At 69.5% G+C, this 88,632-nt stretch carries 64 protein-coding genes and 6 pseudogenes (1 of these 70 only partly in view); 47 read left to right on the forward strand and 23 right to left on the reverse strand.

The window, feature by feature from the left end; translation table 11 throughout:
* From ACFY2L_RS13300 to ACFY2L_RS13315, 4 genes are all read left to right on the forward strand, one after another.
* A protein-coding gene (locus tag ACFY2L_RS13300) for a hypothetical protein (RefSeq protein WP_390657066.1) crosses the window boundary here: on the forward strand, window positions 1-563 show its 3' portion. 100 nt of this gene lie to the left of the window's left edge; only the last 563 of its 663 coding nucleotides appear in the window; the start codon falls outside the window, past its left edge; it ends in the stop codon at window positions 561-563.
* Window positions 564-704: 141 nt separating this feature from the next.
* On the forward strand, window positions 705-968 hold the full coding sequence (locus tag ACFY2L_RS13305; protein ID WP_390657067.1) for a hypothetical protein: 264 nt from the start codon (window positions 705-707) through the stop codon (window positions 966-968).
* 684 nt (window positions 969-1,652) lie between these two features.
* Window positions 1,653-4,250 (forward strand): SpoIIE family protein phosphatase, encoded by a 2,598-nt coding sequence (locus ACFY2L_RS13310; protein WP_390657141.1) that lies wholly within the window; start codon window positions 1,653-1,655, stop codon window positions 4,248-4,250.
* 232 nt (window positions 4,251-4,482) lie between these two features.
* On the forward strand, window positions 4,483-7,284 hold the full coding sequence (locus tag ACFY2L_RS13315) for a BTAD domain-containing putative transcriptional regulator (protein WP_390822328.1): 2,802 nt from the start codon (window positions 4,483-4,485) through the stop codon (window positions 7,282-7,284).
* A 124-nt stretch (window positions 7,285-7,408) separates the two neighbouring features.
* Here ACFY2L_RS13315 and ACFY2L_RS13320 read toward each other — a convergent pair whose 3' ends face one another.
* The 4 genes from ACFY2L_RS13320 to ACFY2L_RS13335 form a co-directional block, all read right to left on the reverse strand.
* Window positions 7,409-7,747 (reverse strand): hypothetical protein, encoded by a 339-nt coding sequence (locus ACFY2L_RS13320; RefSeq protein ID WP_390657070.1) that lies wholly within the window; start codon window positions 7,745-7,747, stop codon window positions 7,409-7,411.
* 212 nt (window positions 7,748-7,959) lie between these two features.
* On the reverse strand, window positions 7,960-8,835 hold the full coding sequence (locus ACFY2L_RS13325; RefSeq protein ID WP_390822330.1) for an NAD-dependent protein deacetylase of SIR2 family: 876 nt from the start codon (window positions 8,833-8,835) through the stop codon (window positions 7,960-7,962).
* Window positions 8,832-9,767, reverse strand: a complete 936-nt coding sequence (locus ACFY2L_RS13330; RefSeq protein ID WP_390822332.1) for a protein-ADP-ribose hydrolase — start codon at window positions 9,765-9,767, stop codon at window positions 8,832-8,834. Before ACFY2L_RS13330 ends, ACFY2L_RS13325 begins: the two co-directional genes overlap by 4 nt.
* A gap of 194 nt (window positions 9,768-9,961) precedes the next feature.
* Window positions 9,962-10,723 carry a nuclear transport factor 2 family protein gene (locus tag ACFY2L_RS13335; protein WP_390822333.1) on the reverse strand — a complete coding sequence of 254 codons (762 nt, stop codon included), beginning with the start codon at window positions 10,721-10,723 and terminating at the stop codon, window positions 9,962-9,964.
* Between the two features lie 286 nt (window positions 10,724-11,009).
* On the opposite strand from ACFY2L_RS13335, the pseudogene ACFY2L_RS13340 reads away from it, so the two are divergent.
* Window positions 11,010-11,282: pseudogene (locus ACFY2L_RS13340) on the forward strand (AraC family transcriptional regulator); the annotation flags it as partial.
* Window positions 11,283-11,876: 594 nt separating this feature from the next.
* On the opposite strand, the gene ACFY2L_RS13345 reads toward ACFY2L_RS13340, so the two are convergent.
* A complete protein-coding gene (locus ACFY2L_RS13345) occupies window positions 11,877-14,258 on the reverse strand; it encodes a tetratricopeptide repeat protein (RefSeq protein WP_390822334.1) in 2,382 nt (793 codons plus the stop codon).
* A gap of 303 nt (window positions 14,259-14,561) precedes the next feature.
* Here ACFY2L_RS13345 and ACFY2L_RS13350 point away from each other — a divergent pair, with 303 nt between their 5' ends.
* On the forward strand, window positions 14,562-14,732 hold the full coding sequence (locus tag ACFY2L_RS13350) for a hypothetical protein (RefSeq protein ID WP_390822335.1): 171 nt from the start codon (window positions 14,562-14,564) through the stop codon (window positions 14,730-14,732).
* A gap of 80 nt (window positions 14,733-14,812) precedes the next feature.
* Complete coding sequence (locus tag ACFY2L_RS13355; protein ID WP_390822336.1) at window positions 14,813-15,181, forward strand: hypothetical protein; 369 nt, start codon at window positions 14,813-14,815, stop codon at window positions 15,179-15,181.
* A gap of 201 nt (window positions 15,182-15,382) precedes the next feature.
* On the opposite strand, the gene ACFY2L_RS13360 is transcribed toward ACFY2L_RS13355, so the two are convergent.
* Together ACFY2L_RS13360 and ACFY2L_RS13365 are read right to left on the reverse strand one after the other, a co-directional pair.
* Window positions 15,383-15,688 carry a zinc-ribbon domain-containing protein gene (locus tag ACFY2L_RS13360; RefSeq protein ID WP_390822337.1) on the reverse strand — a complete coding sequence of 102 codons (306 nt, stop codon included), beginning with the start codon at window positions 15,686-15,688 and terminating at the stop codon, window positions 15,383-15,385.
* Window positions 15,689-16,042: 354 nt separating this feature from the next.
* Window positions 16,043-16,162, reverse strand: a pseudogene (locus ACFY2L_RS13365) (diadenosine tetraphosphate hydrolase); the annotation flags it as partial.
* 252 nt (window positions 16,163-16,414) lie between these two features.
* On the opposite strand from ACFY2L_RS13365, the gene ACFY2L_RS13370 reads away from it, so the two are divergent.
* From ACFY2L_RS13370 to ACFY2L_RS13390, 5 genes are all read left to right on the forward strand, one after another.
* Entirely contained in the window at window positions 16,415-17,035 is a 621-nt protein-coding gene (locus ACFY2L_RS13370) for a DUF1349 domain-containing protein (protein WP_390822338.1), read from the forward strand.
* Window positions 17,022-19,799 (forward strand): LuxR C-terminal-related transcriptional regulator, encoded by a 2,778-nt coding sequence (locus ACFY2L_RS13375; protein ID WP_390822339.1) that lies wholly within the window; start codon window positions 17,022-17,024, stop codon window positions 19,797-19,799. The genes ACFY2L_RS13370 and ACFY2L_RS13375 overlap by 14 nt, the downstream gene beginning before the upstream one ends.
* Window positions 19,800-20,021: 222 nt before the next feature.
* A complete protein-coding gene (locus ACFY2L_RS13380; RefSeq protein ID WP_390822341.1) occupies window positions 20,022-20,213 on the forward strand; it encodes a hypothetical protein in 192 nt (63 codons plus the stop codon).
* Window positions 20,214-20,313: 100 nt separating this feature from the next.
* On the forward strand, window positions 20,314-21,147 hold the full coding sequence (locus ACFY2L_RS13385; RefSeq protein WP_390822342.1) for an SDR family oxidoreductase: 834 nt from the start codon (window positions 20,314-20,316) through the stop codon (window positions 21,145-21,147).
* A gap of 50 nt (window positions 21,148-21,197) precedes the next feature.
* Window positions 21,198-21,842, forward strand: coding sequence for an FMN-binding negative transcriptional regulator (locus ACFY2L_RS13390; RefSeq protein WP_390822343.1), 645 nt, complete (start codon window positions 21,198-21,200; stop codon window positions 21,840-21,842).
* A 66-nt stretch (window positions 21,843-21,908) separates the two neighbouring features.
* On the opposite strand, the gene ACFY2L_RS13395 is transcribed toward ACFY2L_RS13390, so the two are convergent.
* Entirely contained in the window at window positions 21,909-24,560 is a 2,652-nt protein-coding gene (locus tag ACFY2L_RS13395; protein WP_390822344.1) for a LuxR C-terminal-related transcriptional regulator, read from the reverse strand.
* Window positions 24,561-25,054: 494 nt separating this feature from the next.
* Between ACFY2L_RS13395 and ACFY2L_RS13400 the strand changes: the two genes are divergently transcribed.
* From ACFY2L_RS13400 to ACFY2L_RS13415, 4 genes are all read left to right on the forward strand, one after another.
* Window positions 25,055-25,657, forward strand: a complete 603-nt coding sequence (locus ACFY2L_RS13400) for a DUF998 domain-containing protein (RefSeq protein WP_390822345.1) — start codon at window positions 25,055-25,057, stop codon at window positions 25,655-25,657.
* Window positions 25,654-26,910 carry a PLP-dependent aminotransferase family protein gene (locus ACFY2L_RS13405; RefSeq protein ID WP_390822346.1) on the forward strand — a complete coding sequence of 419 codons (1,257 nt, stop codon included), beginning with the start codon at window positions 25,654-25,656 and terminating at the stop codon, window positions 26,908-26,910. The genes ACFY2L_RS13400 and ACFY2L_RS13405 overlap by 4 nt, the downstream gene beginning before the upstream one ends.
* A gap of 99 nt (window positions 26,911-27,009) precedes the next feature.
* On the forward strand, window positions 27,010-28,794 hold the full coding sequence (locus ACFY2L_RS13410) for a serine/threonine-protein kinase (protein WP_390822347.1): 1,785 nt from the start codon (window positions 27,010-27,012) through the stop codon (window positions 28,792-28,794).
* Between the two features lie 23 nt (window positions 28,795-28,817).
* Window positions 28,818-29,528, forward strand: coding sequence for a hypothetical protein (locus ACFY2L_RS13415; protein WP_390822348.1), 711 nt, complete (start codon window positions 28,818-28,820; stop codon window positions 29,526-29,528).
* A gap of 40 nt (window positions 29,529-29,568) precedes the next feature.
* Here ACFY2L_RS13415 and ACFY2L_RS13420 read toward each other — a convergent pair whose 3' ends face one another.
* Complete coding sequence (locus ACFY2L_RS13420) at window positions 29,569-32,313, reverse strand: LuxR C-terminal-related transcriptional regulator (protein WP_390822349.1); 2,745 nt, start codon at window positions 32,311-32,313, stop codon at window positions 29,569-29,571.
* A gap of 257 nt (window positions 32,314-32,570) precedes the next feature.
* Here ACFY2L_RS13420 and ACFY2L_RS13425 point away from each other — a divergent pair, with 257 nt between their 5' ends.
* From ACFY2L_RS13425 to ACFY2L_RS13445, 5 genes are all read left to right on the forward strand, one after another.
* On the forward strand, window positions 32,571-33,020 hold the full coding sequence (locus tag ACFY2L_RS13425; protein ID WP_390822350.1) for an ATP-binding protein: 450 nt from the start codon (window positions 32,571-32,573) through the stop codon (window positions 33,018-33,020).
* 305 nt (window positions 33,021-33,325) lie between these two features.
* Window positions 33,326-33,787 (forward strand): C40 family peptidase, encoded by a 462-nt coding sequence (locus ACFY2L_RS13430; protein WP_390822351.1) that lies wholly within the window; start codon window positions 33,326-33,328, stop codon window positions 33,785-33,787.
* 76 nt (window positions 33,788-33,863) lie between these two features.
* Window positions 33,864-35,081 (forward strand): MFS transporter, encoded by a 1,218-nt coding sequence (locus ACFY2L_RS13435; RefSeq protein ID WP_390822352.1) that lies wholly within the window; start codon window positions 33,864-33,866, stop codon window positions 35,079-35,081.
* Window positions 35,078-36,100, forward strand: coding sequence for a tetratricopeptide repeat protein (locus ACFY2L_RS13440; RefSeq protein WP_390822353.1), 1,023 nt, complete (start codon window positions 35,078-35,080; stop codon window positions 36,098-36,100). The genes ACFY2L_RS13435 and ACFY2L_RS13440 overlap by 4 nt, the downstream gene beginning before the upstream one ends.
* A gap of 196 nt (window positions 36,101-36,296) precedes the next feature.
* Window positions 36,297-36,773, forward strand: a complete 477-nt coding sequence (locus tag ACFY2L_RS13445; RefSeq protein ID WP_390822354.1) for a GNAT family N-acetyltransferase — start codon at window positions 36,297-36,299, stop codon at window positions 36,771-36,773.
* A 150-nt stretch (window positions 36,774-36,923) separates the two neighbouring features.
* Here ACFY2L_RS13445 and ACFY2L_RS13450 read toward each other — a convergent pair whose 3' ends face one another.
* Window positions 36,924-37,523 (reverse strand): hypothetical protein, encoded by a 600-nt coding sequence (locus tag ACFY2L_RS13450; protein WP_390822355.1) that lies wholly within the window; start codon window positions 37,521-37,523, stop codon window positions 36,924-36,926.
* A gap of 529 nt (window positions 37,524-38,052) precedes the next feature.
* Here ACFY2L_RS13450 and ACFY2L_RS13455 point away from each other — a divergent pair.
* Window positions 38,053-44,373 carry an FG-GAP-like repeat-containing protein gene (locus tag ACFY2L_RS13455; RefSeq protein ID WP_390822356.1) on the forward strand — a complete coding sequence of 2,107 codons (6,321 nt, stop codon included), beginning with the start codon at window positions 38,053-38,055 and terminating at the stop codon, window positions 44,371-44,373.
* Here the strand turns inward: ACFY2L_RS13455 and ACFY2L_RS13460 are convergent.
* Complete coding sequence (locus tag ACFY2L_RS13460) at window positions 44,370-45,323, reverse strand: IS481 family transposase (RefSeq protein ID WP_390822357.1); 954 nt, start codon at window positions 45,321-45,323, stop codon at window positions 44,370-44,372. The genes ACFY2L_RS13455 and ACFY2L_RS13460 overlap by 4 nt on opposite strands.
* Window positions 45,324-45,695: 372 nt before the next feature.
* On the opposite strand from ACFY2L_RS13460, the gene ACFY2L_RS13465 reads away from it, so the two are divergent.
* Entirely contained in the window at window positions 45,696-46,661 is a 966-nt protein-coding gene (locus ACFY2L_RS13465) for an SMP-30/gluconolactonase/LRE family protein (protein WP_390822358.1), read from the forward strand.
* 23 nt (window positions 46,662-46,684) lie between these two features.
* Here ACFY2L_RS13465 and ACFY2L_RS13470 read toward each other — a convergent pair whose 3' ends face one another.
* A complete protein-coding gene (locus ACFY2L_RS13470) occupies window positions 46,685-46,825 on the reverse strand; it encodes a hypothetical protein (protein WP_390822359.1) in 141 nt (46 codons plus the stop codon).
* An 882-nt stretch (window positions 46,826-47,707) separates the two neighbouring features.
* Here ACFY2L_RS13470 and ACFY2L_RS13475 point away from each other — a divergent pair.
* The 7 genes from ACFY2L_RS13475 to ACFY2L_RS13505 all read left to right on the forward strand — a co-directional run bounded on the left by ACFY2L_RS13475 (window position 47,708) and on the right by ACFY2L_RS13505 (window position 54,325).
* Window positions 47,708-48,379 (forward strand): HEAT repeat domain-containing protein, encoded by a 672-nt coding sequence (locus ACFY2L_RS13475; protein ID WP_390822360.1) that lies wholly within the window; start codon window positions 47,708-47,710, stop codon window positions 48,377-48,379.
* A 3-nt stretch (window positions 48,380-48,382) separates the two neighbouring features.
* Window positions 48,383-49,387 carry a MerR family transcriptional regulator gene (locus ACFY2L_RS13480; protein ID WP_390822361.1) on the forward strand — a complete coding sequence of 335 codons (1,005 nt, stop codon included), beginning with the start codon at window positions 48,383-48,385 and terminating at the stop codon, window positions 49,385-49,387.
* A gap of 464 nt (window positions 49,388-49,851) precedes the next feature.
* Complete coding sequence (locus ACFY2L_RS13485; protein ID WP_390822363.1) at window positions 49,852-50,232, forward strand: hypothetical protein; 381 nt, start codon at window positions 49,852-49,854, stop codon at window positions 50,230-50,232.
* Between the two features lie 12 nt (window positions 50,233-50,244).
* Window positions 50,245-51,678 (forward strand): MFS transporter, encoded by a 1,434-nt coding sequence (locus ACFY2L_RS13490; RefSeq protein WP_390822365.1) that lies wholly within the window; start codon window positions 50,245-50,247, stop codon window positions 51,676-51,678.
* A gap of 36 nt (window positions 51,679-51,714) precedes the next feature.
* Window positions 51,715-52,542, forward strand: coding sequence for a hypothetical protein (locus ACFY2L_RS13495; RefSeq protein WP_390822366.1), 828 nt, complete (start codon window positions 51,715-51,717; stop codon window positions 52,540-52,542).
* A gap of 261 nt (window positions 52,543-52,803) precedes the next feature.
* A complete protein-coding gene (locus tag ACFY2L_RS13500) occupies window positions 52,804-53,397 on the forward strand; it encodes an RNA polymerase sigma factor (RefSeq protein WP_390822367.1) in 594 nt (197 codons plus the stop codon).
* On the forward strand, window positions 53,390-54,325 hold the full coding sequence (locus ACFY2L_RS13505; protein WP_390822368.1) for a CU044_5270 family protein: 936 nt from the start codon (window positions 53,390-53,392) through the stop codon (window positions 54,323-54,325). The genes ACFY2L_RS13500 and ACFY2L_RS13505 overlap by 8 nt, the downstream gene beginning before the upstream one ends.
* Before the next feature lie 289 nt (window positions 54,326-54,614).
* On the opposite strand, the gene ACFY2L_RS13510 is transcribed toward ACFY2L_RS13505, so the two are convergent.
* Entirely contained in the window at window positions 54,615-55,274 is a 660-nt protein-coding gene (locus ACFY2L_RS13510) for a hypothetical protein (protein WP_390822369.1), read from the reverse strand.
* Between the two features lie 203 nt (window positions 55,275-55,477).
* Here ACFY2L_RS13510 and ACFY2L_RS13515 point away from each other — a divergent pair, with 203 nt between their 5' ends.
* The 5 genes from ACFY2L_RS13515 (at window position 55,478) to ACFY2L_RS13535 (ending at window position 65,389) form a co-directional block, all read left to right on the forward strand.
* Window positions 55,478-55,795: a hypothetical protein gene (locus ACFY2L_RS13515; RefSeq protein ID WP_390822370.1), complete on the forward strand. Its 318-nt coding sequence runs from the start codon at window positions 55,478-55,480 to the stop codon at window positions 55,793-55,795.
* Window positions 55,796-56,265: 470 nt separating this feature from the next.
* Window positions 56,266-59,484 (forward strand): hypothetical protein, encoded by a 3,219-nt coding sequence (locus tag ACFY2L_RS13520; RefSeq protein WP_390822371.1) that lies wholly within the window; start codon window positions 56,266-56,268, stop codon window positions 59,482-59,484.
* A 1-nt stretch (window position 59,485) separates the two neighbouring features.
* On the forward strand, window positions 59,486-63,466 hold the full coding sequence (locus ACFY2L_RS13525; protein ID WP_390822372.1) for a hypothetical protein: 3,981 nt from the start codon (window positions 59,486-59,488) through the stop codon (window positions 63,464-63,466).
* An 86-nt stretch (window positions 63,467-63,552) separates the two neighbouring features.
* Window positions 63,553-63,828: a Sec-independent protein translocase subunit TatA gene (gene tatA / locus ACFY2L_RS13530; RefSeq protein ID WP_390822374.1), complete on the forward strand. Its 276-nt coding sequence runs from the start codon at window positions 63,553-63,555 to the stop codon at window positions 63,826-63,828.
* The gene (locus ACFY2L_RS13535; protein ID WP_390822375.1) at window positions 63,815-65,389 is read left to right on the forward strand and encodes a right-handed parallel beta-helix repeat-containing protein; all 1,575 of its coding nucleotides are present in this window, start codon (window positions 63,815-63,817) and stop codon (window positions 65,387-65,389) included. The genes tatA and ACFY2L_RS13535 overlap by 14 nt, the downstream gene beginning before the upstream one ends.
* Before the next feature lie 199 nt (window positions 65,390-65,588).
* On the opposite strand, the gene ACFY2L_RS13540 is transcribed toward ACFY2L_RS13535, so the two are convergent.
* Complete coding sequence (locus tag ACFY2L_RS13540; protein ID WP_390822376.1) at window positions 65,589-66,830, reverse strand: NADH:flavin oxidoreductase/NADH oxidase family protein; 1,242 nt, start codon at window positions 66,828-66,830, stop codon at window positions 65,589-65,591.
* A 1,858-nt stretch (window positions 66,831-68,688) separates the two neighbouring features.
* Window positions 68,689-69,117, reverse strand: a complete 429-nt coding sequence (locus tag ACFY2L_RS13545) for a hypothetical protein (RefSeq protein WP_390822377.1) — start codon at window positions 69,115-69,117, stop codon at window positions 68,689-68,691.
* A 190-nt stretch (window positions 69,118-69,307) separates the two neighbouring features.
* Between ACFY2L_RS13545 and ACFY2L_RS13550 the strand changes: the two are divergent.
* A pseudogene (locus ACFY2L_RS13550) lies at window positions 69,308-69,802 on the forward strand (hypothetical protein); the annotation flags it as partial.
* A 156-nt stretch (window positions 69,803-69,958) separates the two neighbouring features.
* On the opposite strand, the pseudogene ACFY2L_RS13555 reads toward ACFY2L_RS13550, so the two are convergent.
* From ACFY2L_RS13555 to ACFY2L_RS13565, 3 genes and pseudogenes are all read right to left on the reverse strand, one after another.
* Window positions 69,959-70,354, reverse strand: a pseudogene (locus ACFY2L_RS13555) (transposase); the annotation flags it as partial.
* Entirely contained in the window at window positions 70,336-70,644 is a 309-nt protein-coding gene (locus ACFY2L_RS13560; protein ID WP_390822378.1) for a transposase, read from the reverse strand. The gene ACFY2L_RS13560 and the pseudogene ACFY2L_RS13555, both read right to left, overlap by 19 nt.
* Before the next feature lie 944 nt (window positions 70,645-71,588).
* Complete coding sequence (locus ACFY2L_RS13565) at window positions 71,589-72,569, reverse strand: GlxA family transcriptional regulator (protein ID WP_390822422.1); 981 nt, start codon at window positions 72,567-72,569, stop codon at window positions 71,589-71,591.
* A 134-nt stretch (window positions 72,570-72,703) separates the two neighbouring features.
* On the opposite strand from ACFY2L_RS13565, the gene ACFY2L_RS13570 reads away from it, so the two are divergent.
* From ACFY2L_RS13570 to ACFY2L_RS13595, 6 genes are all read left to right on the forward strand, one after another.
* Window positions 72,704-73,342, forward strand: coding sequence for an HD domain-containing protein (locus ACFY2L_RS13570; protein WP_390822379.1), 639 nt, complete (start codon window positions 72,704-72,706; stop codon window positions 73,340-73,342).
* Window positions 73,343-73,427: 85 nt separating this feature from the next.
* Window positions 73,428-74,639, forward strand: a complete 1,212-nt coding sequence (locus tag ACFY2L_RS13575) for an MFS transporter (protein ID WP_390822380.1) — start codon at window positions 73,428-73,430, stop codon at window positions 74,637-74,639.
* A gap of 187 nt (window positions 74,640-74,826) precedes the next feature.
* Window positions 74,827-75,717 carry an RNA polymerase sigma factor SigJ gene (sigJ, locus tag ACFY2L_RS13580; protein ID WP_390822381.1) on the forward strand — a complete coding sequence of 297 codons (891 nt, stop codon included), beginning with the start codon at window positions 74,827-74,829 and terminating at the stop codon, window positions 75,715-75,717.
* Between the two features lie 182 nt (window positions 75,718-75,899).
* Window positions 75,900-76,820, forward strand: coding sequence for an NADP-dependent oxidoreductase (locus ACFY2L_RS13585; RefSeq protein ID WP_390822382.1), 921 nt, complete (start codon window positions 75,900-75,902; stop codon window positions 76,818-76,820).
* 24 nt (window positions 76,821-76,844) lie between these two features.
* Window positions 76,845-77,300 carry a cupin domain-containing protein gene (locus ACFY2L_RS13590; RefSeq protein ID WP_390822383.1) on the forward strand — a complete coding sequence of 152 codons (456 nt, stop codon included), beginning with the start codon at window positions 76,845-76,847 and terminating at the stop codon, window positions 77,298-77,300.
* Window positions 77,301-77,427: 127 nt separating this feature from the next.
* A complete protein-coding gene (locus tag ACFY2L_RS13595) occupies window positions 77,428-77,886 on the forward strand; it encodes a carboxymuconolactone decarboxylase family protein (RefSeq protein WP_390822384.1) in 459 nt (152 codons plus the stop codon).
* Between the two features lie 1,112 nt (window positions 77,887-78,998).
* Here the strand turns inward: ACFY2L_RS13595 and ACFY2L_RS13600 are convergent.
* Window positions 78,999-79,763, reverse strand: a complete 765-nt coding sequence (locus ACFY2L_RS13600; protein WP_390822385.1) for an SDR family NAD(P)-dependent oxidoreductase — start codon at window positions 79,761-79,763, stop codon at window positions 78,999-79,001.
* A 688-nt stretch (window positions 79,764-80,451) separates the two neighbouring features.
* On the reverse strand, window positions 80,452-80,880 hold the full coding sequence (locus ACFY2L_RS13605) for a hypothetical protein (protein WP_390822386.1): 429 nt from the start codon (window positions 80,878-80,880) through the stop codon (window positions 80,452-80,454).
* A 56-nt stretch (window positions 80,881-80,936) separates the two neighbouring features.
* Between ACFY2L_RS13605 and ACFY2L_RS13610 the strand changes: the two are divergent.
* A pseudogene (locus tag ACFY2L_RS13610) lies at window positions 80,937-81,563 on the forward strand (helix-turn-helix transcriptional regulator); the annotation flags it as partial.
* Between the two features lie 233 nt (window positions 81,564-81,796).
* Entirely contained in the window at window positions 81,797-82,786 is a 990-nt protein-coding gene (locus ACFY2L_RS13615) for an aldo/keto reductase (RefSeq protein ID WP_390657075.1), read from the forward strand.
* Between the two features lie 146 nt (window positions 82,787-82,932).
* On the opposite strand, the gene ACFY2L_RS13620 is transcribed toward ACFY2L_RS13615, so the two are convergent.
* Window positions 82,933-83,853: a hypothetical protein gene (locus ACFY2L_RS13620; protein WP_390657076.1), complete on the reverse strand. Its 921-nt coding sequence runs from the start codon at window positions 83,851-83,853 to the stop codon at window positions 82,933-82,935.
* Window positions 83,854-84,017: 164 nt separating this feature from the next.
* Here ACFY2L_RS13620 and ACFY2L_RS13625 point away from each other — a divergent pair.
* A pseudogene (locus ACFY2L_RS13625) lies at window positions 84,018-84,173 on the forward strand (DUF6766 family protein); the annotation flags it as partial.
* Window positions 84,174-84,180: 7 nt separating this feature from the next.
* On the opposite strand, the gene ACFY2L_RS13630 reads toward ACFY2L_RS13625, so the two are convergent.
* Window positions 84,181-84,384, reverse strand: a complete 204-nt coding sequence (locus ACFY2L_RS13630; RefSeq protein ID WP_390822423.1) for a suppressor of fused domain protein — start codon at window positions 84,382-84,384, stop codon at window positions 84,181-84,183.
* Window positions 84,385-85,557: 1,173 nt separating this feature from the next.
* Here ACFY2L_RS13630 and ACFY2L_RS13635 point away from each other — a divergent pair.
* A complete protein-coding gene (locus ACFY2L_RS13635; protein ID WP_390657078.1) occupies window positions 85,558-86,136 on the forward strand; it encodes a helix-turn-helix transcriptional regulator in 579 nt (192 codons plus the stop codon).
* A 120-nt stretch (window positions 86,137-86,256) separates the two neighbouring features.
* On the opposite strand, the gene ACFY2L_RS13640 is transcribed toward ACFY2L_RS13635, so the two are convergent.
* The gene (locus ACFY2L_RS13640; RefSeq protein WP_390657079.1) at window positions 86,257-86,544 is read right to left on the reverse strand and encodes a hypothetical protein; all 288 of its coding nucleotides are present in this window, start codon (window positions 86,542-86,544) and stop codon (window positions 86,257-86,259) included.
* Between the two features lie 394 nt (window positions 86,545-86,938).
* Between ACFY2L_RS13640 and ACFY2L_RS13645 the strand changes: the two genes are divergently transcribed.
* On the forward strand, window positions 86,939-88,632 hold a 1,694-nt coding region (locus ACFY2L_RS13645; protein ID WP_390822387.1), incomplete at its 3' end, for a type I polyketide synthase.

Genomic DNA, 88,632 nt, shown 5'->3' on the forward strand with positions numbered 1-88,632 from the left:
TTGACGGGGTCGTCATGGCCGGGGCCGTGTTCATGACGGGATGGGTACTGCTGCGGGGGGCCAGTGACGGCTGGCGGCTGGGGACGGGGATGGTCGGTGTCCTGTGGACCGCGGAGGTCGTGTTCCTCAGTTTTCTGTTCGCCCTGCGCCGTCTCGTACGAAGCGACCAGAGAGTCACCTTGTGGGTGGGGATCGTCGGGCTGTCCCTCATCCTGATCGGCGACACCCTGCGACTGTGGACGGTCGGCCCGCACAGTCCCGAGGTGATGACCTGGCAGCTGGTCGACGCCTGCACCACGGCGGGCCTGCTGGTGGTCGCTGTCGGCCCCTGGGTGCCCGGCGGGGCGAGCGTCCTGGGCACTGCCCAGCCGACGTTGCGATGGGGGATGGAGGGTGCGGCGGCGTTCATTCCCCTGACGGTCTGCACGGTCACCGCGCTGGGATATGTGCTGGCCCCTCCTGCCCGTGACCCGGTGCCGCTGTTGGCCGGTGGGATGGCGCTGCTGAGTCTGTGGGCACGCCAGACGTTCCTGCCGAGCGAGCACCCCAGAAGCGACGACTGAGTCCGCGAGCGGCTGCGTGGGAGTGCCTGCCTCGACAAGGGGTGCTCGGCTCGTGGATGACCTACCGGCGGCGGTCAGGAACCGTTGACACCCGGGGTGTGGTGCGCCTCCGCGCCCGGTCCTCGGCCTCGGTCGTGGTCGGTGCTGGTCCCGCTGATACCGGTGGTCACCTCGGCGATCTTCATGATCTTCCCGCTGAGCCGGTGGGACCGGCCGGTGCTGGAGGACGGGGGCTTGGGACCGCCGGCGCAATGGGACGAGTTCCTCAGCTACCTGGCCGTGTACGTCGGTGCCATCACGGTTCTGCCGTGGCTGCTCGGCTACGCCATCACCCGCCTGCTGCGCTTCGTACGGGCACGCCGACGCGGCCGCATTCCGGCTGTGCCGGGATCGCCGCCGCCTTGATCTGTTACTGCAGGCCGGCGAGCCGGCGGCAGGAAGGGGCAGTCCCAAACGAGATGACCTCCAGCCGTCGTGCCCCTTCCTCCAGGGGTAGCCGTAGTGGTCCAAGCGCTTCCGTTCGCCGATGACGAGAAGGCCCAGCGGTCGACCGCCCAGAACGCCCGCTTGACCGCGCCCATCACCACGCTCCCCAGGTCGCCGATCTTCTTGCTGCGGCTGGGGCGATCGCAGAGGTCCGCGATCAGTGCAGTCACGGGATGGGTGGTGAGTGAGCGAAGCCCTTCACAGTCGCCGGTGTCAGAGCGGCCCCAGCTTGGCCAGGTCGAAGTGCTGGGGGGGCCGCAGCACACCACGACCGGCCCCGTGAGGCGGAACCGACTCGCGGCCCGGATGGCCGACCGGCGAGAGGATCGCGGCTTGGCGTCCAGGAGGTCGACGGGGTTGCCTCCGGTGATTTTCCTGTCCGCCTGCACCGCGTCCACCGGCTGCGTTCCGCGATTTCAGTGACTGATGTGGTGGCAGAGGTGACGGAGTGTCGGCGGGCCCGGGTGGCTGGAAGGTAGGCCCGTGACTAAGCGGGGTGACCAATGCTAGAAAGGCCGGATGGAAGACCGTTTTGCCCGGGTTCGACATCCGTCGCGGCTATGGTCACTGATGCGGAAGAACACGCGAAGCGTTGCGGGGCAGATGTTCCTCATGCAGGTGACACTGGTGGTGCTGCTCGTGGCATTCGCCGTCTTCGCTCTTGTCCTGCAGTCACAGCGGCACACCAGCGCCGAGGCCAAACGGAGATCCATAGCCGTCGCGCAGACATTCGCGCATTCCCCAGGCGTGCTGACCGCACTGCAAGCCCCCGATCCCTCGAAAGTCCTGCAGCCGCTGACCGAAGCGGGACGCAAGTCCGCGGGCGTCGACTTCGTCGTGGTCATGGACACGAAAGGGATCCGCTTCACCCATCCCCTGCCGGACCGGATCGGGAAGCGGTTCGTAGGCAAGATCGAGCCGTCGCTGGCGGGGAGGGTCTATACCGAGAGCGTGCACGGTCCCCTCGGTCACGAAGTCCAGGCGACCGTGCCCATCCGGAACACCCGGGGCCAGGTCGTGGCCCTCGTCTCCGCCGGGCTGAAAGTCAAGAACGTGACCGGTCTGGTGGAGCGGCAAATACCGATCATCTTGACCGCCGGGGCGGGCGCACTCGTGGCGGCCACCGCCGCCACGGTGCTGGTGAGCAGGCGGCTGCGACGGCAGACCCACAGCCTGGCCCCGAACGAGATGACCCGCATGTACGAGCACCACGACGCAGTGCTGCACTCCGTGCGCGAAGGGGTGCTCATCGTCAATGACGAGGGGCGTCTGCTGCTGGCGAACGACGAGGCCAGGCGGCTCCTGGAACTGCCCCCGGACGCGGAGGGGCAGCATGTGTCCCAGATGCCGACCCTCGAACCGGAGATGATGTCGTTGCTCAGCTCCGGCCGCGAGGCCACAGACGAGGTACATCTGGCCGGACCGCGGCTGCTGGTGGTCAACCAGAGGCTCACGGATTGCGGCGGCGGCCCCAAGGGCACCGTTGCCACACTGCGCGATTCCACGGAGCTGCGGGCGGTGTCCGGCAGGGCCGAGATCACGGGTGAGCGGCTGAAGCTCCTCTACGACGCCGGACTGAGCATCGGCACCACCCTGGACGTGATCCAGACGGCCGACGAACTCGCCCGGATCGCCGTGCCTCGCTTCGCCGACTTCGTCACCGTGGACCTGGCCGACGCCGTACTGCACGGCGAGGAACCGGCGACCACGGCGAAGGGAATGAGACGCGTCGCCGTATGCGGCATCCGCGACGACCAGCCGCTCTACGAGAAGGGCCGGCTGATCGACTTCCTGCCCTCCACGCCCCAGGCGCGCGGCTACGGCAGCGGCCGCTCGGAACTGGTGACCGACCTGTCGACCGCGACGGGCTGGCATCTGCAGGACCCGGAGCGTACCGAACAGATAGTGGACTACGGCATCCATTCGCTGATAACGGCTCCGATCCAGGCCCGCGGTGTCGTGCTGGGCATGGTCAACTTCTGGCGTTCCGAGGAGCACGACCCCTTCGACCAGGAGGAGCTCTCGCTGGCGGAGGAACTGGTGGCTCGTGCCGCGGTCAGCATCGACAACGCCCGCCGGTACACACGCGAGCACGCGCTGGCGGTCACCCTCCAGCGCAGCCTGCTGCCGCGAGGCCTGCCCGAGCAGAGCGCCCTCGACGTCGGCTACCGGTACCTCCCGGCCCAGTCGGGGGTCAGCGGGGACTGGTTCGACGTGATCCCCCTGCCGGGCAGCCGCGTGGCGCTGGTCGTCGGTGACGTCGTCGGCCACGGCCTGCACGCCGCCGCCACCATGGGACGGCTGCGGACCGCGGTGCACAACTTCTCCACGCTCGATCTGCCGCCCGATGAACTGCTGAGTCATCTGGACGACCTGGTCGGGCGCATCGACCAGGACGAGGCGGGCACGGACAACCCTGCCGCCGTCGTGGGCGCCACCTGCCTGTACGCGATCTACGACCCCACGACGCGCCGCTGCGCCATGGCACGGGCGGGACACCTGGCTCCCGCGCTGGTCCAGCCCGACGGAAGCGTCACCTTTCCGGACCTGCCGCCCGGTCCGCCCCTGGGTCTCGGCGGCATGCCCTTCCAGGCCGCCGAGCTGGAGATCGCCGAAGGCTCCCAGCTCGTCCTGTACACCGACGGTCTCATCGAGGACCGGACCCGCGACCTCGACGAAGGAATGGAACTCCTGCGCAAGGCCCTGGCGGGTCACCCTGAGCGCGCGCCGGACGAGAGCTGCCAGGCCGTCCTGGGATCGCTGCTGGCCGAGCGCCCCACGGACGACGTGGCTCTGCTCATCGCCCGTACCCATGCGCTCCCGCCGGATCGGATCGCCGAGTGGGACGTGCCCCCCGATCCCGCTGCCGTCGCCGGGGTGCGCGCCGCGGCGACCGACAAGCTCGACGAGTGGGGGCTGTCCGAACTGGGCTTCAGCATGGAACTCGCGCTGAGCGAGCTCGTCACCAACGCCGTCCGCTACGGCAGCGAGCCGATCCACATGCGGCTGATCTACGACCGCATGCTGATCTGCGAGGTGGCTGACGGCAGCAGTACCTCGCCCCATCTGCGGTACGCAGCGACGACCGACGAAGGCGGCCGGGGCCTGTTCCTGGTGTCGCAGGTGACCGAGCGCTGGGGAACCCGGTACACGCCCCAGGGCAAGGTGATCTGGGCCGAGCAGGCGCTACCGAAAGCCTGAGCCGTAAGGGTGCCCCGGTGTGATCCGTACCCGCTGCCCGGCGCCCGCGAGCGCACCCCGGCCTTCGGTGCGGACCCGCCGCTGGACCCCGCCGCCCGCGTTCCCCGATCAGATACGCCCGGCCACCGGCGGCTTTTCGGTCAACCACCCCCAAATGCCGGGCGGTTGACGAACCGCCGCGTCACAGTGGTCTGAAACGATCACCGGGAAGCGGCTTTCGGAGCGGGATGCGGTGAGGACACAGTTCGCGGTACTCGGCGAGATCGAAGCGTGCGTGGACGGCAGGCCGGTCGACCTCGGGCATCTGCGGCAGCGGTCCGTGCTGTCCGCACTGCTCGTCGACGCCAACCACACCGTCTCGATCGACCGGCTCGGCGACCGGATCTGGGGCGAGCGGCCGCCCCAACGCTGGCGCCCCACGCTCTACAGCTACATCTCCCGCCTGCGCCAGGCCCTGGGGCCGGCCGGCAGTGACGACGTCCGTATCCGCCGTGAACCCAGTGGCTACCAACTCGCCTGTGACACCTCGGCCGTGGACCTGCACCGGTTCCGCGACCTCGTCGCGCAGGCCCGCCACACCCAGGACGACGACCGCGCAGCCGCCCTGCTCGACGAAGCCCTCCACCTGTGGCGGGGTCCCGCCTTCAGCGCCCTGGACACGCCCTGGTTCACCGCACTGCGCGAGACCCTCCACCACGAACGCTTCACCGCCGAACTCGACCGCAACGACATCGCCCTGCGCCACGGTCACCACGCGCACATCCTCGCCGACCTCACCACACGCGCCGCGGCACACCCCCTCGACGAACGTCTGGCCGGCCAGCTCATGCTCGCCCTGCACCAATCGGGCCGCCCAGCAGACGCGTTACGGCACTACCAACACACACGCCGGACCCTCGCCGAGGAGCTGGGCATCGATCCCGGCCCGCAGCTGCGGCAGTTGCACCAGCGCATCCTCGCCGCCGACGCGTCCCTCGCCGCCCCGGTCCGAGCGTCCACCGGACCCTCTTCCCCGGTGCCACGACAACTACCGGCCCCACCAGCGCTGTTCACAGGGCGCGACGAGGAGTTGGAGCAGCTCGGCAAGTCTCTCGGGGAGGGGCCGGACCGTACCGTGGCGATCACGGTGATCTGCGGTCCAGGAGGCGTCGGCAAGAGCTGGCTGGCCGCGCACTGGGCCAACCGGAACACACAGCGGTTTCCTGACGGGCAGCTGTACGTCAACCTGTTCGGCTTCGATCCCCGTACGCCTCCCCTGCCCTCGCACGTGGCCCTGCGCGGGTTCCTGGAAGCCCTGGGCGTCGCACCCGACCGCGTGCCCACCGACCTCGGGGCACAGTCCGCCCTCTACCGGAGCCTGCTGGCGGACCGGCACATGCTGATCCTCCTGGACGATGCCCGCGACGCCGAACAGGTACGCCCGCTGCTGCCCGGCAGTACCTCCTGCACCGTCCTCATCACCAGCCGCAACCGCCTGTCCGCCCTGATGGCCGCGCACGGCGCCCGCCTGCTGCCGCTGGACGTCCTCGGTTCGGCGGAGGCGCACGCACTGCTCGTGGGCCGCCTGGGTGCCGAGCGCATCTCCACCGAGCCCGAAGCCGTCGCCACTCTGGTGGAGCACTGCGCTGGTCTGCCGCTCGCCCTCGGCATCGTGGCCGCCCGCGCCGCCATGCACCCCGACTTCCAGCTCGCCGTCCTCGCCGAGGAACTGGTCCGGGCCGCCGACCGTCTCACCGCCCTCGACCCCGGTGACCTGACGGTGAACGTGCGCGCCGTCTTCGCCGCCTCCCACCGGGCCCTCACCCCTTCCGCCGGCCGTCTGTTCTCCCTCCTGGGCCTGGCGCGAGGCCCGGACCTCGGCCTGGCGGCGGCCGCCGGCCTGGCAGGACTCCCGCCAGCCCGGACTCGGGTGCTGCTGGCCGAGCTGGAGGGCGCGCACATCGTGCGGCAGCACCGTCCGGGGCGGTACCGGATGCACGACCTCGTCCGCCTGTACGCCGCCGAACTCGCCGACGGCATTCCCTCCGAGGAGGCCGTATCCGCCCAGGTCCGGCTGCTGGACCACTATCTGCACAGCGCCTTCGCCGCCAACCTGCTGCTGGACGGCCCGTACACACCCTTCCGGCCCGAACCGGAAGTGCCTGCCCCCGGCAGCCGCCCCGTCACACCCGACGACACCGCGGCGGCGCTCCGGTGGTTCCATGACGAGCACGACTGTCTGCTGGCCGCCCAGTCGCAGGCCGCTGCCCTCGGGCGCCACCGGGTCGTGTGGCAGTTGGCGTGGACCCTCATCTCCTACCACCTGGGCGGCCACCGTCTGCAGGAGTACGTCACCGTGTGGCAAGCCGCCCTGGCCGCGGCCGAGTGCGACGGCGACAACCCCGCCGCCAGGACACTCGCGCACTGGCGCCTGGGATTCGCCAGCGCCCGCGCCGGCGACCACGCGCAGGCCCTCGACCATCTGCACCATGCCCTCACCCTGGCCGAGCGCGGCAACGACGTCGCCGGACAAGCCCACATCTACCGCACTCTGGGACGGGTCTGGGAGGAGCAGGGAGACGACGCGCGCGCTCTTGACCACGCGATGCACGCTCTGCGCCTGTACCAGGAGGTGGACCAGCCTCTCTGGCAGGCGAACCAGCTCAACGCGGTCGGCTGGATGCACGCGCAGCTGGGGCTCTACGCGGAAGCCCGCACCCACTGCGAGCAGGCCCTCGCCCTCTTCCGCGCGGAAGGCCTCCCGGCACACGGCGCCTCGACCCTGGACAGTCTGGGCTATATCGCCCACCACACGGGCCGGTACCGTGACGCCCTGGACCACTACGCGCAGGCCCTGGAGCTGTTCCGGGAGGTCGACGACACCGCCAACGAGGCCGACACCCTCGTCAACGCCGGCGACGCCCACCGAGCCCTTCACCAGTACGCGCACGCGCGCACCGCCTGGCAGCGGGCTCTCGAGCTGTACCGGTCCCAGGACCGCACCGCCGAGGCCGAGGACTTGCGCGACCGGCTGGAGTCGCTCGGGGAGGAGTAGACGAGGAGAACGCCCGCGCCAGCCCTCGGGGTGCCGGGGTGCCGGGGTGCCGGGGTGCCGGGGTACCGGGCGGGCTGCCCCCCGCGCCCGCCCGGTACCCTTCCCCCCGCTCCCCCGTGGCCGGTCAGTACCAGGCGCTGCACCCGCTGTTGCAGACCCGGACGTGGAACTTGGCGACGTCGCGGAAGCCTCCGCTGGTCCTCCCTCCGGGGTCGGTGACGGTCTGCACGTAGCCGTCGTAGTAGGCCTGCGCATACACGCGGGAGGAGGCCCCGCTCACCGAGAAGGTGCCGTGGTACAGCCCGCCGCCCTGCGCGTAGTAGTACTTGCACACGTAGGCGGAGCCGCCTCCCGGGGCGCTCATGGTCTTGCAGCCGCCGGCCGCTTCGGCCGTCCCCGGCATGACCATGAGACCGGTTGCCGCAGCACCGGCGGCCAGCAGCATGGAAAGCGTTCGCTTCATGGAGGATTCCCTTCTCGACGCCGTTGCACGAGGCGGGCGAGGGCCGTGCGCCTTCGCCGGTAACCACACTGGGGGCCGAACCGTGGGGGAACCTTGCCCCGAACTTGAATCCGCTGGTGGCAGCTGTTTTCGCGCCGCCGTGGCCCTGTGCGGGGGCCGGTGGTCATGGTCGCCTCCGGGGGCGCCGCCTGAAGCGGACCGGCCTCGCCGTCTCAAGGGCCGGCGGGTGCCGGGTGCGGCACGGTGAGTGCGTCGAGCAGCTGGTCGGCCCCGACCGGGACGGACAAGGTCCGGCCGGCGAGGTCGGCGGGGGTTTCGGGGTGCGTGGGGTTGACGCGGACCAGGCGTGTGTGGGGGATCCGGCGGGTGAGGTGTTCGCCGGGCCATCGGATGACGCCAGGGGTGTTGAATCCGGCGCCGAGTTCGAGAATCAGCAGGCGGGTCCCGGCGGGGGCGGTTCCCAGCCAGTCCTGGAGGCGGCGGCCCGCGGGGAGATGGGGGGCGTCGACGAACTCGGGGCCGATGCGGACGTTGATCTCGATCTCGCCGCCGCAGTTCGGGCAGCCGGGCAGGGGAGTGGTGACGGCGCCGGTGGCGGGGTCGTACGCGGCGAGGAGGTGTGCCACGAGGGGGCGGCTGTCCCAGGTGGTCGGCGTGCAGGGGGTGGTGCACTGGTAGCGGCCGTAGTCGCCCTGCGGGGTGAAGATCCGGTCGGGGGCGAAGCCGTTGCGGGCGAAGAGGGCGTCCACGTTGGACGTCATCACCCAGTGGTCCCTGTCGCCGACGAAGGACCTGAGCCGCTGATAGAGGGGGTTGGGTTCCGGGGAGAAGCGGATGTCGTCGATGTGGACGGCCCAGTAGCCCCATCGCACGGCGGGCGGCAGGGGGACGCCGACGAGGTAGCGGGAGCGCAGGCCGATCCGGTGCAGGGCGGGGAAGAGTTCCCGGAAGCGGTCTTCGTCGCCGTAGTCGTATCCGGCGGCGGCGCTGAGCCCGGCCCCGGCGGTGATCAGGACGCGGTCGGCCTCGCCGAGCCAGGTGCGTATCGTTGCGGTGGCGGCTTCCAGGCCGAGGGCGGGCTGGTTCATCGCGGCGGGGTCCTTTCGGTCAGTGCCTGGACGTAGGCGGCGCGGTCGTCGTCCGCGTACACGTTGAAGATCACGCGGTCGAGCCGTCCGGGGTGCAGGTCCAGCCATTCGGCCACGGCGTTCAGGGCGGTGCGGGCGGCGGATGTCCTGGGGTAGCCGAAGACGCCGGTGCTGATGCCGCAGAACGCGACGCTGCGTATGCCGCCCACCTCGGCGGCGAGGTCGAGGCAGGCACGGTACGAGGCCGCCAGCGCCTGCCGGTGCCGCGGGAGGACGGGGCCGTCGACGATCGGGCCCACGGTGTGCAGGACGTAGCGGGCGGGCAGGTGATAGCCGCGGGTGATCTTGGCGGTGCCGGTCGGCTCCGGGTGACCCTGCAAGGACATGATCGCGTGGCAGTCGGTGCGCAGGCGGGGCCCGGCCGCGGCGTGGAGGGCGTTGTCGATGCACGGGTGCACCGGCCTGAAGCAGCCGAGCAGGGCACTGTTGGCGGCGTTCACGACGGCGTCCGCGCCGAGGGTGGTGAGGTCGCCCTGCCACAGCACCGTACGGTCGGCGGCCCGGTACGCGGCGTGGGGAAGCATGTCGCGGACGGTGGGCAGCGAGGCCGCGTCGGTGGTGTCGCGTGCCAGGCGTTCGCCGGCCAGGAGCGCGTCCAGGACGCGGGCGGTCCCGTCGGGCAGCGGGTCCGGTTGCCGGACCGTCAGCACGGCGCGCAGGAGTCGCCGGGCGGAGTCGTCGTCGATCCGGTCCGCTGCGCCGGGGCGCAGTCCGGCCCTCACTGCCGCAGGGTCGTCGCCCAGCAGGCCGAGTGCCTCGCGGACCAGGCCGGCGGGCCGGTCGTCCAGGGCGTGGCCGAGGCGGGGCCGGAACGGCTCGTCCAAGGCGATGGCGGCGCGGTAGGCGGCGAGCGGCAGCGGGGTCGGGTCCACGGTGATCCTCCGGGGCAGTTGGCGCGTGACGGGCCGAGGGCGGGACAGGGCTGCCGAACGGCCCGCCGCGGTGCCCTCACCCGCAGACTGGTGGGGGCACGGTGGCTGCTGAGGACCCCTCAGACGGGTTCGAGGGTTCCGGTGTGCGGTCCGGCGACCCGTTCGTCGTCCGTCTCGTAGGTCAGGAGCGCGCTTCAGAACAGGCCGTTGTCGTGGGGCAGTTCGGCCGGGACGGGTGTGATGACGTCCCAGTGCTCGACGATCCTGCCGCCCTGGACGCGGAAGAGGTCGTAGTAGGCGACGGGGACGCCGAACTCGCCCTCGGACTGGAGCAGGACGAATTCTCCCTCGGCGATGACCTTGTGGACGGTCTTGTAGACGAGGTTCTTGCCCTGCTCGGCCCACTTCGCGGCGGCGGCGCCGAAGCCGTCGAGGCCGTCGGCGGCCTCCGGGTTGTGCTGGTGGTACGTCTCGGTGGAGATGTAGTCGGTGAGCACCGAGTAGTCGGCGCCGACCAGGACCTTCTGTGCGAACTCGGCGACCAGGACCCGGTTGGCCTCGGTCTCCCCGGGGGCGGTGACCTCGGTGGGGCCGTCGGTCTGCGAGCGCCCGGAGGCGGTGTCGGCGACCAGCGGAGTCAGGGCGTCCCAGTGCTCGGCGAGCTTGCCGTCGGCGTCGACGCGGAACACGTCGAAGGCGACCAGCGGGTCGGGCCCGAAGCCGTGGTACGTGCCGTGCAGCGCGACCAGGTCGCCGTCGGCGATCACCCGGGCGCCCTCGTACCGGAAGCCCTCCGGCAGACCGGCGACAAGCCTGCGCAGGGCCTCGGGGCCGTCGGCGGCCAGGGCGCTGTGCTGGGTGTAGCCGGCGGCGACCCAGCGGTCCACGGCGCTCGGGTCCTTCTGGCCGAACAGTTCGCCGGCTGCGGTCAGGACGGTGTTCCTGGCGTCGTTCATGACGGTTCTCCTCGCAAAAGCAGTTCGTGGGTGGGCACTTGGGGGATGGTCGTGGTCAGCCGCTGGTCGCGCGCGGAGGTCAGGGTGGAGGCTGTGGAGGCCGGGCTCGCCGGCCGCACCCCGGTGGCCTCGGCGTCGGACGGGCTGCGGCCGTCGACGCATCTCCTCTCTCACCGATCCCTCGCCGCTCACTTACCGCTTTCCGACACCGCTTGATGCCGGAGGGGCTGACAGGTCCAAGGTAAACTCGCTGAACAGGCTGAATCGGACACGTTGGCGACTGGTGATGGTCAAAAAACGACACGATGCCGACCGAAGGATCCCGGAGATCTCCTTCGCGGCGCCCGCCGGGACCCCCGCCGGCGTCGAGGTGCTGTCCCTCGCCGACCTGCGCCACCGCGTTTCCGGCGAGCGGCTCACGACCCCCCGGCGCCCGGACTTCCACCACCTGGTCACCCTCACCGGCGGAACCCTCCGGCACGCGGTCGACTTCACCGCCTACGCCCTCGAACCCGGCTCATGGCTGTGGGTCCGCCCCGGACAGGTGCAGCAGTGGGGATGGGCAGACAGCCAGGAACACGAGCACAAGAATCACTGGAAGACGGCCACCTACCGTGCCTTGTCACTGAGTACGTGGTTCTGCTCCGGCGGCTTCATCCCGACTTCGTAAGGCCTTCGGGCGGCCTCTGCACGGCTGTGCAAGCACCTTGCACAAGCGGTACTTGAGATCCTCAAGGCCGGGACGCCATCGGATGGACCACGAGACGGGTGCGTCCGTAGTGCAGGAGCCCTCCGCCCCGGTGGGGGCGAGACCGATGACAGGGTCGGTGAGAGCGGCATCGAAGCCTTCGGGGTGGGAGTCGGAGTCCCTACAACGCCGGGATCTGCCTGGAACGCGCACCGTATGCCGCCAATCCATCTGGCGGACGCGCTGCAGTTCATGTGTGATCGGCACGTCCTCGCGAAGCTGCGATCCGTCGCCGACCGGCCAGCGCCCGGAATCGGCCGCCCGGGGCTGGGTGGAACTCACGCCGAACGGTGGCCTCTGGCCCGACGCCGCGCCCCGAGCCTTGCCCTCAGTGGCCGGCCTGGCCACGTTCGCGATGCCCGTGGGCTGAACTCCGACGCCAGTCCGTCGCACCGTGCGCGTCCGTCATGGGTCAGCCACAGCGTCGACCTCGTCGAAGATGCGTTGCAGGGCTTCGACAGCACGGTGGTGCCCGGCTTGCGAGAGTTCGCCGGCTACTGCCTTGACCATGAATGCTTCGCCGGCGTCGATGGCCTTGCGCGCGAGGGCAGTTCCCAGGGCGAGGGTGTTCGGCTGCCGCAGCCGATGCAACAGCAGCAGCTGAAGTGGCTGCATGGTGCGGCCGTGGTCGCGGGCGGTGAAGGCAAGGTCGTCGGCCTCGGTGTGTTCACCGTGCTTTTCGGCCCGCATCATGGGGCCGGTGGTCTCACCTGCCTCGATCGCCTCCGCGTACAGGCGGCGGGCCCCTTCGATGTCACCCTCCTCGAGGTGCAGCCGGATCAGGTCCTGGTAGCAGTCCACGAGCCCGGCGTCGATCGCCTTGCGGAAGTAGATCTTGGCCTGCGAGAGATTGCCTGCCCACTCGAAGCGGTAGGCGAGCCTGGAGTACGCGTAGATGTCCCCGCTCTGTGCGGGCCGTGCGATCCTTTCGGTCCACTCGGCGGCCTCATCGAACAGCCCGTCCTCGGCCAGCAGGAACACCAGCGCCTGCATGGCGTCGTCCTCGCCGGCTTCCGCGCCCTGCCGGAACCACCGCTCGGCCTCCGTCCGCTGGCCCCTCGCGAGGCGATGGCGTCCGACTTGCACGAAGGCATCCGTGTCGCCCTGGTCTGCGAGCTCACGCCAGACAGCCGCGGCTCGCTCGGGTTCGCCGAGTCGTTCGAGGCAGTGGGCTTCCTTACGCCGGTAGACGTAGCGCATGAAGGCATTGCGCTGGAGCTCCCCGGATGCCCGCTCGTCGCCGATCTTGGCCAGGGCGTTTTCCGCACGGGCCTTGTCGGCTTCCTGTCCCAGCACATAGGCGGAGGCGCGGTCGTGCAGGCGGAGGAGGTCCGTACCGTCCGAGACCGAAGCGGACACGCGAACACGTCCTTGCTCGTACGCGGATTGGGCCAGGGCCTGGCGGTCCCCGTCGGTGTGAGCGTGGGCCAGGGCGGCTTTCCAGAACGTCGTGGGCGGGCACTTGTGGCGGAGCTCGTAGCGTCCGAGTTCGAAGAGGTAGTCGGACAGCCGGTAGAGCGGCTGGTCCGGCTCGGGCGTGCCGGGGCGGGCTCGGATCAGGGTCAGGGGGCCGGGGACGCCCCGGCAGGGGGCGGAAAGGTACTTCAGGGCGGTCTCAAGCCACCCGGGGGGAGCGTGTTCGTTCCACGTATGGTCAGGGGCGAGGGTGTACGCGGTGGCTTCCAGCGCGCCTGCGGGCAGGGCCAGGCCGTGGCCGAGGCGGCGCAGATGCACCGCGGCGGTGATGAGGTACCGGGCCATCGGCGAGGCCCGCTCGACGCGCTTCAGGAGTGCAGGCACGCCTGCGAGGTACTGGGTGAGCTGTCCGTCATCGGCGAAGGCGGCCTCGGCGATGCGTGGGTCGGTCTGTGCTGCTAGGGCCAGGGCTTCGGGTTCGCAGACGAACTGGTCTGGGATCCGCGCGCTGACGCCGGCTCCTGTGAGCAGAGCCCGGGCCTGGGGGTGGGTGTCGTGGGGCGCAGCCGAGGTGGCGGTGAGGCGCGCCCAGTCGTCTAGGTGGGTGGTGGCGAACGCCAGGATGGGGCCGCGACCGGGGGTACGCAGCAGTTCACGCAAGAGCGCAGCGACCCGCTCGCCGAGGGCCGGGTCACAGGTGAGCAGATAGTGGTGGATCTCGTTGAGCCAGAGCAAGGTGCGGGGCCCGACCTGTTGCAGGCCTGCGAGGGCCGCATCAGTGTGGTTCGGCTCGATCGGGTGCCACAACCGCCAGTCGTCGGGGAGGAGTTGGACGGCCTCCCAGCATGCACGGGTCTTGCCGGTGGAGGAACCGCCGATCAAGGTCACCAGGGTGCTGCGGCCCTGCCGGGCGTCAAACACCGACGCCCGCAGGAGCGCGTCGTGTTCGCGCTCCACATACACCGGCAGCACTGGTAGCGGGCTGGTTTCGTCATCGCCCAGGGCTTCGATCGCCCGTTGGACCTCCAGGGCGAAGGGGTCACGCACATCCCGGACCGGCCACCCGGGCAGCTCACGGGTCTCCAATACCGTCTGGCCCTGGGACTGTTCCGCGGCCGCGTGCTCGCGACTGTTCGGGGCTTGCCGGCGGGCCGACCCATCGCTTGCTGTTGTCTCCCGCGCACGTGACCACAGCGCGCGCCACACCTTCCTGTCGGCTTCCGCCGCTTCTGGCGGTCGGTTGCCATAGGCGGACTCGTTCAGCGCCTCCACGTATGCCCACAGGTGTTCGAACTCGTGGGCTGGCGCGCCGGAGAGCACCCAGTCACTGACTGTCGCGTCCGAGAGCTTCGCGCCGGACCTCTTCTCCACTCTCCGGATGACCGCTGCGCGGCTCTTCGTGGGACTGCGCGGGACGACGCCGGCCCTCTGCTCCAGCGCCTCCAACTCCCTAGACAGAGCTTCCTTGCCCGGGTGCGTGATCCCCACCCTGTTCCGCCTCTTCTCCCTGCACAGTTTCCGGTGTCTCCGGTCGCCGGAGACCGCACACTACCGCTGACCTGCCGGGCAGCGCCCGAAGTCGTGCGATTCCGGTTTCCCTGTCGCCGAGTTGGATCCAGACAGTCTCCTTCTCGTGCCGCGAACGACGCGGCACGTTAGAAAAGGAGTTCGTCCGTGGATCCCATCTCGATCTGGCTGATCGCCGTCCTAGGAGTGGTCCTGGCGGTGGCCGTCGCAGCTGTGCTGGTGGTGCGGCTGGCCATGCGCGGCACCGCCTCCCACCACCGCGCTGCGGTCCTCACCGCTGCGGCCGACGTCATCCGTGCCGTCCGCGGTCGACGGTGAACGGCACGGCCCGATCGGCGCGGTCACGAGTTGAGGTTCAGCCGCCCGTTCGGCAGCCTCACCGGCGCCGTGTCCTGTGGTTGTGTCGTACGCACCGCAGATCTGCGACCATCACCACTGACCTCAAGACCCTGCGCCAGGGATGCCGAGCTGCTCGAAGCGAGCTGGACCATCTGCTGGCAGCTGTCGCCGAGGCGAGGGAAGGACGCGAGGCGGTCACCGGAGAACAGCTGGCCAGCGCGAATCTACGCCAGCTCCGCACCGAGATCGTCACGCCCAAAGGGCAGGCCGAGGGCAGCACGGACGATCTGCTCGAATTCACGGAAGACGTCCGCCGCGCCCTGCACACAGAAGCCCAGAACCGTCCATCAGCAACAATCCACCGCACTGAGGTCCGCCTGCAACTTCCTCGCAATGATGCCCACAACGACCGCGACGCGACCGCCTGAAACCCTCACAGGCCCACATCCGGGACCCGACGTTAATCCGGTGAACCTCACCCGGCCGACCCCGGCTCACTGGGTACGGGCTGTCCCGAAGAGGTCCTCGGGACAGTCCTTGGGGCGGCCCATGGGCGGCGCGGAAAACGATCAGCCGGCAGGCACCTTCTCTCTCGAAGCCGTCGCAGGAGCTGGAGGTGTCCGCCCCGATCAGGTTCCGGGGTGCCAGCAGGGCTGCTGTGGATGCTGCGGCTGCGCGTGCGCCTCACTACCGAGAGGATCTGCGGGCTGTGCCAGCGACTGCTCGACCCACTCCTTGGGCACCGCTTGTCCCATCCCGCAGAATGTGCACTGAAGTGCATAACTCCTCGAGACGGGGAACAGTGGCACGAAGAACAGCGTGAACTTGGTGACATACTTCGTGACCATGTGCGCGGCCGGGGTGTCGCAGTGACGACACGTCAGCATGAGTATCGCGAGCTGGCACGAATATACGCTGGTGTCGAAGATGATCACGAGTGGAGTCCTTTGAAGTGGGGCGGAGAAGGGGCTGGAATGCGCTGGAATGAGGCGGTGGGCGTCCGCTCTCTGCGTTCCGTGCGGTGATTCCATTACGCCTCCGGTGAGGGCCTGGGTCATGACCCGGCCTCTCGTGGCTTGACAAACCCGTGACGAAGACCGGCGCAGGCCGTTCCGGGCCGGGTGACCGGAGCGTCACGGTGTGTGCAGCCACAGTCCTCGGACGTCCATCGAACCTTCGACGGCGCGCGATCAAGATTCAGCGGCCCAGGACAGGAAGCGTGGAGTCCGTGCCTGGCACTGGTTTTGTCGCCAACCGATGGGGCGAAGCACAGCGCGGACCGGTTCACAGTACCCGGGCAGGTGCTGGATGTCGCCGATGACCGCCCACCCGGTGCGCATACGGGCCAGGACGGTCGGATTCTCCCCCCGCTCGGCAGACCCGATCCGGTCGTTCCTCCAGTGCGTCATGTCTCCTGCCTATCAGCTGCCGATGCCCCGGGTGCCGGAGCAGGGCCGGCCTTACGCAGGCTCGCGCATCGGCGACACCGACCTCGGGCTGGTGGCAGGGGCGAACCCGGGAGACCGGGGGCGCCGCCGATCCCGGACGCCCTCCGTACCCTGGGAGCGGTCCGCCGGAATGAGTAACGACTACTCATCACAGGGGCTCGCCGACCGGGGAGAGTGACAGCGGGTATTTTCCGATGCCGGAGGGCTTTCGCAATGGTCGTGCATCATCCGTCGCCGGCGAACGGCACACGGCAGGTCGCGTGGAGCGAGGGAACGTGGCTGAACGCCCCGCCGGCCTGCCATGAGGACGGCCAGGACCTCGTGGTGACCACGGCCGGAGGCAGCGACTTCTGGCGGCACACCGCATACGGATTCGTGCGCGACGACGGTCACGCGCTGCTGACCGACCTGCCGGACACGAGCGCCGTCGAAGTGACCTTCACCGCCGACTTCCTCACTCGCTACGACCAGGCGGGCCTCATGGTCAGGGCCGACGACCAGCTGTGGGTGAAGGCCGGGGCCGAATTGACGGACGGCGTTGTGCACGTGGGAGCGGTGGTGACGCGGACGGTCTCCGACTGGTCGCTGTCCCCGGTGCCGGAATGGTCGGACCGGCCCGTCACCGTACGGGCGAGCCGCTTCGCGGACGCCCTGACGATCCGGGCCAGGTGCGCCGACGGTCCCTGGCGGCTGCTGCGCGTGGCGCCCTGGTCCGCAGGGATCACCTCGGCGGCGGGTCCGTACTGCTGTTCGCCGGGGCGCAGCGGCCTGCTCGTTCGCTTCGGCGGCTTCACCGTCGGCCCGGCCGACTCCTCGCTCCATGCCACCCCGTGAGCACGAAGGGTCCTCGCACGAGCCGGTCGACTCCGTGCGGGGCCGGGACCGTCGCGCGCTCCCTGCCGTTCCCTTCCTGTCCGACACCGCCGCCTGCGAGCGGCCCTGGCCCCTGGTCGGGCGGGGCCAGGTGCTGGACCTGTTCACCCGGGCTCTGCGGCACCGCCGCGTCCAGGGCATCCTGATCCACGGTCCCGCGGGCGTGGGCAAGTCCCGGCTCGCCGAGGAATGCCTCATCCGCGCCGAGCGCGCCGGCTTCCGTACAGCCTGGGCGGTCGCCACCGCGGCGGCGGCAGGCGTACCACTGGGCGCCATGGGACACCTGATCCCCGCGGGCGTCGACCTCTCCGACCCGGTCGCCGGATTCGCCGCCGTCGCCGCCGGTCTGCGGCACAGCGAGGAAGGCAGACTGGTGCTGTTGATCGACGACCTCCACCTGCTCGACTCCACATCGGTGATGCTCGTACGGCAGTTGATGGACTCCGGCACCGTGCTCCTCATCGGCACGGTCAGATCCGGGGAACCCTTCGACCTCGCATCAGCCTTCGGCAGCGGCGACTCGATCCACCGGATGGACATCAGCCCCTTCACGGAAGGCCAGGTCGCCGAGGTACTGTGGGGGGCACTGGGACGCCCGGTCAGCGTGCACAGCGTGCACGAGCTGTACACGGCCAGCGCCGGAAACGCCCTCTACCTGCGGGAACTTGTGCTGGGCGCGCTCAGGAACGGCTCCCTCACCGACGACGGTGAGGTCTGGCAACTGGCGGCCGGCTGGCGCGTGGGGACGCCCCGGCTCAAGGAGCTGATCGAGGCCCGACTGGCCCGGGCCACACCTGCCGGCACCGAGGCGCTGGAACTGCTCGCCCTCTGCGAACCCGTCGCCCTGGCCGACATACAGGCCGTCGCCGGACTGGATGAGCTCATCACGCTGGAACGGCTCGGATATGTACGCGTGGTCAAGGAGGACCGCCGTCATACGGCCCTGCTGGCCCACCCGTTGTACGGCGAGGCCCTGCGCGCGGCCATCCCGGAACTGCGCCGCCGAACGATCCTGCTGGCCCAGGCCGGACGAGTGGAGGCCCGCGGTGCCCGCCGCCAGGACGACCTGCTGCACATCGCGTCCTGGCGGCTGGCCGCGACCGGCACCGCGGACCGCGCACAACTCGAACGCGCGGCCACCCTCGCACGGCACAGCCACGACTACCCGCAGGTGGTACGGCTGCTGGAGGCTCTCCCCCCGGCCGAACACACCGTCGGCAACCGGCTGCTGCTCGCCGACGCGCTGTTCCAGTCGGGCAGGCCGGACGAGGCGGAACGCGTACTGGACCAGGCCAAGACCCTGGCGACCACGGAGGACGACCGGCTCGCCGTGGCGGTGGCCTACTCGGTCAACGCCCTGTGGGGGATGGCTCATGCGTCACGGGCGCTGGAAGCGATCAGCTCCAGCCGCACGGACCTCGATTCCCCGGAGGCGACCAGAACCCTCACCATCAGCGAAGGCTGCATCCACGCCGTCTGCGGACGCCCGGTCGAAGGACTGAAGCTGCTCGACGCCCTCGGAGACGACATCGACACGGCGGCGGACATCAGCGCATGGCTCATCGCGGCGACCGTGAAGACCAGGGCGCTGCAGATGACGGGCGACATCGCCGGGGCCCTGTCCTGGGCGGAGAACGCCTACGCCATCCATCGGCGGGTCAACCGGCGCGCCCTGTCGGCGCCCCATCCGGCGCTGCAACTCGCACCCTCCGTCCTCGCCCTCGCCGAGGAGGGACGCATCGACGACGCCCGGGCGCTGGGGGAGCGGCTGTTCGGAGAACTCGTGGGCTCCGAAGCGGGGCTGGCCCGAATGTGGGTCGCCTTCTTCCTGGCCCGCACCGAGTGGCTGGCGGGACACGTCGTCTCCGCCCGCCGCTGGTACGCCGAGTGCACCGCCCTCGCCCGCTCGCACCACGGGACCCGCCCCATGCGCGAGGCGCTCGGCGGCCTTGCCGCTTGCATCGCCCTGCTCGGTGACGTCCCGGGAGCGGCCGCCGCCCTGTCCGACCTGAACGAGGCGGACGCGTGCATGGCAGAGCTCGAGTACGTCAGTGCGATCGCATCCCCGGGCAGAGCCCTCGCGCAGGCGTGGTCCCGGGCGGCCACCGGGCAGCTGGCGACGGCACGGGAGATCCTGATCCGGGCCGCCGACAGCCTCAGGCACACCGGGAACATCTCGTCGGAGGGACTGCTGCTGCTGGACGTGGCACGCCTGGGCGGAGCGGCGGACGTCCTCGACCGACTCGCGGCGATCGCGCTGCAGTCGGACGGCAGGCTGGCCCGGGCCCGGGCGGACCTGACCGCCGCCTTGGCCCGCGAGGAGGCCGATGCCCTGATGAGCGTGTCGGAGGAACTGGAGGCGATGGGCTGCGATCTCCTGGCCGCGGAGGCGGCAGCGGCCGCCTCCGCGGCGTACCGCAAGAGCGGGCGCGCCCGCAGCGCGACCGCGGCCGGCGTACGGGCCGGCGCCGTGGCGACGCGCTGCGAAGGCGCGCGTACACCCCTGCTGGCCATGGCGGACGCGACCGTGCCGCTCACCTCTAGGGAGACCGAGATCGCGTGGCGCGCCGCGGCCGGGGCGACCAGCAAGGAGATCGCCGAGGAACTGGTCCTCTCCGTCCGCACGGTCAACAACCACCTCGGTCGCGTCTACGAGAAGCTGGGTGTGACCAGCAGACGGGAACTGGCCCGAGTACTCCCGGACCACCGGGGCGCACAGGCCTGACGCCCGTCGGCCCGCCGTGCCGCGCCCGGTGGCGCACAGGCCTGACGCCCGCCGGCCCGCCGTGCCGCGCCCGGTGCCGGCTCAGCGGCCCATGTCCATGCTCTCCCGCACCAATTGAGCAACGCCTGCTCAATCGCGTCCCCCGGGACGGTGCCTAGCGTTGCTGCAACCGCACAACGGCGGTCACCGAAAAGGCCGAGAAACAGAGGAAAGGAGCCTTCCATGAGATCCGGATCGCACAACCACAACGAGATCGTCGTCGAGCACCCCGGCGAGGGCCGGTCCGGCACGTCCGCCGAGCAGAAGCCACGTGACATCGAGTCCGTCGCCGCGTCCGAGGCGCAACCGATCGGCTGCAACCACAACCAGATCGGTGTGCTGAACCACAACCACATCAGCGTGCACGGCGTCTGAACCGCCCTCGCCCTGGACAGCCTCCGGACGCGGGCGAGCGAACGCGCGCCCGCGTCCGGCGCTGTACGAAGGGGTCCGCTGAGAAGAAGGGACCAAGCAGATGAACGAGACCATTCTCGTCACCGGAGCCACCGGCAACCTCGGCGGTCATGTGCTCGCCCGGCTGCAGGCGGCGGGGCGTGGCGTACGAGGCCTGTCGCGCCGGCCTCCTGCGGAACCGGGGGCCGGTGAGTGGAGCGCGGCAGACCTCTCCGCGGGCTCAGCCGGGCTCGGCGAGGCGCTCGAAGGGGTCGGGACCGTCGTTCACTGCGCGACGGACGGCCGTACCCGTCAAGGCGATGTCCAGGCGGCCCGGAACCTGGTGGCCGCGGCCCTGCGCGGCGGCCGTCCGCACATCGTCTACGTCTCCATCATCGGAGTGGATCGTCACCCCCTCGCCTACTACCGGGCCAAGCACGAGGTCGAACAGCTCCTGGAGGCCTCTGGACTCCCGTACACGATCCTGCGGGCGGCCCAGTTCCACGACATGCTCCACTTCGCGCTCAGCCGGGCCGCGCGCCTTCCGGTGCTTCCCGTCCTCGCGCGCACCAGCTTCCAGACCGTGGACACGGCCCACGTCGCCTCCCGCACGGCAGAACTCGCGGTCGACGAACCCAGGGGCCGTGTGGCGGACCTCCCCGGGCCGCAGACACTGACGATGACGGAGATGGCCCGCGCCCACCTGCGCGCGTCCGGAACCCGGCGGCCCCTGCTCCCCGTGCTCCTGCCCGGACGAGTGCCCCGCGCCTACCGGGAAGGGCTGCATCTGGCACCAGGCCCCGTCCCCGGCAGCCGCACCTTCGAGGACTTCCTCGCGGGCGCGCCGGCGGTCCGAGTACCGGCGGCGGCACGCAAGCCCCGGCTCCGCGCCGAGCACAGCAGGCCCAGGCCCTGACCCGCGCACGCGCCTTTCGTGTTCAAGGGAATCCATGGGAGGGAGAGTCCATGTACACACCTGAACGGTTCGTTCCCGACGAGGACTCCGTGCGTGATCTGCTGGCCAATCAGGGGGCGTCCGACCTGATCACCATGACACCGCGCGGTCTCCTCGCCACCTTGCTGCCCTTCGAGTACGCACCGGACGCCGGCGAGCACGGTTCCCTGCTCGGACACCTCGCCCGCGCCAACGACCAGTGGAAGCAGCCCGTGCGGGGCGAGGCCATGGTGATCGTCCGCGGACCGGAGGCGTACATCACGCCGACCTGGTACGCCACCAAGCGCGAGCACCATCGCGTCGTGCCGACCTGGAACTACATGATCGCGCATGTCTACGGGCGTCTGGTCGTCCACGACGAAGCGGCATGGATCGAGGCGCAGATCCGGCGCCTGACCGACCGGCACGAAAGCGGCTGTCCCGCACCATGGTCCGTCGACGACGCCCCGGCGGAGTTCGTCCAGCGGCAACTGCGCGCCGTCGTCGGCGTCGAACTGGTCATCAGCCGCATCGAGGCGAAGTTCAAACTGACCCAGAACCAGCCGCAGGAGAACCTGGAGGGTGTCATCAACGGGCTCCAGGCCCGCAGACGGGCCGGCGACGCCGCTGTCGCGGCCGCGGTCCGTGCGCACGACCCGCGCTCCGCCACTGCCTGACGGCGCCGGCGAACGCCGCGGCGGCCGTATCCGGCGCTCTCGTGCGCCACCGCCCTGGGACGGCACTCAGCGAGGCAGGTCCTTCGACCCGGTGTCGAGATTCAGGGCCCGGGGGAGTTCCGCGCGGCTGCGGATACCCAGCTTGAGGTAGATGCGCTGCAGGTGGTTGTCCACGGTGCGGACGGACAGCGTGAGGTGCTCGGAAATGCCTTTGCTGGTGTTGCCGGCGGCGGCCAGCAGGGCGATTTCCTGTTCCCGTCCGGTGAGGGGTGCGCAAGCGCCGGCGATGGTCGCCAGGAGCGGAGTGCGGGCGCCTTCGCATCGGCCGGCGAGGCGGGCGGCGCGGGTGGTGGCGGCCGTCGCCGCACGGGAGTCCCCCCGGCGTTTCCAGGCACCGGCGGCCGCGGCCGCCGCCTCGGCGGCGAGGATGGGTGTGCCCATGTGCTCGAGTTCCGCCGAGGAATCCATGAGACTCGCCGGATCGTCGTCCGCCAGGGCGGTCACGAGGCGCGCGCGTGCGTGCGTCAGCGCGCCGTCGCACCGGCGGGACAGTTCGTTCAGGCGCTCCCGGACGCCTTGCGGGTCGCCGAGGCGTCCGATGTCGGTCAGCAGGAGCACCTCGGAGATGAGGTGGCCGGTGCCGCGGGCATCGGCAGCGGCCGTGCGCAGCAGGTCCCGGGCCTGGCCGAGTTCGCCCCGTGCGACGTGCAGCCAGGCCGTGCCGAGCGCTTCCTCGCCGGCCAGAAAGCCGCTCGGCGCGTTCGCTTCGACGTCGGGGACGAGCGAGGCCGCCGTGTCCGTGTCGCCGACGAGCGCGGCACAGGCCATCAGACCTGACAGATAGGATCGCATGCCCCTGGACAGCCGATGCGTGCGCGCCACCGCGGCGGCCTCGGCGTACCATCGGCGAGCGCTGAGCGGACGACCGGCCAGCCACTCCGCACGTGCGCTGTAGAAGGCCAGGAACTGGCGGGCCACCGGGGCGGGCGCGGCCTGGAGGACGTCGCACGCTCCGAGGGACACGTCACGAGCCTGGTCGATCATCCCCTTCTCCATCAGCGACAGTGCGAGCGGTGCGGCCTGCAGGGCAGGGTGAGGAAGCAGCCCGCCTTCCCCGATCGTCTCGTGGACGGACCTCGCGTGTTCGGCCAGGGACCGCGCCTCTTCGACACTGCCGACGAACACCAGACCCAGGGCTTTCGCGTTGAGCGCGATCAACCAGGCGTCCAGACCCTCTTGGGGCGGGGCCTCTCCCAGATCGTCGAGCATGCTCAGCCCCCTGGCAGGCGTGCCGCCCACGGTGAGAATGCCCCCCTCCAGGAAGCGGAACTGGTTGGCGAGGACCGGGTCGGACAGGGCGGACTGGGCCGTGACACACACGGTGAGCGCTCTGTCCGAGTCGGGTGTGGACCAGAAGAGGTTGGTACAGCGGGTTCCCGCGGTGATGGTCTTCTCGTGGTCGTCGCGGGCGCCGGCTTCGGCTTCGGCCAGGACGCTCTCCGCGCGTTCGAGTTGTCCGGCGTGCATGAGGGCCCGGCCGAGCAGGACAAGGCTTTCCGTGGTGTGCTGGTCGGCTTGGATCGCGGAGAGCAACGCGATGACTCGTTCGTTGTCGTTGGAGTTCATCGCGAACTTCGCGGCCCGCAGGAGCAGGACGCAGTCGGCGGTGCCGGTGGCGTCCAGTCGCCAGGAAGCGACGCGGAGGGCGTCCTCGCGGCGCTTGAGGCCGTGAGCTTCGAGGCGCTCGGCTTGGCGCAGGGCGATGTCGTAGCGCCGCAGGGCGGGGGTGCGGGCAGCGATGACCCCTCCGTACAGGGAGTGGGCCAGGGTGACGGTCACCCTGCGCCGATGTGCGGAGACACGGACGATGCCCGACCGCTCGAGATCGTCCAGGACGGTGCGGTCGGCGATGGCCGCGGCGTCGGTGCGGGAGAGCTCCCCGCAGAAGGCGAGGGATTCGAGCAGGGGTCGCGCCGCGGAGGGCGAGGCAGAGATCCTGGCGGCGATCAGGTCCATCAGAGTGGGAGTGAACGGCAGGCGTGTCTCCGAGACGTCCCAGACTCCGTCGTTGAGGGCGAGAGCGCCTGACTCCAGGGCGCCCAGAACCAGCTCTCTGAGAAGCAGGGGATTTCCGCCGCTGGCGGTGAACAGCGCGTGGTGGGTACGTCGGCCCACGGGACCCTCGAGGACGCGCTGTAGAAGTTCTTCGAGCTGGTGGCGAGCCATGTCGCCGAGATCGATCCGACGGACGTGGTCGCTCCGCTGCAGCAGCGCATGGATGGCGTCACTCGTCTGTTCACCGGTGCGGGCGGTGCCGATCAGGCTGACCACCCGGGAGTCGAGGAGCTGGCCCAGCAGGACAGCGGACGAGTTGTCGAGGAGATGCAGGTCGTCGACGAGTACGACAGTGGGCCTGGGGCGCCCTGACAGGACCTGCGCGACGGCGCGGAAGCCGCGGACGGGGTCGGCGATGTCGACGCCCGAAGGGAGAATGTGGGCGATCGCCCCGAGCGGCATCTGGGCGGCGGCCCGGCTTGCCACCGCCCTGGCCGTACGGCGTTCACCGGCCGCTGCCAGGTCCAGGAACTCCTCCGCCAGGCGCGTCTTCCCCACCCCGGGCGCCCCGAAGATCAACCAGCAGTGGACGCGGTCCGCGGCAAGATCCTGCCGGAAGGAGTCCAGGTGCGGTTCGCGCCCGACGAGTGGCCATCGGTCCATCCAGCCCTGCATGCCGTACCCCCTCACGGCGCGACGCCACTCATCCTACCTGTGGCCTCACAGGGCACGGCCGCCGGAGGAGTCGCCGACTCCAGCACGACGAGGCCGGCCCGGTCATGGCCGGGGCATCACCATGGCGTCGCCTGTGACGATCGGGCCGGCGCCGCCCTGGCTCCACCGGCGGTGAAGCCGATGGCGCGGCCGCCCGGATCCCGGCCCGTCCGCCAGGGTTCTCCTCCAGGGCCGCCTCGGCGATCCGGCGCCGCCTCGGCGAGCCGGCGCGGAAGGAGCGCGCCGCCGGGCAGCCGCCGGCTGAGTACCCGCTGCTCATACGGCGTGGCGCCGCCGGACGTAGCGTCCGACTCGTCCGCACCGCCCGGCCGACTCCACCGAGCGTGGGCTCCCGTCGCCCGCGCCCGGCCCGGACTCACGCCCGTCAGGCCCGGGCGGCGCTCGTTCGGCCCACCGCTGGTCCCCGCGCAGGAAAGAACCTGATGAACAGACCCACATCCTCGGCATACGCAGCGACGGCGGAGGCAGCGATCTGGCTGTCGGCGGCGCTCATGGCGTTGCTGCACGTGCTGCCCACGCCGTTGAACCCGGTGACGGACATGGTCAGCGAGTACGCACTCGGCGAGTTCCCGCTGCTGGCCGACGGCTGCTTCCTGGCAATCGCCGTCGCCGCCCTCACCCTCGCCCTGGGCCTGCGCGACGTACTGCCGGCCGATCGCACCGTCACGACGGGAATCGCCGGTCTCGCCGTCACCGCACTCGGCGCCGCCGTCCTGCCGTTCTTCCTCACCGATCCGCAATCGCCGCCCTCGTCGACGCACGGAAGAATCCACGTGACCGCGGCGCTGGTCTCCATGACCTCCCTCACGGCGGCGATATTCGCCCTGGCACTGCGCTTCCGGGCCATGCCGCGATGGAACCGACTCGCCCTCCCCGGCTTCATCTGCGCGGGGATCATGGCGGCGAGCATGGCGCCCATGCTGGTGCGGATGTGGCCGGGAATCATGGAACGCCTCCTGATCCTGGCCGGGATGCTGTGGATCGCCATGACGTCCCGGTTCCTGCGCACGGGCGCGGGCCGATGAACGCCGCCCCGCCTCCGGCAACCGCCGCCCGCCTCGACACCGTGGAGACGTCACCGCTGCGGGACATCCTGGCGTTGGCCTCGCGCAGCGACGTGGTGTCCTTCGCCGGCGGACTTCCCGATCCCGCCCTGTTCGACCACGAGGGCCTGCGGACCGCCGTCGACCAGGTACTGACGCACGCGCCCCGCAGGGCCTTCCAGTACTCACGCACCGAGGGAGATCCCGCGCTGCGCGCGGCGATCGCCGCACGCCTCGACCGCCGCGGTCTGCCGACCGCTCCCGACGACCTGCTGATCACCACCGGGTCGCAGCAGGCGCTGGCGCTGGCCACCACCGCCCTGCTGGAGCCGGGAGACACGGTCCTGGTCGAAAACCCCAGCTATCTGGCCGCACTCCAGTGTTTCCGGCTGGCGGGGGCCCGGGTGGTGCCCCTGCCGACATGCGGGGGCGAGTGCGATCCCGCGGTGCTCACTGAGGTGGTACGCCGTGAGCGGCCCAAGCTGCTCTACGTGATCCCGAACTTCCAGAACCCCACCGGCAGCACCATGTCGGCGCGGCTGCGTCAGGAGGTGGCGCGGAACGCGGCGGCGCACGGGCTGTGGATCGTCGAGGACGACCCCTACGGCGAACTGCGCTACCGCGGCGATCCGGTCCCCGCGATCGCCGCACACCCCGGAGCCGAGGACCGCACGATCGTGCTGGGCAGCTTCTCCAAGATTCTCGCCCCCGGCCTGCGAGTGGGCTGGCTGCGCGCACCCCGCGGCGCAAGACGGGCGTTGACCGTCGCCAAGCAGGTCGCCGACCTGCACACCTCGACGCTGGACCAGGCCATCGTCGGCGCCTATCTGGCCGGTGGGCGCATGGAAGGACACATTGCCGGCCTGCGTCAGGCCTACGGGGCCCGATTGGCAGCCATGGTCGCGGGCCTTCCCGAGGCACTGCCCGAGGGAAGCACCTGGAACGAGCCGGAAGGGGGCATGTTCCTCTGGGTACGCCTGCCGGAGGGAATGGACGCCGCGGCAACTCTGCCGTCGGCGATGCGCCGGAACGTCGCCTACGTTCCGGGAGCCTCCTTCTTCACGGACAGTCCCGTACCCGCCAGCATGCGCCTGACGTTCACCACCCATGCCCAGGACGAGATCGCGGAGGGTCTCGCCCGCCTCGGCACGGTTCTTCGGCAATCTCCGCACGACCGAGACATGCCGGCCGCCGCACAGCCGACCGCGGGGTCACCGGGCCGACGGCCGAGATGAGCAATGACTGCTCAGGCGGAGGTGTGCCGGAAACCGCAAGGCTGTTCGCGCCCCGTGGAACTGCCTGGGGCGTGGTGTCGAGAAAGGCAGACCTGAACCGTGAAAACGTGGTCGGTTCCCGGTTTCACCGAGATTCGCGAGCTGGGGGCCGGGGCAAGCGGACGTGTGGTGATGGCGGTCGAGACGGCCTCCGGCACGCCTGTCGCGGTCAAGTACCTCAACGAGCGGCTGACCGGGGACGCCCGCTTCCTCGAGGAGTTCCGTGCCGAGGCCGAACTGCTGAAGGAGATCGACTCCCCGCATGTAGCGCGCCTGCGCCGGTACGTGGAGAGCCGGGACGGTGCCGCCATGGTGCTGGAGCTGGTGGAGGGGTGCGCTCTGCGGACTCTGCTGCGGCGGGAGGGCGCTACGACGCCCGAGGCGGCGCTCACCGTGCTCAAGGGGTCGCTCCTCGGCCTGAGCGCCGCGCATCGGCTGGGCATCGTCCACCGCGACTACAAGCCCGAGAACGTGCTGGTCACCCGGGAGGCCTCCTCGAAGCTCGTCGACTTCGGCATCGCCGCGCGCGACGGGTCCGTACCCGACGGCGCGTCGGGAACCCCGATGTACATGGCACCCGAGCAGTGGCGGGGGCATCCGGCTTCGCCCGCCACGGACGTCTACGCGGTGACCGTCACGTTCTTCGAGTGCGTCACCGGTGTCCGCCCGTTCGGAGGGCGGCATCTGACCGAGGTCGCCGCACAGCATCTGTCCGCGCCCGTACCCGCCGACGCCGTTCCCGAGCCACTGCGTGCGCTGGTACTGCGCGGGATGGCCAAGAGCCCGTCCGAGAGGATCGGTTCGGCCGACGAGTTCCTCGACGAACTGGAGACCGCCGCGGCCGCCGGATACGGCCCCGACTGGGAGGAGCGGGGCCGGCGCGCCCTGGCCGCGCTCGCCACCGCACTGCTCCTGGAACTGGCCCCGTCCCCGGTCGGCGGGACGGACGCCGTGACCGATCTCGCCACCACGGAAGTGGACGAGATGCCGACGGCCGAAGGTCCTCACCGAGGGCGCCGAGCACAGCGGTCCGGCGGTCGTACCCGCGGCCCGGGTGTGGTCGGCGCGGTCCGGCGGCGGCCTCGCAGGATCCCCGCGATCGTCGCCGCCACCGTCGTGCTGGGGGGCGTCGCCGTCACAGCGATCGCCACCACTCAGGGATCGGCCGGCAACACCGCGCTGACCACACCTGCACAGGACTCCAGGGCGGACGGCGGGCCGACAGCGGGTCCCTCCGCCGGCGACATCGGTGATCACTCCCCGGCGGCGTCCCCGACACCGGCGAACGGTTCCCTCACGGCCGGCCCCCCGGGCTCTTCGGACAGCCCGGCCGGCCGAGCGGGCCAGAAGCCCGGCACAGGCCGCACACCGGCAGGCGGCACCAGCAGTGGAACCGGAACCGGTACCGGCACCAACGCCAGTGCCGGGGGTGCCACGGCCGGAGGGCCCTCGCCCTCCACCGCGCCGCAGCAGCCGTCCGCGTCGCCGGCGGCCGCCCCTGCCGCGATGGCGGTCCGCTCGGTGGACATCACCTCGCTGAAGGAATCGACGCAGGTACGAGGCGCCGATGCGGCGATCACCGTCACCACGACCGGGACCGATCCCGTCACCCTCCTCCTGACCTGGTACAACAGCGAGCAGGCCGGCGTTCCCGGCCAGCAGGACGGCACCACCGAGACCTACCGGCTCAGCGGCCGTACCAGCTACCGCCTCTCCTACCACCACGCATTCACCACCTGCCCCCGGTACTGGGGGCTACGGGTCAGTACCGCACCCGGCGCCGAGACCGGTGACAGCTACCGGGACATGGACGCACTTGCCTGCATCCTGGGGCCGATCGGCTGAGCAAGGACTGGAGAGCGAGCGGCATGCCGATGAGCGACGACTGGCCCACCCAGCGTCTCGGACGCCATCACCCCGGCCATCAGGAGGACGACTCCCCGGAGTACCTGTCGACGGGCTGGACCCCTGCTTCCGCCCCGCCGTCCCCGCCGTCGTCGTACGGACGCGGCGAGCACCCCACGGCCGTGACGGTGTGGAACACCGGTGTCCACCCCATGGGCCCCATGCCGGAGCAGGCCACGCCGACTCTGCGCCTTCCCGAGCAGGAGGCTTTCGACGACCGTACCTCCACGGTCTGGCGGCACGGCCCGCGGCACGGCGCGGGCCGTTTCCGGCGCCGCACGGGACGGCTGCCGCGGTGGACGGCTCTTGTGCTGCTGATCGCTGCCGTAGTCGGCGTGATCCTGTGGCAGCGGGACACTCCGGACCTGGCCGTCACCCAGGTCACGGTGAGCGTGCGGCCGACCGAGTTGCCCTGTGACCGAACGGCCGCGGTGGTCGCCGTGGTCACGACCAACGGAGCAGCCGGAACGATCCGCTATCGATGGGTGCGCAGCGACGGCACCGACTCGGGCAGCTTGCGGCAGAACGTACGTGCGGGCCAGGAGAAAGTCAGGCTGCCGATGAAGTGGACCTTCCACGGCAGAGGCACCCACAAGGCGCGCGCCGTCGTGGACATCCTCACCCCCACAGCGCATACGGCCTCGGCCTCGTTCACCTATCGCTGCGCTCCGTAGGCGCTGTGCTTCGCCCCTCAGTACGCGAGGGTCGATCAGCTCACTCTTCGCGGCCCGCGCCAGGTGGCTGATCCGGGTCGGGACGATGTGCCAGCGCCGAGCGGAGGTCGCGTCGGCTGGAAACGCCGAGCTTGTCGTACACGCGGCCGAGATGGTTGCTGACGGTTCTGGTCGAGAGAGTCAGCTTCTCCGCTATGTGCTGGGTCGTTTCCCCTGCCGCGGCGAGCCAGGCCACCTCTGCCTCCCGCCGCGTCAGAGGCGCCCCACCCTGGGCCAGGGCCAGGCCCGGCGTGCTGATCCCTTGGCATGCGTCGGCGAGTCTCGTGCACCGGAGTGAGGCAGCGGTGGCTTGCCGCGGACGGCCGTCCCCACGGAACGCGGCCGCCGCGCCAGCGGCTGCCTCCGCCGCCAGGAGTTCGTACCCCATGTCCTCGAACTGCTCGGAGACCGACAAGAGCGCCGGCGCGTCCTCGGCGGCCAGTGCCGAGGCGAAGGCAGCCCGTGTCCGCGCCAGAGCGGCATCGCACTGATCGGCGATCTCCCGGAGCCTGTTCTCGGCTTGCCCGGCTCCTCCCAACCGAGCGATGTCGGTCAGCAGCATGCCCTCCGCCGAGAGATCCCCTCCGGCCCTTGCGGCACGGGCTGCCGCGCCCAATACGTCCCTGGCCCGGGTCAGGTGTCCGGCCAGTACGAGTTGCCATGCATGGCCGAGGGCCCTGCTCGGAGCGTCCCAGCAGTCCACACCGTCCGCTTCGCGGCCGGCTTCCTCCATCGTCCTCAGTTCGGCCAACGCGGCCTCGGCCGATGCGGAGTCGCCGAGCACGCTCGCGGCAGCGGACAGTCCACCCAGCGCCTCTCGCAGAGGACGGGCGCGATGGTGGCTTCGGGCGAGAGCCGCGCACTCGGCGTACCAGCGGCGCGACGACGCGGCCCGGCCGGCCAGCCACTCGATCACCGCGAGGAAGTAGGCGAGCCACATCCGGGTGAAGTCCGAGTCCGAGCGGATCAGTTCCGCGAACTGGCGCTCCCCCGAGGCTCGGGCTTCCGGCAGGTGTCCTCCTTCGGCGAGCGCCAGCAGCAGCGGCGCCTTCTGCAGCGCAGGGTCGGGAGCCGTCGTCGTCTCCCGAGCGGCCCGCTCATGGATTTCGACGGTCCGCTTCGCCCACGTCACAGCCTCCTGGGTCCGTCCCAGCATCTGCAGCGCCCACGTCTTGACCACCGCTCCCTTGAGCCAGGCGTCAAGATCGTTCGCGGCTGCGGCATCGCACCGCAGGAATTCGTCGAGAAGCCTCAGGCCCGCGACGGGGCTGCCCTGGGCCACGTGCGCGGAGCCGTCGATCGCGGCCAGGACATCGGACGCTTCCGGTGACGTGAGCTGTTCGCGGACGGCGGCGGTCAGCTGAAGGGCCTTGGCGGAGCTGCCCATTCCCCAGATCATGTTTGCCGACCACGAATCCACCACTGCCAACTTTTCCCGGTCAGTGGCCGCCAGGGAAAGGGTTCGATTCAGTATGTCCCCAGCTCGCTTCGACTGTCCGGTTTCTATGAGGGCGGAGGAGAGGGACAGCCAACTCTCCACCGTGTGTTCTCGCTCGGGGACCGCTTCCAGCAGCCGGATCACCTGGGGGTAATCACGACTGTGCCGGGCAAGGGTGGCGGCCTGAACCAGCAGTCGTGGATCGGCGGTGCCTGTTGCCGACAGGCGCCACGATGCGATATTGCGCAGATCATCCTGTCGCCGTGCCCCCCGGGCCTCGATCCGTGCGATCTGCTGGAGCAGGACGTCGTGCTGCCTCAGTGTCGGGCTCCCCGCACGAATCATCTCGCCGTACAGGGGGTGTTCCAATCGGAGTATTTGACGTTTTCCCTCCCGCGTCGTTCGCATATAGCCCCATCGTTCGAGCTCGGCCAGATCCTCCATTGCCGCGACCGCTCTCGCGTCGGCGAGTGAAACGGGTTCGCACAGGGCGAGCAGTTCGAGGACGGCGGTGCCTCGGGGTGTTGCCTGGCCGAGCCGCGCAGCGATCAGCTCACGGAGACGAGGTGTGCCAAGCCGTGATCCGCCCCGGGTCAGATGCCACACCTCGCCGTCGTGCCGCAAGGCATCGCTGCGCAGTGCGCCCAGTGTGAGCTCTCGCAAGTACAAGGCGTTGCCGCCGCTGATCGCATAGAACTGATGCGCCGTGTGCCGCGCGACAGAGCCCTGGAGAGCGGCTTCGAGTACAGCCGCCACTTGCTTCTCCGTGAAGGCGGCTATATCCAAGCGGCGTATGCAGTCACCTTGGCAGAGGGCGGAGTGAGAAGAAAGCGGCTCACCCGACCTGACCGTGCCCAGAAGAAATACATTTCCCGAATCCATCAACTGCCTCAGTAGCATGACGGACGTGCTGTCGAGGAGATGGAGATCGTCGACCAGGAGAACAAGGCGGCCCTTCCTGTTTCGTCGACCGATTCCAGCCTCAATGGCATGAAATCCTGCAACGGGATCCGTGAGGTCGATTCCGCGGGGTATGATGTGCGCGATCGCACCGAGGGGAACGGCGGCCGCCGCATGGGTCGCGACTGCCATTGCAGTGTCGAATCCCGCGGATTTTGCCCGCTCAAGGCACTCCTGTGCCAGACGTGTCTTGCCTACGCCGGACAATCCGTGGATCAGTATGCCTTTGACGTGATGGTCCGGAAGCACCTCGCGGAAGAGATCCATCGCCGACTTCCGGCCGATGAACGGGAACGGCCTGTTCCAGGATATTCCTGAGGGCTTCTGGACGGTCTCATCGTCGGACATGACACCACTCTTTCCGCTGCCGTCGCGACCATGAGCCGCCGCCCGACGGGTCCGGCAATCCGACGGTACCCTGATCGCCACCGGCCGCGTCGCGGTGAGCTGCACTACTCGGTGAACTGGGGAAGTTCTGAAGACTGCGGCGTCCCGTTCCGGACGTTGAGTACGGATTACTCAAGCGGCAGGGCGCTGGGCGGTGTGAGGTAGGGCAGGTCAGGACGACCATGCGGTCGTCTCCCAGAGGGTAAGTCGTGAAGATCATGGTAATACCTGCAGGCCTGTCGACTCCGCCGCGCTCCTCACAGTACGTGAGTCTCGGACTGAGGCACGCACCCGAGGCGCCGGCCGTCGCGCGTCGGGCAGCGAAGCGGCTTCTGTCCGCTCGTGGCTGCGACCAGGATGTGCTCTACAAGGTCATGCTCGTCGTGTCGGAGCTGGTCACCAATGCCGTCGTCCACGCCGCGCCACCGGTGAAGCTCTCCATGCGGATCCAGGAGAGGGCCGACGGGCCGGACAGGGTGCACGTGAGTGTCACTGACGGAGGGCCCCGCCCGCGACCGGACGGCCCGAGGCACAGCGGACCTCCGGAGGAACACGGACGCGGCCGCTTGATCGTGTCGGAACTCGCCGAGGGCAGGGGAGCGGCGTGTCCCGAGGCGGCCGCCCAGCCCCGTGTCTGCCACTGGGCAACCATCGAACTGCGCTCATAGCGTCCATCCCGCTGGGCGTCGTCCATGGGCACCGATGCAGCGGCCCCGCCAGGCCCTCCGTCTTCCCACTGTGCGTTCCACTTCATCCGGGGCCGCGACAACGGAACCGAACACCCTGAACCGACTGCCCCTCAGAGGCCACTGCCACCGTGCGGCCTCACCTCCCACCCCGAACGGCCCCGGCGGTTCGCGTGCCGCTGTGGAGCGCGATGCCGCAGCCGCTGCCGGGCCGGATTCGACGTGGGCACTCACCGCTGACTCAGCGGTGACACCGAGACACACAATCCGCCGAGAAGGGATTCGACATGTTCAGACGGCCGATCCTCAAATGGGCATCCCCGGTCACCGCGCTGGCTGCGCTGGCGCTGTGGCTGCTGATCCCTGTCAACGCGTCCGCATCCGGGCCCGACATATACGCGACCGCGATCGCAGCGGCCAAGAGCAAGTTGGGTTTTGCCTGTCTGCCCGGCGGAACCGGCCCCGTCGTCTTCGATGCCGGCGGACTGGCCCAGTGGTCCTATGCGCAAGCCGGTGTCGGGATTCCTCGTGAGCCGAAGTACCAGGTCTACGCCGGCGCCGACTTCGGCGACGACATCGACTCAGCCCGCCCGGGCGACCTGATCGTCTACTACAGCGACAGGCACCACGTCGGCATGTATGTCGGCGGAGGACAGATCATCCACGCCTCGACAGCGGCCGGCGTCGTCCGGTACGCAAACGCCACGAGCATGCCCATCTACAAGATCATCCACCCCTATGCTCATTGACCGGTCCCGTCGGTCGTGGCCGCGCAAACAGCGAGCCGCGGAAGGCCCCGGCACCGAAGGAATCCCCCCTGCGGCCGTGCAGGTGCTCGCCGGGGAATTCCTCTCCAGCGCCGGTTCCGGAGCGACCTTTCCCTACCTGGTCGTCTATCTCCGGGACATCTGCGGCCTGTCCGGAGGCCAGGTCGCAGTGCTGCTCGTGGCCCGGTCGCTGGCCGCCATCGCCGGATCCGTGGGGGGCGGCGCCCTCAGCGACCGCCACGGGGCCGCCCGCACCGTGGTCGCGCTCGCCGCGGTCGCCGCAACGGCGGCCGCCGTCATGGCCGGCAGCCACGGAAACGCCGTGTGGCCGGGAGTCGTGGGAGCGATGGTCTGCACGGGCGCGGAGGCGGCGCGCGTACCGGCGCTGGATGCGCTGCTGGCCCACTCGGTGCCGGAAGATGCCCGGCGCACTGTGTTCTCCTGGCGCAACACCGTGGTCACCCTCGGGGCCCTGCTCGGTGTCGCGGCCGCGTCCGGTGCGCTCGGCGTTCTGGGCATCCCGGCTGGTCTCCGCTGTGTCTACGCCGTCGACGCCGCGTCGTTCGTCGTGCTGGCGCTCCTGGTGCACCGAGTGGGCCGTCGCCAGGGAACGCCCTTTGACACAGCTGCCGGTCGTGGGGCGCGCCATCACGATGATCTCAAGCACGACGGAGCAGTGCGGGCCGCCGGCTATGGTGCCGTCGCCCAAGATCCCGCCATGCGACGGGCATTCGTGTTCGTGCTGCTCGTGGTGGCGGCCGGGTTTGCTCAGCTCCAGATCGGCCTTCCGGCCCTCACGGTGGTGACCGGCCAGGTCGATGTCCTCGGCTGGCTGTTCGCCGCGAACATGCTCATCGTCGTCGTGTTGCAGATGCCGGCCCAGCGCGCTCTGCAGCGACTTCCCCGGCGTGTTGTTCTCGCGGGAGGCGCCGCCTGCATGGCTGGGGCCTGGGCCCTCGTTGCTGTCAGCCCCGCCCCTGGGCCGGGGACCCTTGTCGCCGCGGCCGTGGTGTTCGCGTGCGGGGAGGTCGCCCATATGCCGGTCATCACCGCGCTGGTCAACGACCTGGCGCCGCCGGGGCTGGCCGGCCGCTACAACGGCGCCCACACCTTGGCCTGGACGAGCGGGTTCGCCGTCGGCGCCCTGGCCACGGGGACGCTTCTCGACGCCCGGTCCATACATCCGTTCTTCGCGGCCTCGGCAGCCGTCCTCGGCTTGGCCGCGCTCACTGCCCAGGGCCTGGACCGCATCCGATCGAGGGAGAGCAACGGATGACGCGACACGACGGTGTGAGTTCCGTGCGCGCGGCCATGGCGCAAGCCGAGCGCGCTCTGGACGCGGGCCGGGCCGAGCAGGCGGAGGAGCTGCTGAGGGCGGTGCTCACCCCCGCCTCACCCGCGGAGCGACGGGCGACCGGTACGGCGCCCCTCACCGAGGAACAACTGGAGGCACGCGGCATGCTGGCCGCCGTGTGGCGCATACGGGGCAGGTACCGGCCCGCCGGGCTGCTGCTCGCGATGACGCTCGCCGCCGCCGAGGCCGGCCTCGGACCCTCGTCGACCGCCGTGGCCTGGCTGTGCAACCAGTCCGGCATCCTGGGCAAGTACGTCGGAGACTTCGACAACGCCGAACGCCATTACCTCCGGGCGCTGAAGATCTACGAAGACGCATTCGGGCCGGACCACGATGCCGTGGCCATGGTGTGCCACAACCTCGGCGGGCTGGCTCACGCACGCGGTGACGCCCAGGGCGGGGAGCCGTGGGCGGCCCGCGCCGTGCGGATACGTACCCGGCTGCACGGGCCCGAGCACATCCTCACCGCACTGGACGTCGCCGCATGGGCCGCACTGCTGGAGGGTTGCGGGCGCCTGGACGCGGCCGAGCGCCACCTGCGGCAGGCACTGGCCGTCTTCCACGACGTCCATGGGCCCCACCACTACGAAGTGGCCGTCACCCTGCACAATCTTGCGGCGCTGCGCCACCGCCGCGGCGACCTCGCCGCGGCGCGCCGGCACTACGCGGACGCTTTGCGCCTCAAGGAGCGTCTGCTGGGTACCGAGCACCCCGACCTGTCGCCGACGCTCGCCAACATGGCGGCCCTGAACGAGTCCGCGGGGAACACGGCACGAGCGCGGGTACTGTACGGGCGCGTCATCCACATCCTGCGAGACCGGGTGGACGGCACCTACCCCACCCTGGTCCAGGCTCGAGCGGCGTGTCATCGGCTCACCGCCGGACGCTCCGAACCTGTCGCTCCTGTCGCCGTCCGAGGTGAGGACACGACGGAGAGATGAGCCATGGCCTGCAGACCACGAGTCCGGAGGAATGATGCGAGTACCGCGCCGCGAAGGCGGCTTTGACACACACCGGCTCGGGCCGGCAGGACAGCCCGCGAGGGAGAACCATCCCGAGGAAACGGATGACCTCGGCGGAAAGGATGCAGTCATCGAGCTCTCGGCCGCCGCATCGGCTGCCGACGCCGTTGCCGAGTTGCACACGGCCAGTTGGCGGGCGGCCTACGCGACGCTGTTCCCCGACCACTACTTGCATGGTCCACTGCTCGCGGAACGCCGGGAAGTCTGGCAAGCACGGCTGGCCGAGCCCCTCCCGGGCTCGGCCGTGTTCCTGGCCGTGGCAGAGGAGGAGTTGCTCGGCTTCGTCTACCTGCAGCCTCGGCCGGACGGCCGAATCCTGCTGGACAACCTGCACGTCCGTCCGGGCGGGACGGGCCGCGGTCTGGGCACACGGCTCCTGCGGCGCGCCCTCGACTGGTCCGCCGGCGCGCACCCTGGACGGGACGTCTACCTGGAGGTTCTCCAGGGCAACACCCGTGCCGTCGCGTTCTACGAACGCCATGGCGGCCGTCGTACCGCATCCCGCGTCTACCACTTCGAGCAGGGCTTCGAGCTTCCCGGATACGAGTACACCTGGCCCGCCACGGACGTCTCCTCGGATGAAGTCCCCTGATCCGGGATCCTGCGAACCAGTGCCCCGCGCAGGCGCGGCCGGACCGGCGAGCCACCGCACGGCGGAGCCGCGTCCTGGAGCTCCGATGCTCCAGAACGCGGCTCCGCAGAAATCCACCCCGAGAAATCTCCGGGATCTGGAGATCGACTCTCAGGAACCTTCCACCGGGAAGAGGGCGACGTCGTCGATGAGGAAGGGGCTTGTGTTGAATTCGTCCTCTTTGGCGACGAAGGAAATCTTCACACGCTTTTCGGTGGTGGACACAAGGTCCTGGGGAAGGTGAACCTGCACCCTCTCGTAGCCGGTGTTGGCATCCTTGTTGGTCCTGTAGTCCAGCTGGTACACCTGACCGTCCACGGACGCCGTGACTTCGAGCTGACGGAATCCCGTGGTTCTCGGAGTCACGTACAGCCAGTACGAGAGGATGTAACTGGTCTTGGGCTCCAACGTCACTGTCCGGAAAATGCTTTGCTGGCCGTAGAACCCGTACCCGCCGAACCCCTCGCCGCCCAGTTCGGCCTTCCACGTTCCGGTGTGGGATCGATAGCGCAGGCCATTGTTGATCGCGTGGTGATGCGGGGCGGAGCCGATCACGCTCCAGGAGTCCATCCAGCCCGACTCGCCGTCCTCGAAACCTCCGTTGTAGATCACGCTGCTCGTGGCTTGAGCAGAGGGAGCCCCGAACACGACGAGGCCCGTCGAAGCCAGGGCGGCCGAGATGATCGCGATTCTGCGCAATCTTCTGCGCATGCAACCTCCTTGTTCTTCCGAAAGAGAATTCTTGCGTCGACGCGTGCCGTGATTCTGTGACGGGCACGAGACGCACGCCGGAAATGCAACGTTTCACCATGTCGCGCGGATGTGCATGAGTAGGCGTTACTCATGATCGGTGGTGGGGCAGATCAATGGGGGGCGGTATCGCCGAAACTGGTACCGGGCTCAGGGCGCGGGGCCGCTTCTCCCGGCTGAGTACGAAGTGCTCATCTTCCCGGCCGTCTGCAGGACGATTCTTGGCCGAGCGGCCGCGGTACCCAACGGGCATGCCGGGGCCACGGTGCACGCGTTCGGAGAAGCAGCGCCCATGGGCGGTTCGCCGAGCTGAGGTTGCTGCGGCGTTCGGGTTCTCTCCTCAATGACGCATCGATCGTTTCGCTTCCCGGACGCCGTCAAGAGGAAAAGGGAGACGATGGTAAGACACAGAAGACGCACATACCGGCGTCCCGTAGTGCTGACGCTGGTTGGCGCCATCGCAGCGGGCGGACTGCTTCCGCTTGCCTGGATGTCCAGCGGTGCGGACTTCCCCGCCCCGGGCCTGCCGAAGACGTTCAACCTTCCGGCTGATCCCGTGTCCGCCGCGGCCTCCCACGGCTATCTTCCCCTCTCGTCGAGCGTGGACCGCTACGGCAACTACCGCATCAGCGCTCCGCTGTGGAGCCCCGACGGCCGGGCAGGCATACAACCGGACGTGGCTCTGCAGTACTCCAGCGGCAGCCGAACCGACGGACTCGTCGGCAAGGGCTGGTCCTTGTCCGGGTTCTCCTCCATCACGCGGTGCGGCAGGGCACTGGCGTCGGAGGGCGCTGTCGCGGGCGTCGGCTACGACACCGAGGACGCGTTCTGCCTCGACGGCATGAAGCTGGTCCCGGTCGAGACGGACGGGGACGAGGTGGAGTACCGCACGGAGAACGACACCTTCGCCAAGGTGACTGCCACGTCGGCGGGGAGCGGGGGTCCGTCGGACTTCGAAGTGAGGTTGAAGAACGGCAGGATCCGGACGTACACGCCGGTTACCGCGCCGCGGACGCAGTCCAAGGTCACCTGGACCAAGGACGCCACTCCCGTCATCGGCAACCTCTCCGAGCCGGCGGGAACCCCGCGCGTCATGTGGCTCATCGACGAGGAACGGGACCGGGCCGGCAACAGCATGCACTTCGAGTACACCAACACGGTGTCGCAAGGAGCGCTGGAGATCGTCCCGGACCGCATCACCTACACCGCCCATGGAGATGAGCCGGGACGGAGATACGTCAGGATTCGAACCGAGGCACGGCCGGATCCACGCTTCTCGTGGACGAGCGGTGTGAAGATCAGGCTGTCCAAGCGTGTATCGGCAATAGAGTCCTACGCTCCCAACCCGGTCAATCAGCAAATGGTGAGCAAGTACGTGCTCTCCTACGGGCCGCCGGGAGCGGAGGACAGGTCACTGCTGACCTCGATCGAGCAGTGCGCGGGAGCCGGCGGCTGCCTGTGGAAGAAGAACGTCGACTGGAGCCTCACCACGCGCCAACCCACCTTCACCAACAAGACGATCGGCACGGCCTCGCCCCCGGCCCAGTCCGGGGGCGACAGGGCGACAGCCGCCTCGCTCATGGTCGCGGACCTCAACGGGGACGGCCTGGACGACATAGCTCTGAACCAGGGCGGTACCGTGGTCCACGACAACGAAGTCCGTCTCGGTACCCGCCGCGCTGACGGCACCGCACAGCCTCTCAGCCGCAGGGTGACGAACAGTGCACCCAACCCTGCTCTGGTACGGCCGGTCGACGTCAACGGGGACGGAAGGTCCGAGGTGTGGGGCCCCGGCACGGCAAGGGACCGCAACCGCCTGTTCAAGTGGAACGACACGACGGGGACCTTCGAGGAAACCGGTGTGCAGTCCGCAGAGAATACCTGCGGGGTCATCTCGGGCGGGCGCTTCGCCTGCGCTCCGGCGGAGTGGGCCGACTTCAACGGCGACGGCCTGCTCGACCTGGCCGAAGGCCGCTTCAACGGCTACACGCCGTCCACTCATGACATCGACTTCGGCACTTACGCGGTGCGCTACAGCAGGCCCGGCGCATCCCTGGCAGAGGCTCTGGAGGCCGCAGTGCCCACCGGAGGCGTTCGTGCCGGCTGCCGCGCTGCTGTCGGAGACCTGGACGGAGACGGCCGGGCAGACCTGCTGGTGCAGCGCAAGGACTACGCCGCACCGGGCGAGGGACGATGCAAAGCCGGCGAGACCTACGCCGTGGGCATCGCGCGCGGCACCACACGTCTGTCGAACCATGACAACAGCGCAGGCACCGACGCCTACTCCTTTCTGCTCACCGCGCCCAACGGGACCGAGTGGGGTTCCGGGCAGGGCGACTTCAACGGGGACGGCCTGGCCGACAGCATTCTGAACGGCCGGATGCTGTGGAACACGGGCAATGGCGTCACGGTCGCCGCGGGTCTCACCTCGGCAGGTGTGCGCGCACGCGATGGAGTCGCGGCCGACCTCAACAACGACGGTCTGGCGGACTTGATCGATCTGAACAATTCCCTGGGCCGCATGGAGATCAGCGTCGCCGAGGGCGACGGATCCTTCCACACCAGCGAGCACGTCTCGGGCCGGCTCTTCCTGGATACCGCATTGGACACGACCCTGGCACGGCTCGGCGACTTCAACGGCGACGGAAGGACGGACGTCGTCTTCATCACCGCGGACGGCACCATCAAGGTGGCCGAGCAGAACGCCTCCACCTCCGACCGGATCACGGGTTTCACGGACGAGGACTCGGCCTTCCGGGCAGAGCGGGTGAGCTACTCCAACGAATGGTCGGCGGACCCGGCTGGTGACGCCGACAGCAGCTGCACGTACCCATTGAGATGCGTCCGTGACGGTCTGACAGTGGTGAGGTCCGTCACCGCTGAGGCGCATGGCCTGGAGCGCACCGTCCACTACGCCTACGACAAACCCGTCGCACACATGCGAGGACGAGGCTTCCTGGGGTTCACGCGGGTCACGGTCTGGGACCCCTCCACACCGATGGAGACGACCACCACGTACGACCCGGGTCGCGGTGACGTGGCCGAGACGGGTGCGTGCGATCCGTGCCGACGGCACTATCTGCGCGGGTCAGTGCCTGTCAGCGTGCGGCAGGTGATCCCCCTCCTCAATGGTGAACAGCTCTCCGCCAGGCCCGCTCACGCGAACGCCCGTGTCACCCTCAGTGTCCCGTCCCGGGAGCTTCGCCGACTCAACGAAGGGCGCACAGTGGCCCTGCTGGACACCACCAGCGACGTGGACGAGTGGGAGGAGAGCGTCAATCTCACGTGGGACGAGGACTTCTCGGCCGCGAACTCTGGGAAGACCCACCTCTGGGCGATCGGCAGCGTGCCCGGCAACGCCAGACACCTGCACAGCAGCGCGACCTACGACGACTTCGGAAATGTGAAGGAGTCGGTCGACGCCCGTCGAGACGGTGTCACCAGGACGCTGACCACGACCTACGAAAACCGGACCGGCCCCTGGCTGATCGGGCTCGTCCGGGACCAGTCCCAGACACGTGACGAACCCGGCACGGGAGCCGAGACCACCCTCACGCGGCGCCTGCACTTCAGCCACAACGACTTCGGCCAGCTGGACCAGGTCGAGGTCGAGAGGGACAACAAGGATGCCGGGGTACGCAGCACCCGTACGTACCACCATGACGACTACGGCAACATCAGCACTGTCGTCCTCAGCGCCGAAGGCGAGCCGGACCGAACCTCCCACGTGGAGTTCGACGCCCCCTACCCAGGAGCCCCCGACGAGCACATCTATCCCAGCCAGTTCTGGTCCGAACACACCGACAGCGCGCACAGCCCGTCCGTCTGGTTGGTCACCCATCCCGGACTTGGCGCGCCCATCGCCTCGATGGACGTCAACGGTGCTCAGAACTCAGCCTCCTACGACGGATTCGGGCGTGTACTGAGCCAGACCACGGACGGCGGGGAGACCTCCACCTTCCGCTACGAGCCCCGCACCAATCCCGCAGGCGCCGTCGGCACGAGAACGGTCTCCACGACGGGTGCCGACCCGGCAGTACCCGGCTCGGGCCAGATCACCGTGGTGGACAGCGACCCGGCCGGCGCCATCGTGCGCCGAAGCTCCACCGGCTTCGACGGGACGGCCATTGCCGTTGAAGCGGTCTATGACCGACTCGGTCGACTGGTCACTGAATCCCGCCCGGCCCGCGAGCCAGGTACAGGCGGGTGGACACGGTACGACTACGACGGGCTGGGCCGGCTCCTGGACACCACACTGCCCGGAGGCAAGCACATCCGGTCCGAGTACCCGTCCATGACGGAGAAGATCACCACCGATCAGGAAGGCCATCGGAACAAGGTCAGCGTCGACGCGGACGGCCGGGTCATCTCCACCAGCCGCATGCTCCAGCGACCGGCAGCTGCCGACAAGGAGATCACCATGCGCTACACATACGCCCCCTTCGACCTGGTCAAGCGGGTCGAAGACCCGGAGGGCGTCACGACTGACTTCACGTACGACACCCTCGGGCGCCGCAGCGGCTCGACGGAACCGGACCGCGGGACGACCGTAACCCACTACAACGGCTTCGGCGAAGTCCGGGACACCACCGTTCCCGGAGGTATGAACAGCTACACCTACGACGACCTCGGCCGCACCACGCAAGTCAGCACTCCTGAAGGCAATCGCACCTTCACCTGGGACACCGCCGCCAACGGTCTGGGCCAACTCGCCCGCGCCGACAGCCCGGACGGAATCGCCCTCAGCTACCGCTATGACAGCCTCGGCCGGCTCTCAGGGATGGACCTCAAGGAGAAGACCACCACGTACAGCCTCGACCGTGACTACGACAGCCACGGCCGCATCAACACCATCACCTACCCTCAGGTGCCGGGCCGTGACCGACTGCGCCTGAAGTACGGCTACAACGCCTGGGGTTACACCACCACTGTTTCCGACGCCTCCGGCGCCGAGTCGCTGGGCAGACTGTGGCACGCAACCGCACGCAACGCCGACCTGGCCCTGACCCACGGACAAATCGGCACCAGCGGACTCACACTCGACCAGGACTTCGCCCCGGACTCCGGAAGCCTTGTGTCCACCACCGTGTCCAAGGACACCGACAAGCGCAGCGAGATCGGTTACACGTACTGGGACAACGGACTGGTGCGCACCCGCACCACCAAGGACGGCTCGGTGCAGCGGCGGGAGAGCTTCGGCTACGACTCACTGGACCGCCTGACCACTTGGGGCGTCGGCAGCGCGGGTACGGCGGACCCCGAACCCCGCCTGTCCGATGTCACGTATAGCTACAGCGACTCCGGCAACCTCACCGACATCAGCCGCGGCACCCCTTCCGAGCATCGCACCTACGGCAAACCGGACGGCGGCCAGCCCCACACCCTCACCGGGCTGGACGACCTCGTCACAGGCACCCACACCGACTTCACCTACGACGAGCACGGCCGGCAGACGACCTCGGAGCATCGGACTCTGGACTACACGGACTTCGACCTCCCCGACACCAGCACCATCGACGGGGTCAAGCAGACCTTTCAGTACGACGCCTTCGGAGCACGTGTGAAGAAGACCGGTCCCGATGAGGCCGTGCTCTACCTGAAGGGCTTCTACGAGCGCCACCAGCGAGGCAGCCAGGTCGAACACATCTTCCGCGTTCCCGGTATCGACGGGCTCGGCGCCGACATCGTCTACGACCCCGCCAGTACACCCAAGTCGCGTGTGCTCTACCACGTGGAGGACGCCCTGGGCAGCACCGTTCAGACGCTCACCGACGAGGGCAAGACCCTGAGCCGCACCTACTACGACCCGTTCGGCGAGCGCGTCGCACCGGACGGGGACCGCACCAAGACGGCGAACAGCGCCATGCCCCGCGGCTTCACCGGCCACGAGCACGACGCCGGCGGCATCATCAACATGAACGGCCGGCTGTACGACACCATCATGAAGCGCTTCCTCAGTGCGGACCCGTTGATCAGCAACCCTCTCAACAGCCAGACATGGAATCCCTACAGCTATGTCGGCAACAGCCCGCTCAACCACACGGACCCGAGCGGACTCGGCCCGTGCGTCTACGCCTTCATCGGCGAGGATCCCGGACCGCCGCCCGGCTGTGGTGACGACACACCCGGTGGAAACGCGGCCATGACCGTGCTGCAGCTGGTCAGCAACGGAGTGCTGGAGCAGCCGGGCTGGGGAAGCGGCGCCCCGACGGCGGCCGGCGCCACAGTCCCCGGCTCCGACGGCAACGGGCACACGGAGCCATGCCTGCTCGGATGCGTGGGGCAGACCGGCGAGCCTGCCACCGGGCTCACACCCAGCGAGCCTTCCGCAGAGGCACTTCCGGCCCTGGAGTCCCCCGGAGGCGGTCGGATCAAGGACAAGCGGGACCCCGATCCGAGTGACGTGGTCACGTTCGAAGGGGTACAGATGCACGAGGCCGCGGCCAACGCTCTGGGCAGACTCATCGCTGCGGCTCGCAAGGCGGGCATCGGGCAGAACCTGCTCAAGCCCGTCTCCGGGTACCGCTCGTACGCCGCCCAGAAGGCCCTGTTCGACGAGGCGCTGAAGAAGTACGGATCCGAGAAGGTCGCCCGCCAGTGGGTGGCTCCTCCTGGCTCCAGCGCCCACCAGTCCGGTCGCGCACTCGACCTGGACATGGGGAGCGCCACGGTCAAGGAGAACGCCGCCAAGCAGCGCGAGACCGAAGCCTACAAGTGGATGGTGGAGAACGCCGAGAGCTACGGGTTCTATCCCTACGACAAGGAACCCTGGCACTGGGAGTACAACCCTCCGGCCCCCGCAAAGCCCTAGCTGTATTGACCCGTGAGGTTGGGGACGCGGCTGGCGGGTGGTTGGCCCTTCAGCGCGGTGTGTCCGCGGTGGTGATTGTAGGTGTGCAGCCAGCCGGGGAACGCGTCGCGTCGTTCGGTCTCCGTGCGGTAGGGACGGGCGTAGGCCCACTCGTCGAGCAGGGTGCGGTTGAAGCGTTCGACCTTGCCGTTGGTCTGGGGCCGGTAGGGCCGGGTGCGCTTGTGGGCGATCCCGGCCGCTGCCAGCGCATCTCGCCAGTTGCGTGAGCGGTAGCAGGAGCCGTTGTCGGTCAGCACCCGCTCGACCGTGATCCCGTACTCGGTGAAGAAGGCGTGGGCCCGTTGCCAGAAGCCGGTGGCGGTCTCCTTCTTCTCGTCGGTGAGGATCTCGCTGTAGGCCAGGCGGGAGTGGTCGTCGACGGCGGTGTGCAGGTAGCTGTAGCCGGCGCCGGATCGGGTCTTGCGGCCTGCGGCCCGGCCGAGGACCTTGTGGCCGCCGCCGTCAGGGATGTTGCCGAGCTTCTTGATGTCGACATGCACCAGCTCGCCGGGCCTGTCGCGTTCATAGCGGCGTATGACATGGCCGGTGGCCCGGTCCAGGTGGGCGAGGCGGGCCAGGCCGTAACGGGTCAGCACGCGGTGCACGGTCGAGGGCACCAGCCGCAGCAGGTGTGCGATGCGGGCCGGTCCCCAGCGGCGCAGGAGCCGGACCTTGATGATCCGGCGCTCGGTGCGGGTCGGGGTCCGGCGCGGGCTGGCGTGCGGGCGGGAGGACCGGTCGCACATCCCGGCCTCGCCGAACTGCCGGTAGCGGTCGGCCCAGCGCTGGGCCGTGGCCGGCGAGACCTGGAAGCGTTCCGCGGCTGCTCTGAGGGGCCAGTTGTCCTCGGCCACGCAGCGGGCCAAACGAAGACGTCCGGTCTCGGTCAGGGGTGCATTACGGTGGGGCACGAGGGCCTTTCTGTTGCTGGTGCAGATGTCGCAATCCACACCAGGCCAGAAGGCCCTCACCCATTTCAAGATCGCTCAGCCGTGAGCCCTGTCACCGTCCACAACCTCCCGAGACAGAACACCTAGCGGATGAGTGATCTCCGTGGTCGCGCCGGTGCAGGCGCGACCACGAAGATCATTTTCCAGTCTTGGCAGAGCATCCGCCACGGGCGACCTGGAGGTGAACCGGGCTCCGACGCTCACCTCGGTGTCGCCGTCACCGGATCCGTCGGTGGCGGGTCAACCGGTGACGTTGACCGAGGCGGTGGCGGCCTCCGGCGCGGGGGCGGGTGTGCCGTCCAGACTTTGGAGGACGGGCACCCGGAAACGGTAATGATCACTGCCGATTTTCATCTTGACCGGGATGCTCTCGATCGCCGTCGCATCCCGTTATCTCCGCACGAGGGCGCCGAGCCCGTCCGGGAAGGCACACTGATGACGAATAAGCCCATTCTGCTGGCATCGGGTTTCGAGCTCGCCGAGGGCCCGGTCGTGCACGGGTCGGGAGCCCTGTGCGTGGCGGACGCGTTGGCCGGAGGGGTCCGTGTGCTTCTCCCGGGCGGCGGCGAGCGGCAACTGCTCGCGGGCCGTAAGGGCATCGGCGGACTGGTGGTTCACGCCTCGGGTGCCCTGCTGGCTTCGGGCCGGACCGTTGTCGCCACGGACTGGGACCCTCCGGCCGGCACGGAAGGCTGTGTGGAGGTCCTCACGGACCCTCAGATCACGGGTTTCAATGATCTCGGTGTGGGCCCTGAGGGGCAGTTGCTGGCCGGGATGCTCCGTTACCGGCCCTTCCGCGGCGAGCCGGCGGCTCCTGGCGGCCTGCGCGTGGTCGATGTCGCGGGGACCGTGAACGACAGGCCCGGCGAGGTGATCTGGCCCAACGGCCTGGCCGTGGCGGGGGAGTGGCTCTACCTGAGCGACTTCGCCACGGGTACCGTACTGCGTGCCCGGTGGTCCGCCGGGGAAGGGCAGGAGCTCACGCCCTGGTGGCGGAGCCCGAGCGGGCAGGCCGACGGGCTGGCGGTCGACGCGGAAGGTGCGGTGATGGTGGCCCTCGGATCGGGCGGCGCCGTGGCCCGGGTGCTGCCCAATGGGGACACCGCCGAACTGATCCCGGTGCCGTCGACTTTCGTGTCGAGTGTCTGTTTCCGTGGCGCAGGGCTGGAACGCTTGGTGGTGTGCACCGCCGACAACACCGAATCTCCGCAGCTCGGCGGGTGCGTCTTCGAACTTCCCGCGCCGGTGCCCGGTGCCGCTGTGCCGCCAGCGGCAATCCCTCTTCCGAACCTGACGTGACTCGGCACGAGAGCCCGGGGATGTCAGGGGCGATCGCTCCTGTCGCGCAGCTTTTTGACCGCCTCTTGGACGACGCCGCGAAGAACCATCGCGGTCACCAGCGAGAGGAACAGTGCGAGTGACCCGAGGATGGCCCAGGCAGCGATTTGATCGGCGGCGGTCATGGAAATCCTGTCGAGTCAACGAGGTCGGGCGCTGTCACAAAAGCCGCTCGTGCCGCAGGTGATCGAGAGTATTGATTACTCAGGCCGCAGCTTCCGAGGATGTGTTTCCAGGGATGGCATTCCCAGGCGCCTAGTGCGAAGCCATAGTGCATAAGGGCCTTCCGCGTCCTCGCGCATGAAGGCGTCGCGCTGGCCCAGGTCACCTACCTGGACCATGAGGTGGAACACCGGCCGCAGGGCCCGTGTGCCGGTTCAACCTGCCCGAGCGTGTCGGTGTGGAGTCAGTGAACTGCCGACGACCATTTTCGAGAACGTGCCGAAAGAGCTTGATCGTCAACAGAATCTGGTCGGGCAGCGGTTATTTCGGCGGCCCCGAGGCACATGCGTATGGATCGCCGATTCATGGATTTGGGTACTCACTACTCAAGAACGCGGTCCCAGGACGTAGTGAACTCACTTCTCAACGGGCCGGACTCCTCCGCCGGCGCGATGAGATGGGCTGTCCCTCCACCGGTACAAGCCCATCAGCACGGGCCGGCTGCCCCCCGGTCGGCCCGGTGAGATGGGCTGTCCCAACGCGCCGGGGCAGCCCATCAGCACGCTCCAGGTCTCTGGAAGGTCGCGAGCGCGTGTGAGTTTGTCCGGCCCGGTCGGCGGCCGGGCCCGGGCGCCCTGCTGCCCGAGGCTGGCGCTCGTCGGCCACAAGGTCCTGCACCTGTACGCCGTCGACCACACCCCAAGCCTCATGACGTCACGCACGTCTCGTATGACGGGACAAGCGCCGGATTCGGGCTTCGAGGATGGCTGGGCATCTGTCGGACTGGCTCCGCTTGACCTTGACACCGTGACAAGGGCTTCACTGTGGCCAGGGAGGTGGTCTTCATGATCACGACGAAAAAGGACACGAACGCGATGCGAGCTTTCCAGGCCCTGGAGAGCCAATCCTCGTCGGTTCGGCTGCAGGCAGCGCTGGCTTTCGGCATGACCCCGGACGCGGGGGTCATCGGCGAGCTGATCAAGCGATGCGCGATCGAGCCCGAGTTCTATGTGCGCGAAATGCTGACATGGGCTCTCACCCGCCACGCGACATCGATGACGATCCCGCTGCTTCTCGACGAAGTCCGCTCGGATTGTGCGCAGGCACGAAGCCAGGCGCTGCACACGCTGTCCAAGATCGGGGATCGGCGAGCGTGGCCGGCGATCACACCGGCGCTGCTGTCCGACGCCGACGACGAGGTGGCCCGGAGCGCCTGGCGGGCAGCAGTCGCACTCGTACCCGAAGGCGAGGAGCGCGAGCTGGCCGTAGTGTTGGCGACGCAGCTCGGGCGCGGCGAACGCGAGACGCAGCTGAGCCTCAGCCGGGCGCTGGTCGCGCTCGGGGAGGTGATGCTGCCGGCACTCGGTGCCGCGGCGATGGATCCGGATCCTCGCGTCCGCGCGCACGCGGTCGCCACGGAACGGCTGTGGCGCGACCCGGATGCAGGATTCGAGTTCGCGATCGAGGAGGCGAAGCGCGTCGCTGTCCTCGGCGGGCCCGGCCAGGAGAGGCGATAGGCAGTGTTGATCGGTGATGTCGCGCGACGGTCCGGGGTCAGCGCCCGCATGCTCAGGCATTACGAATCGCTCGGCCTGGTGCGGCCCACGGGCCGTACCGACTCCGGCTATCGAGAGTACTCGAGCGAGAACATCCGGCGAATCTTCCACATCGAGAGCCTGCGGTCGTTGGGGCTGTCGCTGCGCGACATTGGGCGCGCGCTCGATGATCCTGACTTCGCGCCCGCCGAGCTCGTCGACGACCTCATCCGCCAGACGCGAGACCGCATCGCAGCGGAGACGGAGCTGCTCACACGACTCCGTCGGATCGATGCCGCGAAACCCGCCGCCTGGGAGGACGTCCTCCAGATCGTCGCGCTCCTCCAGGCGTTGGGGTCGATGAGCGCGGGGGCACGGCAGCGCGCGGCGCTGTCTGCGGTCGCGGAAGTTCCCGTGCCGGTGGAAGCACTGGTCGAGGCTGTGCTGAGCGAGTCCGAGCCGAATGTCGCCGGCGCCCTTCGCTGGGCTCTGGCGCAATCGGGACAGGAGGGGCTGGCACTACTGGCGGAGGGCCTCGGCTCGCTCACGGCCGAAGTGCGGAAACGTGCCGTCCAGTCCATCGCCGAGATTCCGGACGGTGAGGCGACCGCCCTGCTGCAGAACGCCCTCACGAATCCCGACATCGTGGTGCGCGGGTATGCCGCTCTGGCGCTCGGGGCACGTGGAACGGCCGACGCGGTCCCGACTCTCATCGACATGATCGTCGAGGAGAGGAACGACGCCGACGCGGCCGACGCACTCAGCACGCTGGCGAGCGATCCCGCGCTGGCGGATCACATCGCCACTGGGCTCGCGGACCGCCTTGCCCATGACGCCGTTGGACCGCCCGCACGCCGTCGGCTGACTCAGGCCCTCGCGGACATCTCGGGGACCCTGGCATCCCGTGCCCTCGCGGATCTGGCACACGACGAAGACCGTGTCGTTGCGCTGACCGCGACATACGCTCTCCAGCTGCGGGACGCACACTGAAGCGGGTTGCTGGTACGGGTCGCCCCCTCGCCGCCCGATACCCCCTCGGCGGCGGGTTCGTACTGCTGGCTCGCCCGGACGACGCAGCGGCCGCCGGCCGGTGAGGACGAGAACCGGGCAATTGGCCGGGGTCGGCCGAATTCTCCTCCCGCACAGATTGAGCAACGCCTGCTCAACCGGCTCCCCGGGCGCGGCCCCTAGCGTCGCTGTGACCGCACAGCGGCGGTCACTGAGGCAGCCGAGGAAGGGAGCCTTCCATGAAGTCCGGATCGCACAACCACAACGAGATCGTCGTCGAGCGTCCCACCGACGCAGCGCCCGCGACGACCGGCGAGCTGAAGCCGCGTACATCGAGGCGGTCGCCGCCTCCGAGCAGGGCCCATCGGCTGCAACCACAACCAGATCGGCCTGCTGAATCACAATCACATCAGCGTGCACGGCGCCTGAAGCGCACCCAGCGATGGATGCAGGGCAGGTACCGGCACGGCGGCCTGCTGCTCGCCGTGACGCCGGCCGCGGCGGAGACCACCACCGGTCACGCCGCGCGTCAGGCGTACCGCACACGTCCGACGGCCATGCTGGACTGCCTGCCGGACGCGCTGCCCCCGGGCAGCACATGGAGCGTGCCGGACGGCGGCATGTCCCTCTGGGCCCACCTCCCCGACGGATGGGACACCGAAGCGTTCGCGCCGCACACCCTGCACAGGAACGTCACCTGCGTGCCAGGCGCCCCCTTCTTCGCGGGCACCCCGCTGCGGGCCTCCATGCGCCTCGCCTTCATCACGCGCGCCCCGCAGGACATCAACGAGGGACCGACGCGGCCGGCAGCCCCGTTCAAGCAGTAAGGACGAACCGAAGTGACCCCCGACGCATCCAGCCGCTCCCAGGCTCTATGGGCTCTGACGATCACCAGCGCGGCCGGTTTCATGATCGGCCTGGACAATCTCATCGTCACCACCGCCCTGCCCTCCATTCGCGACGACCTGGGCGGAGGCATCGAGGACCTCACCTGGACCGTCAACGCCTACACCCTCTCCTTCGCGGCCCTGCTGATGACGGGTTCGACGCTGGGTGAACTGTTCGGCAGACGCAGGCTGTTCATCATCGGACTGGCCACATTCACCGCGGCATCCGCCGCCGCGGCCCTCGCCCACGGCCTCCCGGCTCTCATCGCGGCGCGGGCCGCCCAAGGCATGGGCGCGGCGGTGCTGCTTCCGCTCACACTCACCTTGCTCACGGTCGCCGTACCGGCCGAGCGCAGGGGGATGGCCTTCGGAATCTGGGGCGGTGTGAACGGCAGCGCCATCGCCCTCGGGCCGGTCATCGGTGGTGCGGTGATCGACCGGCTCTCCTGGCAATGGATCTTCTGGCTGAACGTTCCTGTCGGCCTTCTCCTCCTGCCCCTGTCCCGCCTGCGGCTGACCGAGAGCCACGGCACCGCCCGGCGGCTCGATGTGCCGGGCACCCTGCTCGCCACCTCCGGCGTCTTCGGCCTGGTGCTCTCCCTCGTGCGCGGGGAGAGCGCCGGCTGGACCAGCGGAGGCATCCTCGCCGGATTCACCGGCGGGGCGGTGCTGCTCGCCGGCTTCGTACGCTGGGAACTGCGCACTCCGTCCCCGATGCTGCCCATGCCGCTGTTCCGTAGCCGCGCCTTCAGCGTGGTCAACGCCATCGGCCTGCTGAACTTCTTCGGTCTGTTCGGCGCCGTGTTCCTGCTCACCCAGTTCCTCCAGGGCGTGCAAGGCTATTCGCCGGTGGAGGCCGGCGTGCGCATGCTGCCGTGGACGGCTCTGCCCATCGCCGTCACACCGCTCGCGGGCGCGCTTTCGGACCGTATGGGCAGCCGTGGCATCCTCGTCTTCGGGTCGGCGCTCCAGGCGCTGGGCATGGGCTGGTACGCGGCCGTCACGGCGCCCGGTCTTTCCTACGCCGCCCAGGTGCCGCCCTTCATCCTGTGCGGGCTCGGTATGTCCTTGTTCCTGGCGCCCGTTGCCAACGTGGTCATGAGCAGCGTGGGCGCCGAACAGCAGGGCATCGCCTCGGGCGCCAGCACATCTCTGCGCAACATCGGAGGCGTACTCGGCGTATCGGTGGCCGGCGCCGCCTTCTCGGCCTACGGCGGCTACCACTCTGCCGGGCAGTTCGTCGACGGCCTGCGGCCCGCCCTGTGGATCGACGCCGCGGCGTTCGCTCTGGCGTCCGTGACGGCGGTACTGCTGCCCAGGAGCCGGCCCGGAACCACGGTCCGCGCTGCGGGCAGCCCGGCCAAGGACGCGGCGACACCGGTCTGACCGGCTGTCTTCGTCCTGAGCAGGACAATGATGCACATGATGATCCCCAGCCTCGGCCGTCTTCCCGACCCCCCGTCCCACGATCCCGACTTCGAGGACGACTTCACTGCCCGGCAGCTCGACGAGAACCTCTGGATCGACCACTATCTGCCCCACTGGACGACGCCGGATCGCTCCCAGGCACGCTACGACCTCGGCGACAGCGGGCTGCGCCTGCGTATCGACGCCGACCAGCCGGACTGGCGGGCGGAAGACGCCCCGCTTCGCGTGTCCAACCTGCAGACCGGGCTCTTCTCCGGCCCGGTGGGCTCGCGGCGGGGAACACACCGGCATCGTCCGGACGGACTCGTCGTCCGCACGGAGACGGCGGAACGCCTCCTGTGGGCACCCACCGCCGGACGGGTGGACGTGACGGTCAGCGCGAGCCTCGACGAGGGCTGCATGCTCGCCGCGTGGCTCGTGGGGACGGAGCACCTGTCCGAAAGGGACAGCGGCGAGATCTGCATTTTCGAGATCGACGCCGCTGCCGTCGGCGGGAGAACGACTCACGCCCGGTGCGGGCTGAAAGCGCATTCGGATGAGCGGTTGGTCACCGACATGACCGAGGTCGCCCTGCCTCTGGACGCGTCGAAACCGCATACCTGGACGGCCATCTGGGGACCGTCGGGCACGGTCATCGGCTGCGAAGGCCTGATCGTAAGACGCATGCCCCAGTATCCGGGTTACCCGCTCTTCTTGATGCTCGACCTGTTCGAGCTCGGCCCTCGCACGGCGCCCGACACCGCATACCCCAAGACCGCCAACCTCCACCGCGTGCGTGGATGGGATGCCGTCTCACCGACACCTGGGACTCCGTGCCCATGAGCAGCGATCACTCATCCCGAAAAAGCACAGCCCCCTGACCTGGCCGGCATGCCAAAAAGGATCCGAATTCCGAGCTCCGCACAGCGAGGGCCGCACTGACAAGCACATACCGATCCATCATGAGCAGGCGCTACTCATGTGCCGGCTGATCCCCCATTCGTCGAGTACGAGGGTGAAGTCAGGCCACATGCTCCGTGAACTCGATTCCCGGGTTCGGGCAACAAGGGAGTGTCAGGTAGGCACGAAGTTGTCGGAGTGAGTGTGAGTGGGCAACCATCAGATGATGCCGCCGCGGTGGAAGAGTCACTGCGGCAGCCAGAAGCGTTCGCGCGCCTGTACGACCAATACGCGAAAGACATCCATCGGTACGCGATGCGCCGAATAGGCGCGGAGGCGGCGGATGATGTGACGTCGGAGACATTCCTGGTCGCATTCCGCGCACGCAGTCGCTTCAATGCCTCGGCGGTCGGTGCGCGCCCATGGCTGTACGGAATCGCTGCCAAGCTGATCGGCAGGCGACGGCGCTCGGAAATCCGGATGCTGCGGGCATACGCGCGCACGGGCTCGGACCCGGTGGTCGAGTCCTGGGTGGAGCACGCCGACAACCGGGTGGTCGCGCAAGGAGTACAGCAACAGTTGGCCGGCGCCCTGGCGGAGCTGTCGGCGGGAGACCGGCATGTCCTGCTGCTCGTGGCCTGGGCGGAGTTCACCTATCAGGAAGTCGCCGATGCCCTGGGCATCCCCCTCGGAACAGTGCGCTCACGTTTGAACCGTGCCCGCCGCAAGCTCCGCACGGCGCTCGGCGCCGATCCCGCACTCGTCGTCGATGCCATGGAGGTGGCTCGGAATGGATGAAATGACTCTGCTGCGTGACCTGCGCGCCGGCATCCCTCAGCCGGACCGCGGTCGGCTGGCCGCCGGCCGCCGTAACCTGCTGAAGGCTGCTCGCGGTCAGGACGAAGCTCGCCGGGCGCGGACCGGCCGGCGGTTGGCCGCCGTTGGTTCGGCGGCCGCGATCGGCGCTGTGGCTGTCGTGAGCGGCCAGATCGGGACCAAGGGCAAAGAACCCGGTTTCGTCCCGGTGGCCCGGCCCGCGTACATCACCCAGCCGGGAAGCGCTGCCCAGTTCCTCGAGCAGGCCGCCGATGCGATCGCCAGGCGTCCCGTGCCGGCCCTGCGCCAGGATCGGTGGGTCTACGTCAAGGAGGCCGAGGCCAATGCGACCGACCAGGAGCACCGGGGACTGCGCGAGCGCGAATCGTGGACACGTTACGCGGACCCGGCCTTGGAGCAGGGCCGGGCAGGCGACGACCACTCGCCGCGCGAGCAGTACCGCTTCCTCGCCGGTCTGCCCCACGATGTGAACGCAGCGAAGGCGAAGGCTCGTGCCTTCTGTCCCGGTGATGGCCAGGAGAGCAGGACGCAGCACGAATTCCGGGCGCTGAAGGTGCTGGCGAGGAGCTATCCGGCACCGCCGGAGGGCCTCGCGACGGTCTACCGTGCCCTGGCCACCCTCCCGGGCATCAAGGCGGCCCGAGCCACCGACGTACTCGGGCGCGACGCGATCGCCATTTTCCTGCCCGGCAACGGGCAGGGTGATCTACGGGAGGAATTCCTCATCGATCCCCGGACCTACGTCTACACCGGCTCCCGGTGGATCGCCCAGAGTGACCGCAAGGACCCGCAGGCCAACGCGGGGGACCGCTGGCGGAAGGGAGACGTCATCATCGACGACTCCGTCAAGGACATCGCCCTCGTGGCAAGGAGGAACGAGCGCCCGTAGCCGACGGACGCGGCTGCCGGCATCGACGCGGTCTCCGCCCCTGCCCTCGTCAGGTGCGGAGACCGCGCTCACACGGTGGCGTTGCGCTGCAAGGTGACGGAGCCGTCCGAAGGGTTGTAAACCACCTGGTCGTCTTCCCGGCGGAGCGCCGGCCTGACCGGGACTCGCTGAACCCTTTTGTACGAAGCCCATGCGACCACGAGGGCCTTCCGTATCGCTGCGATGCCGTGCCCGCATCGCATTACGGAAGGCCCTCGCCTGTTCCCAGGGCGGTTCAGGTCAGGTCAGCTCAGCTCTGCGACATCACCCAGTAGCTTCCGCCGGCGCCGAAGCGGAGATGCGTGAGCGGCCGGGAGTGAGTCGTGCACGAATCCCACAGCGGCACGTAGAGGGGGCAGAGGTCCCAGTTGTACCTGACGTCGTAGACGTTGAATCCGACACCGTAGGAAGGATTGGCGGTGCAGCTCAGGTACTTGTACGACGGGATCCAGGGTGCGTCGTACCCGGAGCAACTGGAGGAGGTGTAGGTGATGGCGCTTCCGTTGCCGCACCAGTCGGTGTGACCGGTGCCGTAGAGCTGGTCCGTGCCGACGCTCCTGGTGTCGTGGGACCAACAGCCGTAGGCGGCCGCGACCGCTGCTTCCTTGGAGTTCGTCCGGACGGCGGGAGCGGCGCCGGCGCTCTTGTGCGGTTTCGTGATCTCGTAGCGGGAGAGGTTCACATACTTGGCCAGTCCACGTGCCGTGACCTCCGCGGGGGTGAGGGCACGGATCGTCTCGGTGCCGCCCGCCTCGTTCTTCCAGCTGACCGCTGTCGCCTCGGCGGTCTTCAGGTCCGGGTCGGAGCCGGTTGCCGCCTGGGCGGCGGGAGCCGCCATCGAGACACTCAACAGGGCCGCACTGATGAGAGTCCCAGCCTTGGCGACCAGCCTGTCCTGGTGTCCTGCCACGCTCATCCTCCTTGGTTTGGCTGACAGTTGACGTAGCGTCACCCGGCGACAGCGCGTCGGCCATGAGTAATTCCTACTCGTTGATCGCCCATGTCGGGCCCCAAGCAGGTGAGTAACAACTGCTCACGACGGTGATCACGGGCAATTCCTAGGTTGTTCCTTGTCATTGACAACCCATCAGCAAGTGAGGGGAACACACCGGCATGACCTTGCGATCACGGCTGAAGAAGGCGCCCGTCGTCGGAGCGCTCGCACTGGCCACTACCGGGCTGGGGGTGCTGGCGGCGCCGTCCGCCTCCGCGGCGACGACGCCCCAGTACCACATGAACTGCACGACCGGAATCTGGGGCAACCAGGGCTGGGGCACCTGCACCGGCACCGGGCGGTGGGTCGTGCGCGCCGAGTGTGCCTGGAGCCCGCTGTACTCCGTCAGCGCCGGAGGGTGGACCGACGGAACGGTCACCAAGTGGACGGACTCCTGCGCCTTCGGCGTCGAGTCCGTGCGGATCGTGGAGTACTGATCCGGCAGGAATCGACAGGAGCCGGCAGGAGTCGGCTGAAGCAGGTGCGTCCGCCCGCTGGTGGACACACCTGCTGCGGCGTTCTTCAGGCGTTCCGGCACATCGACTGGCTTGCCCGGCGAACGGGCCGGGCCGCCGGGCACGCATCGCACACGTTCACCAGGGCCCTCCCGCAGTACCGCGGGAAGTGCCCTTTGCCACAGAAGTGAGGGGAGAAATTCGTGTCGCAGGGGGAATTCACGGAGGATCCGCAACAGCCGCCGGAAGCCGCTCCGAAGGAGCCTGTTCCGACCGGGGCAGGGCCGGCAGGCCGTGGGAGCGGAGTCACCCGGCGGGGCGTGCTGACCGCCGCGGGGGCGGCCGGTCTTCTTGCGGCGGTCTCCCAAGCGGTTCCGGGCGGCGGGGGCTCACGGGAGAACGCCCTCGGTGAACCCACCGCCGCCGACGGGCCCGTGCGAGTAGTCTCGCTGGTGCGTCAGGCCGACATGGTCGACCTGACGCTCGCGCTGTGGAACTGCTCGCTCGACACAAGTGAGGACCGCGCCCGTCTGGTCCGGGTCGACCAGGCCCTCTCCGCCTATGTCGTCGTCCACTGCGGGCCCCAGGCCGTCACCGAGAGGACCTTCCTGGAGGCGTCCGGCGGCGGCAACGAGCCGCCCACCGTGAACCCCGTGCCCACGCGAATCTCCGACACCAGCCGGCTGGCGTTCGACGTCACCGGTCTGCTCCCGCTGGATTTCACGGTCGACGAAGTGCTGGACTGGGCCCGCTTCTCTCCGCGACTGGTGCCCAACGCCCAGCCGCGGACGGTGCCCGACACCTTCCGCGGCCTGCCACGCCGGCCCGATGCCACCGAGACGTCCTTGGAGCTGCCCTGGCGGCTTCAGCTGTCGCCGGCCGAGAGCGGCGGCTGGGCGCACAGCGCGCGGCCCGTCACCCACGGCTCGTGGACCGAGGTCTGGGAGACCCGGCTCGGAGTCAGAAAGCGGCAGAAGGACGGAAGTTGGCGGGTGGTCGAGGCACCGGAGGCCGAACCGTTCGTCCGGGCGGTCTGGGCGAGCGACCCGGGCTTCGCGGACTGGCTCACCACGCCGGCCTCCGTACCCTCCGGCGACACGACAGACGGGCTGCGCACCGCTCTTCAGCCCCGCGAACGCTACGACATCGTGCGGCTCTCCGGTGACTATTCCCTCCGTACGGTCGGCGGCGGCCTGCCCGCGCCCATCGAGGTGGAGCGGCTCTCCCTCAGCACGTTGGGGGCCGGTTACGACCTGCACGCCGAATGGGACCCGGTCTCGACCGCGGACTACTCCAGCAGGGTGCGGGAGTGGACACACAAGGGTGTCCTCGGGCGGGACCACTATGTGCGTGTGGTGAGCACCGGTTTCCTGTATCCGTTCGGACACCGGGCCGCCGTACTGAGTCTGACGCAACGCAAGTCGCAGCGCCCGAGCGCCTCGAGCGAGGCGCGCGCCGCCTTTCTGCGCACGCGTCTGATCCTCGTCGTCCGTCAGCCGGTGAAGTCGTACCAGGGCGACTCCGATCTGCCCAACGTCGGCCGCAGATTCCCCTTCCGGCGGGTGCGGTTGTTGACCGCGCAGACCCCGCCCCTGGAACCGGCGACCGAGTACGTGGAGGGCGGGACGGCCGCCAACTCCTATGTGCCGCGGGTCGGCGACAGCGCGTACGGCTTCCATCTGCGCGGTACCGACTGGGCTGGCAAGGAGGCCGACTTCACCTCGCCGCTGGTCTTCGTGTCGGACAAAGGAGCCCGCGACGCCAACCACCTCCGGCAGCTGCACGAGACGTACAAGGACGAGAGCCGGCTGCGTACGGCCGGGTTCGGCGGACGCCCCGTCGCACTCGCGCAGCCCGGCGCGCACCCGGGTGACACCGAACTGCCGGTGGAGTCGATGGTGTTCATGGGAGAGGCACCGCGGTCCGGTGCGGACACTGCGGCCATGGTCGACGCGGGACGGGCGCCGTTCTACCCGGCGCTGGACCGGCTGACGGCCGGCCTGCCCGTGGTGCAGGAACTCCTCGGAGACGAGCTGGCCACGGGCACCTTCTCCTACCACGACGCCGAGGGCAGCAGCTATGTGGCGGGCGGGTTCGGCTCCCAGAACCCCGGAGAGGTGTTCCTGGCCGCCACGGAGTCCGACCAGGTGGAGGTCCGTTTCCCCGCCGACCGGTCGGGCGGCGTGGTCACCCCGGTCTTCGCGATCGCCGGCATCTCCCGACTGCGCGGCCCGGTGGCGGGCGACGCCCATGATGCCGCCCGCAACCTCTTCGACCCCCAGAAGATGTATCCGCGCTCCGAAGCCAAGGTGGCCGGCGGCCTGGAACTGAAGGACCTGCTGAAGCCGCAGAGCGAGGGACCCAACCCCGAACAGGCCCTCGAGCTGACCGCGCGGCAGGAGACGGACGCCGACGGGCGGCCGGTCATGACCGAACTGCGGTCGAAGGCGAACCCCGAACTGCGCGCCTGGCCGTCCGGCGTGAACCTCTTCGTCCCCGCGGACCCGAAGAAGTGCCTGACCGTCGACACCCGGGTGACGTCGCGAGTGGACGCGCCGAGCGAGGTGGTCGACCGGGTCGTCAAGGGGGAGTTGAAGAACTTCACCATCAACCTGTGGGGCACCCAGGCCGCCACCCGCTTCGTCAGTCTCGACGTCGCCCGCTTCCGGTTCGTGGAGCGCAAGGACGCCAAGACGGAGGTCGACTGCGACGTCCGTACGGTCTCCTTCCACGGGGCCCTGAAGTTCGTCGAGGCGCTTTCCCGCTACTGCACCTTCCTCGGCTGGGAGCCCCCGGCCGGACCTGCCACCACCGGCGGCGGCTCGGCCCGGACAGCGTCCCTCCGGCGGGCCGCCCTGGCGCCCGCCAACGCCCTCGCGGCCGCGGACGAGCAGCCGACCGCGGGCCAGGGCGACCGATATGTCGATGTGTCGCCCCAGGGTGTCGCTCTCAACAGGAGCTTCGCCGTACCGGAGATCCAGCTGGGGGCCTTCGCGCTGACCGGGCTGGCGGTCTCCGCGGGCATCATGATCCCCTTCGACGGCAAGCCGATCCGCGTGCGTTTCGCCTTCAGCTCCCGCGAGAAGCCGTTCTCCGTCGTCCTCTCCTTCCTCGGAGGCGGCGGATTCGCCGCCGTGGAGCTCGGGCTCGGCGGCGTGGAGATGCTGGAGTTCTCCTTCGAGGTGAAGGCCTCCTACGCCTTCGCCATCGGCAGCGTCGTCAGCGGTGCGGTCGAGGCCAAGGCCGGCATCTACTTTGCCGTCGAGACCGCCGAGAATGGCGACCAGGCCTGCGAACTCACCGCCTACCTGCAGTTCTCCGGCGCGGTCAGTGTCCTCGGACTGGTCACGCTCTCACTCGTCGCCTACCTCGCCCTGAGCTACTACGACACCCCGGAGCGGCTGGTCGGCGAGGCGACCGTGTCCGTCTCGGTCGACCTGTTCTTCTTCAGCTTCTCCAACAGCTACACCGTGCGACGCGAGCTGATCAAGGGATCGGGGAGCGGCGACGGCGCCTCGGCCCGGGCCAACCGGAGTTCCGCCACCGCCCGCAGCGCACCCGCCGAACTGGCCGCCAGCGCCCAAGCCGCCGGCGTGTCCTTCGGCGACACCCTCACCCAGCAGGAATGGCTCGACCAGTACTGCGCCGCCTTCGCCCCCGTGGGAGCCTGACATGCCCTTCCAGACCATCACCTGGACCGGACTTCCCGCGGGCGCCTCCGCGGGGGCGGTCCGTCTCTCGGTGCTGATCGCGCCCCGGCTCCGGACGGACGGGGCCACACAGGCACTGTCGGCGTTCCCCGACTGGTCCGACTGGCCGAGGATCGTCTCCGGGATGTCCTTCACCGTCGGCTTCCCCGATCTGGGCATCACCGGGGCGCCCGTCGAAGCAGTGCGGGTCTCCACCCCCGAGTCGGCGAGATGGCGCTCCCTGTTCACCCCCAGAACCACCGTGCGCGGGCACACCTCTGCGGGGGCGGTCCGCAGGCGGATCCGCTCGTACCCCACCGCGCACCTGCTCGGCTTCATCGCCGGACGGTGGGGGAGATTCGGCGCCGTCTCACCCGACGAACACCCCCGCCGTGCCGCCCTCGTCGACAGCGGCGCCTTCGGCCCCCTCGGCTTCGAGGAGAACGACAGCGGCGTCAAACGCCGCGCGCTTCTCGCCGGAGAGCTGGAGGACCGCTTCGACACCAGCGCGAACTCCACCCCCGCCACCTGGGCCATCCCTTACGACGCGGGCGACACCGGCCCGGACGGCATCGCCCGCAGCTTCCTCCAGCTCACACGGTTCCACCGGCGCCGCCCGAAGGGCAGCGGTGCCCTGCCGCCGCTGCCGGAACCCGAGTTCGACTTCCATCAGACGGTCGCCGCCACACGGCAGTACCCGGCGCTGCAACGCATGCTGGGCCTGGTGGTGGACCTGCGCATCACCGACTCCCGGGTCTTGGCCCTGCTGCAGGGACCGGTCAGGAACGGCTGGGTCACCGTGACCCCGACCTGGAACCCGTCCCTGGGCACCCCCGCCGACGTCGACGTCAGCCCCCACACGGCGTGCCTGATCGGCGGCAACCGCTTCGAGGCCCGGCCACGCGACCCCAACACCGCGGACTGGGACCACGGTCTGCTCCGCCTGGGCAACTCCCACTCCTTCCTCACCGTCCCGGTCGACGTCGACGGAGCCGCGCTCCTGGCCGGGCAGTTCGCCGGCAATGTCGCGCGGGCCCGCAACGTCCCCGACGGGCATCCGCTGCCGGCCCTGCGCACCGCCGGAATCGCGGTCGCCCGCACGGGCCGGGCGTCCGGCCTGGCCCGCGGACTCGCCCGAGGCGAGGAGCTGAACGGCGCCGCCTTCACCGAGACCGGCGAGAAAAAGGGCGGGACCCTCCGCCTGTACCTGGACGACCTCGTCCAGGGATACCGATGGGACGTGCGGGACGCCGCCGACACCGCCTGGCGCACGCTGATGGCGCGCACCGGCCACTACCGCTTCCTCGCCGACGACCCGGACGTCGCCGTCGAAATCAGCGAGGAGGCCGTGGTCACGACCGCGCCCACCAGTTCGGGAGTCAGGGGGGACACCGATCTGTACCTCCAGGAGCAACTGGTCCAGTGGACCGGATGGAGCCTGGGCGTCCTGCGTCCGGGAGCGGCGGTCGGGCCCGACGGCAGCCCCCACCGCCAGCAGCCGGTCGTCCGCGAGGACTTCCCCTTCGTCGGAGACTTCGGCGTACCGCCGGGCAGCCTGCCCCGGCTCAGGTTCGGCCACTCCTACCGGCTGCGTGCCCGCGTGGTGGACCTGGCGGGAAACAGTCGCCCCGCGGCGGCCGGTGAGCTGGAGGACACCGACGAACTGCGCTCCGCGGCCGTCGTGCACCAGCGCTTCGAACCCGTCAATCCGCCCGAGGTACTGCTGCGCAAGCCCCGCACCCAGGCCGAGGGCACCGAACGACTCGTCATCCGCAGCGCCACCGGCTCGGACACCACGGCACAGGAGTCCGTCCGCCACCTGGTGCCCCCGCGCACCTCCCAGCTGATGGCGGAGCAGCACGGCTGCTTCGACGCCGGCAGCGAAGGCCACCCGATGCGCGACGTGTACGACATGATCAGGACACGGGACGCGGCGACCCTGGAGGGCATCGAGGCGGCGCATCCCGAACCCGCCCCGTACGAGGAGTCGTTCTACTACGACACCGACTCGCTGCCCGTGCCGTACCTGCCCGACCCCCTCGCCCGCCAGATCCTGGTGCGCGGCCTGCCCGACACCACCGCCACCACCACCCTGCAGGTCGAAGCGCCATTCGGTGAGTGGCCCACCCATCGGGCGTGGCGGATCAGGCTCACCCGCGGCAGCACCGCCGGCTGGACGCGGGACGACACCAACCGCCTCCTCGAGATCCGCCTCGCGCCGGGCGACCTCTACACGCTGCGGCTGAGCAGCCGCTTCAAGGACGGCGACGTCGACCTCATGGGCGTGTGGACGTGGATCCGGGACTGGGCGGCGCAGTCCGGGCCCGGAACGGACCTCACCGTCCTGCGGAACCTGATAGCCGGGGGCCGCCACACGATGTTCACCCCCTACCGGGAGATCACTCTCGTCCACGCCGTACGCACCCCGCTCAAGACACCCTCCCTCACCACCCTGACCGTCGACCGGGCCGGCGGCCCGTCGTCGACGTGGGCACGAGTGCGGGGCACGGTGGACATCAGCCGCAAGAGCACCGGCACGGTCGACCTGGTGGGGGAGTGGACCATGCCCGTCGACGAAGGACCGGGAGGCCCCGAGCCGGAGCCCGCCCGGACCTTCCGCGCCCCGGTGGCCACGCTCCGGGTGGAGCGGGCGCCCGGCGCCTCGCCGGGCCCCGACGACCTGCCCCTCGACGTCCGCCACGAGTTCGGTGACACCCGCCACCGGCGCGTCGTCTACCGGGCCGTCGCCACCAGCCCCTTCACCGAGTACTTCCGGAACGAGACCGAGCTCACCGTGACCGACGGCCAGGCGTCCTACACCGCCGACGCCGAACCCGCCGGAATCAAGATCCGCGACAAGGCCACAGGGAATCTCCTCGAACCGGCCCCGGCGAGCGCCACTGACCCGCGGACCGCGGACGGCGACTACCTCCTGGACCCCGGCAGCAGAACCGTCCGCCGCACCGCCGGCGGCCACATGCCGGAGAACGGCACGCTGGTCATGAGCTACGTACCACCCACGACCACCAGGACCTCGGCCGCCGTCAGCGCCCGGATCGTGCACAGCACCGCCCGGCCGGCCGCACCCCGGATCCACTCGATCGTGCCGACCTTCTCGTGGACCGAGACCGCGCAGCAGAGCGTCCGCAAGGGAGGCCTGCGGGTCTACCTCGAACGGCCGTGGTGGTCCTCCGGCCCCGACGAGCGGCTGGGCATCGTGCTCTGGAATGGCGACACGGCCGACCCGTCGCCCCGACTGGAACCCTACGTGACCATGTGGGGCCGCGACCCCGCGTTCGCCACCGCGGACCTGCCCGCGACCCCCGCCACCACCTCGTTCCGCGGCACGGCCGGCACGGGCTTCGACCTGCCGCTGGCAGAGGCGGGCGGTGCCCAGGTGAACGCCGTCGGATACGACGTCGCCTACGACTCCGACCGCGGCCTGTGGTACGCCGACATCGAGGTGACCCTCCCGCGAGGCGAGCGGCACACCTCCTACTTCCCCTTCATCCGGCTGGCCTTCGCCAGGTTCCAGTCCGCCTCGATCAGCGGATGCCATCTGTCCCCGGTGGTCACGGCGGGCTTCGTGCAGATCACTCCGGACCGCACCGCCACCGTCACCGGCACCGGCTCCTCCCGGACGGTGACCGTGACAGGACGGTCGTACACCGCCACGGCCACGAGCCCCGGTCCCTCCGTCCTCCAGGTCCAGGTGGAACGGGCGACACCGGGGGTGGCCGATCCCGACCTGAAGTGGCAGCCCCTCTCCGACCCCCCGCGGACACTGACGTCCTCGGTCACCCAGGGAAACCTCGTGACGTGGACCGGCACGGTCACTCTGCCCGCCGACGCGCCCGCCGGCTCGCTGCGTCTGACGCTGCGTGAGCTGGAGGCCCATCCGACGGGCCTGTCCTCCCCGACCGGCCGCAGGCGCACGGTCTACCTGGCCACGCTGCCGGTCTGACCGCAGGTTCCGACGGTCCCCGAGCCGCCCGCCAGGCGGCTCGGGGGCCGCCCCGGCCATGTCACCGACAAGGAGGTTCCCCCACCATGCTGTCCCGTATCGGCCCCGCCGAGCTGCTCCTCCTCGCTCTCGTGGTCTTTCTGCTGTTCGGCGCGAAAAGGCTCCCCGAGGTCGCGCGCTCCGTCGGCAGGTCGGCCCGCATCCTCAAGAGCGAGGCCAGGGCCATGAGAACCGACGACCAGGACCCGACCGGTGATCACGGGCAGCCCGTACGGCAGGAAGCCCTGCCACCGGGCCGCACCGGCTTCGCCGACGAGCCCATGAAGACGCACCCCGCAGGTGACCGTCATGACCGCGGCTGATCCTGTGGCCCGGCGGAAGCGGGCCGGCACCGCACTGCTGACGCTCGCCCTGCTGCTCGGCGCGCAGACACCCGCACGCGCCGCAGCGGAGGCCCCCGCCGAACCGTCCTGCGGCCCCGGACACGTCAACGTGAGCGACTTCCACGACGGATCCGGCGACTACTCCACGGCCTTCGCCCGGGCCCTCTCCGCCCTGCCCGGCGGGGGAGTCCTCAGCGTGCCCGCGGGATCCCACCTCTTGCGACGGCACGTGGCGGTCAACACCGACGGCATCTGCATCAAGGGTGCCCCGGGCGCGAGCGTCGTCGTCGACCCCGTCGAGGGGGATCCGGACATCAACCACTACGCGGCGTTCATCGTGAACAAGCCCGCGGCCTCCGGCACCGGGCTGGACGCCGTACGCGACGTGTCGGTGCAGGACCTGAGGATCGAGGTGAGGAAGGGCGTCGACGGCCCGATCAGCCAGGGCGTCGTCCAGTACAACAACTGCCGCGACTGCGCGGTCGAGCGCTCCCAGGTGGTGTGGACGGGCCCGTCCGACATCGACCTGAAAGGGCGGAGCACCGACGGCATAGCCTTCTCCCAGGGATCCAGCGGCTGGATCTCCGAGGTCCGCGTCGACGGCATGCCCAAGGTCGGCATCCTCATGACCATGGGCGCGCACGACGTGCTCATCGACGAGGTGGAGACCGTCGGCAGCGGAGCGCGCAACGGCGCGGGCGGGTACTGGGGGGCGGGCATCGCGCTCGGCGGATCGAGCCGTGTCACCGTGCGCAGCGCGGTCTCCTCGGGCAATCGCGTGGCCGGCATTCTGGTCGGAGCGGTCGGCGGCGGAGTGCTCGGCTGGCACCCGGCGCGCGACAGTGTCATCACCGACTGCACTGTCAGCGGCAACGGTACGCGGTCGCAGGAGAGCGCCGGTCTGATCGTCAACTCCGAGGCGTACGCCACCGACCATGCCGATGTGGTGCCCGAGGGAGTCGTGGTGGACGACCTGCGGTCCTACGGCAACAACGGCCACGGGATCTACGTCAGTTCCGGCAGGCACGTCACGATCCGCGCAAGCAGCGTCAGGGACAACACCGACCACGGGATCCTCGTCGCCAACGCCACCCACGGCGAGGGGCGGATCGCCGATCTCACCACCGACGTCTCGATCCAGGGGACGTACGCGCACCACAACGGCACAGTGCTCGGAGTCCACTCCGGGTCGGTCGCCCTGCGAGCGGTGAAGGACGTCGAGGTGCGCGACAGTGTGCTCTGGGGAGACGGGCAGGTAGGGAACACACTGGTCCTCATGTCCGCCCTGGCCGGGGCGCCGGGCCCGGACGCGCGTTCCTCCGGCGTCCTCCTGTCCGGGATCGACGTACGGAACACGCTGAACACCTGGGCCCACGGGGAATCGGAGTCCGGCGCGTACGACATCACGGGATCCGGTTCACCGAACGCCTATCGCGGCACCGGCCTGGCAGCACCCCCGGGCTCCCACTACACGGACAGGGCCACCGGTCACCGGTATCTGAAGACGACCGGACCGCTGGTGGCCACCGGCTGGAGCTGAGGAGGATCAGGCCACCCCAAGGGCAAGGGCCCGGGAGAACGGGTGCGCACCGGGGGCCGTCTACCCGACGGCCCGCCTTCACAGCCGGCCCCCCAGCGGAGGCATCCACCCACCGGCAGCCCCCACGCCCTGTCAACGATGAGGCGGCGCGGCTCTGCCGGAGCCGCGCCGCCCCACTGTCGTGCTGGAGGTGCCGGCGCTATGCGGCGCGCCTCTCCTTGCTCAGCCAGGTGCGGTAGCGGCGCAGCGCCCGGCGCTGCTTGCGCCGTTCGGCGAACAGGGCGACCGCCGGGTGGGTGCCGGGCGTGGGGCGGCTGCTGCGGGCCATCCGGCGCATTTGATGCCGGACTTGCGCCATGCTCGCGGCCGAGGCGAGCGCTTTGTCCGACCAGGTCACCGGCCTGAGCTGCCGGTCGGCCTCGCGGCCGGTGCGCCAGCGCTCGGGCAGGTCGGGTGTGACGGCAAGGGCAGTGCCCATCCCGACTGCCGCCACGCCGCTGTCGAGAACGCGTTCGGCGGTCACACGGCGGGTGATGCCGCCGGTCAGCATCAGCGGGAGCGGGCTCGCCGCGACCTGGTCTTTCGCCAGGTCGAGGAAGTACGCCTCGCGGGCCTGGGTGGAGGCGTCGGCCGCACGGCCGGACATCGCCGGGCTCTCGTAGCTGCCTCCGGACAGCTCGACCAGGTCGACGCCGAGCGGTGCGAGCATCTCGATCACCTGGCGTGCGTCGTCGGTGTCGAAGCCACCGCGCTGGAAGTCCGCGGAATTGAGCTTGACCGCGACCGCGAAGGAGGGCGAGGTGGCAGCGCGTACGCCGCGGACCACGTCCAGCAGCATCCGGGCCCGATTCTCCAGCGAGCCGCCCCACCGGTCGGTGCGCTTGTTGACCAGAGGGGAGAGGAACTGCGAGAGCAGATAGCCGTGTGCGGCGTGCACTTCTACGCCGTCGAAACCTGCTTGCTCGGCGCGCTGGGCGGTGACGGCGAACCGGGCGACCGTCTCCTCGATCTGCTCGGCGGTCATGGCGACGGGGCGGCCGAAGCGGCCACTGTGCCTGCCCAGGTCGACGCCGATCGCGGACGGCCCCCACACGACGCCAGGCATGTCGGAACCGATCTGGCGCCCAGGGTGGTTGATCTGCATCCAGATCGTCCCGCCTCCCGCCTTGCCGGCCTTCGCCCACTCGGCGAACGGATCCAGCGGCGCGGCCTCGTCGAGAACGACGCCGGCGGGCCCCGTCAGCGCCTCGGCGTGCACCATGACGTTGCCCGTGATCAGCAGTCCCGCACCGCCTTCCGCCCAGCGCCGGTACAGCCGGAACAACTCCTGGCCGGGCAACTGGCCGTCGACCGCCATGTTCTCTTCCATGGCTGCCTTGGCGATCCGATTGGGCAGAACCGCTCCATTCGGCAGGCGAAGCGAGCAAAAGAGTGAATTCATGTAACCGACTTCAGTGAGGGGAGATCCATGACCGTCAAGTGCTCCGTCCATCACGTCACGGCTCCGCCGGCGCGTGCCTGAGTACTCGCTGCTCAATCCCTCAGCCGCGCCCGGTCATCCGGACGTGCTTGCTGTCCACCGGCAACGGCAGTTGCCGTCTGAGTACGGGTACTCATGCCCGGCCCGGCCGCGTGGTGGACGATGGCGGCCGGGCCGGGCGTACGACGATGGAGAGGAAGCTGCTGATGAGAGGCAGACAAGCGTGAGGGGCTTCGCGCGGCGTGCCGTCGGCTCGAAGAGCGTGTGGGGATCATTGACCGTGGTCGTCCTGTTCGCCGTCTCAGCCTGTTCCACTACTCCCAACCGTGCTGTCAGCGACCGGCAATTGCGCAAGCTCGGCGAGAGCAGCCCTGCGGTGGAGGCCCGGGAGAGCGCGGAACAACGGCTTCGGGGCGTGGCACGGGCGTACGCCGCCCGCACGCCCCTGTCGCTCGGCCTGGTCGTGGTACACGAGACGCGCTCGACGCCGCCTGGACGGAGCACCCGGTGGGCCTGATGATCGACAGCCAGCCGTGGGTCCGCGCCGGGCTGGTTCTTCCAGCAGAGGACCGACGACTACAAGGTCGTCCCGTGTGGGCGCTTCGCTCAGCGCGCCGCCGTAAGGCCAAAAACGCATGCGGTCGAGAGCGAACGCACGTTGAGGTGCCGGCCCGCGTACGGCGAGGGCGAGGACGGCGAGGACGAACGCGAGGGGCACGTTGACCCAGAAACCACCGGGACCGTCGTCGGTGACGCCCCGCCCGGCTACGCCGGTCCCCCAGCCGGAGCCGGGGCCCGCGCCCGGCCCACCTCGGCCCGGTGACCTCATGACCGCACGAGGACGCCGGCGAACAGCAGGCGCGAGGGCTCCGCGTCCGTGGGCCTGCGGGAAATAGCTGCGATTGCGGTCAGGTCGGTCTGCGGGACCGGGTCGAGGACCGACCGAGCCGGGACAGCCCCGCGATGCCGGCCACGACGAGGACCGAACCGGTGATCGCGGTGCGGCGCGCACCGTATCGGCGCAGTGCGGCGCCGGGAGCTATTGAGGTCCACGAGCGGCGGCCGGTTCTAGGTCGGGTGGGACTGCCCCCACGCGGATGTCGGCGGCCAGGAGCAGCTCGATGCCGAGTGTCATCACCCAGCCGTGCGCGGCCCTGGGGGTTCGGGCCGTGCCCCCGGTAGTAGGCGACGAGCCTAGGGTCGTCAGCGGGCTCAAGCAGACCGCCGTGAGCATAGGGCCGAGCCCCGGCATCGCCGAGCGCAACCGGCACGGCTGCTTCAACCATGAGCTCCACTTTGCTTACTCGCCCTCGGGGCCCCACCGCTGGACGGCGACTCGCGCGAGCAGCATCGCGGCCACCACCGACATTGCGCTGGCGGCATAGACCTCATGACCGGCCATCCGCCGCCCATCGGGCACCGGCCCCCGCCCCGTCGAGGAGCAGTCGCCGCTTGGCAACTGCCAGGAGCGAGGGCGGACAGCTGCCGAGCGCGCCACCGCCGAGCCGCCCGCCCCGGACATTGAGGACGAGGTGGCCAAGGCGCCGTTGCCGGGCCGCCGCCGGCTGGGCACCGGGGTGCCCGCTTCCGCTTTTGGTCCCTCATCTGAGGACGAATTTTAGGAACTGGACCAGGTCAGGTGGGGTAAGAGTCGCCCGGACTGTTACCGCCGACCTGGCGGGAGAGTCCCAGGTCATCCAGGCCGGTCCCGGCGGCCCATGCTGCAGCTGGCGACCGTCGACCAGGTGCACCCCGCCGTGGCGGGAGGCCCACACCACCTCCGCGCGGCTGTACGCCCCCCGGCTGATGACCACCCGAATCAGCCCGTCGACCCCGGAGCGGCCCGCTTCCCGCACAGGCGCCGGTCCCGCCGGGGCGCCCCCGTCCACCACCTCGTCCGCCGGGCGGAACGCCACGTCGAGCTGGCGGCCGCCGCGGTCACGTGCGTACAGGCGCGGCCGCCGCTTTCTCCGGCGTCGGGATGACGTGCCAGGCCGTCCCGCTGCAGCATCCGCTCGGCAGCCGCCGCCAGGCCGTGCTCATCGAGCACCACGAGTTCAGCATGGGTATAGATGCCGCCGCGCCGGCGGACCGCCGCGCGACGCCAGCGCATCCCCACGATGGTGACGGCCGCAAGCAGGACAACGCCCAGCACCAGACCACCGACGCCGAGCGCACGGTACAGCCAGGCGAGGAAGAAGACCGGGCCCACCACAGCGAGGCCGAGGCCAACGAACGCCGGCAGCACCTCCCGCAGGTTGGGGCCACACAGGCATCGATAGACGGCGCCACCTCGTCACCCGCAACGCCAGTCTCAGAGGTCGTTCTCTTTCCGAACCTCGTGTGTGGTTTCTGCTGGTCAGGCGTGAGAGGCCGGTTGTCGCGGGAGTCTCGGTTCGTTGCTGGCCGAGATGTCGTGGGAGTGGCGGGTGCCATCGATGCGGGCGGTTCTGGAAGCGCGGCAGAAGGCCGCGGCGATGCGGGTGGAGGACCTCGAAGCCGAGCTGGAGCGGGTGCGGGCGGCTCTGTCAGAGGCGGAAGAGGTGCTCAGGCGCCGGGTGATCGGCCTGGAGCAGTATCTGGAGGCGCTGGCCGAGGCGGATGCGCCCGCCGTGACGCCCGAGAGGGTGTCGCAGAGGAAGCCGGTGGGGCCGCGCCGGGCGGTGCCTCACCGCCAGGACGGGGCTGACACCGAAGTGTTGTCGGTGGACTATCAGGCGTTGATGGCCGCCGTCGTGGAGGCGGGAGCCGATGGGCTGGGTGCCCGGCGGGCGGCGGTGGTGCTGGGCTGGGACAGCGCGTCCGCCTCGCGCGTCGAGGGAGCGCGGGCCCGGCTGAAACGGCTGGTGGAGCGGGGCTGGCTGGTCGAGGAGAAGCCGGGCAGGTTCATGCTGCCTGTGCCGGAGCCTGACGCTGCTGGTGCTGGTGCTGGTGCTGGTGCTGGTGCTGGTGCTGGTGCTGGTGCTGGTGCTGGTGCTGGTGCTGGTGCTGGTGCTGGTGCTGGGCGGCCAGGCGGCCAGGCGGCGGCTCATGAGCATGGTCATCGACCACAGGATGATGGTCTCGCTGGTGTCGGTGCGTCGTTCGTAGTCACGGCCCAGGCGTCGGCTGCGCAGGAGCCAGGCGAAGGATCTTTCGACAACCCAGCGGCGGGGCAGGACCTGAAAACCTTGGACGTCGTCGCTGCGGCGGGCGATATCGAGGACCAGTCCGAGGTGCTGGGTGGTCCAGTCGGTGAGGTGGCCGGAGTAACCACCGTCGGCCCAGATCCGCACCAGCCGCCGGAAGTGATTCTTTGCTGTGGGCAGCAGGACGCGGGCGGCGTCCCGGTCGGTGGTGGATGCCGGCGTGACCAGCACGGCCAGAAGGAGCCCGAGGGTGTCGGTGAGCAGATGGCGCTTGCGCCCGTTGATCTTCTTCCCGGCGTCGTATCCCCGGGAGGCCAGGGTGACGGTGGCGTCCGCCTTCACGGACTGCGAGTCCACGACCGCCGCGGTCGGCTTCGGCCCTCAGCTACGCGGGCGGCTCCGCGCAGCCGGTCGTGCAGCTCGGCCGCCAGTCCCGTGTCCCGCCAGCGGGCGAAGAAGGCGTAGACCCGTGGCCATGGCGGGAAGTCGGCGGGCATCGCCCGCCACTTGATGCCGTTGTCGACGAGGTAACGCACCGCGTCGATCATCTGCCGGTGGCAGTAGCTCTCCGGACGGCCGCCCCGGCCCGCCAGCCATCCGGGAACCGGCAGCAGATCCCGCACCAGTGCCCACTCCGCATCGCTCATGTCCGAGTCGTATCGAGGCCGGCGCTCCGGCCGGTCCGCCGCGTTCCCGAACCGATGGGCGAGGCAGTCACACCCAGGAGTGGACGAACTGGACTCGGCGACCAGGACCACGCGACACTTCGACAACAGGGCCTCTTGCATCTCGCTGGATTCGACAACCGCGAGCTACCAAGAGGCCCTTCTTCCATGCACCCGAACCGACCGACTCACCCAAACCAGGCCCTCGTTCGAATCCCACCGACCACACGGACGGATAGAGAACGGCCAGTGAGACACCCGTACAGGTCAAATAACCCCGTCGATCCCGGTGTCCGCCGGCCGCTGCGCCAGGGCCGCCACCCGGATCTCGGGGAACGAGGCCGTCATGTCCGTGCCGTGCCGTGAGCGCAGCAGCACCCGCCCGCGTACAAGGCGAGCTGAGCCCGGTACCCGTCCTTCTCCAGACTTTTGGGTGTCTCATGAGACATCAGCTCGCGCCTGGGCCGCCAGAAAGGATCAAGCACCGCAGGAGTCGCTCGTGCCAGGATTCTGGCATGTCTTGTCGCGCACTGAGTCTCGGAGTGGTGGCGCAAGCATACGAACGATTCCGGCCGGGGTGCCCCGTGGAGCTGTTCGGTATCGTGAAACACGATCTTGATCGGATGTTGTCACCCAGCCTTGGTGAGGTCTGTGGTGTCGGGCGGGTACGGTCCCTACGTCGGCGAGAGTGGTGGCGGCATCTTCCAGACGTGCAGCGAGGCGGTCCGGTGGCATGGCTGCGATGGCGCAGAGGTTGGTGGCCCGGGAGGGGCAGGCAGGTCGTGGTGGGGCTTGGGGGGCGGGCTTGGTGAGCAGGCACGTTGGTGGATACTCGCTGAGCACGCCTGGGCGGGCTGCGCTGTCGGCAATATCACGGGATGTTCTGGACGAAGCCGTGGCGGTAACCACGCAGTGACAGCTTCGTCTTACTGCTGCCCCTCGTCGTCCCGGCGCGCTGTTCTGAAGCGGCGCTGATAGGCGGCGGGGCTGAGCGACAATTCCCTCACGAAAATTCTCCGCATACTCTCGTAATTCGGGAATCCGGCAAGGGATGCCGTCTGCGTTGCGGTATGCCCCTGATCGAGTAGGGCTTTCGCCATGTCGAACCGGATCTTTTCCACGTACCGGGCCGGCGTAGTGGACAGCTCCTCGCGAAAGAGCCGCGTGAGATGCCGAGGGCTCACATTGAGGTGCTTGGCGAGTTCGCCGAGTGAGTGGTTTCCCCCGGGATTCGCCGTGATCACGTCGGTGACTCTACGGAGGGCAGGAGATCGGGGCGGCGGTCCCTGCAGTGGGGCGGAGAACTGCGATTGGCCACCCGAACGCTGCAGATAGACCACCAAGGCGCGGGCGACGTCGCGGGTCAGATCAGGACCGTGATCCTCCTCAATGAGTGCCAGTGCCAGGTCGATGCCGGCGGTCACGCCTGCCGAGGTGTAGGTGGTGCCGTCACGGACGTAGATCGCGTCGGGTTCGACGCGGCTGGCCCGGCAGCGGGCGGCGAGTTCGTGCGCGACCTTCCAGTGTGTGGTCGCGCGCTTGCCGTCCAGGAGGCCTGCGGCGCCGAGGATGAAGGCTCCGGTGCAGATGGACGCGATACGGCCGGCCCGGAGTGAGAGTGTTCGCGTGGCCTCGATCAGATCACGGGGCACAGGTGTGCGCGGGTAGAGGTCTGCGCCGGCCACCAGGAACGTGTCGGGAGCAGGCTCCGTGGCGGCGGCGTCGACCGCGATCCGGATCCCGATGGACGAGGTGACATCGGCACCGGTCGGTGACACCAGCACGATCGTGTAGTTGGCACCGAGCCGGTTCGCTTCCCCGAATACCTCCGCGGGGCCGACGACGTCCAGAAGTTTGACCCCGTCGTAGACGAGGATTGCGACCCGATGCGGGGCGGAGCCCCCGATGGCGCCGCCTGCCTGTCCGGATTCGGGTGACTCATGGCCGGACCGAGGGAGCGCCGGACGCCGGGTGGTTGGCAGTGTGGAAGACGGATGCACCGTCCATTGGTAACACACCGATATCCGAAGGAGCAGAAGTCATGAGCGAGATCATCGCGGGGGTAGAAATTCCTGAAACGGCGGCAGTCGCCGAGGCCACCCGTGTCATGCAGGAGATGACCAGCCCCCTCATCTACCACCACTCCCGGCGCGTTTTCGTCTTCGGCGCCATTCATGCTCACAGGCTTGGCCTGGACCCCGACCCGGAGCTTCTCTACCTGTCCGCCATGTTCCACGACACGGGCCTGTTGACGCCGTTTTCCAGTGCAGAGCAGCGCTTCGAGGTCGATGGAGCCGACCACGCCCGCAAGTTCATGCTCGACCGTGGTTTCCCGGCCGCGGCCGCCGACGTGGTGTGGACGGCGATCGCGCTGCACACGACCCCGGGTATTCCCCACCGGATGGGCCCGGAGGTCGCCGTCACGTACTTCGGGGTTCTGACCGACGTGCTCGGCTTCGGTCTGGACGAGCTGGACCGCAGCCAGGTGGACGAGATCACCGCCACCCATCCGCGGGGCGACTTCAAGAACGAGTTCCTGCAGGCCTACGTCGACGGGCTCAAGCACCGCCCCGAGACCACGAACGGAACCGTGAATGCCGATGTGCTGGCGCACTTCGTTCCCGGCTTCCGCCGCACCACCACGGTCGAGCGCATGCTGGGCGCTCCCTGGCCGAGCTGATCAGGACGCCAGAAGAGGCAACGTGATGAAACGTGTGAGTTGCTCTCACGGCGGGCGTCGTCTCGGGCGAGGTCCGGCCTTCGCCGTGCTGGTCTGTGCCAATGTGGTGATGATGGCCACGGCAAGCGCACCGTCACCGATCTACCCGCTGTACCGGGAGCGCTGGGGCCTGTCGGTCACGATGCTGACGGTGGTCTTCGCGGTGTATGTCGTCGGTCTGCTCGGCGCGTTGCTGACGGTCGGATCGCTGAGCGACCACCTGGGGCGCCGCCCTGTGCTGGTCGCCGCCCTTCTGGTGGCGGCGACCAGCACGGCCATCTTCTGGACGGCCGACGGTATCGTCTCCCTCCTGATCGCCCGGGTGGTGCAGGGCATCGCCACGGGGACGGCCACAGGTGCTCTTGCCGCCGGACTGGTCGACCTCTCACCTGCGCGACGTCCGCAGCTGGGGCCGACGATGACGGCGGTGGGCACGGGTATCGGCATGGCCACCGGTGCCGGAGTCGTGGGGTTGCTGGTGCAGTCGACGTCACGCCCCGACGCGTATGTCTTTCCGGTCCTTACGCTGACCTTCGTCGTTCTGGCCGCGGTCGTCCTCAGGATCCCCGAGCCACCCGCCCCTCCAGCATTTCGGCTGGCGTCGTTGCGACCAAGGGTCCGGGTCCCTCGGGAGGTCCGGCCGGCGTTCCTCGCCTCGGTTCCCGCTCTTGTCGCGGGGTGGGCCGTCACGGGTCTGTTCCTTTCGCTCACCCCCTCCCTGGTGAGCAACGTCCTGCATGTGCGGTTCGGCGCTGCGGGCGGGCTCAGCATCGCGGCGCTGTTTGTGGCCAACAGCGTGGGCGCCTTCTGCTCCGTTCGGCAGACGGCACGGCACGCAACGTCGCTAGGGGCGATTCTCCTGGCTCTGGGTGCGTTCGGACTGGCGGTGGCCATCGCTGTTGCGTCGGCGGCCGTGTACGTGGGCGGATCAGTCGTCGCAGGGCTGGGCGTCGGCCTGACGTTCAACGGGAGCCTGCGCGCCATCAGCGCGGTCACCACCGCGACGTCGCGCTCGGAGGTCTTCTCGGCCGTCTACGTGATCAGCTATGCGGCGTTGAGTCTTCCGTCCCTCGCGGCCGGGGTCGCGGCGCCCTCCTGGGGACTGGAGACCACGGGCTACCTGTACGTCGGCTTCGTCGGGGCGCTGTCCTTGGGTGCGGCCCTCCACGCCGGACGATCGCGTGCTCACCGGCCGACCGGAGACCTGACGCGGACGGCCGGGAAAGGCGAGCCTCAACGTGAACTGACCCGCTGCTGAGCATCCCCCGGCGAGTCGGCTCCGGGTGGTGTTGCCCCAGCGGGAGTGCCTCCACCGGGAAACACCGCCGTACGCCGACACCAGCCCCAGAGCAGCTCGACCCACGACTTATGACCGCCGTGTCAGAGCGGACTTCCTGAGCTCGGCTCTACGCTGGCTCCGCAGGCTGGAGGAGGTTGCGATCCGTATGGGTGACGGGTACGAGCCCGGACGGTCTGGGCAGGAGGATCTGCTCGGAGCCGAATGGGAGAGGCACCGGCCCGCGGTTTTCGGTGTGGCCTACCGGCTGCTGGGGAGTGTGGCCGATGCCGAGGATGTGACCCAGGACGTGTGGCTGCGGGCGGCAGGAGCGGATCTGCAGGACATCGGTGATCTGCGGGCCTGGCTGGTGACGGTGGCCGCGCGACGGTCGTACGACATCCTCAAGAGTGCCCGTTTCCGACGGGAGACGTATGTCGGGCCGTGGCTGCCGGAGCCGCTGCTGACGGGCCCGGACGCGTCGCAGCCGGTACTCGTCGACGAATCGGTCAGTTCGGCGATGCTCCTGGTCATGGAAGAGCTGAGCCCGCCGGAGCGGGTGTCCTTCATCCTGCACGATGTCTTCGGCCTTGAGTTCGGCCGGATCGCCGAAGTGCTCGATGTCTCCGTGCCGGGAGCCCGGCAGCTCGCCTCGCGGGCACGACGGAGGGTGGCCAAGGCGAAGCAGTCCACACCTCAGGCGTCGAAGGCAGAGCGGGAACGGGTCCTCAAGGTCTTCCGCGCCGCCTACGAGGCCGGCGACCTGGCCGGCCTGGTCAGGCTCCTGCACCCGGACGCGGTCTACGTCACCGACGGCGGCGGCAAGGTCTTGGCGGCACGCAAGCTCATTCACGGACGCGGGCGCGTTGCCGAGGTCATGGTGCGCACGGGGCGCCAGTGGCGCCCCGACCGCATCGACTTCGCGGAGGTCGGCGGCGAGCTGGCCCTCGTCTTCCACCGGCAAGGCCGCGTCTACTCCGTCGACACGGTGCAGATCACAGACGGTCTGATCACCGCGTACCGCCGGGTCATCAACCCCGACAAACTCGCGCGCGTCTGAGCTGTCACACGCGCAGGGGCTATCTCGTCTCCCTGCTGAGAACGCACAACGGGCGACGAAGCAATACGCGCGAGCAGGTGAGATCGATCATGCAGAACGGCATACATCCACCTGCAGCCGCCATGAGCCCTGCGCGCGAATGCGCTGTGCGCTCGCCATCGCCTCTCCCAGTAAGGATCAGCATGCAAGCCATCACTGTGCGAGACCGTGACGCCGGTGTCGCCGGTATGTCCCTGACGGACATGCCCTACCCCCATGCGGCCGAGAACGACGTCATCGTGCGCGTGCACGCCGCCGGCTTCACCCGCGGCGAACTGGACTGGCCCGCAACGTGGACCGATCGCGCCGGCCGCGACCGGACGCCCAGTGTGCCCGGGCACGAGCTGTCCGGTGTCGTCGCGGAGCTGGGGTACGGCACCACCGGCCTGAGCGTCGGACAGAGAGTGTTCGGCCTGGCTGACTGGACCCGCAACGGCAGCCTCGCCGAGTACGTCGCGGTGGAGGCCCGCAACCTCGCCCCGCTGCCGGCGGACATCGACCACACCGTGGCCGCCGCGCTGCCCATCTCCGGACTGACCGCCTGGCAGGGCCTGTTCGACCACGGCCACCTCACCACGGGCCAGACCGTCCTCATCCACGGTGCTGCGGGCGGCGTCGGCTCGATCGCCGTGCAGCTCGCCCGCGAGGCCGGCGCCCGCGTCATCGGCACCGGCCGGGCCTCCGACCGGGACAGGGCACTCGCCCTCGGGGTAGACACCTTCATCGATCTGCAGGCCGAGAAGCTGGAGCACGCCGGCGAGGTCGACGTCGTGCTCGACGTGATCGGCGGTGACATCCTCGACCGCTCGGCCACCCTGGTCCGAGCCGGCGGCACGCTGGTCAGCATTGTTATGCCGCCCAAGGTCCAGCCCAAGGACGGGCGGGCGGTCTTCTTCGTCGTCGAACCCGACCGCGCACGGCTCGCCGAGCTCGCCACGCGGCTGAGGGACGGCCGGCTCCAGCCGCTCGTCGGTGCTGTGCGGCCGCTCGCCGAGGCACCCACCGCGTTCGCCCCCGGCACGCGTACCCCCGGCAAGACGATCATCCGCATCACGCAAGACTGAATCGAGAAACCCATTGTGATAGCAATGCGAACCGCCGTCGGCCTGCTGGCTGCGGCCACACTGGCAGGGGCCACGGCCTGCTCGGCCTCCGACCAGCCCGCCCACGCCAGTGCGCCGGCGACGGTCGCCGCATCGAGGCGCTCCGTCGAAACCTTCACACCGCTGCTGCAACAGGCGCTTGTGAATGTGAAGGGCAAGACCTTCACCTCAGCGATCGTCGCCTTTCCGCCCGGTGCAAGCGCGCTGCCGCACCGGCACGGCCAGGCGTTCGTCTACGCCTACGTCCTCGAAGGCACCGTGCGCAGCAAGCTCGACGACAAGCCCGTGACCACCTACCACCAGGGCGAGAACTGGGTCGAGCAGCCGGGCGCCCACCACGTCCTCACAGAGAACGCCAGCCGGACCAAGCCGGCAAAGATCCTTGTCGTCTTCGTCTCCGACACCGGGGCCAAGCTCAAGGTCGAAGACCCGACGTCGTAACCCCCGGGGCATGCAGCGGGGCCGCAACACCCTTCACGAACTCCGCCCCCCGCCGGAGCACGCCCCATCACCATCAAGACGCGTCCGACAAGCGCGGCGCGCACCGCACCAAGGAAGCAAAGGAACCATGACCGACCCCCAGCGCGTCAACATCGGCGAGCAGCACCCGGCCGCCTACAAGACCCTTATCGCCCTGTCGGCGGAGGTGGAGAAGGCCACCGCCGCAGCGGGCCTCGACCCCCTTCTGGTCGAACTGCTGAGGATCCGCACCTCCCAGATCAACGGCTGCGCGTTCTGCCTGCGCATGCACACGAACGACGCCCTGAAGAAGGGCGAGAACCCCGACCGGATCGCGGTGCTGCCCGCTTGGGCGGAGACCGGCTACTTCTCCGACACCGACCGCGCCGCCCTGCGCCTCACCGAGGCGATCACACGCGTACCGGACGGACACGTCGGTGACGAGGACTTCAACGCCGCCGCGGACATACTCACCGCGGACCAGATCTCGGCAGTCGCCTGGCTGGCAACCGTGATGAACGCCTTCAACCGCGTCGCCATCACCAGCCGGTACCCGGTGGGCATCTGACCGACGGAACTACCGGCGGTCACGGTGGCTGGCGAACTCCACCGCCGTGCACTTGCTGGTGGAATCAGCCGGGGCGGCTAGTGCCAGCCGCCCCGGCTCACACAGGCACAAAAGCGTTCAACGACATACGTACCTGCACGGTGAACAGCCAGGGAGGCGGCTCGCCCCCCGCTGGTCCGGGCGGAAGGTGCCGTACGGGTTGACATCGGCCCCCACCAGGGCGGTCAGACCGCGCCGGTCCTCGTCCGCCAACTTCTTCGCTCTGTCTCGGCCGGAACCTGCTGGACCAGCAGCGGTTCGACGCGCACGTAGCCAGCCGGACGCACCTCTCTCGCCGAGAGTGACTCCATCGTGTCTGCTGGACGAGGCCCACCATCTGCTGAAGGCCTTGATCGTAGTGTGGGACCGGCCGAGCACTCACTGTGCGGCCGGGCCTGTGGCGTCTGTGCCGGGATCGCCCGGGACGCGGCGGCTGACCGTGCAGGGCGACGACCGCCCCTGCGAAACGGTCACACCCGCTCCCCGAGGCACTGGCCGCTCCGGCCGAGCGCGCCGCCCGCGACCACCGGAACGTGCTCACCGCGGCGGCGCCCCGGTTGTCCTGACCGGTCAAGTGAGACCACTGAATCGCTGCGAGCCCTGCCGACGACCTCTGCACCGCCATCCACGGTGATCTGGTCCCGCCCAACATCCGGGTCGTCGACGCCGCAGTCCCGGCAGCGACCTTGGACTCCGGCTCCTTCTCAACAGCCGGTGACCCTGGGCTCGAGGCGGCAGTGGCGGCGGCAATCTGCGACATGTACAAACCCGACACGGAGCACCACACGGCCGAGCTGACCAACCTCCCTCACCGCGACCGGCCTTCATATGGTCGCCGACCACGTGCCGGAGAGGTTAGCGACCTGTGGCATCCCGGGTCGAGGGATGTCGCCCGGACCGGTCCGCACGCCAGGCTGGACGGACGACGGCCGGCAGACGGCGTGGTCGCCGCGTTCCGCGTCACACGGGAGCGAGCAGGTGCTCACCGACGGATGGGCAAGGCCGACGAGATCGCGGCAGCCGTCGCGTCTCCGCTGGGGCCTGATGTCCGGTGGATCACCGGAAAAGCGTATTCAGATCAGTTCGAGGCCTCCGTCGATCGTAAGAACCTGGCCCGTCAGCCACGTTGCGGTGGGATCTGCGAAGCGGACAATCCAGGACGCGACTTCCTCCGGCTCTCCCCTCCTTCCCAGAGGGATCCGGGATGCCTGCTCCTTCTTGACCTTCATCACCTCCTCCTCCGTGAGCCCGCTGACGGACAGAGCCTCGCTCTCAGTCGGCCCGGGAGCAATGGCATTCACTCTGATCCCGTCCTGGGCCAGCTCGACGGCCCAGGTCCGCGTCAGCTGTTCCAGGGCGGCCTTGGTCGCCCCATAGTGGGCACCGCCTGGGTGGGGGCGATGGCCGTAGGTGCTGGAGATGTTGATGATCGAACCTTTGCTGCGGCGCAGGTGAGGCAACGCTGCCTGGGCGAGCATGGTAGGTGCGATCACGTTGAGGTCGAACAGGTCGGTGATGCGCGAACGTGTCACCTCGTCCAACGAGACACGTGCGGTGGCGCCGGCGTTGTTCACCACCACGTCAAGCTGGTTCCACCGGTCGATCGCCGTACCGATGATCAGCTCAGGGGCATGCTCCACGTGCAGGTCCGTGGCGAGAGTCGCGATGCAGGGGTGCATGGCGGCAGTCTCCTCCAGGGCCACCTGGCGTCGCCCGACACCAAGGACGTGCGCCCCCGCTTCGGCCATCGCGACCGCCGTTGCCCGGCCGATCCCCGTACCTGCTCCGGTGACGATGACGACGCGGTTATGAAGGGGTCGGGCGGACTGGTGTTCCATGATGCGTCTTCCTCTTGCTGTACGGCTGGCGTCAGGACACGGCCGCCCGGCAAACATCAGCACAGTCGGGTGTCTACGTGAGGACACTACATCGAAAATCGTCGATTATCGATGTATGCTTTCTGCTGTGCCCAAGGAAGTAAGCCACCCCGACCTCGAAGAGGTCACCCTCGCCGCAGTGCTCTCGGCTCTGGGTGATCCTGTCCGCCTGCACGTCATGGGCGTCCTGGCGGACGGCAACGAGCATGTGCGCACAGACTTCACCGTTCGAATCGCTCAGTCCACTTTCAGTCACCACATGAAGACCCTTCGTGAGGCGGGACTCACTTGGCAACGGATGGAGGGCACGCGCTGCTACGTAACTCTGAGAAAGGAGGCTCTGCGGCGGTTTCCCGCTGTACTGGAAAGCGTCCTCGCTGCGGAACGATCCGAGCGCAACAGGACGTCCCCGCACCCCGCCAGCTCTGGATCCAGTTCGAATAGTTCCTTCACACGCTGACGTCCACTCCCGCGCGTCGCCGGCCTGCCGCCCATGACCGGCCCGGAGAGTCCTCGATACCCTTCGGGGCCTGCGGATGTGTTGGACTGCACCGCCTACGGCGTCCATCTCGCGCGTCGGCGCCACGAGGGTTGATCACGACACCTCACCATCTCAGCCCGCTGGCTCTGGGCTGGTTCCGCGCAGCTTTCACTCGCGTGTGGCGTGTGCTCGGTCGAGCGGGAGGACGACGGCTGAGTGTTTGGCGATCTGCTCGCGGAGGGCAGTGTTCTCCGCGAGCAGGGCCGCGATGACTGTGGCGGCGGCGTCGACTTCGTCTTGGAGTCGTTGTCGCTCGTGTCGGTTGTCTCGCAGTTGGCGGCGGAGGCGGGCGATCTCCGCGGTCTGGGCCTGGTCGTGTTTGCTTGCCGTGCTGTGGTTGACGTGGGTATCCCAGTCGACGAGTACTGCGGTTGCCCGGTTCATCGTGGCCCAACTGCCGCCCGCCTCCCGCCAGAGGTTCTGCTTGGTGAGCTTGCCGTCGGTGCGGATGGGCCGACCAGTGAAGAGCCGTTCCGTGGCCTCTCGAAGGGCCTTCTCGGCCGTGACGGAGAGACCGGGCGGGGTTGGGGCGGTCATCTTTCTCCTGCCTTGGTGAGCGCGATCTCGACGTCGCGGATCTGTTGGTCGATCAGGGCGACCTCACCCACGCCGAGGGCACCGTGATCCTGTTCCGCCGGGACTTCCTCGACCCGGCCACCTCGGCCGGCGCCCACGTGGAAGACCCGCACGCGCCGATCCTGCGCACACCCCTGCCCGAGGACGCCCAGGCCCTGCGGCTGGCCGCCGACCATCTCGCCGCAGAGTTCCACGCCCTCGGGCGCCTGCCCCTGGAGATCCACACGGCAGCCCTGCGCCACCTGCTGGCCGTCCTCGTCCTGCGCCTGGCCCACCTCACCGCGCCCGCCGGCAGCCCCGCCCTCGAACCCGACGCCACCTACCTGCGCTTCCGTGACGCGGTGGAGAAGGACTTCGCCCGCACCCGCCGGGTCGAGGACTACGCCGCGACGCTCGGCTACTCGGCCCGCACCCTCACACGCGCCACCCTCGCCTCAGCCGGCGTGGGCGCCAAGGAGTTCATCGACCGCCGCGTCGTCCTCGAAGCCAAGCGCCTCCTGGCCCACAGCGATCAGAGTGCCGCCCGAATCGCCGACCGCCTCGGCTTCTCCAGCGCGACCCACTTCAGCAAGTACTTCCACCGGCGCACCGGCCAGACTCCGATCACCTTCCGCGAAACGGTCCGCGGGCACACCCCGAAGTGAACGAGCCGGTGGCCGCGCGGCACGACCGGTTCGAGACTGTGTTCGGCCTGAACCTCGACTTGCGCTGGAGTGCGCTCCAAGTCGTAGCGTCGCAGACATCGCGGCGCACAAAGCCCGTGAGCCCGGCGCGTCCACGGGATGCCGGGTTCCGGGACTCGTCGCTAGATGGACGAGGGGCTTTGTGCCATCTGATGAACGACGAACAAGTGTGCAGAGAGAGGCTGGGACGCGGCATGAAGAAGCGCAGTCTGCGGGACCTCCAGGTGTCGGCCATCGGCCTGGGATGCATGGGCATGTCCGCCTTTTACGGATCGGCGGACCGGGAGGAGGGGATCGCGACCATCCGGCGCGCCCTCGACCTCGGGGTGGACTTCCTCGACACCGCGCAGATGTACGGGCCGCTCACCAACGAGTCCCTCGTCGGTGAGGCGGTCCGGGGACATCGCGAGGAGTACGTGATCGCGACGAAGTTCAACTATCGGATGGACGATGCCGTACCCGGTGACATCAGCACGGTCGGCCCGCAGGACGGCTCGGCCGAGCACGTCCGCAGCTCGGTCCACGGCTCCCTGCAGCGTCTGGGAACCGAGTACATCGACCTGTACTACCAGCACCGGGTCGACCCGAACGTACCCATCGAGGAGACGGTCGGCGCGCTGGGCGAGCTGGTCGCCGAGGGCAAGGTGCGGGGCATCGGTCTGAGCGAGGCGAGCGCGGAGACCATCCGGCGCGCCCACGCCGTGCACCCGATCACCGCGGTGCAGAGCGAGTACTCGCTGTGGTCACGGGATGTGGAGGCCGAGGTGCTGCCCGCCTGCCGTGAGCTGGGCATCGGCTTCGTGCCGTACTCGCCGCTCGGCCGAGGCTTCCTCGCCGGCCGGTTCAGCTCGCCGGACGAGCTGGACGTGAACGACTGGCGCCGCGAGAACCCGCGCTTCCAGGACGCCAACCTGGAGGCGAACCTGCGGCTCGCGGCAAAGGTGAAGGAGATCGCCGCGGAGAAGGACGTGACCCCGGCCCAGCTGGCCATCGCCTGGGTGCTGGCCCAGGGGGAGGATCTGGTGCCGATCCCGGGCACCAAGCGCCGCACCTACCTGGAGCAGAACGCCGCCGCCGTCGACATCGCGCTGTCCGAGGACGACCTGGCCCGCATCGATGCGGAGCTGCCCGAGGCGGCGGGGGAGCGCTATGACGAGGCGGGCATGCGAGCCGTCAATCGCTAGCCGGGCCCGCGGGCAGCGCCCGCCAGGTCCTGGCGTCGGCGCCCGCCAGGTCCTGCCGTCGGCGTCTGGCGGGGCCGGTGTCGCGCCATGCGACGAACGCGGACCGGGGCCCGCCGCTCGGGTTCCGCCACGGCGCGGGCTCCAGCCTATGGGTGGGTGGGCGCTCCTGGGGGTGCGGGGTCGGGGCTGATGATGAAGTCCTCCGGCCAGACCGTGAGCTGAACGTCCTTGCCCACGGCGCTGATCACGTCGTGCATGTTGCCGTACTCGCCCCTGTGCAGCAGGAAGAGTTGGTCGTCGCGGTGCACCGGGTCGGCCCGCAACCAGGCATCGAAGCCGTTGAGGTCGGAGGCACCCGCCGCGAGGTAGGGCACGAGCCGCCGGAACAGCTTGGGCCACATCACCAGCTTTTGCAGCTCGGCGAGGTCCGGGACGCCGGCATTGCCGTTCGGATCGGCCGTCGAGCGGGGCCACAGTCCGGCCCGAGCGGCCCGCGCCGCGCGCGCCTTTCCTGCCAGGTGAGTGCGCAACGAGGCGGGCAGGGTCGCGTAGAACGCCGGGTACGCCAGCCCCTCCGTCATCAGCGTCGCGTTGGCCGACTGGTCCACCCGGGCTTCGTCCAGGTACACCCGGTGCCCGTCCGGCTCGGCGGGGTCGCCAGGGTAGACGAACCCGATCAGCCGGCCGTTGGCGTCGATCCCGTTGGAAAGCACATGACCGCGGATGCTGTCCTGGTCGGCCGCCTTGACCTTGTTCGGGAGGTCGGGGAAGAAGGTGAAGCCGGTGAATCCCAGAAGCTTCAGCAACCTGTCGCGGGCGTCGTTGGCGCCGGTCAGCTCCTGGTGGGTCTCGCTGAAGTGCGTCTCCAGCGCGTCGATCGCCTCCAGCCGGACCGAGACGCCTCGGGCGGTGAGGTCCGGTGGCGTCCCCGATGGCCGGGGCAGTCCCTCGACCAGGGCGGGTGAGTCCGGCCGGAACTTGACCGTGTCACCGTCCGGCTCCGGCCCCTGCCGGGGCAGGTCGGGATAGCGGATGACGAATTGGCCGCGCAGTAGCGTGTAACTCACGACAGCTCCCACCGACGACATCGGGACCGTCATCCAGTGTGAGCGGCTGTACCACCCCTGTCGCGTGCTCCGCCGACGAATACGGCAAACAGGGGATACGCCACCGCGGTCCGGACCGGCCGGGTGGGGGAAGCCGAGGCGCGGTGTCCGTCGGCATGGGCGGCGCGGCGGACTTCTGGAACCGCACCCTGCGGAACTGGCAGTCCGAACCGCTGGCCGTCGCATCGATGGCGATCCTCTCGATCTACCTGCGCCAACGCGGCTCCCCGGAGTCGAAGCCGGTGGGCGCGGCCCACGACTCCACCGGCGTGGAGGGCTGAGCGGTGCTCAGGCGACCGATGCCCGGAAGGGGTCGGTCGGGATGATCCCCGCCTCGTCGAAGAGCTGCTCCAACGCCTCGTGTCCGTGACGCCTGCGGAACTCGATCTCGGCGGTGGTCACGGGCAGGGTCCACAGGATGCGGGCGTGTCCCCCGGGCAGCGGGCAGTGTTCGAGGTCGGGGCCGTGGAGATAGGGCAGGCTGATCAGCAGGTGGTCGCAGGTCCAGTCCGTGACCGTGCTTCTCCATCGAGGCCCAGCATCCGGCGGTCACGAAGGCCCAGCTGTCGCTGCGGGGGCCGGGCTCCACGACGAGGACGCGCAGACCGGGCACCACGTCCCGCCGGTCCGACCCCAGGTCGAAGTCGACGACCTCCACGGTATGCCCCGCGAAGAACGCCCGGACATGTGACTCGACGGCCTCCGCGGCCGGCAGCCTCGCATCACTCACCGCGCGATCATCCCAGAACCTGCCTGGCCCGGTGTCCCCAGCCGTGCGAGACGGGCCGGGGCCCGCGGAGGGGGAGTGGCGGCCCGGGTCTCCTGATGCGGCGGGATTGTCCCCGAAGGCGGTGACCGGCGGGCCGCCCCGACGGGTGAGAAAGGGGTTCCTGTGTTGGGGTGATCTCGCTTTCTTGCGACTCCACGGCTTTTCATCGGGCCGACGGAATTCCCACCGCTCCACATAAGTGCACGAAATTAATCGCGTCTGCACAGGGGGTGCTTCTTCGCTTCCCGGAATAGCGGTGGAGAGGTATGGGGGCACCGTTGCCCCTCGGGACGGAGCCGGGGTGTTCCCACACTCGGGCTCACTGAAACCACGACCGCAAGATCGTTATCTTGTCGAGACGCGGATGCGTCGATGGGTGGCGCGGCCCGCGTTTCCGCATGTGTCTTCTCGCGTTACGGATGTCCGGTCTTCGCCTGAAAGCGCAGACAGGAGTGTTGCGCCGGCCGTACCCGCCCCAGCGGTGACACATCGGGGCCACCCCCGTGCAACACGGACTCCGCGTGTGCAACCGCGCCCGCCCTGTGCACGAGTGACCGTACCGAACCAGGCGACCGAACAAAGCTACGCGCGATGACCGAACCCGCCGTACGGAGCCACCGCAGTATTTCCCCCCACGGCCCTGGCCGTCGTTGACTCCTCGTGCACGGCCGACCTACTGTCGCCGACAGCGGTGCAGAAAAAGAATGGAACATTCATCGCAGCGGCTTTCTGCTCTGCCTCCGCTGTCGAATTCACAGTTCCCGGTTGACGTTCAGGAGAGGAATTTCATGCTCCCCTACGCCGACAGGTCGGCAATGGTCAGTGGCCTTCCCGAAGCATCGCGCAATGTCCGCCGTGGCGACCGGCGGCACGGCGCCCCGCCCCACGTCACCTGCATGGCGAGTCTGGACGCCGGTCTCAAGATCGAAGCGGCGAACGCCGACTTCTTCCGTCACGTCGCCCGGCCGTCCACGGAGATCTGCGGACGCAGCATCTACGACGTCCTGCATCCGAGCGCCCGCAACATCCTCCCCAAGCACTTCACCCATCTCTCGAACGGCCACGGCAGCCGCTTCGTCGAGCGAGTCGTCGCCATGCGCGGCCACGACCGTGTCTTCTCCGCGGAGATCACCGGCATAGCCGTCAAGGGGGAGGGGGACGACCTGTCGGGTGTCGTCGTCCTGATGAGCCCTGAGGACGAGCCGGCCGAGGCGGCCGAGCGGCCCGCCAAACCGACGCCGATGCTCACCGCCCTCGACGCCCGCATCCTGGAAGGGGTCGCCACCGGCGCCTCGACCATCCAACTGGCCTCGCGTCTCTACCTCAGCCGCCAAGGCGTGGAGTACCACGTCGGTCTGATGCTGCGACGCTTCAAGGCCCCCAACCGCGCCGCGCTCGTCTCCCGCGCCTACTCGATGGGTGTCCTCACGGTCGGCAGCTGGCCGCCCCGTGCCGTGCCCGAGTACGTGAAGTGACCTCGCGTCACCACGCACCGCCACCGGACTCCCCTGGTCCACCAGGGGAGTCTGGCGCTTTTCGGACGGCGGACCCGGTCACCTCACGTGGCCGGCCACCGGGCGCCGCCCACCGCACGCTCAGCGGCGGTGACCGCCGATACCCTCGTCGTCCGCGTCCTGCCACGGCAGATGCTGGTACGGCCCGTCGCTGATCCGCACGACGTCCCGCTCACACCGGCCCCCGTGCAGCGCCGACAGGCGAACTCCTGCTCCGGTGACATCCTCCATGTCCAACTGGAACCGGTCGAGGTCGTTCATCAGCCTGCGGACGTACGGCGAGTCGCCATCGGTCAGCCGTAGCGACTGCAGGCTGCCGCGCAGCTTGACCAGGGCGCCGCGCAGGTCCGCGAGTTCCGCGTTCGTCATGGATTTCCCTCCGCCTCCTCCGGACCGGCCAAGGCTCCGTCGCGCACGCCGGTCCGGGACCCGGACACATCACCGCCGCCCCCCGGGCGGTGTCGCCTCATTCAGTCGGCAGAACCCCGACGAGCGCAACACCCGACGCCTTCCCCCGCGCCATGTCTGGGCGTTTCCTGAAAACACCCCCCGCGACGGCCCGCCCCCGCACCCCGCGGACCGGCATGAATCTAGGGGCCGCCCTAGTCCATGCGCCCCTAGCGTGGGTGGCCCGGCGGTCCGCGATCCGCTCTCCGACCACTGACCGGCTGGGACGGTCCGCCGGCTACGCCGTGCGCCGTACGCATGCCGTACCCGACGTCTGCGGTCCACACGGGCTGGGCCAACAAGCTGGTGGAGTGGAATGAGCGAGTCAGAACGCACACCGTACGGGCTCAACACCGCGCCCCACCGGGCCATCGCCGTCGTCGGCCTGGCCTGCCGCCTGCCCGGCGCGCCCGACCCCGACAGCCTCTGGCGTCTGCTGCGCGACGGTGAGAGCGCCGTGCGCCCGTCTGCTCCCGCCGACCGCCCGTCGTCCGGGGAGGGGGACGGGCGGCCTGGGGGCAAGTCCGCCTCCGGCTCAGGAGGCTTGACCGAGCCCGGGAACGGGGACGAGCCCGGCGACGGCGTACCCCGCTGGGGCGGATTCCTCGACGAGGTCGACCGTTTCGACGCCCGCTTCTTCGGTGTCTCGCCCCGCGAGGCGGACGCCATGGACCCCCAGCAGCGCCTCGTCCTCGAACTCGCCTGGGAGGCCCTGGAGGACTCCCGCATCCTGCCCGGACACCTCCGCTCCACCAGCACGGGCGTCTTCATCGGGACCGCCCACGACGACTACGCCACCCTGCTCCACGGGTTCGGACCCGAAGCCGTCACCCACCAGTCCTTCACCGGCACTCACCGCGCGCTCGTCGCCAACAGGCTTTCCTACCTCCTCGGCCTGCGCGGCCCCAGCCTCACCCTCGACTCGGCCCAGTCGTCCTCGCTCGTCGCCGTCCATCTGGCCTGCGAGAGCCTGCGCAACGGCGACAGCGACCTCGCCCTCGCGGGCGGCGTCAACCTGCACCTCGCCCCGGAAAGCAGCCTCTACCCGCACCGATTCGGCGCGCTCTCGCCCGACGGCCGCTGCTACACCTTCGACGCCCGTGCCAACGGGTACGTCCGTGGCGAGGGCGGTGGCCTCGTCGTACTGAAGCCGCTCGACCGGGCGCTCGCCGACGGCGACCCCGTCCGCGCCGTCATCCGCGGCAGCGCCGTCAACAACGACGGCGGTGGTGACACGCTCACCGCTCCCGACGCGCACGCCCAGGCAGACGTCATCCGCCGTGCCCTGCGCAACGCCGGGACGGCCCCGTACGACATCCAGTACGTCGAACTCCACGGAACGGGCACTCCGGTCGGCGACCCCGTCGAGGCGGCCGCCCTCGGCGCGGCCCTGGGCGAGGGCAGGCCCGCCGGAGAGCCACTGCGCGTGGGCTCCGTCAAGACCAACGTGGGTCACCTGGAGGGCGCGGCCGGAATCGCCGGCCTGGTCAAGACGGTCCTGGCACTCCAGCACCGCGAACTTCCGCCCAGCCTGAACTACCGGACACCCCACCCCGACATCCCCCTCGACGCTCTCCGGCTCCGCGTCCAGGACGCCAACAGCCCCTGGCCCCGCCCCGATACGCCCCTCATGGCCGGGGTGAGTGCATTCGGGATGGGCGGGACGAACGCGCATGTGGTGCTGGAGGAGGCTCCGGCGGTGCCGGGGCGGGCTTCGGAGCACGCGGATGCGGTGCCGGTGTTCGTGGCTGGTGGTGTGGTGCCGTGGGTGGTGTCGGGTCGTGGTGGGGAGGGGCTTGCGGGTCAGGCGGGGCGGCTGGCGTCCTACGCGGAATCGACAGCAGGCGACATACGTCCGGTGGATGTGGCGTGGTCGTTGGCGTCGACGCGTACGGCGTTCGAGAACCGGGCTGTCGTGCTGGGTGGTGGGTCGGCTGAGCTCGTGGCGGGGCTGGGTGTGTTGGCGGGGGGTGAGGTGGCCGGGTCCGGTGTGGTGCGGGGTGCGGTGAC

The sequence above is a fragment of the Streptomyces sp. NPDC001381 genome (assembly GCF_042895685.1).
Classification (GTDB): Bacteria; Actinomycetota; Actinomycetes; order Streptomycetales; family Streptomycetaceae; genus Streptomyces.

What these genes read in the sequence shown, in the direction of transcription:
- ACFY2L_RS13310 (WP_390657141.1), top strand. Translation starts at nt 1,653, where the DNA reads ATGTTCCTCATGCAGGTGACACTGGTGGTGCTGCTCGTGGCATTCGCC.
- ACFY2L_RS13320 (WP_390657070.1), bottom strand. Translation starts at nt 7,747, where the DNA reads ATGAAGCGAACGCTTTCCATGCTGCTGGCCGCCGGTGCTGCGGCAACC.
- ACFY2L_RS13325 (WP_390822330.1), bottom strand. Translation starts at nt 8,835, where the DNA reads ATGAACCAGCCCGCCCTCGGCCTGGAAGCCGCCACCGCAACGATACGC.
- ACFY2L_RS13335 (WP_390822333.1), bottom strand. Translation starts at nt 10,723, where the DNA reads ATGAACGACGCCAGGAACACCGTCCTGACCGCAGCCGGCGAACTGTTC.
- ACFY2L_RS13370 (WP_390822338.1), top strand. Translation starts at nt 16,415, where the DNA reads ATGGTCGTGCATCATCCGTCGCCGGCGAACGGCACACGGCAGGTCGCG.
- ACFY2L_RS13375 (WP_390822339.1), top strand. Translation starts at nt 17,022, where the DNA reads ATGCCACCCCGTGAGCACGAAGGGTCCTCGCACGAGCCGGTCGACTCC.
- ACFY2L_RS13380 (WP_390822341.1), top strand. Translation starts at nt 20,022, where the DNA reads ATGAGATCCGGATCGCACAACCACAACGAGATCGTCGTCGAGCACCCC.
- ACFY2L_RS13385 (WP_390822342.1), top strand. Translation starts at nt 20,314, where the DNA reads ATGAACGAGACCATTCTCGTCACCGGAGCCACCGGCAACCTCGGCGGT.
- ACFY2L_RS13390 (WP_390822343.1), top strand. Translation starts at nt 21,198, where the DNA reads ATGTACACACCTGAACGGTTCGTTCCCGACGAGGACTCCGTGCGTGAT.
- ACFY2L_RS13395 (WP_390822344.1), bottom strand. Translation starts at nt 24,560, where the DNA reads ATGGACCGATGGCCACTCGTCGGGCGCGAACCGCACCTGGACTCCTTC.
- ACFY2L_RS13400 (WP_390822345.1), top strand. Translation starts at nt 25,055, where the DNA reads ATGAACAGACCCACATCCTCGGCATACGCAGCGACGGCGGAGGCAGCG.
- ACFY2L_RS13405 (WP_390822346.1), top strand. Translation starts at nt 25,654, where the DNA reads ATGAACGCCGCCCCGCCTCCGGCAACCGCCGCCCGCCTCGACACCGTG.
- ACFY2L_RS13415 (WP_390822348.1), top strand. Translation starts at nt 28,818, where the DNA reads ATGCCGATGAGCGACGACTGGCCCACCCAGCGTCTCGGACGCCATCAC.
- ACFY2L_RS13420 (WP_390822349.1), bottom strand. Translation starts at nt 32,313, where the DNA reads ATGTCCGACGATGAGACCGTCCAGAAGCCCTCAGGAATATCCTGGAAC.
- ACFY2L_RS13425 (WP_390822350.1), top strand. Translation starts at nt 32,571, where the DNA reads ATGGTAATACCTGCAGGCCTGTCGACTCCGCCGCGCTCCTCACAGTAC.
- ACFY2L_RS13430 (WP_390822351.1), top strand. Translation starts at nt 33,326, where the DNA reads ATGTTCAGACGGCCGATCCTCAAATGGGCATCCCCGGTCACCGCGCTG.
- ACFY2L_RS13440 (WP_390822353.1), top strand. Translation starts at nt 35,078, where the DNA reads ATGACGCGACACGACGGTGTGAGTTCCGTGCGCGCGGCCATGGCGCAA.
- ACFY2L_RS13450 (WP_390822355.1), bottom strand. Translation starts at nt 37,523, where the DNA reads ATGCGCAGAAGATTGCGCAGAATCGCGATCATCTCGGCCGCCCTGGCT.
- ACFY2L_RS13455 (WP_390822356.1), top strand. Translation starts at nt 38,053, where the DNA reads ATGTCCAGCGGTGCGGACTTCCCCGCCCCGGGCCTGCCGAAGACGTTC.
- ACFY2L_RS13465 (WP_390822358.1), top strand. Translation starts at nt 45,696, where the DNA reads ATGATCACTGCCGATTTTCATCTTGACCGGGATGCTCTCGATCGCCGT.
- ACFY2L_RS13470 (WP_390822359.1), bottom strand. Translation starts at nt 46,825, where the DNA reads ATGACCGCCGCCGATCAAATCGCTGCCTGGGCCATCCTCGGGTCACTC.
- ACFY2L_RS13475 (WP_390822360.1), top strand. Translation starts at nt 47,708, where the DNA reads ATGATCACGACGAAAAAGGACACGAACGCGATGCGAGCTTTCCAGGCC.
- ACFY2L_RS13485 (WP_390822363.1), top strand. Translation starts at nt 49,852, where the DNA reads ATGCAGGGCAGGTACCGGCACGGCGGCCTGCTGCTCGCCGTGACGCCG.
- ACFY2L_RS13495 (WP_390822366.1), top strand. Translation starts at nt 51,715, where the DNA reads ATGATGATCCCCAGCCTCGGCCGTCTTCCCGACCCCCCGTCCCACGAT.
- ACFY2L_RS13505 (WP_390822368.1), top strand. Translation starts at nt 53,390, where the DNA reads ATGGATGAAATGACTCTGCTGCGTGACCTGCGCGCCGGCATCCCTCAG.
- ACFY2L_RS13515 (WP_390822370.1), top strand. Translation starts at nt 55,478, where the DNA reads ATGACCTTGCGATCACGGCTGAAGAAGGCGCCCGTCGTCGGAGCGCTC.
- ACFY2L_RS13525 (WP_390822372.1), top strand. Translation starts at nt 59,486, where the DNA reads ATGCCCTTCCAGACCATCACCTGGACCGGACTTCCCGCGGGCGCCTCC.
- tatA (WP_390822374.1), top strand. Translation starts at nt 63,553, where the DNA reads ATGCTGTCCCGTATCGGCCCCGCCGAGCTGCTCCTCCTCGCTCTCGTG.
- ACFY2L_RS13535 (WP_390822375.1), top strand. Translation starts at nt 63,815, where the DNA reads ATGACCGCGGCTGATCCTGTGGCCCGGCGGAAGCGGGCCGGCACCGCA.
- ACFY2L_RS13540 (WP_390822376.1), bottom strand. Translation starts at nt 66,830, where the DNA reads ATGAATTCACTCTTTTGCTCGCTTCGCCTGCCGAATGGAGCGGTTCTG.
- ACFY2L_RS13560 (WP_390822378.1), bottom strand. Translation starts at nt 70,644, where the DNA reads ATGAGCGATGCGGAGTGGGCACTGGTGCGGGATCTGCTGCCGGTTCCC.
- ACFY2L_RS13570 (WP_390822379.1), top strand. Translation starts at nt 72,704, where the DNA reads ATGAGCGAGATCATCGCGGGGGTAGAAATTCCTGAAACGGCGGCAGTC.
- sigJ (WP_390822381.1), top strand. Translation starts at nt 74,827, where the DNA reads ATGGGTGACGGGTACGAGCCCGGACGGTCTGGGCAGGAGGATCTGCTC.
- ACFY2L_RS13585 (WP_390822382.1), top strand. Translation starts at nt 75,900, where the DNA reads ATGCAAGCCATCACTGTGCGAGACCGTGACGCCGGTGTCGCCGGTATG.
- ACFY2L_RS13590 (WP_390822383.1), top strand. Translation starts at nt 76,845, where the DNA reads ATGCGAACCGCCGTCGGCCTGCTGGCTGCGGCCACACTGGCAGGGGCC.
- ACFY2L_RS13595 (WP_390822384.1), top strand. Translation starts at nt 77,428, where the DNA reads ATGACCGACCCCCAGCGCGTCAACATCGGCGAGCAGCACCCGGCCGCC.
- ACFY2L_RS13600 (WP_390822385.1), bottom strand. Translation starts at nt 79,763, where the DNA reads ATGGAACACCAGTCCGCCCGACCCCTTCATAACCGCGTCGTCATCGTC.
- ACFY2L_RS13605 (WP_390822386.1), bottom strand. Translation starts at nt 80,880, where the DNA reads ATGACCGCCCCAACCCCGCCCGGTCTCTCCGTCACGGCCGAGAAGGCC.
- ACFY2L_RS13615 (WP_390657075.1), top strand. Translation starts at nt 81,797, where the DNA reads ATGAAGAAGCGCAGTCTGCGGGACCTCCAGGTGTCGGCCATCGGCCTG.
- ACFY2L_RS13635 (WP_390657078.1), top strand. Translation starts at nt 85,558, where the DNA reads ATGGCGAGTCTGGACGCCGGTCTCAAGATCGAAGCGGCGAACGCCGAC.
- ACFY2L_RS13640 (WP_390657079.1), bottom strand. Translation starts at nt 86,544, where the DNA reads ATGACGAACGCGGAACTCGCGGACCTGCGCGGCGCCCTGGTCAAGCTG.